Origin of the sequence: Streptomyces sp. NPDC102441, assembly GCF_044765585.1 — a bacterium.
Taxonomy (GTDB): Bacteria; Actinomycetota; Actinomycetes; order Streptomycetales; family Streptomycetaceae; genus Streptomyces.
In genome coordinates this window covers 1-115,343 of record NZ_JBIWKH010000010.1, presented here as the reverse complement: position 1 = coordinate 115,343, position 115,343 = coordinate 1, and the positions used below count along the sequence as shown (strand labels likewise).

General features: G+C 69.1%; 104 protein-coding genes, 1 tRNA gene and 2 pseudogenes (1 of these 107 running past the window's edge). 61 read left to right on the top strand and 46 right to left on the bottom strand.

Going from position 1 to position 115,343, the window contains the following annotated elements:
• From ACIREO_RS22655 to ACIREO_RS22645, 3 genes are all read left to right on the top strand, one after another.
• On the top strand, positions 1 to 6,240 hold the 3' portion of the coding sequence (locus ACIREO_RS22655; protein ID WP_404113097.1) for an amino acid adenylation domain-containing protein. 783 nt of this gene lie to the left of the window's left edge; only the last 6,240 of its 7,023 coding nucleotides appear in the window; its start codon lies off the left edge, out of view; it ends in the stop codon at positions 6,238 to 6,240.
• The gene (asnB, locus tag ACIREO_RS22650; RefSeq protein ID WP_404113095.1) at positions 6,237 to 8,111 is read left to right on the top strand and encodes an asparagine synthase (glutamine-hydrolyzing); all 1,875 of its coding nucleotides are present in this window, start codon (positions 6,237 to 6,239) and stop codon (positions 8,109 to 8,111) included. The genes ACIREO_RS22655 and asnB overlap by 4 nt, the downstream gene beginning before the upstream one ends.
• Positions 8,112 to 8,341: 230 nt before the next feature.
• The gene (locus ACIREO_RS22645; protein WP_404113093.1) at positions 8,342 to 9,274 is read left to right on the top strand and encodes a RimK family alpha-L-glutamate ligase; all 933 of its coding nucleotides are present in this window, start codon (positions 8,342 to 8,344) and stop codon (positions 9,272 to 9,274) included.
• A 57-nt stretch (positions 9,275 to 9,331) separates the two neighbouring features.
• Here the strand turns inward: ACIREO_RS22645 and ACIREO_RS22640 are convergent, their stop codons facing one another.
• Positions 9,332 to 10,828, bottom strand: coding sequence for an IMP dehydrogenase (locus ACIREO_RS22640; RefSeq protein ID WP_404113543.1), 1,497 nt, complete (start codon positions 10,826 to 10,828; stop codon positions 9,332 to 9,334).
• A 329-nt stretch (positions 10,829 to 11,157) separates the two neighbouring features.
• Between ACIREO_RS22640 and ACIREO_RS22635 the strand changes: the two are divergent.
• The 7 genes and pseudogenes from ACIREO_RS22635 to ACIREO_RS22605 form a co-directional block, all read left to right on the top strand.
• Positions 11,158 to 11,250: pseudogene (locus tag ACIREO_RS22635) on the top strand (FAD-dependent oxidoreductase); the annotation flags it as partial.
• A gap of 723 nt (positions 11,251 to 11,973) precedes the next feature.
• Positions 11,974 to 12,567 carry a hypothetical protein gene (locus tag ACIREO_RS22630; RefSeq protein ID WP_404113552.1) on the top strand — a complete coding sequence of 198 codons (594 nt, stop codon included), beginning with the start codon at positions 11,974 to 11,976 and terminating at the stop codon, positions 12,565 to 12,567.
• Between the two features lie 439 nt (positions 12,568 to 13,006).
• Complete coding sequence (locus ACIREO_RS22625; RefSeq protein ID WP_404113091.1) at positions 13,007 to 13,339, top strand: hypothetical protein; 333 nt, start codon at positions 13,007 to 13,009, stop codon at positions 13,337 to 13,339.
• A gap of 755 nt (positions 13,340 to 14,094) precedes the next feature.
• Entirely contained in the window at positions 14,095 to 15,459 is a 1,365-nt protein-coding gene (locus tag ACIREO_RS22620) for a hypothetical protein (RefSeq protein WP_404113089.1), read from the top strand.
• A 173-nt stretch (positions 15,460 to 15,632) separates the two neighbouring features.
• Positions 15,633 to 16,472, top strand: coding sequence for a DciA family protein (locus ACIREO_RS22615; RefSeq protein WP_404113087.1), 840 nt, complete (start codon positions 15,633 to 15,635; stop codon positions 16,470 to 16,472).
• Positions 16,473 to 16,898: 426 nt separating this feature from the next.
• Complete coding sequence (locus tag ACIREO_RS22610; RefSeq protein ID WP_404113085.1) at positions 16,899 to 18,158, top strand: ParB/RepB/Spo0J family partition protein; 1,260 nt, start codon at positions 16,899 to 16,901, stop codon at positions 18,156 to 18,158.
• A 340-nt stretch (positions 18,159 to 18,498) separates the two neighbouring features.
• Positions 18,499 to 19,353, top strand: a complete 855-nt coding sequence (locus ACIREO_RS22605; RefSeq protein WP_404113083.1) for a ParA family protein — start codon at positions 18,499 to 18,501, stop codon at positions 19,351 to 19,353.
• Between the two features lie 1,056 nt (positions 19,354 to 20,409).
• On the opposite strand, the gene ACIREO_RS22600 is transcribed toward ACIREO_RS22605, so the two are convergent.
• Together ACIREO_RS22600 and ACIREO_RS22595 are read right to left on the bottom strand one after the other, a co-directional pair.
• A complete protein-coding gene (locus tag ACIREO_RS22600; protein WP_404113082.1) occupies positions 20,410 to 21,096 on the bottom strand; it encodes a GntR family transcriptional regulator in 687 nt (228 codons plus the stop codon).
• A 397-nt stretch (positions 21,097 to 21,493) separates the two neighbouring features.
• Positions 21,494 to 22,993: a protein kinase gene (locus ACIREO_RS22595; protein WP_404113080.1), complete on the bottom strand. Its 1,500-nt coding sequence runs from the start codon at positions 22,991 to 22,993 to the stop codon at positions 21,494 to 21,496.
• 427 nt (positions 22,994 to 23,420) lie between these two features.
• Between ACIREO_RS22595 and ACIREO_RS22590 the strand changes: the two genes are divergently transcribed.
• Entirely contained in the window at positions 23,421 to 24,017 is a 597-nt protein-coding gene (locus tag ACIREO_RS22590) for a hypothetical protein (RefSeq protein ID WP_404113078.1), read from the top strand.
• 207 nt (positions 24,018 to 24,224) lie between these two features.
• On the opposite strand, the gene ACIREO_RS22585 is transcribed toward ACIREO_RS22590, so the two are convergent.
• Together ACIREO_RS22585 and ACIREO_RS22580 are read right to left on the bottom strand one after the other, a co-directional pair.
• Positions 24,225 to 25,064, bottom strand: coding sequence for an IclR family transcriptional regulator C-terminal domain-containing protein (locus tag ACIREO_RS22585; protein ID WP_404113076.1), 840 nt, complete (start codon positions 25,062 to 25,064; stop codon positions 24,225 to 24,227).
• A gap of 101 nt (positions 25,065 to 25,165) precedes the next feature.
• Positions 25,166 to 25,939, bottom strand: a complete 774-nt coding sequence (locus tag ACIREO_RS22580) for a zinc-binding alcohol dehydrogenase family protein (protein ID WP_404113074.1) — start codon at positions 25,937 to 25,939, stop codon at positions 25,166 to 25,168.
• Positions 25,940 to 26,750: 811 nt separating this feature from the next.
• Here ACIREO_RS22580 and ACIREO_RS22575 point away from each other — a divergent pair.
• From ACIREO_RS22575 to ACIREO_RS22560, 4 genes are all read left to right on the top strand, one after another.
• Positions 26,751 to 27,221, top strand: coding sequence for a hypothetical protein (locus ACIREO_RS22575; RefSeq protein ID WP_404113072.1), 471 nt, complete (start codon positions 26,751 to 26,753; stop codon positions 27,219 to 27,221).
• Complete coding sequence (locus tag ACIREO_RS22570) at positions 27,214 to 28,497, top strand: MAB_1171c family putative transporter (protein WP_404113071.1); 1,284 nt, start codon at positions 27,214 to 27,216, stop codon at positions 28,495 to 28,497. Before ACIREO_RS22575 ends, ACIREO_RS22570 begins: the two co-directional genes overlap by 8 nt.
• Before the next feature lie 83 nt (positions 28,498 to 28,580).
• Positions 28,581 to 29,897, top strand: coding sequence for an FAD-dependent oxidoreductase (locus ACIREO_RS22565; protein WP_404113069.1), 1,317 nt, complete (start codon positions 28,581 to 28,583; stop codon positions 29,895 to 29,897).
• Positions 29,898 to 29,906: 9 nt separating this feature from the next.
• A complete protein-coding gene (locus tag ACIREO_RS22560) occupies positions 29,907 to 30,839 on the top strand; it encodes a squalene/phytoene synthase family protein (protein ID WP_404113067.1) in 933 nt (310 codons plus the stop codon).
• A gap of 80 nt (positions 30,840 to 30,919) precedes the next feature.
• Here ACIREO_RS22560 and ACIREO_RS22555 read toward each other — a convergent pair whose 3' ends face one another.
• Positions 30,920 to 31,639: a helix-turn-helix domain-containing protein gene (locus ACIREO_RS22555; RefSeq protein WP_404113065.1), complete on the bottom strand. Its 720-nt coding sequence runs from the start codon at positions 31,637 to 31,639 to the stop codon at positions 30,920 to 30,922.
• 603 nt (positions 31,640 to 32,242) lie between these two features.
• Here ACIREO_RS22555 and ACIREO_RS22550 point away from each other — a divergent pair.
• The 25 genes from ACIREO_RS22550 (at position 32,243) to ACIREO_RS22430 (ending at position 55,614) form a co-directional block, all read left to right on the top strand.
• Positions 32,243 to 32,557: a hypothetical protein gene (locus ACIREO_RS22550; RefSeq protein ID WP_404113063.1), complete on the top strand. Its 315-nt coding sequence runs from the start codon at positions 32,243 to 32,245 to the stop codon at positions 32,555 to 32,557.
• A 121-nt stretch (positions 32,558 to 32,678) separates the two neighbouring features.
• The gene (locus ACIREO_RS22545) at positions 32,679 to 34,589 is read left to right on the top strand and encodes a PucR family transcriptional regulator (protein WP_404113061.1); all 1,911 of its coding nucleotides are present in this window, start codon (positions 32,679 to 32,681) and stop codon (positions 34,587 to 34,589) included.
• Positions 34,590 to 35,743: 1,154 nt separating this feature from the next.
• On the top strand, positions 35,744 to 35,869 hold the full coding sequence (locus ACIREO_RS22540; protein ID WP_404113059.1) for a hypothetical protein: 126 nt from the start codon (positions 35,744 to 35,746) through the stop codon (positions 35,867 to 35,869).
• Positions 35,870 to 36,271: 402 nt separating this feature from the next.
• A complete protein-coding gene (locus ACIREO_RS22535; protein WP_404113057.1) occupies positions 36,272 to 36,628 on the top strand; it encodes an SH3 domain-containing protein in 357 nt (118 codons plus the stop codon).
• A gap of 60 nt (positions 36,629 to 36,688) precedes the next feature.
• Entirely contained in the window at positions 36,689 to 37,057 is a 369-nt protein-coding gene (locus ACIREO_RS22530) for an SH3 domain-containing protein (protein WP_404113055.1), read from the top strand.
• Positions 37,058 to 37,101: 44 nt separating this feature from the next.
• On the top strand, positions 37,102 to 37,632 hold the full coding sequence (locus tag ACIREO_RS22525) for a hypothetical protein (protein ID WP_404113053.1): 531 nt from the start codon (positions 37,102 to 37,104) through the stop codon (positions 37,630 to 37,632).
• 248 nt (positions 37,633 to 37,880) lie between these two features.
• Positions 37,881 to 39,155: an MFS transporter gene (locus ACIREO_RS22520; RefSeq protein WP_404113051.1), complete on the top strand. Its 1,275-nt coding sequence runs from the start codon at positions 37,881 to 37,883 to the stop codon at positions 39,153 to 39,155.
• A gap of 22 nt (positions 39,156 to 39,177) precedes the next feature.
• Positions 39,178 to 40,278, top strand: coding sequence for a GNAT family N-acetyltransferase (locus ACIREO_RS22515; protein ID WP_404113049.1), 1,101 nt, complete (start codon positions 39,178 to 39,180; stop codon positions 40,276 to 40,278).
• A gap of 76 nt (positions 40,279 to 40,354) precedes the next feature.
• Complete coding sequence (locus ACIREO_RS22510) at positions 40,355 to 41,626, top strand: acetyl-CoA carboxylase biotin carboxylase subunit family protein (RefSeq protein ID WP_404113047.1); 1,272 nt, start codon at positions 40,355 to 40,357, stop codon at positions 41,624 to 41,626.
• Positions 41,627 to 41,658: 32 nt separating this feature from the next.
• Positions 41,659 to 42,888, top strand: coding sequence for a glutathione synthetase (locus ACIREO_RS22505; RefSeq protein ID WP_404113045.1), 1,230 nt, complete (start codon positions 41,659 to 41,661; stop codon positions 42,886 to 42,888).
• Positions 42,885 to 44,090, top strand: a complete 1,206-nt coding sequence (locus tag ACIREO_RS22500) for a histidine decarboxylase (RefSeq protein ID WP_404113043.1) — start codon at positions 42,885 to 42,887, stop codon at positions 44,088 to 44,090. Before ACIREO_RS22505 ends, ACIREO_RS22500 begins: the two co-directional genes overlap by 4 nt.
• Positions 44,091 to 44,125: 35 nt before the next feature.
• Positions 44,126 to 44,755, top strand: a complete 630-nt coding sequence (locus tag ACIREO_RS22495; RefSeq protein WP_404113041.1) for a DUF6875 domain-containing protein — start codon at positions 44,126 to 44,128, stop codon at positions 44,753 to 44,755.
• 127 nt (positions 44,756 to 44,882) lie between these two features.
• Positions 44,883 to 46,103: an MFS transporter gene (locus ACIREO_RS22490; RefSeq protein WP_404113541.1), complete on the top strand. Its 1,221-nt coding sequence runs from the start codon at positions 44,883 to 44,885 to the stop codon at positions 46,101 to 46,103.
• A gap of 76 nt (positions 46,104 to 46,179) precedes the next feature.
• Positions 46,180 to 46,545 (top strand): hypothetical protein, encoded by a 366-nt coding sequence (locus ACIREO_RS22485; protein WP_404113039.1) that lies wholly within the window; start codon positions 46,180 to 46,182, stop codon positions 46,543 to 46,545.
• 111 nt (positions 46,546 to 46,656) lie between these two features.
• Complete coding sequence (locus ACIREO_RS22480) at positions 46,657 to 47,208, top strand: hypothetical protein (RefSeq protein ID WP_404113037.1); 552 nt, start codon at positions 46,657 to 46,659, stop codon at positions 47,206 to 47,208.
• A gap of 85 nt (positions 47,209 to 47,293) precedes the next feature.
• On the top strand, positions 47,294 to 47,866 hold the full coding sequence (locus tag ACIREO_RS22475; protein ID WP_404113035.1) for a hypothetical protein: 573 nt from the start codon (positions 47,294 to 47,296) through the stop codon (positions 47,864 to 47,866).
• A gap of 3 nt (positions 47,867 to 47,869) precedes the next feature.
• Entirely contained in the window at positions 47,870 to 48,397 is a 528-nt protein-coding gene (locus ACIREO_RS22470) for an OmpA family protein (protein WP_404113033.1), read from the top strand.
• 94 nt (positions 48,398 to 48,491) lie between these two features.
• Positions 48,492 to 49,331, top strand: a complete 840-nt coding sequence (trpA, locus tag ACIREO_RS22465) for a tryptophan synthase subunit alpha (protein ID WP_404113031.1) — start codon at positions 48,492 to 48,494, stop codon at positions 49,329 to 49,331.
• Between the two features lie 73 nt (positions 49,332 to 49,404).
• Complete coding sequence (locus ACIREO_RS22460; RefSeq protein WP_404113029.1) at positions 49,405 to 50,640, top strand: PTS transporter subunit EIIC; 1,236 nt, start codon at positions 49,405 to 49,407, stop codon at positions 50,638 to 50,640.
• Positions 50,637 to 50,993 (top strand): hypothetical protein, encoded by a 357-nt coding sequence (locus tag ACIREO_RS22455; RefSeq protein ID WP_404113027.1) that lies wholly within the window; start codon positions 50,637 to 50,639, stop codon positions 50,991 to 50,993. Before ACIREO_RS22460 ends, ACIREO_RS22455 begins: the two co-directional genes overlap by 4 nt.
• Before the next feature lie 52 nt (positions 50,994 to 51,045).
• Positions 51,046 to 51,828 carry a glycosyltransferase family 2 protein gene (locus tag ACIREO_RS22450; RefSeq protein WP_404113025.1) on the top strand — a complete coding sequence of 261 codons (783 nt, stop codon included), beginning with the start codon at positions 51,046 to 51,048 and terminating at the stop codon, positions 51,826 to 51,828.
• Between the two features lie 82 nt (positions 51,829 to 51,910).
• Positions 51,911 to 52,912: a hypothetical protein gene (locus ACIREO_RS22445; protein ID WP_404113023.1), complete on the top strand. Its 1,002-nt coding sequence runs from the start codon at positions 51,911 to 51,913 to the stop codon at positions 52,910 to 52,912.
• Between the two features lie 38 nt (positions 52,913 to 52,950).
• A complete protein-coding gene (locus tag ACIREO_RS22440) occupies positions 52,951 to 53,670 on the top strand; it encodes a hypothetical protein (protein ID WP_404113021.1) in 720 nt (239 codons plus the stop codon).
• A gap of 333 nt (positions 53,671 to 54,003) precedes the next feature.
• Positions 54,004 to 54,495, top strand: coding sequence for a hypothetical protein (locus ACIREO_RS22435; RefSeq protein WP_404113019.1), 492 nt, complete (start codon positions 54,004 to 54,006; stop codon positions 54,493 to 54,495).
• A gap of 129 nt (positions 54,496 to 54,624) precedes the next feature.
• Positions 54,625 to 55,614 (top strand): hypothetical protein, encoded by a 990-nt coding sequence (locus ACIREO_RS22430; protein WP_404113017.1) that lies wholly within the window; start codon positions 54,625 to 54,627, stop codon positions 55,612 to 55,614.
• A 119-nt stretch (positions 55,615 to 55,733) separates the two neighbouring features.
• Here ACIREO_RS22430 and ACIREO_RS22425 read toward each other — a convergent pair whose 3' ends face one another.
• From ACIREO_RS22425 to ACIREO_RS22410, 4 genes are all read right to left on the bottom strand, one after another.
• Positions 55,734 to 55,973, bottom strand: coding sequence for a hypothetical protein (locus tag ACIREO_RS22425; RefSeq protein ID WP_404113015.1), 240 nt, complete (start codon positions 55,971 to 55,973; stop codon positions 55,734 to 55,736).
• Between the two features lie 68 nt (positions 55,974 to 56,041).
• Positions 56,042 to 56,605: a hypothetical protein gene (locus tag ACIREO_RS22420; RefSeq protein ID WP_404113013.1), complete on the bottom strand. Its 564-nt coding sequence runs from the start codon at positions 56,603 to 56,605 to the stop codon at positions 56,042 to 56,044.
• Between the two features lie 105 nt (positions 56,606 to 56,710).
• Positions 56,711 to 57,526 (bottom strand): hypothetical protein, encoded by an 816-nt coding sequence (locus tag ACIREO_RS22415; RefSeq protein WP_404113011.1) that lies wholly within the window; start codon positions 57,524 to 57,526, stop codon positions 56,711 to 56,713.
• Between the two features lie 270 nt (positions 57,527 to 57,796).
• On the bottom strand, positions 57,797 to 59,008 hold the full coding sequence (locus tag ACIREO_RS22410) for a hypothetical protein (RefSeq protein ID WP_404113009.1): 1,212 nt from the start codon (positions 59,006 to 59,008) through the stop codon (positions 57,797 to 57,799).
• 162 nt (positions 59,009 to 59,170) lie between these two features.
• On the opposite strand from ACIREO_RS22410, the gene ACIREO_RS22405 reads away from it, so the two are divergent.
• The 4 genes from ACIREO_RS22405 (at position 59,171) to ACIREO_RS22390 (ending at position 62,170) form a co-directional block, all read left to right on the top strand.
• A tRNA-Met gene (locus tag ACIREO_RS22405) sits at positions 59,171 to 59,244 on the top strand.
• A gap of 148 nt (positions 59,245 to 59,392) precedes the next feature.
• Positions 59,393 to 60,409, top strand: coding sequence for an endonuclease/exonuclease/phosphatase family protein (locus tag ACIREO_RS22400; protein ID WP_404113007.1), 1,017 nt, complete (start codon positions 59,393 to 59,395; stop codon positions 60,407 to 60,409).
• 109 nt (positions 60,410 to 60,518) lie between these two features.
• Positions 60,519 to 61,679: a hypothetical protein gene (locus ACIREO_RS22395; RefSeq protein WP_404113005.1), complete on the top strand. Its 1,161-nt coding sequence runs from the start codon at positions 60,519 to 60,521 to the stop codon at positions 61,677 to 61,679.
• A gap of 209 nt (positions 61,680 to 61,888) precedes the next feature.
• Positions 61,889 to 62,170, top strand: coding sequence for an HU family DNA-binding protein (locus ACIREO_RS22390; RefSeq protein ID WP_404113003.1), 282 nt, complete (start codon positions 61,889 to 61,891; stop codon positions 62,168 to 62,170).
• A gap of 61 nt (positions 62,171 to 62,231) precedes the next feature.
• Here ACIREO_RS22390 and dndC read toward each other — a convergent pair whose 3' ends face one another.
• The 6 genes from dndC to ACIREO_RS22360 form a co-directional block, all read right to left on the bottom strand.
• Positions 62,232 to 63,782 carry a DNA phosphorothioation system sulfurtransferase DndC gene (dndC, locus tag ACIREO_RS22385; protein WP_404113001.1) on the bottom strand — a complete coding sequence of 517 codons (1,551 nt, stop codon included), beginning with the start codon at positions 63,780 to 63,782 and terminating at the stop codon, positions 62,232 to 62,234.
• 314 nt (positions 63,783 to 64,096) lie between these two features.
• Entirely contained in the window at positions 64,097 to 65,269 is a 1,173-nt protein-coding gene (locus tag ACIREO_RS22380) for a hypothetical protein (RefSeq protein WP_404112999.1), read from the bottom strand.
• Between the two features lie 58 nt (positions 65,270 to 65,327).
• The gene (locus ACIREO_RS22375; protein ID WP_404112997.1) at positions 65,328 to 66,005 is read right to left on the bottom strand and encodes a GNAT family N-acetyltransferase; all 678 of its coding nucleotides are present in this window, start codon (positions 66,003 to 66,005) and stop codon (positions 65,328 to 65,330) included.
• A 117-nt stretch (positions 66,006 to 66,122) separates the two neighbouring features.
• Positions 66,123 to 66,749 (bottom strand): RNA ligase family protein, encoded by a 627-nt coding sequence (locus ACIREO_RS22370; RefSeq protein ID WP_404112995.1) that lies wholly within the window; start codon positions 66,747 to 66,749, stop codon positions 66,123 to 66,125.
• A complete protein-coding gene (locus ACIREO_RS22365) occupies positions 66,742 to 67,176 on the bottom strand; it encodes a hypothetical protein (RefSeq protein WP_404112993.1) in 435 nt (144 codons plus the stop codon). The genes ACIREO_RS22370 and ACIREO_RS22365 overlap by 8 nt, the downstream gene beginning before the upstream one ends.
• Complete coding sequence (locus tag ACIREO_RS22360; protein ID WP_404112991.1) at positions 67,173 to 67,550, bottom strand: hypothetical protein; 378 nt, start codon at positions 67,548 to 67,550, stop codon at positions 67,173 to 67,175. The genes ACIREO_RS22365 and ACIREO_RS22360 overlap by 4 nt, the downstream gene beginning before the upstream one ends.
• 183 nt (positions 67,551 to 67,733) lie before the next feature.
• Here ACIREO_RS22360 and ACIREO_RS22355 point away from each other — a divergent pair, with 183 nt between their 5' ends.
• Entirely contained in the window at positions 67,734 to 68,423 is a 690-nt protein-coding gene (locus tag ACIREO_RS22355; protein ID WP_404112989.1) for a ribonuclease H, read from the top strand.
• Between the two features lie 23 nt (positions 68,424 to 68,446).
• Here the strand turns inward: ACIREO_RS22355 and ACIREO_RS22350 are convergent, their stop codons facing one another.
• The 9 genes from ACIREO_RS22350 to ACIREO_RS22310 all read right to left on the bottom strand — a co-directional run bounded on the left by ACIREO_RS22350 (position 68,447) and on the right by ACIREO_RS22310 (position 73,296).
• On the bottom strand, positions 68,447 to 68,977 hold the full coding sequence (locus tag ACIREO_RS22350; protein WP_404112987.1) for a hypothetical protein: 531 nt from the start codon (positions 68,975 to 68,977) through the stop codon (positions 68,447 to 68,449).
• 84 nt (positions 68,978 to 69,061) lie between these two features.
• Positions 69,062 to 69,469: a hypothetical protein gene (locus tag ACIREO_RS22345; protein ID WP_404112985.1), complete on the bottom strand. Its 408-nt coding sequence runs from the start codon at positions 69,467 to 69,469 to the stop codon at positions 69,062 to 69,064.
• Complete coding sequence (locus ACIREO_RS22340; RefSeq protein WP_404112983.1) at positions 69,459 to 69,719, bottom strand: hypothetical protein; 261 nt, start codon at positions 69,717 to 69,719, stop codon at positions 69,459 to 69,461. Before ACIREO_RS22340 ends, ACIREO_RS22345 begins: the two co-directional genes overlap by 11 nt.
• Positions 69,720 to 69,763: 44 nt before the next feature.
• Complete coding sequence (locus tag ACIREO_RS22335) at positions 69,764 to 70,660, bottom strand: hypothetical protein (RefSeq protein ID WP_404112981.1); 897 nt, start codon at positions 70,658 to 70,660, stop codon at positions 69,764 to 69,766.
• A gap of 171 nt (positions 70,661 to 70,831) precedes the next feature.
• A complete protein-coding gene (locus tag ACIREO_RS22330; RefSeq protein WP_404112979.1) occupies positions 70,832 to 71,380 on the bottom strand; it encodes a hypothetical protein in 549 nt (182 codons plus the stop codon).
• Between the two features lie 136 nt (positions 71,381 to 71,516).
• Positions 71,517 to 72,218: a hypothetical protein gene (locus ACIREO_RS22325; protein ID WP_404112977.1), complete on the bottom strand. Its 702-nt coding sequence runs from the start codon at positions 72,216 to 72,218 to the stop codon at positions 71,517 to 71,519.
• 264 nt (positions 72,219 to 72,482) lie between these two features.
• Positions 72,483 to 72,827: a hypothetical protein gene (locus ACIREO_RS22320; RefSeq protein WP_404112975.1), complete on the bottom strand. Its 345-nt coding sequence runs from the start codon at positions 72,825 to 72,827 to the stop codon at positions 72,483 to 72,485.
• A 56-nt stretch (positions 72,828 to 72,883) separates the two neighbouring features.
• On the bottom strand, positions 72,884 to 73,126 hold the full coding sequence (locus ACIREO_RS22315) for a hypothetical protein (RefSeq protein WP_404112973.1): 243 nt from the start codon (positions 73,124 to 73,126) through the stop codon (positions 72,884 to 72,886).
• Complete coding sequence (locus tag ACIREO_RS22310) at positions 73,123 to 73,296, bottom strand: hypothetical protein (RefSeq protein ID WP_404112971.1); 174 nt, start codon at positions 73,294 to 73,296, stop codon at positions 73,123 to 73,125. Before ACIREO_RS22310 ends, ACIREO_RS22315 begins: the two co-directional genes overlap by 4 nt.
• A gap of 322 nt (positions 73,297 to 73,618) precedes the next feature.
• Here ACIREO_RS22310 and ACIREO_RS22305 point away from each other — a divergent pair, with 322 nt between their 5' ends.
• From ACIREO_RS22305 to ACIREO_RS22285, 5 genes are all read left to right on the top strand, one after another.
• Positions 73,619 to 75,556: a hypothetical protein gene (locus ACIREO_RS22305; RefSeq protein WP_404112969.1), complete on the top strand. Its 1,938-nt coding sequence runs from the start codon at positions 73,619 to 73,621 to the stop codon at positions 75,554 to 75,556.
• Positions 75,557 to 75,926: 370 nt separating this feature from the next.
• Positions 75,927 to 79,355: an AAA domain-containing protein gene (locus ACIREO_RS22300; protein ID WP_404112967.1), complete on the top strand. Its 3,429-nt coding sequence runs from the start codon at positions 75,927 to 75,929 to the stop codon at positions 79,353 to 79,355.
• Complete coding sequence (locus tag ACIREO_RS22295) at positions 79,342 to 80,736, top strand: phospholipase D-like domain-containing protein (protein WP_404112965.1); 1,395 nt, start codon at positions 79,342 to 79,344, stop codon at positions 80,734 to 80,736. The genes ACIREO_RS22300 and ACIREO_RS22295 overlap by 14 nt, the downstream gene beginning before the upstream one ends.
• Before the next feature lie 49 nt (positions 80,737 to 80,785).
• Positions 80,786 to 81,145 carry a hypothetical protein gene (locus ACIREO_RS22290; RefSeq protein ID WP_404112963.1) on the top strand — a complete coding sequence of 120 codons (360 nt, stop codon included), beginning with the start codon at positions 80,786 to 80,788 and terminating at the stop codon, positions 81,143 to 81,145.
• Between the two features lie 233 nt (positions 81,146 to 81,378).
• Positions 81,379 to 82,032, top strand: a complete 654-nt coding sequence (locus ACIREO_RS22285; RefSeq protein WP_404112961.1) for a UTRA domain-containing protein — start codon at positions 81,379 to 81,381, stop codon at positions 82,030 to 82,032.
• 183 nt (positions 82,033 to 82,215) lie between these two features.
• On the opposite strand, the gene ACIREO_RS22280 is transcribed toward ACIREO_RS22285, so the two are convergent.
• Positions 82,216 to 84,267, bottom strand: coding sequence for a hypothetical protein (locus ACIREO_RS22280; RefSeq protein WP_404112959.1), 2,052 nt, complete (start codon positions 84,265 to 84,267; stop codon positions 82,216 to 82,218).
• A gap of 306 nt (positions 84,268 to 84,573) precedes the next feature.
• On the opposite strand from ACIREO_RS22280, the gene ACIREO_RS22275 reads away from it, so the two are divergent.
• Together ACIREO_RS22275 and ACIREO_RS22270 are read left to right on the top strand one after the other, a co-directional pair.
• Positions 84,574 to 86,265, top strand: a complete 1,692-nt coding sequence (locus ACIREO_RS22275) for a hypothetical protein (protein WP_404112957.1) — start codon at positions 84,574 to 84,576, stop codon at positions 86,263 to 86,265.
• Between the two features lie 216 nt (positions 86,266 to 86,481).
• Entirely contained in the window at positions 86,482 to 86,871 is a 390-nt protein-coding gene (locus tag ACIREO_RS22270) for a WhiB family transcriptional regulator (RefSeq protein WP_404112955.1), read from the top strand.
• Positions 86,872 to 87,081: 210 nt separating this feature from the next.
• Here the strand turns inward: ACIREO_RS22270 and ACIREO_RS22265 are convergent, their stop codons facing one another.
• The 12 genes from ACIREO_RS22265 to ACIREO_RS22210 form a co-directional block, all read right to left on the bottom strand.
• Positions 87,082 to 88,875, bottom strand: a complete 1,794-nt coding sequence (locus tag ACIREO_RS22265; protein ID WP_404112954.1) for a ribonuclease catalytic domain-containing protein — start codon at positions 88,873 to 88,875, stop codon at positions 87,082 to 87,084.
• A 292-nt stretch (positions 88,876 to 89,167) separates the two neighbouring features.
• Complete coding sequence (locus ACIREO_RS22260; RefSeq protein ID WP_404112952.1) at positions 89,168 to 89,506, bottom strand: hypothetical protein; 339 nt, start codon at positions 89,504 to 89,506, stop codon at positions 89,168 to 89,170.
• Positions 89,507 to 89,562: 56 nt separating this feature from the next.
• Complete coding sequence (locus tag ACIREO_RS22255; protein ID WP_404112950.1) at positions 89,563 to 91,479, bottom strand: hypothetical protein; 1,917 nt, start codon at positions 91,477 to 91,479, stop codon at positions 89,563 to 89,565.
• 266 nt (positions 91,480 to 91,745) lie between these two features.
• Entirely contained in the window at positions 91,746 to 92,108 is a 363-nt protein-coding gene (locus ACIREO_RS22250) for an HU family DNA-binding protein (RefSeq protein WP_404112948.1), read from the bottom strand.
• A gap of 106 nt (positions 92,109 to 92,214) precedes the next feature.
• Positions 92,215 to 92,880 (bottom strand): hypothetical protein, encoded by a 666-nt coding sequence (locus ACIREO_RS22245; RefSeq protein ID WP_404112946.1) that lies wholly within the window; start codon positions 92,878 to 92,880, stop codon positions 92,215 to 92,217.
• A gap of 73 nt (positions 92,881 to 92,953) precedes the next feature.
• The gene (locus ACIREO_RS22240; protein WP_404112944.1) at positions 92,954 to 93,364 is read right to left on the bottom strand and encodes a hypothetical protein; all 411 of its coding nucleotides are present in this window, start codon (positions 93,362 to 93,364) and stop codon (positions 92,954 to 92,956) included.
• On the bottom strand, positions 93,361 to 93,996 hold the full coding sequence (locus ACIREO_RS22235; RefSeq protein WP_404112942.1) for a TetR family transcriptional regulator: 636 nt from the start codon (positions 93,994 to 93,996) through the stop codon (positions 93,361 to 93,363). The genes ACIREO_RS22240 and ACIREO_RS22235 overlap by 4 nt, the downstream gene beginning before the upstream one ends.
• 174 nt (positions 93,997 to 94,170) lie before the next feature.
• Complete coding sequence (ligA, locus tag ACIREO_RS22230) at positions 94,171 to 96,240, bottom strand: NAD-dependent DNA ligase LigA (RefSeq protein ID WP_404112940.1); 2,070 nt, start codon at positions 96,238 to 96,240, stop codon at positions 94,171 to 94,173.
• Positions 96,241 to 96,358: 118 nt separating this feature from the next.
• Positions 96,359 to 96,889 (bottom strand): hypothetical protein, encoded by a 531-nt coding sequence (locus ACIREO_RS22225; protein ID WP_404112938.1) that lies wholly within the window; start codon positions 96,887 to 96,889, stop codon positions 96,359 to 96,361.
• Positions 96,890 to 97,004: 115 nt separating this feature from the next.
• Positions 97,005 to 97,538: a GNAT family N-acetyltransferase gene (locus ACIREO_RS22220; RefSeq protein WP_404113539.1), complete on the bottom strand. Its 534-nt coding sequence runs from the start codon at positions 97,536 to 97,538 to the stop codon at positions 97,005 to 97,007.
• 339 nt (positions 97,539 to 97,877) lie between these two features.
• Positions 97,878 to 98,261, bottom strand: a complete 384-nt coding sequence (locus ACIREO_RS22215; protein ID WP_404112936.1) for a hypothetical protein — start codon at positions 98,259 to 98,261, stop codon at positions 97,878 to 97,880.
• 404 nt (positions 98,262 to 98,665) lie between these two features.
• On the bottom strand, positions 98,666 to 99,274 hold the full coding sequence (locus ACIREO_RS22210; protein WP_404112934.1) for a hypothetical protein: 609 nt from the start codon (positions 99,272 to 99,274) through the stop codon (positions 98,666 to 98,668).
• A 433-nt stretch (positions 99,275 to 99,707) separates the two neighbouring features.
• Here ACIREO_RS22210 and ACIREO_RS22205 point away from each other — a divergent pair, with 433 nt between their 5' ends.
• From ACIREO_RS22205 to ACIREO_RS22190, 4 genes are all read left to right on the top strand, one after another.
• Positions 99,708 to 100,541 carry an SDR family oxidoreductase gene (locus ACIREO_RS22205; RefSeq protein ID WP_404112932.1) on the top strand — a complete coding sequence of 278 codons (834 nt, stop codon included), beginning with the start codon at positions 99,708 to 99,710 and terminating at the stop codon, positions 100,539 to 100,541.
• A 994-nt stretch (positions 100,542 to 101,535) separates the two neighbouring features.
• A complete protein-coding gene (locus ACIREO_RS22200) occupies positions 101,536 to 102,006 on the top strand; it encodes a hypothetical protein (RefSeq protein WP_404112930.1) in 471 nt (156 codons plus the stop codon).
• On the top strand, positions 101,993 to 102,313 hold the full coding sequence (locus ACIREO_RS22195; RefSeq protein WP_351869410.1) for a replication initiation protein, RepL2: 321 nt from the start codon (positions 101,993 to 101,995) through the stop codon (positions 102,311 to 102,313). Before ACIREO_RS22200 ends, ACIREO_RS22195 begins: the two co-directional genes overlap by 14 nt.
• A 210-nt stretch (positions 102,314 to 102,523) precedes the next feature.
• Positions 102,524 to 102,724 (top strand): hypothetical protein, encoded by a 201-nt coding sequence (locus tag ACIREO_RS22190; protein ID WP_404112928.1) that lies wholly within the window; start codon positions 102,524 to 102,526, stop codon positions 102,722 to 102,724.
• A gap of 511 nt (positions 102,725 to 103,235) precedes the next feature.
• Here the strand turns inward: ACIREO_RS22190 and ACIREO_RS22185 are convergent.
• Positions 103,236 to 104,219 carry an ATP-dependent DNA ligase gene (locus tag ACIREO_RS22185; RefSeq protein WP_404112927.1) on the bottom strand — a complete coding sequence of 328 codons (984 nt, stop codon included), beginning with the start codon at positions 104,217 to 104,219 and terminating at the stop codon, positions 103,236 to 103,238.
• A 454-nt stretch (positions 104,220 to 104,673) separates the two neighbouring features.
• Here ACIREO_RS22185 and ACIREO_RS22180 point away from each other — a divergent pair, with 454 nt between their 5' ends.
• Complete coding sequence (locus ACIREO_RS22180) at positions 104,674 to 105,546, top strand: DciA family protein (protein WP_404112925.1); 873 nt, start codon at positions 104,674 to 104,676, stop codon at positions 105,544 to 105,546.
• 158 nt (positions 105,547 to 105,704) lie between these two features.
• Here ACIREO_RS22180 and ACIREO_RS22175 read toward each other — a convergent pair whose 3' ends face one another.
• The 7 genes from ACIREO_RS22175 to ACIREO_RS22145 all read right to left on the bottom strand — a co-directional run bounded on the left by ACIREO_RS22175 (position 105,705) and on the right by ACIREO_RS22145 (position 112,858).
• Positions 105,705 to 107,510, bottom strand: a complete 1,806-nt coding sequence (locus tag ACIREO_RS22175; RefSeq protein WP_404112923.1) for a hypothetical protein — start codon at positions 107,508 to 107,510, stop codon at positions 105,705 to 105,707.
• 3 nt (positions 107,511 to 107,513) lie between these two features.
• On the bottom strand, positions 107,514 to 108,452 hold the full coding sequence (locus ACIREO_RS22170; RefSeq protein ID WP_404112921.1) for a hypothetical protein: 939 nt from the start codon (positions 108,450 to 108,452) through the stop codon (positions 107,514 to 107,516).
• A gap of 237 nt (positions 108,453 to 108,689) precedes the next feature.
• Positions 108,690 to 108,935, bottom strand: coding sequence for a hypothetical protein (locus ACIREO_RS22165; RefSeq protein WP_404112919.1), 246 nt, complete (start codon positions 108,933 to 108,935; stop codon positions 108,690 to 108,692).
• 344 nt (positions 108,936 to 109,279) lie between these two features.
• The gene (locus tag ACIREO_RS22160; RefSeq protein ID WP_404112917.1) at positions 109,280 to 109,738 is read right to left on the bottom strand and encodes a hypothetical protein; all 459 of its coding nucleotides are present in this window, start codon (positions 109,736 to 109,738) and stop codon (positions 109,280 to 109,282) included.
• A gap of 573 nt (positions 109,739 to 110,311) precedes the next feature.
• Positions 110,312 to 111,103: a WbqC family protein gene (locus tag ACIREO_RS22155; RefSeq protein WP_404112915.1), complete on the bottom strand. Its 792-nt coding sequence runs from the start codon at positions 111,101 to 111,103 to the stop codon at positions 110,312 to 110,314.
• Entirely contained in the window at positions 111,072 to 111,737 is a 666-nt protein-coding gene (locus ACIREO_RS22150) for a YdcF family protein (protein ID WP_404112913.1), read from the bottom strand. Before ACIREO_RS22150 ends, ACIREO_RS22155 begins: the two co-directional genes overlap by 32 nt.
• A 17-nt stretch (positions 111,738 to 111,754) precedes the next feature.
• Positions 111,755 to 112,858 (bottom strand): helix-turn-helix domain-containing protein, encoded by a 1,104-nt coding sequence (locus ACIREO_RS22145; RefSeq protein ID WP_404112911.1) that lies wholly within the window; start codon positions 112,856 to 112,858, stop codon positions 111,755 to 111,757.
• Between the two features lie 155 nt (positions 112,859 to 113,013).
• Between ACIREO_RS22145 and ACIREO_RS22140 the strand changes: the two genes are divergently transcribed.
• From ACIREO_RS22140 to ACIREO_RS22125, 4 genes and pseudogenes are all read left to right on the top strand, one after another.
• The gene (locus tag ACIREO_RS22140) at positions 113,014 to 113,451 is read left to right on the top strand and encodes a hypothetical protein (RefSeq protein ID WP_404112909.1); all 438 of its coding nucleotides are present in this window, start codon (positions 113,014 to 113,016) and stop codon (positions 113,449 to 113,451) included.
• Positions 113,451 to 113,852 (top strand): ATP-binding protein, encoded by a 402-nt coding sequence (locus tag ACIREO_RS22135; protein ID WP_404112907.1) that lies wholly within the window; start codon positions 113,451 to 113,453, stop codon positions 113,850 to 113,852. Before ACIREO_RS22140 ends, ACIREO_RS22135 begins: the two co-directional genes overlap by 1 nt.
• Positions 113,849 to 114,319 (top strand): DUF5949 family protein, encoded by a 471-nt coding sequence (locus ACIREO_RS22130; protein ID WP_404112905.1) that lies wholly within the window; start codon positions 113,849 to 113,851, stop codon positions 114,317 to 114,319. Before ACIREO_RS22135 ends, ACIREO_RS22130 begins: the two co-directional genes overlap by 4 nt.
• Before the next feature lie 718 nt (positions 114,320 to 115,037).
• Positions 115,038 to 115,343: pseudogene (locus ACIREO_RS22125) on the top strand (hypothetical protein); the annotation flags it as partial.

Below are 115,343 nucleotides of genomic sequence, written 5' to 3'. Positions count from 1 at the left end.
GCGGAACCTCTTGATGCTCTTCGCCGGGTGATGATCGGCAGCGACCGGTGGAGCGAGGAGGTCGTCGACCGGCACGTCCGTGCGCTCCCCGACGTGTCTCTGCACAACGAGTACGGTCCGAGCGAGACCGCCGTATGGACGAGCCAGGCCTGCGTCTGGAACGGCACGGCGCGGCAACGGGTGCCGCTGACCATCGGCCGGCCGGTCACCGGCACCCAGTACCTACTGTGCACCGGCAAGGGCGCCCTTCAGGCGAGCACCGGGCCTGGCGAGCTGTACATCACCGGGGCGCAGCTGGCGCTCGGCTACCTGAACGCCCCGGAGTTGACCGCACGGTCGTTCGTCAATCTCCAGGACGGGCAGCGTGCCTACCGCACCGGTGACCTCGCCGCACTCACCGCCGAGGGGGACTACGTCTTCGCCGGGCGTGTGGACCGGCAGCTGAAGGTGCAGGGCAACCGGATCGAGCCCGCCCAGGTGGAGGCGGTCCTCATGGGCCACCCCGACGTCGGCGTCGCCCATCTCGTCGCCCGCCAGAACTCCGGCCCGGGTGCGGTGCTCGTCGCCTACCTCACGCCCCGGCCGGACGGGCCGACCCTGGACACCGAGAGCGTGCTCGGCCATGCGGCCGCTCACCTGCCCCAGTACATGGTCCCGGCGGCCTGCGTCGTGCTCCCGGAGCTGCCCCGCAAGGCCAGCGGCAAGATCGACGAAGCGGCACTGCCCGCCCCCGGCGCGGTCCAGGACCCGGAAGCGGTGGCGCCGGCGGATGCGCTGGAGGAGGCCCTGTCCGCCGCGGTGGTCGACATCCTCCGATGCCCGCCGCCCGGGGTAACTGCCTCGCTGACCGCTTACGGAGCGAGTTCACTGGCCCTGATGCAACTCGGGGCCCGCATCGCACGCGACCACCACGTGATCGTCCCGGTCAGCCAGCTGTTCTGCACGCCCTCGATCCGGCAGATCGCCGCCGCGGTACGCGCCGCCGCACCGAACGACCGGCCCCCGCTCGTGGCCACCCAGCATCCGGCTCAGGGCACGGTCCTCAGCTGGCAGCAGCGTCAGATCTGGTTCCTCAACCAACTCGCTCCCGCCTCCCTGGCCTACAACACACAGTGCTCACTCCACCTGGAAGGAGAGGTGAACCCCGAAGCGCTGCGAGCCGCTCTCGCGCACGTGGTCGCGCGGCACGAGATTCTGCGCACCACCTTCCACGAACAGCCCGACGAGCCGCTCCAGAAAGTTCACGCCCCATGGGACGTTGTGCTGGAGACGTGCGACCTGAGCGGGCTGCCCGAACCGGAGCGGGAGGCCGCCCTCAGCCGGCACATCACCGCGCACAGCGCCCAGATCTTCGACACCACGCGCCTGCCCCTGGTGCGCTGGTACCTCTACCAGCTCGACGAGCGGCGCTGGACCCTGTTCCAGGTCGAGCACCACTTCGTCCACGACGGCTGGTCGGCCACCCTGCTGATGAGGGAGATCCGCGACGCCTACGCGGCCCTCGTCTGCAGCCGGCAGCCCGAACTGGGCCCGCTGGAGGTCCAGTACCGCGACTGGGCGCTCTGGCAGCGCCGCTGGTCTGCCTCCGAGGACTTCGCCGCGCAGCGCCGCTACTGGCAGCACCAACTCCAGGGCGTGGCCGGGCACGGTGTCACGTTCGCAGGCGACCATGCCCGTCCGGCGCAACAGACCTTCAACGGAGCCTGCTTGCGTGCCGACATCCCGGCCGAGACCGTGGACGCGCTCGACGTGATGTGCGCCCGGCACGGTGTCACCCGCTTCGCGGTGTTCCTGTCCGCGTTCGCGCTGCTGGTGCGCCAGCACACCGACGAGGACGACTTCGTGATCGGCTCGGCGCTCGCGAACCGCCGCCAGGCGGAGACCGCCCCGCTGCTCGGCATGTTCGTCAACGCCCTGCCCCTGCGCCTGCAGGTGGCCGCCACGGCGACGGTGGGCGAGGTGGTCACCCGCACCATGGAGGTACTGCTGGGCGCTCAGGACCACCAGGAGTTTCCCCTCATCGAGATCATCAAGGATCTTGGTGTCACGCGAGATCCGTCGGCCAATCCGCTGTTCCAGCTGATGTTCGCCTTCCACGACTCCCCCCGGCCCGATTTCACCGCGCCCGGGCTGCGAGGCCGGCTGCACATCGACCACAACGGGTCGGCGAAGAACGACGTCAACGTCGTGTGCGTGCCGCACCCCCCGGCCCCGGGGTCCGGGCGTACGCACGACGGGGTGAACATCCTGTGGGAGTACAACCGGGACCTGTTCACCGCCGAGACGGCCCGGCTGCTGCTGGAGTCGTTCGGCCGCATCCTGACGTCCCTGGCCGACCCGGCCGCATGGGCCCGTCCGGCAACGGCACTCGAGTCCCTGGATCCGTGGCAGGCCCACCGGGCCGTCGAACTGGCCGCAGGCCCCGCGGTCGCACCTGCCCACGCCACCCTGCATGCCGGAGTCGCGGCGCGGACGGCCGCCGCCCCGGACGCCGTGGCCGTCGTGCACGGACCGCGCACCCTCACCTACCGGGACCTGGACCTGGTGGCCGCGTGGGTGGAGGTGCAGCTGGACGCCGTCGGCGTACGCCCCGGTGAACGGGTCGTGGTGGCGTGCGGGCCCGGGAGCGAACATGTCGCCGCGTGTCTGGCGGTACTGCGCCGGGGGGCGGCCCTCGTGTGCCTCGATCCCAACGAACCGGCCGCACGGCTGAAGGAAATGGTGCGGGACGCCTCGCCCGCAGCGGTGGTGTGCTCGCGCCGTACGGCCGCCGCGATCCGCGGCGTTGGGGCCGGGCTTCCTCTGCTGGTCTGCGATGTCGCACCGGAGAAACCGGTGGCGGCCGTGCTGCGTCCCGTTCACGTCACGGGCGCGGACGCCGCCTACCTGGTCTACACCTCGGGCTCGACCGGGCGGCCGAAGGCCGTCGTCGCCACGCACACCAACGCGATCACCGCGCTGACCGCGCGCACGGTCCACTTCGGCGCCGCCCCGGGCCGGACGCTCATCTCGCTGCCGCTCCAGTTCGACGTCGCCACCTCCATGATGTTCTGGACCCTGTGGACCGGCGGGACCCTCGTCTTCCCCGACCAGGAGGACGTGAGGGACCCGGCCGCTGTCCGCACGCTGATCGAGGACCGACACGTCACCCACGTCAACTTCGTGGCCTCCTACTACCAGCACCTCCTCCCGGTCTTCCCGGCCGGCTGGTCCACCAGCCTGCGCGCGGTCGCGATCGGCGGGGAACCCTGCCCGCCCGACCTGATCCGCGACCACGCCCGCCGCCTGCCCCACGTCACCCTGGACAACGAGTACGGGCCCACCGAGGCGACCGTGTGGTGCGCGGCCTCCCGCGTCCACGACCCCCACCAGCCGTCCCCGGGCGGGGAGGTCACCATCGGGCGGCCGCTGGCCAACTACGCCCTGCACATCGTGGACGCGCAGCTGCGCCCGCGACCGGTCGGCGCGTGGGGCGAACTGTGCGTGTCGGGGCCCGGCGTCACCGCCGGATACCTCGATCGCAGCGACCTGACACGCCAGCGGTTCGTCACCCCGCAGACCGGGCCGCTGGCGGGCGTGGCGATGTACCGCACCGGCGACGCAGGACGACTGCGGGCCGACGGCCGCTTCGAGGTGTCCGGCCGCCTGGACGACCAGGTGAAGATCCGCGGCTACCGGATCGAGCTCGGCGAAGTCCGCCACGTCATCACCGCCCATCCCGCCGTGACGGCCGCCTACGTGGTCGCCGACTACCAGAGCGACACGGCAGGACGCCTGATCGCGTACGCGGTTGCGCCCGGCGCACCCCAGGGCCTGACCGGGGAGGTGCGTGCATGGGCGGCGCTGAGACTGCCCGCGTACATGGTGCCGGTCGTTGTCGTCGTGGACGCTCTGCCACTGACGGCGACGGGCAAGGTCGACCGCCGGGCTCTGCCCGCTCCCCAGCCCTCAGACCGTCCGGCGCCCGAGGAGGGCCCGGTCCTGCTCACGCCGATGCAGTCCGCGGTCATCGGCGTCTGGCAGGAGCTGCTGGCTGTGGAGCGGATCGGTCTGGACGAGGAGTGGTTCACTCTCGGCGGGGATTCGCTGACCTCGATCCGCGCCGCTGCACGGCTCCGCGAGCAGGGCCTGCACGTGGAGGTCTCCCACATCCTGCAGGCTGGAACCGCCCGCGCCCTCGCCGCGCTGCTCGACGACCAGCCGGCCAGTGACATCGTGGCCGCCGAGCGTCGACCGGCCGGCACAAGGCTGGGGCTGACGCCGATCCAGGCGTGGTTCTTCGCACAGGACTTCACCCAGCCGGATCACTTCAACCAGGCCCGCCTGTTCCACATCTCCCCCGCCCACGGCGCAGCGGATCTGCGCGAGGCGCTCCAGTGCGTCGTCGCCCGGCACGACGCCTTCCGCACCTGTTTCGTCGCCACGGAGCGGGGGTGGGCCCGGCAGCTGAACGAAGCCCCGGAGGTGCACCTGTCCGAGCACACCGTTGCCCCCGGGCAGGAAGGCCCGGACCCGCAGATCCTGAACACCCTGCACGACGGCCTGAAGATCGAAGGCGGGATGCTCTGGCGGGCCGCCGTGTTCTCCGATCCTGTCGGCGGACGGCGCTGGCTGTTCATGGTCCTGCACCACCTGATCGTCGACACCGTCTCCTGGGACATCCTTGGACGCGACGTGAGCCGAGCCCTGACCTCTCCCGGCACGGCTCTACCGCCCGCGCCCACCCTCGACGGGGCGGACCCCGGGGCCACCAGGGACGGGCGCGATGAGGAGTACTGGCTGCGCCTGGCCGAGGCGCCGAAGCCCGCCCTGCGGACCACCGGCTCGGACCGGGCGCCCTACGGCAAGCTCCACCACCTCACCACGAGGCTCTCGCCGCATGCCACCGCCCAACTCCTTGACCTTTCCCGGCGAGGCCGCACAAGCGTCACCGCGGTGCTGCTGGCCGCGATGCACCGGGCGTTGAAGCCGCTGACCGATCAGTCCTCCCAGCTGTACACCTACCTCGAAGGACACGGCCGGGACGGTCTGGAGGGCGCCGACCAGATCGTGGGCTGGTGCACCAGCCTGTACCCGGTCCTGCTGGCGGAAGGCCACGGCGGCGATCTGCTCGCCGTGGCGGACGCATTCCGCCGACAGCTCACCGACGTGCCGCGCGGCGGCACGGGATTCGCCGCCGCCCGCTATCTCGCCGCCTCCTCCCCCGTGGGGACCCTGCTAGCCAGGGCAGCCATGCCCGAGATCACGTTCAACTACCTCGGCGTCCGCGACCGTGTGGACGACGCCCGGACGGTGCGGGTCGCCCACGGCCCGAGCGGTGACCCCATCGGAGAAGCGAATATCCTGCCGACCGCACTGCACCTGACCGCCGCGGTGGACGGCCCGGCCATGGGCCTGACGTTCGCCATCGACACCGGGCGCTTCGAGCCCGGCTCCGTGGAGGACGCCGCCGCCCGCATGGTCGAGGTCCTCGAACGCGCAGCCCTCCTCGAACCCCTGAGTCCCACCCCGGCTCGGCCCGCCGGGAAACGGCGGCCGCACTTCCTCGTCCACCCGGTGGACGGACAGGTCCACTGGTACGGCCCGCTGGCCCACGCGCTCGGCTCCGGATGGGACTGCTACGGGCTGCGTGCGGATCCCCCCGAAGGCCAGGCCGCCGACATCCCTTCCCTGGCCGCCCGCTACGTGGAGCGGATCCGGCAGGTGCAGAAGACCGGCCCCTTCACCCTGACCGGCTGGTCATTCGGTGCACCGGTCGCCTTCGAGATGACCCGTCTCCTGGAAAACCTTGGTGAGCACGTGCACCTGGTGCTGCTCGACCCGCCGCCGCTGCAGACCACCGGATCCAGTGCAATGACCGCCCAGCTCGGCGCACTGCTCCCGGACCTCTCCGCGGCGCATATCGCCCGGGCGGTGAACGCCGCGGCCACCGCTTCAGGCCCCGACGCCGCGCTGGCCGCAGAGCTCCAGGTCCACGACTCCGACACGTTCGTCCGCGAACGGCTCGCGCTGCTGCTGCGGCACCAACAGGCCCTCAGCCGCTGGCAACCCACCACCGTTGTAGACCAGTTGCATCTGGTGCAGCCGTCAACGGCCGCAGACCAGGACCCGAGCGAGTGGCTGTCCCTCGGCCGAACCACCGGGCACACCCTCGTCACGGGAGACCACCACTCGATGCTCAGCACGGCCGCCGACCGCCTCGCGCAGCTCTACCCACACCCGACGAAGGAGCAGCGATGACAGTGGTGTTCTCCGGCTGCGGGATCGCCGGGGCCCTGCACTTCGGCGACAACACCGCCCCGGGCGACCGCCCGGACGCCGCCGCAGTACACCGGATGACGGCGGCGCTCGCGCACCGCGGCCCCAGCGGGGAAGGGCTGTGGCAGCAGCCGGGCATCGTCCTGGGGCACCGGCGTCTCGCCGTCACCGGCATCGGCGCGGCTGGGGACCAGCCGATGACGCGCGATCACCTGACCCTCGTCTACAACGGCGAGACGTACAACGCCCCCGCGCTGCGCTCCGAGCTCTCCGCCCACTTCTCCTTCACCTCGCGCACCGACACCGAGGTCGTCCTGCGGGCCTGGCAGTACTGGGGCGCCGCCGCCGTGCACCGGCTTCAGGGCATGTTCGCCTTCGCCCTCTGGGACGCCCGCACCCGGCAACTGTCCCTCGTACGGGACCGGATCGGCATCAAGCCGCTCTACTACCACCAGGGGAAGGACTTCCTGCTCTTCGCCTCCGAGATCGAGGCGCTGCTCGCCTCGGGACACGTCCCGCGCCGCCCGCACCACGAGACGCTGGCCCGCCAGCTCCTGTGTTCCTCCACCCTCCAGATCGACCAGTGCGCCACGCCCGTCGAACAGGTCCGGGCTCTCGCGCCGGCGACGACCCTGACCGTGTCCCCGGACGGCCGGCTGGACGAGCACGCCTACTGGCGGCTGCCCGACACCCCGGCCGATGCGGCACCGGTCTCCGCCGCCGAGCAGGCCCACGAACTCGCCGACCTCCTCGGCCAGAGCGTGGACGGCATGCTCATGGGCGACGTCCCCGTCGCGGCCTTCCTGAGCGGCGGCCTGGACTCCTCCGCCATCAGCGCGCTCGCCTCCCGCACACGCACCCTGCCCTGCGTGACCACCGCCTACGGCGATGACGGCCGCCCTTCTGATGAGGGCAACGAGGACCTGGCCTTCAGCCGGGCGGTCGCCCGGCACCTCGCCGATCGGGTCCATCACCACGTGAGCATTCAGCCCCACGTTCTGGGCCTGGAGGACCTGGACGCGGTGTGCGACCTGGCGGCAGTGGGAGACGATCCCCGGCACGTCGCCATCCTCGGCAACTACAGGGCCGTGCGCGACCTGGGCCTGCGGGTCGTCCTCAACGGGCAGGGAGCCGACGAGATCATGGGCGGCTACATCGCCCGGCCCGCCTTCGTCCGGCACATCCTCGACACCCGCCGTCCCGACACCTCAACGGTGCGGTCCCTGCCGGCCTCCCGGCAGATCCCCGGCCTCTCTTCCCAGCTGCTCGCCCTCCAGCCGCAGGCGCACGCCGATGTCCTCTCCTACTACCGGGACGTCCTCACCGGGCCCCCGCTGGAGCGCGTCCACCGGCTGCTGGTCCACACCCAGCTCACCCGGGTGGTCCAGTTCGAGGACTTCCTCGCCATGCGGATGAGCGTCGAGGCCCGCTTCCCCTTCCTCGACCACCGGCTCGTCGACTGGGCCTTCCGGCAGCCCTTCACCACCCACGTCGACGCTTCGGCCCGGCACGGCAAAGTGCACCTGACCGCGGCCATGCGCGGAACGCTGCCCGCCCGGCTTCTGGACCGCCCCAAGGCCGTCTTCCCCTTTCCGGACATGCGCGCCGTCCAAGCGTCACTGGCCGCGCTGGTCACCGAACATCACGACGAACTCACGAGCGACCCGCTGGTCAGCCACATGTTCGCGATCCCCACCGACCCGGCTGCAGTCGGCCCCGAGACCCTGTGGCCGCTGCTCGCGCTCTGGCGATGGCACCACAAGCTCCGCGCGCCCGCCCGCCCGCGCCCCGGTACCCGCCTGACAGCCCTGGGGTACGCCTACCGAGGAGATCGACGGCCCGTCTTCCGGTAGCGGAACACTCAACTACCGCAGCGGACGGACACCTGCAGAACAGCGCCCCCGTCCCTCCCTGCTGAGCCGACCACTACCGGCCGTGGATTGACACCCCGCTGCGCCTCGCCAATCGACGGCCCACGCGGAGGGCGGATCTCGCGGAATCAGGCCTGTGAAAACGCAAGCGCCCTTCATATACCTCATCGCAGATCCGGGCATAGCGGGTCTGAATGCCAGCGCGGAGAGCAATGTCCACATCAGATAGAACTGTCAACCTTGTGTACCGGCCTGATGACTTCCTTCCGGGCCTCGCGGACGAAATCCTCAGAAGGAAGAACCCGGCCCTAGCTGGAGCCGCTGAGCGCGCCGGCTTCGGCTTGCGGTTCATCCCCGTGCATGAGCTGACACCGGCGTCGGACGACCGCCCCAGACTCTGGTGGCATGGCGAAGACCTGCTAAGCACGAGGCAGTGCTTCCAAGTGGACGACTTCAGCTGGGATCCCCAGACATCACATTTCCTCAAGGCGATATACCGGACCGTCCAGGAGAGCGACTCCCTCCTGCTGAATCGCACCATGGACGGCCCCGAGTACCTGACGACGGACAAGCTCTCCATCGCTCAACGTGCCGCGGCGCTCGGAATTGCCACCCCAGCGAGCGTTGCTGTTCCTTACGGTCGCCACGCACGGTCTGTGCTGCCCCTCGTAGAGGAGCACTTGGGCCGGGGTCCCTACATCCTCAAGCCCCGGGAGATGGGGATGGGATTCGCCGTGCAGAAGATCGACACCTTCCGGCAACTCTCCTCCGCCATCGACATGGCCGCCCAGGCAGGTATCGGGTACCTCGTGCAGCGATATCTCCCACACACTGCTGATGTCCGTGTCTACCTCACGGCGGGCGACATTATCGCGGCACTGCATCGGACCGCCGCAGAAGGCTCCTACATGACGAACGTCAGCCAGGGAGGCGTCAGCAGCGTCCTGCCCGGTTGGAAGGAAGTGGAAGAGCAGTGCTTCAGAGTAGCGACGAGCCTTCAGGCTTCGTGCCTGTCGACGGATTGGCTGCTGACCGATTCAGGACCTGTTCTTGACGAATGGAGCACTGGCTTCGGAAGCTTCCCCGACGATGAGCCCAAGGTCGGGGACGCCTTCTTTTCCTGGGTGCGCAGCAAGCTGGAGTGACCGGGGCATGGTCAGAAGGAATCGCCCATCGGTTGGGCCGACAGCCGACGCCTTCTGTCATTCACCGGAGTCGACGGCCCGTTCCCGCAACCGCACCTCGGCGGTGTTCTGCTCGTAAGACCGCTCCGAGACCTGCACCAGCATCGCGGTGTCGTGGAAGTCGCGAAGCGTCGTGGCGCCGCAGCTGATCAGGGTGGCCGTCACCTTCGCGCGGGTCAACGCCACGTTCTCGTGAAGACTGCCGGCGTAGGGCACGAGCCCGTCGACACCCTCCTCGAACGCGATCGCATCCCCCTGGCCGTAGCGGGCGGCGTTCTGCGCCCGCCGGGATCCCTCGCCCCAGTACTCCTTGAAGTACTGGCCCTCGATCCGGACCTTGCGGGAAGGGGACTCGTCGAAGCGGGCGAAGTAGCGCCCCAGCATGACGAAGTCGGTGCCCAGGGCGAAGGCGATCGCCATGTGATAGTCGCTGAGCAGGCCACCGTCACAGCAGATCGGAACGTACATCCCGGTCTCCTGCGCGTAAGCGTCCCGGGCCGCGACGACGTCGATCAGCGCGGAGGCCTGGCCGCGGCCGATGCCCTTCTGGTCACGCGTGATACAGATCGATCCGCCACCGATGCCGACCTTCACGAAATCCGCTCCGGCCTCGGCCAGATATCGGAAGGCGCGTCCGTCGACGACGTTTCCGGCACCGACGAACACATCATTCCCATACGTCGCTCGGACGTAGTCGAGGGCCTTTTTCTGGTAGACGGAGTACCCGTCGGAGGAGTCGAGGCACAGAATGTCCGCACCAGCTTCGACCAGCGCGGGAACGCGCTCTTCGTAGTCCCGGGAATTGATGCCGGCGCCGACCCGGAACCGCTTCTGCTCGTCGACGGACGCGTGGTGGAAAGCCTTGTGTTCTTGGTAGTCCCGCCGCAGGACCAGAGAGACCAGGCGGTCGCCATCCATGATCGGCAGCACTTCGAGCCGGTGCTCCCAGATCAGCTCGTTTGCCTCCGACAGGCCGGTTGAGGAGGGGGCCGTCGTGAGCGACTCGCGGCTCCTCATGCGGGCGGTGACGGGCTCCGCCTGCCCGTGGCGCTGGACATGGAAGTCGCTCGGCCCGATGAGCCCGAGGAACACACCGTCAGCCGTTCCGTCGTCGGTCACCACGGCGACGTCCTGGTCCACCTCTGCCAGAAGCTGGGAGACCTCGCCCAGCGTCGTCGTCGGCTTGACCGTGGCTTCGCTGGTACGGAAGCCGGCCTTGTGGCGCTTCACCGCGCGCACGTCGTCAGCCTGGGAGGCTACGGACTGGTTCTGATGCACGAAGGCAAGGCCGCCGGCCTGCGCGAGGGCAACCGCCAGCTTCGGCGACGAGACCGCGCCCATGATCGCGCTGACCATCGGGGTGGCGACCTGAAGCGGCGACGGCTCGCCGACCGCGTGCCGGACGACCGGCGCGCTGAGATTCACGTTCTCCGGGGTGCAGCCCTCGGTCGTCAGGCCAGGCAGGAGCAGGAACTCGTTGAGGGTGCGCGAGGTCTCTTGAAGAATGGTTGACACATGATCTCCTGAAGGGAACCTGCCATCCAGTGCGCCGGCAGACTCTGATGGGCACAGAAATTGCGGCTGCCCGCTGTGCGCTGCGCGGAAGAAGAGGCCCCGGTCGGAGAGCGCGCGCGAGAAAGCCCGGTGCAGCGGAAAACGGGTCTTTGCCAAGAGCGACATTCCGCAGTGCGCGCTGCACAGGCGCTGACTTCCATTACGCCATACGGGATCGTACCGCACGGACCGTGTTCACCTGATCACCCCCACGAACAAGCCAACGCGCTTCGGCCAAGATCCCGAGGGAGGATGACAGAGAGCGTTGCGGGTAGCAAAGAGGGGGCGATATGGCGCGTGTGGTTGTCGTCGGAGGCAGCATCGCCGGGCTCGCCTCCGCCCTGTTCCTTTCCCGCAGAGGACATAACGTCATCGTCCTCGAGCAGGATGGACACCGTCTGAGCGCGGACCTGGAGGAAGACTTTCTGGCCTGGCACCGGCCCAGGGTCCCCCAGGCCGCTCAGCCCCACGGCCTGCTGGGGCCCGTCCGCGACATCCTGCTGAGCGAGAGCCCCGACGTCTACGCCGCCATGCTCGCCCTCGGAGCCCGCGAGCGGCATGAGTTCGACTGCCTCCCCGAGCGTCCACCGCCCCGGGCAGGTGATGACCGTCTGGTAACTCTTCAGACCAGGCGGCTGGTCCTAGAAGTCGCACTGCGACGTGCGCTGGAAAACGAGGAAACGGCATCCCTTCTGATCGGGCATACAGCTACCGGGCTTAGCGTCGACCACTCCCGCAGCGTTCCGCACGTCACCGGCGTCCATGTACAGCAAGGCCACCACCCAGCCGACCTAGTCCTCAACTGCGCTGGCCGCCGCTCCCCCGTGTCCCGGTGGCTGGCCAGCACCGGATGCCGCGTGCCTCCGGTCGAGAGCAGCCCGACCGGCATCGCCTACTACTGCCGTTGGTACCGGACGGCTCCAGGAGGTGCACGGCCCGCAAGTAGTATCCGGACGGGATCCGTCGCCCCGTTCGCCCTCGGTGGAGTCTTCCCCTCGGACGGAGAGGTCTTCGCCCTCTCGTTCGTGCTGTCCGCCGCGGACCCGACCAGAGGTGCCCTCAGTGACCCGGACACCTTCGAGGCAGCCGCCCGTACATTTCCCGCTATGCAGACCTGGCTTATCGGTCGGCCCACACCCCTGACCCCCGTCCTGCCCATGGGCGGACTGAACAACAGGTGGGCGCCACTGACCGATGACGCCGGCCCCGTCGTCACGGGGATCCTCAGCGTGGGTGACACGCTGGTCCACACCAACCCGACCCTCGGCCAAGGAACTGCTCTGGCTTTGCGTACCGCCCAGCAGGTAGCCCAGCAAGCGATCGATGGTGAAGATCCATACGACGTTGCCCGTCGCCATCAGCAGTGGGCGCTTCAAGAACTCCGCCCTTGGTATGAAATGCAGATCGCAGCGGACCGCGCCTCGGAGGTGGAGCTCCAGGCTGGAGTCGCAGGAACGGCTCTCCCCCCGGCTTCCTACAACCGCGCTGCCGTCAATGCTTGCGCTCTCGAGGAGCCCGAGATCATGCGGGCTCGGGCGCGTGTCCGCCACCTCATGGATCGCGCCGATGAAGCCTACGCAGAACCCGGTGTCCGCACGACGCTTGCTCGCTGGCGCAGCTCTCACCCACATCCCGCCAAGGTCTTCGATGGCCCCACACGGGCCACATGGCAGTCGATCGTGTCTCAGACCTTGACCTGACTGCACGGCCCACATGTGTGGCCTGCGGGGTGTGGGCCGACAAGCCGGGGCTGCGCGCTGCCTGCTTCAACGGGTAGCCGGGGCGGACCACCCGCAGCAACTCCCCCGGCACCCGAGCCGGTTCGGCGACGTGCGGCAGCCCCGCTCCTGCGCGATCAGCGTCAAGGAGCTGTCAACCGCGGCGTACCCGGTACCCGCTCCGACCTTAAGGAACAGTCCGCCAGCCTCGGCACTCAGGAACTCCTGCAACCGCTGCTTGTACGCAGCGTAGAGCGGCTCCGCTGGTCCAGGACGTGCACCCACTCGGCGGGACCGGGCTGTGTGTCCACCGACGTGAAGCCGTGAGCACCACTGTGATCGTTCATGGGAGCACGCTAGACGTGCCAACCAAACCGGGGAATCGTCCCAGACAGAGCAGTAGCGCCACTTCCGGAGCCGGATGCCCGAGGCGGCCAGTCTCGAAAAGTGCACCGTGCAGCTCGACACGATGCTGGGCAAAGTCAGCGGCTACGTGCGCCAGATCAACGTCCTCCGGGATCCGTTTGGCCCGCCGCCACAATCGGTCAGCTGCACGCAGTCACCCCGCGCAGTGCAGATGGAACTCGTAAAGGAACTCCTCCATCTCGAAAACCTCAGTGATCGTGAAGGTGCACACACCACGGGATCGTTGCGAATCGAAGCAGAGAATGCATCGCATCTCCTCGGCTGGCAAGGAGCGCGGAAACAGCAACTGCGCAGGGTGTTGCCAGGAAGGAAGCCCATTAGGCGGTAGTCAAAAGCTTCCGCGACACGACGGAGTGAAGGTGGTCGCAATGTATGCGGTCACAGAGGTAGGCTCAGCCCTGGCCATATTTGAGGATCACGATTCTTGAGGCCGCGAAAGTCCGAACATGCTTAAGGCCCCCGCCCCCGGGGTCGAGACCGGGGATACGCGAGGGCCGTACAGCACCAAGACCGTTAGTAGGAACGGCCGAGGCATGAGCCATGGTACCCGTGCATACAGTGCACGGCACAAGGAGACCCACCCGGGCAGCGCACGTGCGCCGAGCCCGCAGGTGGGTCTTGTCATGTATCGGGTCGCCTCGCTCCCTCAGCTCCGCGCCCGAAACGGTCTCCTCCGGTGTCATCTCGCAGCGCAAGAAGGACGGCCAGTTCGTCCCCCGAGGGGGATGGCATGACGTAAGTCTGCTGCGGAGGTGATTGCCTCGCAATCACAGGACCTCCGCCGGCCGCTGCTTCTCCAGACCGGTTGATTGCCCGTCAACCCATCTGGGCTCGCTCTGCGGCCCACTTCCACGGTGGTTATCAGGTTGCCCGCCTGACGTCCCACTAGGGCCCGCTCAGTCCGATTGCTAATCGGTCCGCTCGGGACTTCACCGCCCATACCAGGGGCGGAGTACCGCTCATCACCCACCTTCGAAGCACAGCACAGGGGCTTTTCACCGCCCGCTTTTGTGCTTCCAAGGCAATCGAGCCCCACGAAGGGGTCTCGTTTTGCCGCCCTCCGGAGAGGACGACGAGCCCATCATGCAGCACAGTGCTGCCATTTGTCAGGTCGACTCTGCCCAGATGGGGAGTGTCGAGCCCATCACCACCCCTGCGGGGGACAAGACCGCCCTCAAACTCAGCAGCTACACGACACCAACGGGCGCCGCGGCGGCCGGATTCGAACTGGTTCCCGCAAGGTCGCAGGAGATCCTGCATACCTGTTCCCGCCGAACCGCCCCGAGGGCTTGGCTCACGGCGCTGGATTGGCTCATCTTTGAAGCGAAGCTGCACCCGAAGGCCAACCTCACGACCATGCGGGTCGCCATGGACCTTGCCGACCGCATGGACTACCGACGCGGCATCGTGCTATACGACCTCGCCGGCACCGCGGTCAACCTCAAGCTCGACGAGTCCACGATCAAACGCCACGTCGCTTACCTTCGAGAACTGGGCACCCTGGTCTGGCTCGAGCACGGATCAAAGCGCAACCTGCGCCTACCCGGCCGCAAGTACACCGCCACCGCCACCATCTACGGCGCAGTGATCCCCCTGGTGTACGACACTGCCAAGGGCCACCGGCTCCGCGGAACCGGTTACGAAACCTCGGTCGTCGGCTTCACGAAAGCAGGCCGACAGATGGCTGTGGACAACGCTGTGGATAAGGCAGCAGGCAGAACGGCTCACAAGCGCCTTGCGCCCCCTTCTCGTGGTGCTACCCCCCACGGACCTGTACTTGAACTGGGAGGGAAGGGAAAAGCTACGCGCACAGCGCGAGTTGACAAGCGCAAGCGACCCAGGAAGACAACCCTCGGCAGGAAAGTGACCGCCAGTCTGTTCCAGGCAGCGGACCGGCTAGCTCGCCGTCTGCGTCCGCTTCATAACTGGACCCAGAAAGCTCGGATTGGCGAACTGTCCTGGGTCCTGGTCGACAAGCTTGCCGAGGGCTGTACTGAATACCAGGTAGATGTCTGGCTACGAGAGATCTCGCCCCGCGTCGCGATCGGCCTGGACTGGCGGCCTGACCGCCCGCACACGTACATCGCCAGCCAGCTGCGGCGTGAGCAGGCGATGCACGAGGAGGACAAGCAGCGGAATCTTGACTGGGCCAACCGGGTCGCACCAAACGCTGCGTTCGGCGCGGCACTTGAGGAGACGCGGCTCCAGCAGACGGGCGGGGAACAGCCAGCCGTGCAGGGCCTTGAGGCCCTCGACGGGGAAACCCGCCGCCGGATGCGTGCCGACGCCTGGGCGGACTACAAGTACGGCGGCAATCCTGCCCTCGTCCTGACCGCGTATGAGGTTCTCGGCCCAACCGCCGCGTACAGCCTCTATGGCAAAGAGCTGGTTGACATGTGTATGAAGCTCGACGCCAACTCCTACAACCCCCGGATCCGTCTGCACTGATGGCAAATCACAGAGCTCCACATGTCTAGCCAACCCACTAGGTCGATAGATACTCCCCCGCTGGGAGACCTCCCCACCGAGATAGACCGTCTTTGCGAGGTCCTGGAATTGCACACGACCATCCTCGTCGATAGCCCGAGGCATGCCGTACGCCAAGCCTGTCCTGCGAAGATGTGGTTCGGCCCTACTGTCCGAACGGCGCACCCGCAACAGCCGTTGATTTCACTGCAATCAGCGGAGGCACCGTGACCGCCGGGCTGCCCACGCCGAACAGCGCCGACCTTGCACGGATCGCCCTACGGCAGGCCAAGGAGAACGCCCGGCGGACCAACGCGCCGGCGCCGAGAACGAAACCGAGAACTTCGGGCCGCAGACTTCGCAGCGATGGACGCGACCCTCTGCTGCTGGGCGGAGTCATTCGGCAGGTCGTGGTAGACAACGGCTGGCAGAGCAAAGCTGTAGGCCGCGCCGTCGTTGACAGGTGGGCTGCGATCGTTAGCGAAGAGTGCGCACTCCACTGGACCGCGGCCGCCTACGACGCGGGAACCGGAATCCTGACGGTGGTGTGCGACTCCAACTCCTGGGCCACGATGCTCGAACTCGCCTCGCCGACATTGATCCACGAAGTCAACTTGGCTTTGGGCAAGGGAAAGGGCGCTGAGCCTAAGGACTCCCCGTTGGCGGCGATCGACATCCGTAGGCGCACTTGTAGCCCCGCCGCACAGGGGCCTGCAGTCTTGAAGGCCGAGCCGCACACCGCGTGCCAGACACCACCTGGCGCTCCGTTGCCGAACGAGTACCTACGGACGCGGGAACAGCTCAGGGAAGCTAAGGCTATGCGCGACACGACTAACACCGAGGGTGCCCCTCTGCTCGGCCCAACTCATCTGCCGACGCTACCGAATGACCAGCCCGACGCTCAGCCTTCAAATCGACCTTGCGGCCCGTACCGCACCCCCGGACCTGAAACAGCCCCACTGAGCAGGCCGACCGCGACGCCTCCACCCCATTAGCGGACACCAACGGCGCAGCCTAGAGACGGGCTTCACCACGAGTATCGGGCTGTCCCCCTGACATCCACTGCATCACCTCAGTGATTGCCCCGCAATCACGCTGCCCAAAAGCCGAACACGCGGCTGTCCATTCCCCAGCTGGTTCTCGGCACTCGGAGCTGATCCCGGTGTCACCACCACTTCTCCCAGACGCGCCGGGGCATACTGGGCTTGGACGACCAGGCCTCCGCCCCCGGGATGATTGCCCCGCAATCACTCCGCGTCGTCCTTCACCTCCACCAGGCCCGCATCAGTCGGGGTTTGTTCTGCTCATATCGGACACACTGGGTGCACGAATCTGGTGCCACTCGTCCGGCCTCCTGGCCCCGGCGGATAAGCTCGCGGCTGAGACCCATCACATCAGCACCACCCCACCCCGGAGACCCCATGGCCGGAATGCCGAACAGAAACCTCAACGACGCCCGGGCGGCAGCTTCACAGCAGCGATTGTTCAGCCAGGCGACTGCCGAGTTGCCGATCGCGGACCTGTTGCCCAGCCCGGAAAATGGGCGCAAAAAGATCCGTAACGTCAAGGGGCTTGCCGACTCCTTCGACGATGATGGAGTCGTCCAAGCGCTCACGGTCGTGACCGCAGCCGCCTACATCGAGCATTACCCGCAGCACAAGGAACATGTCGAGGCGTCCAAGAAGCCGTACGTGATCCTGCACGGACACCGTCGGCTGGCTGCGGCGCAGAAGCGCGGGTTGGACAAAGTACCCGTCTTCCTCCGCAAGAAGATCGACGGTTCCATCCGGCTGGCTGCTATCAAGGAGAACGAACAGCGACTCGGGCTGGACCCGATCGAGCAGGGTGCCGACTACCAAGCGGCCCTGGACGAGCTGAACATCTCCCAGCGGGAGTTGTCGCGGAAGCTGGGCAATACCTCGCAGACGGCCATCTCCCACAGGATCAAGCTCCTGAAGCTCATCAAGCCGCTCCGCAATGCGGTCGTCGACCACTGGTGCAAGCAGAACGGTCTCGAGATTGAGCATGGTGGGGAACTGCTGCTGCCGGTCAAGGAGGCGGCTACCGTTCTGGCCGGGCTGCGCGAGGACCTGCAGCAAGCCTTCGCCGACGGGACACTCTCGTTTGCCGATGCCGAGACGGTCGTCAAAAGCAAGGTGTCGATCGAGGAGCAGAAGCTCCCTTCCTCGGAGCCGGAGCCGGAGCCGGAGCCGGAGCCGGAGCCGGAGCCGCAGCCGGAGCCGGAGCCGCAGCCGCAGCCGGAGCCGCAGCCCAACGCGGACCAGCAGTCCGCGGAGCCGAAGCCTCACAGGGACCGCCAGCAGGAGACCACCGCGGGCGGCGGAGAGGGCAACGAGGAGGTTGAGCCGAAGAGGGACGGTGGCTCCGAGGGCGACTCAGACAAGAACCCTTTGCCCACCCAGCGGAACTCGGCGAACGACAGTGACGACGAGCAACAGAAAGGGCAGAGCGAACCGGAGACCGTGAATAGCGGTGTCGGCAACTCGGGTTCCGGTCCGTCGGGCACTCCACTGAACGAGGAGTCCAAGCCGGCGGGAGCCACGCTCACAGAGCGCGGTGTCATCCCCGTCACCACGGTTAAGGACATCTACGTGGGCCTCAAGGAACGGCTCTCCATGGAGGAGTTCGAGGAGCTGCAGGAGCTCATTCTGAGCGACTGAATCACCCGCCGCCCAGAACACCTTCGCCCCGTCGAGTGAATTCTCGACGGGGCGACTGGCTTTTCTCCACACTCGCGCGATAGCGTGCTTCCCAGCACTCCCTTCCCCGCCGTGCCTGCCACGCCTTTCCTTGCGTCGGCCCCGAGCACACGAGTGATTGCGGGGCAATCACTTCACCCCCGGCATCCGCCATCGGACCCCTGGCGGCTCCAGCGGACCACACGGCAGGGAACCGTACTCATCACGCGTATGCACACGTCCGGGACCATGCCTTCTGGTGTTCAGTCTCTCCCCCACCGGCCCCGTGCGTGATTGCGCGGCAATCACTGTGGAGATCTCCATGACCGTCCAGACAGAACGCATCCCGCGGATCATCTCGATGACCAATCAGGTCGGTGGCTCCGGCAAGTCAACCTCAGCGGTGAACCTTGGCGCCCAGCTCGCCGAGTTCGGCCTCACCGTTCTTGTCGTCGACGCCGATGACCAGTGCGACGCCTCCGTGGCGCTCGGCTATGAGTACCCCGATCAGATCGCGGACCAGAAGACCATCTATCACTGCCTCACCGAGAAGGGCGTCAAGCTCACAGAGGCGATCGTCCCGGCTCTCTGCGGCCCGCACGGGGCGGCAGGGACCAAGGTCATTGACAATCTGTTCCTGGTCCTGGGATCGGGCGAGATGGAGAACGCCGAGCAGCACCTAACCACGACTATGGGCCGGGAACTCTGGTTGAGGAATTTGCTCGAGCCGGTCAAGGGGGACTACGACGTCATCATCATCGACTGCCCCGGGTCTCTCGGCCTCGTTGTGATCGGTGCGATCCTCGCCAGCGACGAGGTCGTCGCCTGCATCAAGCCAGGCTACAAGGAGCTTCGGGGACTTACTCGAATCGAGCAGAAGATCGAGATGGTGAAGGACACGTTCGGCGCCAACGGGGCCCACGCGAACCTGACGGGGGTCCTGCTGGTTGACGTACCTACCCACCGCTCGCAAGGGGCGGTATGGGACGACGGGAAGAAGATGGCCCAGGAGACGTACGGTGACCTGGTGCTGCCTGCTGTGCGCCGCTCCACGAAGATCCCCGAGTCGTACGCCCACCAGAAAGTCCTTCTTCACTTCGATCGCGCTGGTGAGGCAACTGCCGACTATCTGGCCGTTGCCAAGGGCATGGGGTTCAAGCGCCTCGCGAAGCGCTGATTGCCCCGCAATCAGCGTGGGGGAGTGGGGACTGTATCCCGAGCAAAAGCTGGGGAGTGATTGCGGGGCAATCACTCCTGGGGCAGGAGGGAGCAGCTGCGTACCCCAACCGCTCCATCCACATGCACAGAGTGATTGCCCCGCAATCATTCTCCCCTGCGGCTGCGCCGGCACTGGTCTCTTGGCTGTTCCTCACTGGAGTGTGCGTTGCCTACAGATGAAGGGCCTGGCCGACTTCTCAGAGCCAGGGATCGTCTGGCCGGGGAAGGGAGGGAAGCCAGATACGCCCACATCCACCGGGGCGTCCGTCGCGAGGCTGGAGCGTTGAGCAGCGCGGAGCGTCACGCCTGATCATGGCGGAGGCGGTCTGTTAGGCCCAGGCGCAGCTGGCGTCCTGGGCCGCCGAGACAGCCAAGCGCATTCTTGATTAGGTCCCGCGGCGTTACATCACGCTGGACGAAGCTGTCGCGGCAGACCTGGCCCCGACTCGAGCGCATGCGCTTGGGCCTGGAGGGTAGGGAAGCACCATAGGCAGGACAGCGCGCGACCCTGGGTGAGCAAGACCATGGGTCTCGCGGTCGACATTTCCGACTTCGAAGTCTGGAAATTCGCTAGGTTCGGTTTCTAGCAGCCCACCGAAGAACCGTCTGAGTAGCGTTGACGGGCGGATGCATTTCTACGGTGCGTCAGATACCTAGGCACTACGTGGTTGCCTGGCCTCGTTCAGGAGACTGTTACTGCTCACCAGACTTCCGATCTGCGTGTTGCCTGCCCTTAATCACGAGGTAGCGAGAATTGCACGGCAAGCAAGTGATTGCCGCGCAATCACTACATTCACTGATCGGGGCTACTTGCAACGCACGATAGACTCCCGGTGTCACCAGGGGTGTGCGCACCCTTCTGGTGGGTCTCCGGGGCCCCCTCGCACGGCGATGCACGCTCCTTGTCGGCAACATCGGGCGAGGCCTATCCGTGTGAGGGGGTACCTGTACGACTCCGTGTGATGGGGTACCTGTACGACGGGCTTAGGTACTCGCAGTTGACCGCTTTGTTAGGTCAACCCGCGACAACGGCAGGCCGATATACGAGGGTGTACAGCTCGGCGAGTACTACGGTTTCCAGCACACGGGCTGGCCCGAGGGCTTGGCGCTCCACTCTGGTCATCGTCGTGACCAACTGACCGGCTACCCCTCCGAGGGCACGGGCCTCAAAATCCATAGCCGCCCGCGAGGTGATCTCCTCCTCCACTCCAATCGCGTCGGTTCTCCCACTCGCGAGAGTTTGCACCGTGATCAGCTGCACAGGCACTCCATCGTGGCGGAAGAGGCGCACAGTGCGTCGCACTCTTCGCCCTGTCCTGACGCCAAGACGTCGGGCCACGGTAGCGGAAGCAGGACTGCTCGTTTCCGGTTCCACCTCGACCATGTCCGGGAAGAGGCCAGCCTCGCCTGCCTCCAACTGGAACAGGGGCCGGGTTGGGCTTGATTCATCCGGTTCGTGGTGCACCAGACGCTGAGGCTCTGGGCGGTCACGTACATAGGTGCCGTCACCGGTCCGTGCCTGCAAGAGGCCCTCGGCCACCAGGACCTTGCGTGCCTCTAGGATCACTGTGTCCGAGACGCTGAAAACGTTCTGGAGCTCTGTCAATGATGGGATGCGATCGCCCGGCTTGAGCCGTCCGTCAGCGATCTGCTCACGCAAGTTCTCGGCGACGCGTCGATAGGCGGTCGTACGCCTGGCCACAGAGTCCCCTCACTCATCATTCCCCAGGAATTTACGCAGCCTCTGAGGTCTAGCACTCAACCTCAGAGGCTGCGTAAATTCCTCATCGCGGTGGGCGGACAGTCCGGCTCACAATGTGTCCCGCCTTCATGTCACCTATCATGGCACGGCATCCGTTCGGGACGGAGGAACTGCACCTCAGGCACTGCTCAGTGGCATGGGACATAGCCTTTGAGGCTGCGGTGAGCGGCGCAGGTCGCGGGCGCGGGTACATTGCAACTGCGGTTGGGTGTCGTCAACTGAACCACTCCAACGGCGGGCGTCCGGCAGAGAGAGCAGCCATCGACTCTCTCCCGTGACTGCAGCTCGGTGCAACGCTTGATTGATCACCAACAGTCCCTGAGTCGGACTGAGCCGCTTACTGGTGGCGTCCTACGTAGCGGAATCTCGCCCGCACGGGCGTGGCACAGGCAAGTGCGACCGTCAGCCAGATCGCGCAGCTGCCCGCCAGGGTCGCGGCCAGGGGGATCCGCCCGCCAAGGAGCACGACCAGGGCCGCCGCGTTCATAAGACCTGCTGCGGTGCCGGATTCGATCCGCGTCTGGTGGTGGCCGGTCAGTCGGTATGTGATTGCGCCGATGAGTGCGGCACCTCCGAGTAGCGCGGGGGAGAGGAATGTGATGATGGCCAGGACGCTCCACCACGGTGCAGGTGACCACCCCATCAGGTACACGCTCACGATGCCTGTCGCGATGAAGGCTGCCAGGGCGTTGCCGCCCGGGCTGGCCTCCGGCTTGGAGGGTGGCACGCACAGCATCCTCAGGCCGAGGCCGGCTGCTGCGGCCGTGCTCGCGACCGCCCACCCGGAGAGGTCGGTGAACAGGGCTAGCTGTGCCCACAATCCGGCCGTCCCGCCCAGCGTTGCTGCCCAGGCGCCGCTTGTTGCTCGCGTAAGCCGCGTCGGCGCGGCGGCAGACAAGCTCGTGCCGCTGGCCCGGCGCGGGCTGCCCGGGGTGGCGGGGCATCCCGGGGGAGTGGCGGTTACTGAGGGGCGTTTCGCTGTCTGCGTTTTCGCGTTCCATACTTCGGTTGCCGTAGCGGACCGGGGCTGGATGGCGAGTGCGGCCATGCGCTGCTCGGCCTCCGCGGCGAGAGGCCGGCGGGCCGGGTCGGCGCACAGCAGCTGCAGCACCAGCTCCTCGAGATCCGCGGGGACGTAGGGGCGTGTGCGGCGTACGGGCGCCGGTCGTGCGCCTTCGGTCCAGGCAGTGCCGCGGCCGAACGGCGGCTGGCCGGTGAGCAGTTCGTACAGCACGCAGCCGAGGCCGTAGAGGTCACTGCGTGCGTCGGTCGTCTCTCCTCGCAGCTGTTCGGGCGCCATGTAGGAGGGGGTGCCCACCACGGAGCCGGGCAGGGTGAGCGTCTCGTTGCTGGTGCTGAGGTGGGCGATGCCGAAGTCGACGAGTGTGACCACGCCTTGCGTGGAGAGGATCACGTTCGACGGCTTGATGTCCCGGTGGACCACTCCCGCGGTGTGTGCGTCCCGCAGCCCTCGCAGGATCTGCCGGCCCCACGAGACCACGTTCGTGAGGTCGGGCAGGCCGTGGGCGAGTACCGAGTTGAGGGGAGCGCCCTCGAGCAGTTCCATCACCAGGAAGCCGACCGGGGAGCCGTCGAGAATGGCCTCGCCGGCGTCGTGCACGGTCACCACGTGCGCGCTGCGGAGTCGTCCGGCAGCCAGTGCTTCTCGTTCGAACCGTGCGCGTTCTGCCTGGGGTGCGCAGGAGAGGTCGACGACCTTGAGGGCGACCTCTCGGCCCAGGCGGGCGTCGACGGCCCGGTAGACGACGCCCATTCCGCCTGTCCCGAGGACCTCGCGCAGCTCGTAGCGGCCGACCAGCTGCTTGTCCTTCACCATCAGGTTCACCTTCCCGGCGACAGCGGTCCCGCGGCGTGGCCGTCGCGGTGACACGAGCCGCCGCGGGTGGGGTGCCTGCACGGCTGCGGCAGCTCCCGACCGCGCGCCGGCGCCCCCTCTTATGGGGCGCCCGGGCGGGGCCGGACTGTCTCCGCCGCGTCAGTGTTCCAGATGCCCGTCTGCCGCTGGTGGTTCGTCTCCCGCTGCGGGCCCTTGAGGCCTGCCGCCTGGTGAAGGTTGTGCAGATGACACGGACGTCGCGGTCTCGCGCCTTCCCTCTGGGCTCGGCTGCGCAGGGGAGGGGGAGGAAGCGCTGCCGGGGTGGCGGTCCGCCCGTGAGCCGTGTGCGGCGAGAGGATGCTCAAGAGCCCTGCGGGGTGAGCCGATGGCCTGGTGGCCGGTGTCCGAGCGAAGCAAGGAGTTCCAGGTGTCGTATGCATGGCCATGGACGGTGCGTCACGTCTACAGCGACGCCGATCGCGGGCTGCGCCCCTACCTGCGGTCGATGCACGGGATGCTTGAGCACTACCGCCGTGCCGGCCTGATTCGAGAGCACCTGGACCGTCCGGTCACCACGGCCGACGATCTCCTTCGGGCTCTGTCCGAGCCGGGCCCGGACGAGCTGCTCATCGCCGATCTCCACGGGGCCATCGGGATCGACGAGGCATGGCTCGGCCCCAGCAGCACTGACGCCTTCCTCCTCCTCGACAGTCTTCCGGCCCGTTCCTGGTCGGCGTCCGCCGTCATCTTGACCAACTGCTACGGCGCGCGCGAACAGTTCCACCGCGCTCTGAGTCGTCTGAGTGCCGTCCCGGTGGCGGTGGCCGGGCACTTCGACGTGGCCGCCAAGCGGGACACAACCCCTGTCGCGCTGACCAAGGCGCTCTTGCAGCACAGCGACGCCGGGGACGAGCGCGGCGCCTTCACGGCCATGGAGGTCGCGGGACACAATCTGCGGCTGAGTTCGGCCAGGGCCTGGGCCCCCGACCTGATCAAGCCCGCCGATGTGGTGAGAGCGGCGTAGCGACTGGCGACCGGGCCCGTGGGACCCGTCGGACGGCACGCGCCTGACGATGTTCCCGCCCGTATGTACGCCAGGCGCGTGGTCGCTTCGTGGACCGGGCGGCTCGAATGTGCTGTACCCGTACAGCGGGGGCGGCTGCGCTGCGGTCGGCGACAGAGCGAAGGGCCGAGCGGAAGTGCTCCGCTCGGCCCTGGCAGTGCGGGAAGGTCAGATTTCGTCGCGCAGGGCGCCGGGCCATCCGCCGCGCAGGCCGCTGAGTTGTGCTGCGGCGCGCACTGTGGCGGTGACGTAGGCCTCGGGGATCTCGCCGAGCTCGGCCTTCTTGAGCAGGAGCACGGATGCGGTGATGGTGTCGTCCCAGAAGACCGGGGCTGCGCAGCTGTGCCACCCGGCCATGCATTCCTGGTAGCCCAGTGCGTAGCCGCGGTCGCGGATCGTCTGCAGGGAGGCGAGGAGCTCGGCGTCGTCCCTGATGACGCCGGGGCCTACGTGCGGGGGGATCTCCTGCTCGGTGACACGCTGCACGAGGCTGTCGCCGAGGTAGGCCAGGATGGTGCGTCCGGAGGCGCCGGTGCGCAGGGAGCGGGTGACGGACAGGACCGCGGCGGTGGTCATGTTGAGCTCTTCGAGGTCGGACTCCCCGACGCCCATTTCGACGCACTGGCGGCCGGGTACTTCTCCGGTGGCGCGGGTGTAGAGGAACGTCAGCCCGTTGTCGGTTTTCTCGTGCAGGTTCGTCAGGACCGCTTTGACCTTGTCGGTGGGCATCTGGGCGCTGTAGGCGTCGTCGATGGCGTTGAAGCCGATGGCCGCGCTGCCCTGGCCCAGCTGCCAGCGGCCGCGTGTCTTGCCCTGCGCCCGGCGGAAGATGCCTTCGTACACGCCGGCCGCGAGGATGCGGCTGACGGTGGCGTCGTTGAGTCCGGCGGCCCTGGCTATCTCGCCTGTGCCGTGGTCGCCCGGGCCGAGATCCTTGAAGGCGAGTTGGACCTGGAAGACCCGCTCGGAAGCGGTAACTCCGCGCACCACGCTGCTCTGTTCAGCCATTGCCCATGCTCCCTGTGGGGGTGTGCTCCTCCCGCCGGAGCACGTTGCGCGTCATGCGTTGCGGAGCCGGGACTCCGCGGCAGATGAAGATCCATCGAATCCTACTGGGACGGGTCGAGGGAGAGTTTGCCGGTCACCGTGCGGCTGGCCAGGTCACGGTGCGCCTGGGCGGCGTCACCCAGTGCGTAGGTTCCGCCGCTGATGATCCGCAGCTGGCCCTGGGTGATCATGGTGAAGAGCGATTTCGTGGAGAACGCCTGATGGGTGGCGTCCACGTTCGGCAGCCAGAAGCCGCTGAGTGTGACCGACTTCTGCAGCAGGGTCTGCAGCAGGTCCTCGCTCTTCAGGCTCGGCCAGATGCCGCTGGCGTAGCCGAACGTGGCCACGCGTCCGTTGCGCTGGATGACGTCGAGGGTGGTGGCGAACATGCTGGCGCCGGTCATCTCCAGGGCCGCGTTGATGCCGTCCCGGCGGTTGCCGTTGGCTTCCTGCGCGGCGGCGGTGATGCGCTGGGCCAGGTCCTCCTCGGTGGAGGAGTCGACGACGGCCTTGGCGCCCAGGTCGAGTGCGAGTTGGCGCTTCTCTTCGGTGCTGGCCATCGCTACGACCCTGGTGCCGTTCGCGGCGGCGAGCTGTACCGCGAGGGAGCCGACGCCGCCGGCCGCGGCAGGGATCAGGACGGTTTCGTTCGCCCGGATCTGCAGCTGGGAGAAGAGCAGGTGGTAGGCCGTGTTCCCTTGGAGGGCTACGGCGATCGCCTGGTCGTCGTCGACGCTGTCGGGGATCTCCCAGCACTGGGTGTTGCGGACCGCTGCCTTCTGCGCGTATCCGCCGCCCTGTACGAGCCCGGCGAGGCGGCGCCCGTCCTCGGTCACACCGACGACTTCATTGCCTGGAATGTAAGGGGTTGCGACGGGAGCGAGGTAGGTGTTGTTTCTGACGTGAATGTCCGCATAGTTCACGCCCGCCCTGGTGACATTTACCAGTGTTCGCGCGGGAGTGACCTTTGGATCCGGTTCTTCCGTAAGTTCCAGGACATCCGGACTGCCGAAAGACTTCATGGTGATGGCGCGCACGGGAGCCTCTTTCATGTGCAAAGGGAGCGGGAGATGTCTTGACAGGTTATGCCAAGCCCCGGGAGCCCCTCACCTGCAGGTATGGCCCAGGTTCTTTCTCACACGCATCTCGGCCGATTTGGTGGAACCGGGGCAGGTCAGGGGTGGATGTCTCTCGTCAGCCGCAATTCCGGGGGCCATTCCCACGTGGCGAGAACGTTGAGGGCTAAACCTTCTCGGTGGGTGACATCAATGGTTGCTATTTCGCGAAAGCGAGGGAGATAGTGAGTCCGCCTGCGGTGTGAGGTGATCATGAAATAGCGCGAAGGTGGACCCTCTGCTGCTCGGGGGGGACGGCCTGCGGGATGCTGAGCAGCGGAGCGAAAAATCTCGACGGAAAAATGGGACGCATGTTTGGATGGGGTCTGCGGGTGAGACCCGCAGGAGGGGCAAGGGGGATCTGGTGACCGGGCGGATCGATCAACCGCGATTCGACGGTGCTGCTGGCTGCGAGGCGCGGCACGGAAGCTACGACGAACGGCTTCAGCCGAGAGGCCGGTGGAGCGGAACGCTCGAGCAGTTCGCGATCCAACGCGAGCGACGGCGCACCGGCCGGGCCATTCGCCGGGACATGGGACTGTCCGGGGTCCGTGACATCGACGGTCTGGTCAAGGTGGTCTCCGAGCGCCGCCAAAAGCCCATCACCGTCTCCAGCAGGCCACTTCCCGCGCAGATCAGTGCCGCCTGCGGCTCCAGCCGTGACTTCGACTTCATCGTGGTGGATGCCCAGTCCAGCAAGCTGACGCAGCTGCTCGCCACGATGCACGAACTCGGCCATCTCCTGTGGGATGACCCGGACCGAAGGCTCCAGGGCCCCCGGGAGGCGCACCGGCGCATGCCCGAGGAACTGGTCCGGGAGCTGTTTCCCGGGCTGAAACCGGACGCGGTCACGGCGTTCTTCATGCGCTCCCACTACGCCGACCAGCAGGAGCGCCGCGTCGAGATCTTCGCGACCGTCATGCTGGAGAGCCACCTGAGTCTGCGCGGCCCCTCCGGGGACTTCCTCGGGTCGACCTTCGCGCACCGGAGGGCCGGTGTCTGACCTGATCACCACGGCCGTCTACCTGCTCATGGCGACGGTGTTCCTGGTGATCGCCGGCTGGAAAGGGCTCGCCTTCCTGCGCGAGCCCAGCCTCACCCTCGCCCTGATGACCGCCGCCTTCTTCCTGGGCGGCCTCGTGTACGCCATGGCGTCCCCGGCCGGCTACCGGTACATCGGTGACGTCTTCAACCAGCCCTGGGCCGCTACTCTGCCGATTTACGTCGGCATCCTGCTCTGCTACGCCGACACTCACATCCTCACTCTGCTGTGGACTCCGGCGAGCACGACGCCGCGCCACCGGATCCGTCAGCTCGTCACCGCCTGGGTCGCCGCCTACGCGGCCGCGATCGCGGCGATGACCTTGACCTTTCTGCACGCCCGGCTCGACGGCCCGGCAGATCCGCTGAAGTTCAACACTCAGCAGGCCAACGACCCGGCCGCCCTCGCCTTCCTGGCGATTCTGCTGACGGTCCTGTCCTGCGGCACGCTCAGCACGTTTCTCCGCGCGCGCCGTACTGTTCCGGAGGACCCGAGGATCGCCTACGCCATGCGGTGGTTCGGCGGTTCCATGCTCGTCACCTTCGGCTACGTCATCTGCTCCGCACCCGCCATCGCCGCCGCAGCTCTCGGGTACCACCAGCTGGAGGGAGTCGGTGTCGCCGGTGCCGGCTTCGGCATCCTCGGCTGCCTGGGCACCTGCTACGGCATGACAGGTGCTGCCGTGACGGCCTGGCTCAAAGAACGCCGCGACATCCGGCTCCTGCAGCCGCTGTGGAACCTCGTCGTGCGCGACGTCGACCAGAGGTTCGCCTTCAGCCCGGCCAGCGCCGAGCCGCCCCGGTGGGTCAACGTCCGCTTCGGCCTGCACCGGCGCGTCATCGAGATCCTCGACGGCATCCGTGAACTGCGGTCCTGGGCCGATACCGACGTCGGCCATGCCGTGAGCGGCCCCCAGGACGAACCGCTCGCGAAGCGGGACCTGGAAGCGATGAGTACAGCGGCCATCCTGCGGGACGCCGTCGCGCGCTACCAGGCATCCCGGGCACCGCGGACCTCCGCGCACGCCCTGCCGGTACCCGCGCCGGCCGGCACCGCACAAGACCTCCCGGGCGCAGACATCGAAGCCCAGGACGAACGCAACCGGCTCGTCCTGGTCGCCCGCTACCTCAACCACCCGCTCGTGACCCAGGCCGTGGACCTCGCCGCCCAGCGCCGCGAGGCCGGCCCCGCCGCCGCAGCGCCCACCCGCGACGCTACGACTGAGCAGCGTCGGTAGGGTCACCCGGACCTTCCGTCGCGGCGCGCAACCACCACGCCGGACAGCCAACGGCCGACAGGCCCACACGAAGGGGGACACCCGTGCGCCGGGCCGTCGTACTCGGAGGATCATTCGCAGGGCTGCTCGCAGCCCGGGTCCTCCACGACTTCGCCGAGGAAGTCACCATTCTCGAACCCGACCACGAACGGGCACCCACCACCCGCTCCGGCGCACCGCACCGCGATCAGCTGCACGCCCTGCTGGCCATGGGCCACGAACAGCTGGAGCGCCTCTTCCCCGCCCTTATTGACGAGATGGTCGAGGCCGGCGCGCACCTGGGCAGCGGAGAGCAGATCCAGTTCTACACCGACGGCAGACTCAAGCCCCCCGTCCCCGGCATACGCATGATCGGCGCCACCCGCACCTTCCTCGAAGACCACATACGCCGCCGCGTCCTTGGCCTGCCCCGGATCACGGTCCTGCCGCACCGGTCGACCGGGATGCGCGTGCACGCCGGCCGCGTGGACACCGTCTCCTACGTCACGGCCGAGGGCCACCGCGACGCACTGCCCGCCGACTTCACCGTGGATGCGATGGGACGCTCCAGCCGGCTGGGCCGGTGGCTGGAGAAGGAAGGATGGCCGGCACCACGGGTCGAGCGCATGCAGATAGATCTCGGCTACGCCACCGCCCGCTTCCACCGCGGACACGAACTGCCCGACACCGTCGTCGCGCACTCAACTCCCGGACCCGCCAGCAACTACCTGCCGTCGGTCTGCGAGCCCGGGGCCCTCACCGCCGTCGAGAACGACCGGTGGAACGTTGTCCTGGCCGGTTACACCGGCTACCGGCCCACCGGCAGCCCCTCCGCCTTCCTCACCCGCATGCGCCGCTGCGTGGCCCCCATCCAGCAGGTCGCCGACCTGTGCGCCATGGACGGCGAACCCACCACCTTCCATGTCCGCGACAGCCGACGCCGCCACTACCAGGACGTGCCCCGACTCCCCGGCGGCCTCGCCGTGCTCGGCGACGCACTCGTGTCGGTCAACCCCATCTACGGGCAGGGACTCACCCTCGGCGCCCTCCAGGCAGCGGCCCTCGACCGCTACCTGCGCTCCGGCACGAGCCCCCACCATCCGGCGACCGGCTACTTCCGCCGCGCCAACACCGTGGTCAACGCCGCCTGGCAGCTGTCCACCACCGCCGATCTCGCGCAGCCGCACGTCACCGGCCCCTACCCGCTCGGCTACCCCGTCGTACGCTGGGCCGCCGACCGGGTCGCTGAAGCCTCCATCACGGACGCAGAGGTCAATCGCACCTTCATGGACGTCCTGCACATGCGCCGGCACCCCCGTGCCCTGACCCACCCCCGCATCCTGCTGCGCACCGCGCGCACGCTCGCAGCCCGCACCACCTAGGAATCCACCATGCCCACCTGGAAGAACACCCTGCGCGCAGCCGGCATCCACCGGCCCGACCTGTGCGACGACTACACCCAACAGCGGGCCCTCGTGAAGGAGTTCGCCAAGAAGGAGTACCTGGCCGTCCGCCTCCTGCTGCCCGCGGCGCTGCACCCTCCGGTCATCGCCGCGGTCGCCTTCATGCACTCCACCGACGAGCGCATCGACACCGGCGCCGTCAGCGACCGCAAACACGCCCTGACGGAATGGACCGCAGCCACTGTCGCGGCCACCGACAGCCCCCACCCCAGCGCCATCGCGACGCTCCGGACGCTCGCGGACGCCGTGCAACACCACCCCGGCCTGCGCGGGCGCATCGACACCTTCCTCAGGGGCGCGCACCTCGAAGTCGACTACACCGGCTTCGCGGCAGAGCAGGACCTGCAGAGCTACGTGGACGGCTACTCCCTGCCCGCCTTCATGCTCATGGCGGGCTTCATGACCCCCACGCACACCGGCGGCGATCGGGAATCCTTCGAAGCGGCCTGCCGCGCACTGATCGAGTCCATGCAGCGCGTCGACTTCCTTGACGACCTGGCCGAGGACGCGGCCGGCGGCGTGATCGGCATTCCCCACCAGGACCTGGCGCGCCACCAGCTCACCGTCGCCGACCTCGCCCCCGGTGCGAATGACGCCGTACGGCGCTCGCTCACAGCGCTCGCGCACGAGCAGGCGGACCTGGCGCAGGATCAGCTGAACGCCGCCGCCCGGCTTCCGCAGCTCGTCGCGCCCGCGGTGCGCCCCTTCGTCACCGCGCTGTGGCAGCTGCAGAACCTGAAGCTGTCCGCGGTCCGCAACAAGGGCGGCAACCTGGTCGACGGGGGAGCGGAGGCGCCGATGCCCGCCGTCTTGAAGATCTTGGCGTCCCAGTACAGGGCCGCGCGCCGCGTTCGCGCATAGGGCTGGTCGGCGTCCCCGGAGGCAGGGCAGACGGCGGGTCCGCGCGCCGCGCGCACAGAGGACTGTCCGGCCGGCAGCGGTCAGTTGCGGCGCCGGCGCCACATCCTGGCCGAGTGCATCACCATGTCCTTGAAGGACGTGCGTTCTTCCTCGGGGATCTTCCGCAGTTCCTCGCCGATCTCGCGGGCCTCGAGGATCTCCGAGGGCGCCGCGCGCCGCTGGGCGTCCGCTTCATCGAGAGCACTGCGGACGGCCTTCGCCAAGGCGTCGTCGCCGACCAGCGGGCTGCCACCGCGCAGGGACAGATTGGTGAGCTCGATCCCCTTGAGCTCGGCCATCAACATGACACCCTCAACCGTGCGGTCAAGCGCACTGACCAGGGCGTCACTGCCGTCACGGGAGAGCCGCCCCGCCGGAACGTCGAAGAACGTCTCGAGCTTGCTCGCCACATCGAGACCGGGTTTGCGCGTGCCTCGCAACAGGTTCTGGATGGTGGCCACGGTCACGCCGACGTACTCGGCGATCTGTCCCTGGGTGTAGCGCTTGCCGTCCTCGCGCAGCTTGGTCGGCATGAGGTGCTGAAGACGATCGGAGAAGGGCAGATTGATCTCTTCGGACGGGACGACCTCGCCGGCGAAGAGACGGCGGATGACGCTCTCGGGGAGCGCGGCCCGCTTGGCCACTTCCGGGAAGTCGATGAGCTCGTCGACCGTCATGCCCAGCTGCTCGATTTGGTCCTTGAGCGTGGCTACCTTGTCGGCAACATCGTTCACCCCGCCAGTGGCGCCGGACGTTTCCATGGACGGGCGGTCTCCTGCTTCGTTGCTCGAAAATGCCGTGATCTTGGCGTCAGCACCTTAACCCCGCCGACAGCACTTCACACGACGAAGCCCAGCTTTTGTAGGCCCATCGGCGTTGCGTGGACCACAATACTAACAATTGTTGACATGATCTCTCGTGTGCAGCATGATCGCTGTCCGTGGCCGAACTGTCCACTCCGGTCCACGGGGCGTCAACGTCGGTGACGCGCTGACACGGCGCGCCACCGGCTGACGACACGTGGCACGCCGGACCTGGTGGCTGTCGGGTCAGAGAACGAGATCGGTAAGGCGGATCAAATCCGCCGTGAACGGGCAAGGGGAGCCGCGACCACATGGCTGCACACACGGGGAGCGAACGCTGCTGCGGAAGCGGTGGCAGCATCACACGAGCCATCGCGAACCTCCCTTGCTGTCGGGCCGGTAGGGCCTGTGGAAACCCTCTCCCCAGACGCGTCCGGCACACGGCCCCACGAGTGGCTGGCTGAAATGCGGCGCGTGCACTAGTTCGAGCAACATCTGCTGAGGCCACCGGGTTCGCGCGCGGACTGGAGGAGTGCCTCGGGCACGGGGAAGGGGAACACCATGCGCCGTTCTGTAGTCATCGCGCACCGCGACGCGGGGGACACCATCCCGGCAGGCCGGGCTTTCACAGGGGGCGAGGAGCCCCGCGGTCGCGTCGATACCTCCACCCCGGCCGCCGGAGTCACTCAAAGCGAGTCCTTGATGCGCGGGGGACCGAGGCCGTCCGGGGGTAGGAGCGACGCTCTCGTCGAGCACGCCCCGCCCGGCCGCAGCGCCGGCCCGGGGGGCGTCGCCGCAGCCGTCGGCTCGCTCGCCCTCTCACGCAGCACCGGTGCGGCCATCCCCGTCGGCGGTGGAGCGGACGTGGGCCTCTAATCCTCCCGCGGACAGACAGTGCCGGGCTCCCGCCCCTGGCAGCCGCAACCGAAGGATCCCCACCACTTCACAGTCTCGCCAGAACCGGCCCGGAGCTTCGGGCCCGCAACGAGGAGAGCACATGCCGACCCTTGGCTCGGTGCCCACCGACCAGCCTGAACTCGAACTCACGTTCGCTTGGCCGCGGAACAGTGCACCCCACCACGCGAAGAAGCTCAGCGGAGTGACCATTCTTCCCCTTGAAGCGCTGCTGGAGAGCGGTCCGCCGCGCACCCTCCCCGCAGGCGCCATGGTCATGGTCACCGGCCAGATGCCCTTCCGGATCCGCGGCCGCATCGCGGTCGCCATGGAAGGACTCCTGCAGCAGATGGCTCTCGACGAGTGCACCGGCCTCGTCGTCTGCGTCGCGCAGGGAGTGCACCAGCCCTTCCCGCAGTCGATCCGGGACATGTCCGACCAGATCGACATTCCGCTGCTGATCACCCACGCACCCGTGGCGCCGTGGGCAGATTTGCACGCCAGCATCCAGAAGCGCCGGCTCGTGGCCGCCGAACGCCGGGCCGCCCAATTCAACGCCCTCGTCCAGCAGATGCCCGCGCAGCTCGCCGACCCCAAGGCCATGCAGCGCATCGCGGACTGGCTCGCCCGCGCACTCGACGTGCAGGTACTGGTCAGCGAGCCGGAACGGGTCCTGGCCGCCTCGCCTCCCACCGCCGCCGAGCACCTGGTACAGGCGATCGTCCGCCAGTCGGTGGAGAGCGGCATCTCCGAGAACCCCTCCAGCCCCCACACCCAGCTGATCTCCCTGGCACCCTCCGCCGGTGCCGACACCTTCCTGGCTGTCGCCCGCCGTACCCCTTTCGAGGAATCCGACCTGCGCCTGCTGCGGCACGCCGCCAAGCTCCTTGGCCTCGTCGACCAGGCGCGCCGCGAGTACCGTGTCGCCGCCGAGGCCTCCCACGCGGTCCGCACCGCGGCGGTCGAACTGCTTCTGGACGGCGAGGTGGACAAGGCGCGCAGGGTGATGGCGAATCTGGCGCCCGGGCTGCTTGAGCCCGACACCGCCCGGCTCTTCGTCGTCGAGACCGAGCCTGCCCGCCGGGCCGTTGCCGTGCGGTACTGCGAGACGGCCACCGCCGGCCACGCCCTGGTGATCGCCGATCCGCGGGAAACCAGCCGGATCCTCATCATCCAGCCGGTCCGTCCGGGCGAGTCCGAAGAAAGCGTCGCCGTCGAGCTGGTCCGCCTGGTCGCCGCCCCCGGCCCGGTCTCCTCGCTGGGCGGCAGCGGCGTCTACTCCATGTCGCTGCTCGCCGAGGCCCTGCACGAGGCGGGCACCGCACAGCGTTTCGCCCTTTACCAGCCCGACTACGTTGCCCTGTCCGCCCAGGACACGGACCTGGTCGGCCTGCTCTCACAGCACGAAGCGCAGCGCTGGGCCCGTCACCTTCTCGGGCCGCTCATGCAAGACGACGCACAGTGGGAACAGCTTCGCGAGACTCTGCCCACCGCCCTCGCCTACCCCTATACGGTGGCCGCTCGCCGCCTCGCACTGCACCGCAACACCGTGACCCGCCGAGTGGCGCGGGCCGCAGAACTGCTCGGCATGGACTTCACGGTCATCGGCGACCGCATAGCCGTCGGTCTTGCGCTCGAGCTCGTCACCCACCGGGAGCTGTCCGAGCTCCCCGCCGTCCGCCTTGGCGAGGCGCCCACGCTCAGGACGCTGCTCGATGCTCCGCAGATCCACGCCTGGGCCGACACCCTGCTGCGCCCTGCCCGCGACGACCGCCGGGACCTGCTCACCACGGCAACGGCCTGGCTCACCTTCGACGCGCACCTTGAACCGACCGCCCGCGCGCTCGGGTTTTCCGAGGTCACAGTCCGTTCCCACATCAGGGCGCTGGAAGTCCACACGTCCCGCGACCTCTCGTCCCTGAGCGGCATGCGCGACCTGCAGTTCGCCCTGCGCATCATCACGGGCGAGCCCAACATCACGGACGGCGGTCGCGTGCTGTGCGCGGCCGCCTGAGCCGGGCTGCGGCGGCCGCATCACCGAAGCACCCGCCGGTGCGCGCTGGATCCGCCCGACTCGGCGGCCCTCTCCAGCCTGCCCAGGCGGAAGGCGACCAGACGGTGCAGGCTTCTGGCGCGAACTCGACCGCGAACCGGCACCAGTTGGCGTACGCGACACGGTCACTCGGGAGCCGAAGCGCACCCCTCCGGCGAATCGGAGCTGCGCGGGAGCGGAGTCCGGCAGCGTGGGTGTACGCGGACCGCTCCGGCCGGATGGGCAATGTACCCGCCGGGCGCGCGGCTGGGCCCCGAGAACGCCGTAGGCCCGCGCAGGCCCAACTTTCCCTGCTGAAAGCCCTGTTCCGGCGCGACGAGGAACAGGGCTTTCGTCGTTGGGCGCGTAGCGGGCTGTGATTCCGCCACTTCGCTGTGCTCGCACGTGCACCGGGCCGGAGCAGCGGGAAGCCAGGCCGCGTGTGCCCCGCGCCAGCAATGTCCGCAACGTCAACTTTCCTGTAAATCGCGGAGGTTGGGGGGATCTGACGGCATGGCTGTCCAGGAACGTTTTTCCGCCAATGGTTGGACCATTGTGCAGTCCCGCTTTGTCACCGCTGGGGATTGTGCACCTTATGACCACGACCGCCGCTCATGGTGCACAACCTATAGGTCGTACTGGTCAGATGGTGCATGTGCTTAATGGTGGTGCTATCTGCATATGCCTAGTGTTGCCAGTGCAAGCCCAGCCAGACCCCGCTCGCCGAGGTCGAGCAGGCGAGACACCGCATACCAGGCAGCCGCCCCGCACACGGGGCAGTGCCGTCGGGCAGCGGGCTCGGAGAACGGGGAGCGACGGCGTCTGCGGCGAGCAGGCGCGGTGCGCGCGGCGGAGAGACCGCCGTGAGCACCAGGAGGCGGGGGTCGGGGGAGTGGTTGTCGCCACCCACCCAACACCCGCACTCGCCAGTGCATGACCAGGCCCTTGTACCGGGCCTGTGCAAAACGACTCTCAGCAGAGTCACCACCAGCAGATCTGAGGAACTACTGGGGCCTTCCACCGGCGTGTTTCCGCACGCCGGCGGAGCCCAGGATAGACCAGCGCGCCCCGCTGCAACAGCGCGGCCTCCGGCCTCTCCTGGCACCAAGGCCCCCCGAGCCAGCGGGGCGGACAGCATGATCACCAGGCACACGTACAACCAGCCGGCACCGCGCATCGCCGTGACGGCGCATGGCGGCCGACGCTCCCGAGCGGAGCGAGGCCGCATCCAGGAACTCGGCGCAGCCGAGCTCGGCGGGTAGCTCCCGCCGACGCCCGACGGCGCGTCCGAGCCGCTCACGGATTACCAGATCCGTGACTGGCCTCCGCCCGGGGAAGATCTGCTTCCCCTGAGCGAATGCCGCGCGGCAGGAGTGAGGCGGCCTCCCAGCAGCCGCTCCTGCCGCGCGCAGCACCTGACGTCCGTCGCTCAGCGCCCACGCCTGTGCCCGGCGCGCACTCCTCGCAGTGGCCACTGCTTCCACCGCAGCTGCGCACCGGCCCATGCCCGCACCGAGCCCCGACCGTGCCACGGCCGCCCCGCGACCGCGCACGCCACTCGTGCACCCGCCGCTGGCCGAACAGCCGCTCATCCTCCGCGCCACGGGGCGCCCTCGCACCCCGTCGGCGGCTTCCTGCTCACTCCAGCTCCCGTAAGGACACTCATGCAGCTACGAGCCCCCGCCCGCCTGGCCGCCTCCGCAGCACTCGCGCTCTCCGTGACGGCCGGTGTCGCCGTGACCACGGCCCCGGCAGCCAGCGCGGCCCAGATGCCGTGCAAGGCGCGCGTCTACTACGAGGTCTACCAGGCGAACGGCGTGAATTTCAGAACAGGCCCGTCGACCGGATACGCGTCCAAGGGCTCGCTCTACAAGCACGACTGGGGCAAGAAGATCGCCACGAAGAGCGGCTGGATCAAGCTGCAGCTCGGCCAGAAGTCGCGCAGCGGTCTCGCCAAGGGCTCCACCGGCTGGATCGCCTCGAAGTACCTCAGCGACTGCGTGCCCATGCAGCTCGACTGACGGGCGCTCTCCCGCCCCTCGCGTCCGCACCGTTGCCGCCCTCCTGACGAAGGACACCCCTTGAAGCTTCTTGCCCGTACTCCCGCCCGGCTGATCGCCTCCGCCGCCGTCGCCCTGTCCGCGACCGCCGGTCTCGCGGTGGTCACCGCACCGGCCGCACACGCAGTCGGCGAGAACAGCAAGTGCACCGTGAACTGGTCCCACGGCGAGTCCGGCACGGTGTCGAAGAACGGCTGGAACCTGCGCACCGGGCCCTCGTCCTCCGGCTACGTCAGCCGCGGCCTCCTCTACCGCGGAGACACCGTCAAGTTGCTGTGCAGCCGCGGCAACTGGGACTACACCGAGCTTTCCAAGCGCTCGAAGTCCGGGATCGCCAAGGGCACCCGCGGCTGGGTGCGCAGCGACGGCCTCTACCAGCTGGGCGGCTGACCGGCCCGGCCCGCCGACCCAACCGTTTCCTCCGGAGGACCCACATGCCCGCGCTCAAGCGCACCGCCGTCACCCTGCTCGCCACCGCCGCTGTCACCGGCGCCACGCTCGCCACCGCCACCACGGCCTCCGCTGCGAGCTACCACTGCAAGACCAGCAGCGCCTCCGTCGACAACCCGGCCTACTCCGGGCCGTGGGCGGACAACTACAACTTCGACGTCAAGCTCTGTGCCAAGCGTTCCGGCGGGTACATCTACACCTACGCCAGGGTCGACTTCGAGGGGCCCGTCTCGTACGTCAACATGGTCGACACCCTCGACGGCGCCCGCTTTCACCTCCAGACCAAGAAGTCGGCCTCCGGCACCGACCCCGTCGTGAAGTCGGCGAACTACACCGGGATCGAGTACAAGCTCGAGCACGGCAACACGGCCGGCAACGGGAGCTACACGACCGGGACGATCAAGTACAAGGCCGGCTCGGGCCGCTACCTCGCCGACGGCTACATCCAGCTGGACTGGAACCGCGACGGCAAGGGCTACCGCAACACGCACTTCAGCGCCTCCCCAGCCGTGTAGAGACGCCCAACTCCCCGGCCTGAGCACGCTCTTCGCGCCCGGCCGGCACCAGGCGCAGCCAGGCCCCCTCGCTTCCATCCCCCGGGGGCGATCCCCCGTGCCCTCCGGCACGGGCGCGGGGCCGGCTGCTCAGTGGGGGCGTCGCCCGCCCATGGCGACGCCCCCACCAACCCCCGTCCGGCGCCCGAACCAGCTGACGCCGGCCGCCCCACCAGGAACGTCTCGCATCCGCCTTCCCTGGAGCGTCTGTGTCAGCCACCACCGCGCCCGCCCCCACCACCACCGCACCACAGGCTTCACCAGGCCGGTTTCCGCCCGCGATCTGGGCGCTGCTGTTCACCACCTTGATAGCGCGCGCCTTCGGATTCGCTTATCCGTTCCTCAGCTATCACCTCAAGCACCTGGGCTACACCACCCAGAGCGTCGGCCAGGCCCTCGCCGTGTTCGGGGTCGGCTGGCTCATCGGCCAGCTGATCACCGGATGGGCGGCCGATCGCCTCGGCCGCCGTCGCACCCTCGTCATCGCCATGCTCGCCTCCGCCGTCTGCCTTCCTCTGATGGCGCAGGCACAGGCGTTCTGGGCGGTGTGCGCGGGGGCGATGATCGCCGGCATCCTCTACGACGCTCCCCGGCCCGTCGTCTCCGCGGGGATCGCCGATCTCATCACCGACGACGGTCAGCGGGCTGCCGTCAACGGCTGGCGTCACGGTGCGGTGAACATCGGCGCGGCCATCACCGGAGCCGCAGGCGGCCTCCTGGCCGGTCTGCTCGGCTTCACGGCCCTGTTCTACTTCAACGCCGCCGCCTGCGCCGGCTGCGCGCTCATCGCCCGCCGCTACCTGGACAGCGACGCTCCCAAGTCAGCACGCACCAAGGGGCCGGCCACACGCACCCCGCTCGGTTCCGCGATACGCGATGGACGGCTGTGGCTGCTCTGGGCCGCCAGTGTCGCCGGCCTGACCTGCGCCGCCGGGATGTTCACCGCGCTGCCCATGCTGATGGAGAACGACGGGCTGTCCGCGGACGCCTACGGGTGGTCGCAGGTCGCCAACGCCGGCGCCGTCGTGGCGCTCACCCCGCTCCTCAACCCCTGGCTGCGCCGCCGTTGCAACGGCCCGCAACCCACCGTCGGACTCCTGGCCCTCGGTGCTCTCCTGCTGGGGGCCGGCATGGGCGGCGCCGGACTCGCCGACACCACGCTCGGCTACAGCATCGCCGTCGCGGCAGCCGTCCCCGGCGAGATCGTCTTCTTCATCGCCGCCAACGACATCGTCACCAAGATCTCTCCGCTCGACGCCCGCGGCCTGTACGCCGGGATCTGGGGAACGAGCCTCGCCCTCGGAGTGATCATCGCCCCGGTCCTCGCGGCGGCCTGTCTGACCTCGGGCGGCGGCGGCCTTGCCGCGCTCAGCACGCTCACGGTCGGTGCGCTGGGGGCCCTCCTGTGCCTGCCCCTCGTCGGGCTCACCCACCGCCGTCCGAACCTCACCGCCCGCAGCATTCCGGCGCCCGCCGCGTCCTGACCGCCGAACCGGAGACCCACCCATGACCTTGATGACCCTGCGCCCCAACGTCCGCACCGTGACCAGCTCCTGGCACTCCTCGGTGGCCGCGCTTCCCGCCGAGCGCCGCCCGGCCACCCCTTTCCACAGCCGCGAGTGGGCCGCCGTATGGCAGTCGGTACGCACCGAACAGGTCCGCGGCCGCCACCACCTCTTCCTCCAGGACGGCCCGCGTCAGCACCGGCTGTCCTTCTACCAGATCAACCACAGCCCCCTGTGGCGCGCCATGGAAGGAGACGCCGGCGTCAAGCAGCCCACCTTCGACGCCGACGTCCTGTACGGGCCGTCGATCTACAGCGAGTACGGCGGCCTGCCCGGTGCGACCGTGCCGGTCCTGGCCGAAGCCGTTGACCGCGGCCGTGCACTCGCCCGTCAGCTCGGCACCGAAGCCCTGGTCATCGCGAACGTCCCGCCCGCCGAGCGCACCCTGTGGCGCGAAGCCCGCACACCCGACGCCGAAGTCGTCCTGTCCTGGGCGCACCGTGCCCGCGTAGGGGGATCCGTCGATGAGTTCATCGCCAGCTTCCCCTCCAGCCAGATCGGGCGTGAATTCCGCGAGCAGCACCGCCGCGGCACCGAAGCCGGCCTCACCCTCAAGATCGCCCGTGGCACCGACCTCCTGCCCCACCTGCCGGAGTTCGCCGCCCAGGCCCGCGCCACCAGCGAACTGCACGGACCCGCCCTGTACGGAACCGACATGCTCGCCCCGCTGACCCGCGTACCCGGGGCCGTCGCACTGCTCGCCGAACACAGCGACGGCACCCTCGCCGGAGGCTTCCTCTGCTTCCGCTACGGCTCGGCGCTCTACCTGTGGGCCACGGCCGTCGACCAGTCCCGCCCCGAGGCCCTGCACACCTACGACTGGCTGATGTACGAGATCGCCAAGTACGCCGTAGCCACCGGCGCGAACGTCCTGGACACCGGCCGCGGCAACTACGCCTACAAGGCACGCCTGGGGATGCTCCCCGTCGCGCTCACCTCCGCGGTCTACCTCACGCACCCCAACCCGCACCTGATCAGCCGCCTCGGCGCCCTGCACTGCGGCCTCAACCAGCACGTACTGCGCGCCTGGAACAAGGCCTGAACACCCGCCCCGTCCGCCACCTCGCGCCGAGCAGCCACTGCCGTCCCCCGCACACCCACGCATGTCAGGACATCACGTGCCCAACGCATCGCACTCCCCCAGGTCACCACTGCTCGTCATCCTGGGCGCCGGCAGCCGCACCTGGCGCGGATACGGACTGCAGCACATCGCCGCCCGCCACCCCGTCGCACTCCTGGATGAAAAGCCGCCCGCCTGGGCCGAGGACCACGTCGTCCTCTCCCGCACCGTCGATCTGACGGACGGACAGGCCGTCACCGAGGCGGTCGAGACACTCGCCGCCGACCGCGAAGTCGCCGGAGTGCTCACCTACATGGAGAACCACGTCGTGCTCGCCGCCCGCGTCGCGGAGCACTTCGGGCTGCCCGGCACCACCCCGGCATCCGTGGAAGCCTGCCGCGACAAGTACCTCAGCCGCTCCCTGCTCGCTGCCGCCGGTGTCCCCTCCGCCCGTTCCTACCTCGTGGCGGACGTGGAAACCGCCGTCGAATACGCCGTGCTGCTGGGCGGCCCGGTCGTCCTCAAGCCGCGCTCCCTGGCCGGCAGCGCCGGGGTCCAGCGCGCAGACACTCCCGACCAGGTCCGCAGCGCCTTCCAGGCGGCCAGGGGTGCAGGCCTGTTCGGCCTGGAGCGCGCGGGCACGTCCGGCGTGCTGATCGAGGAGTACCTGGAGGGCCCCGAGGTCAGCGTCGAGTGCGTGGTCCTGGGCCACGGCACCGTCCACATCGCCGCAATCACCCGCAAGTACCTCGGCGACGAACCCTTCTTCCAGGAGACCGGTCACCTCGTCGACGCCACCGACCCCCTCCTGGCCGACCCCCAGATCCGTGACGTCGCCCAGGCGGCCCTGGCCGCCGCCGGCATCTCCAGCGGCGTCATGCACGTAGAAATGCGCCTCACCCGCGAAGGCCCGCGCATTGTCGAGCTCAACGCCCGGCTCGGCGGCGACCTCATCCCGCACCTGGTCCTCCTGGCCACCGGGCTCAACCTGCCGCAGATCGCCGCCGACCTGGCCGTCGGCGCAGACCCCGAGCTGGTCCCCAGCCACAGCCAGAGCGCCGCCATCCGCTTCCTCTTCCCCGACGTCACCGGTCACGTCACGGCCGTGCACACCGGCGTCTTCGCCTCCTGGCTCGACCGCTTCGAGTGGACAGCCGCACCGGGCAGCCACGTCACCGCACCACCGCGGGCCACCCTCCTGGACCGCACGGCGCTCGCCGTCGTGACCGGCCCCGGCCCCGACATCTGCCACCACCGGCTGCAACAGGTCGAGCAGCGCAGCGGCATCCACATCCAGCCCGACGCCACCACCAACGCCTGCGTCGCCTGACCCACCCGATCACCTTCCGGGAGTACCGCACCATGGCCCTCGCCGCCCCCGCCCCCGCGGCGGCCCCGCCCGCGCACCGAAGCGGCATGGCCGCCGTCGTCGCACCGGCCGACGCCGGCGACCTCTACCTGCCCGCGCTGGCCCGGCACGGCTGGACCTCAGTGGCGGTCACCACCCCCACCGCCCACCAGATCGCAGACGGCTACCTCCGGCACGTCACCCACCGCGGGGGCCTGCGACGCACCGCCGCCCACCTCACCAGCCTCGGCGTCCAGGCCGTCATCGCAGGATCACCGGCCGGCGCCGAACTCGCCGACCGGCTCGCCGGTCGCCTCCACCTCCCCGGCAACGCCCCCGAGACCGCCGGAATCCGCCGCGACACCGGATTCACCGGCGCCGCGCTCCTCGACGCGGGCATCACCGCCCCACGCAGCATCCGCACCACACGCCTGTCCGACGCCCTGAACTGGGCCGCCTTCACCCAGGTGAACGCACTCCTCCTCCAGCACCCGGACCCCGCCCACCAGCACTCCGGCTACTTCTGCCGCACCGCTGACGACATCACCCACGCCTGGCACCGACTCCAGCGCTCCAGCAGCCAGCCGCTCGTGCTGCGCGAACACCTCACCGGCACCCAGTACCGCATCCACACCCTGACCGGGCCCGGCCCCGACGGCAGCACCGACCACACCATCAGCTCGATCTGGTCCGAGGTCCGCACCCCCGGCCAACAGGTGTGCCGCGCCGACCTGCTGAGCCGACGAGGACTGCTGGCCCGCGCCCTCGCCCTCTACACCATGCGCGCCCTCACGGCCCTCGGGGTGCGCTACGGCCCCGCCCACGCCACGGTCACCTTCATCCCCGACCGCGGACCGGCCCTGCTGTCACTGCGCACCGACCCCCACGCCGACTTCGCCTCCGACGTGCTGCGCCGGGCCACCGGCCACGACCCCATCCGCGACACCGCGCTGCTGCTGACGACCGGCCGACGCTACGAGAGCTGCCCGCAGCGGCAGGCCCACGTCACGAAGGTCGCGCTGCTGCCCCAGCACGACGGCGCCCTGGACTCCGCCCTGCTGCGCACCATCACCACCCTGCCGACCGTGGCCGTCACCACCGAACTGCACGCCGGCGCCCCCGTGCGCGCGGGCCAGATCGCCGGATGGCTCCTCCTGGTCGCCGACGACAGCCGCGCCATCAACCAGGACCACCACGTGATCCGAGCCGCCGAGAACCTCGGCCTGTACGGGAGCCCCGCATGACACCACCGCCCCGGACCCACCCCCCGGCACCGGACACCGTGCCGCAGGCGCCCGAGCTGCACATCGGAGATGCTCCCGCAGACCAGGCCGCGGACACCGCCCAGCTGCTGGACCTCGCCGACGCCCTGCGCAGGGAAGCCCCCCGCGTCCTCGGCTTCCCCGGAAACCTGGCCTTCGACTTCGCTGACCTCGGCCCGGCCCTGTCCGTCCTGATCAACAACGTCGGCGACCCGACCAGCAGCGACGCGAGCGACGTCCACACCAAGGCCCACGAACAAGCGGTGGTGCGCTTCCTGGCGCAAACCGCCGGCGCCGATGCCGACGACATCTACGGCTACGTCACCACCGGCGGGACCGAGGGCATCCTCTTCGGCCTGGCCACCGCGCGCCGCCATCTTCCCCATGCCCACGTCTACGCCTCCGACCAGGCGCACTACAGCGTGGCCAAGGCCGCAGACCTCCTTGGGCTCACCCTGGTCACGCTGCCCAGCAACGAGGACGGCACCCTGGACCCCGAGTCGCTGAAGGTCGCCTCCTTCTTCCACCGCCGCGTACGCCCGTACGGCGGCCGCGGCCCGGGCGCCATCATCGTGGCCACCATCGGCACCACCATGCGCGGCGCCTACGACGACGTCACCGAGCTCCGCAAATGGGCCGGATCGGCCGGAGACGTCTATGTCCACGCCGACGCCGCCTCCGGCGGACCCATCGCCGCACACGCACCCTCCGCTCCGCGGTGGAACTTCGCCCACGGGGCCGACTCGATCTCCATCAGCGGCCACAAAATCATCGGCGCACCCGTGCCCTGCGGCGTCGTGCTCGCCCGCAAGGACCTCGTCGGCGAGCCGACCATCGCGAGCGAGTACACGAAGGCCTCCGCACGGACACTGGGCTGCTCCCGCAGCGGCCTCGCCGCCCTGCTGCTCTGGTCCGCGCTGCGCCGTCAGGGCCACACCGGACTGCGCGCCCACATCCTGCGCTGCCTGGAAACCGCCCAGTACGCCGTCGACCAGCTCACCCAGGCCGGCGTCCGGCCCACACGCACCACCGACTCCCTCACCGTCTGCTTCGAACGCCCCGCCGAGTGGGTCGTCCGCAAGTGGCACCTCGCGTGCGAGGGCGACACCGCCCACCTGATCACCGTCGGCCACGTCACGCGCACGGCCATCGACGAGCTCTGCCGCGACCTGCGCACGCCCTGACCAGCCCGCCCGGAACCCAGGAGGAAGACCCGCCCATGCCCCTGAGCACACCGAACACCGCCCAGCGCAATGTGATCAACACCTGGCTCGACAGCTACATCACGCGCACGCACCCGCTGCTCGGCCGCGACGGCGCCGTCTGCCCCTACGTCACCGCGGCCCGCCGCCAGGGAGTCGTCCAGATCCGGGTCGCCACCACCCTCCCTGCCGGAGACCCGCGACCCCGGGACCGTTTACTCACCACCCCCGACGCCGCTCGCACCTGGCTGCGATCCGTCTTCGACGCGGCGCTCCAGGAGTTCGAGAACCATCCCTGGCCGCCCCGGGGCCGCCAGCTGAACTCCCTGGTCGTCGTGCTCCAGGACCTCGCTCCCGAGCACTGGGACGAGATCGACCGCACGCACGCCCAGGTCAAGACCGAGGTCATGGCGCGCGGCCTGATGGCCGGCCAGTTCCACCCGCGCTGTCCGGCCCCGGCCGCACGCAATCCGGCCTTCCCGGTCAACCGCTCGCCCGTGCCGCTCATCGTCATCCGCCGGATGGCTCGCCACGACCACCTCTTCGCCGAGGACCTCGCGCACATCCGGGCCTACGAACGCCACTTCCGCAGCGAGGAACCGGCCGGCACAGAACACCCCGGCAGCACCCCGCACCAACCGGCCTGACACCGGCCCACACCCACACCCGCCGCCCGTCCGCCGTCCAGGAGTCCTCGTTGTTCCGTGTCCCGCAGGCCAGCGCCCCGAACACGCACCGGCCTTCGCCCATGCCGACGGGCCGCCCGTGACCAGCATGCTGAGCGCACCCGCCACCAAGCCGAGGCCCGTACCTGTGACCTGGTCGGCCGTTCTTCGGCTCCCGCACTGCTCCCGCCTGCTCGCCGCGACTCTGATCGGACGGCTTCCCCACGGGATGGCCCCGGTCGCAGTACTGCTCGCCGCCCGCGCCGACGGCCTGGGCTACAGCGGTGGAGCTGCCCTGGCCGCCCTGTACGGCGCGGGCATCGCGGCCGGCCAGCCACTCCTGGGCCGCCTCGCCGACCGGATGGGACAGACTCGCCCCCTCATCTCCAGCGCCCTGGCCAGCACCACACTGCTCCTCGTCCTCGCACTGACCGGCACCGCGAACCTCCCTCTCGCCGCCACCGTCACCGCCGCCGCCGGCCTGACCTCACCGCCCCTGGAGGCCGGGCTCCGAGCACTGTGGCCACGCATCGTCCCCACCCCCGCGCACCTGCGCGCCGCCTACGCCCTCGACAGCGGCAGCCAGGAACTGGTCTATGCGGCCGGCCCCCTGCTGGCCACCGTCACCGCCGCGCTCGCGGGCCCGCGGGCCGCCCTGGCCGCCACCGCACTCCTGGGCCTCGCCGGGACACTGGTGGTCGCGCACGCCGCACCGTCGCGGACCTGGCAGCCCACCGGCCTCTGGGCAGCCGGGACCCCCGGGGCCCTGCGCCCGCCCGGCCTCCGCCTACTGCTGCTCTCGCTGACAGCGGTAGGTGTCGCACTCGGCGCACTCAACGTCGCGGCCCTGGCCTCCGCCGACCATCACGGGACGACCTGGCTCAGCGGCGCCATCCCGGCCGCCCTGTCCCTCGGTGCCATCGCCGGCAACGCCCTGCTGAGCCGACACGCCCTGACCACCCCCCTGCACACCCAACTCAGTTTCGCCGCAGCCGCGTTCGCCCTCGCCTGGCTCCCCCTGCAGTTCGAGGCACCGCCCTTCCTGCTGCTGTTCGCCGCGATGCTCCCCGGAATCGCCTTCGGGCCGCTGCTGACCACCGCCTACCACTGCATCGACGTCCTCGCCGCCCCCGGAACCACCACCGAATCCTTCGGCTGGCTGGTCAGCAGTTTCGGCATCGGGACCGCCATCGGCTCTGCGGTGGCCGGAGCAGCCGACGGCTCCTGGCTCGTCCCCGCCGCAGCCGCGGCCTGCGCCCTGCTGCTCGCCGTCACCCTGCGCCCCTTCCTCACCCCGCCAGCCGCACCCCGAACAAAGCAGATGCCATGACCCCACAGCCCCGCCCCCGAGGCCCGCCGCCCCGCCTACGACCTCCCCCCCACCCACACCCGAAGGAAAGGTCAACATGACCCCCCTGAAGCACATCGGACGCCTCGCAGCGGCCGGCGCCGTCGGTGCCGCCCTGCTCGGCACCAGCGTGGCCATCGCCCCGGCCGCCCAGGCCGCGGACTCCAGCACCGGAAAGATCTCCTGCTCGGCCGCGAAGGTCCGCAAGAACCCGACGAAGAACTCCACCGCCAACGGCATCGCGTACCGCGGCGACAAGATCGTCTACGACCAGTTCGCCTACAAGAAGACCGAAAAGGCCTGGTACACGCGCGGAACGGTCACGCGCAAGAGCGACGGCGCCAAGATCCGCGGATTCGTGCCCTACGGCTGCGCCAACCCCTACGGCACCAACCCGGCCCCCACCCCGCCCATCCCGAAGTAGGCCTCGGCCAGCCACGGCCGGACGCGGGCGCGCGACAGCGGCGCACGTCCCACCCGCACACCTCGCGCGCCCGCGCCCGGCCCGCACCACCACCGAAAGAGAGACCGACCCATGCGCATTACCCGCACCGTTGCCGCCTCCGCGGTCGCCGCGACCGTCGCCCTGGGCGGCGCCATTGCCCTGGCCGCGCCGGCTCAGGCCGCGCCCACCACTCAGTGCAAGACCAGCACCAAGAGCTTCAACCTTCCAGGCAAGCCCGACGTGAAGGTCAGCCTCAACATATGCACCAAGTACACGGGCAGCAGCGGCGGTTACCGCCACTACAGGGCCTGGCTCAACAAGGCCTCCTGGGACGGAACCTCCTGGTACACGGGCGGCGACCGATTCAACGGCTTCTCGATCCTCATGTACGCGAAGAGCGGCTCGACCACGAAGAAGAACTGCAGCTACGGCATCTGCGAGCAGCGCGAGATCAGCACGGAGATCAACAACTCCGAGAGCGGCTCGAAGACCTACCGGACCGGAGCCAGCGGCTACGGCGAGGTCTACGTGACGACCAAGCAGAAGAACTGGAGCGCGGACGCCACCGCCTACTACGACATCTCCGACGACGGGAAGAACGGCGCGGCCTGGAATCTGGCCGGCACCGCCGCGGTGTCCTGACCCCACTACAGGTCCATCCGGTGCCGGGGCGCCGTCCTGCCCCGGCACCGGGCCCCTCCCTCCATGACCCGATTGAAGGCTCTTCATGAACCGCACCCGCCAGACCGTCGTCGCCACGTTGATAGCCGGATCCGCGCTCCTCGGCGTGGCCGCCTGCTCCGGCAGCGACAGCAACAACGCCACCGCAGCCGCGAAGGACAGCCCGGCCAGCGCCTCACCCAACAGCCCCGAAGTGCCGGTTACACCCGCGGCCGAGGGCTCTCAGCAGGCCGACGGCCCGGCTGTCGCGCAGCTCAAGGGCGGCAACGGCATCGAGGGAAAGGTCCACAGCGTCCAGCGCAAGGACGGCATGGTGATGGTGAAGTTCGACGTCACCAACCGCAGCGACAAGGACTACCTCACGGTCGACTGGCGCGACGGCACCGAGGTGTACACGCTGGCCGGGTCCTCGATCGTCGACCGGACCCACAAGAAGCGCTACATGGCGCTGGTCGACACGAACGGCCGCTGCCTGTGCAGCGAGCACACCGCCTCCATCGACAAGGGCCAGACCCGGCAGCTCTACGCACAGTTCGAGGCACCGTCCACCGACGTGAAGCAGGTCGACCTCGCCCTGGGCACCCTCAGCGTTGTCACCGTGCCCATCCAGGAGGGCTGACCGGTGCGCACCCGAACCGCCGTACTCGCAGCCCTGCCCGCGGTCCTCCTCATGTCGTCCTCGTACGCACACGCGGACGACCGGAAGAACACCGCGGACATCCCGGCCCGCCACTACGACATCGTCTCGCGCGTCGAGAGCCTGGACGGCGCAGAGAGGACCGTGGACCAGGACAAGCAAGTCACCTACGGACTGCAGTCGAAGGTCCTCTTCGCCAAGGACAGCGCCCAACTCTCCGAACAGGCCCAGAGCCGGCTGGGCGACGTCGCCTTGAAGATCGCCAAGTCCGGGACAGCCCAGCCGGTCCTGGTCAACGGCTACACCGACGACCTCGGCAGCGCCGAGCACGGACTGACCCTGTCCCGGAAGCGGGCGGAAGCCGTCCTCAAGGTCCTGGCCGGGGACCCACGCCTGGCGAAGATCCACTTCAAGGCCGCCGGATACGGCGAGAAGAGCCCGATCGCCGACAACAAGGACGAGAGCGGACGCGTCAAAAACCGGCGCGTGGAGATCGTCGTCACCCGCGCCTGACCAGCTCACAGTCATGACCGACCTGAGCCGGTCACCCGGCGCCGTCACCGGGGCCGCGCGCCCGCCGTCCCCGACACACGCAACGGACCACGCCATGCCTCTTCCCTTGGAAACACCAGGACCAGCAGCGCACGCACTCGACCGGATCTTCCAGACCACCCGGTCCGGGAACCGTGCCGCACTCGCGGTGTACTACCCGGTCGGGTTCCCCGACTTCGGGCAGAGCCTGCACACCCTGCAGGCCCTCGCCCAGTACGCCGACGTCGTCGAGGTCGGCCTGCCGTTCAGCGACCCGATGATGGACGGCCCCACGATCGCGCAGGCCACCCGCCAGGCACTGACGTCCGGATTCCGGCTGGCGCACCTGTTCACCGCCATCCGCGAGATCCGCGCCAGCTCCCGGGCCGCCGTACTCGTCATGACGTATTGGCAGCCCGTCGCCCACCGGGGCGCTCTGCGCTTCGCAGCCGAACTGGCCGAAGCCGGCGCCGCCGGCGCGATCATCCCCGACCTGCCCCTCGAAGAGGCCGGGCCCTGGCTCGCCGCCGCCCGCCACCACGGCCTGTATACCGTGCCCGTCGTCGCACCCTCCGCGAGCGACGAACGCCTCGCCCGGATCTGCACCACCGCGGGCGGCATGATCTACGCCCCGGCCGTCGCCGGGGTCACCGGACACACCGGGCCCCTCGCCTCGGGCCTTCCCGCCTTCGTGGCCCGGCTGCGCACTCTCACCTCCCTGCCCATCAGCGCGGGCATCGGGGTGTCGAACACCGAACAGGCCCACCAGGCCGCCCAGTACGCCGACGGCATCATCGTCGGCTCCGCCCTGATCCGTCACATCCAGAACGCACCAGGGCCCCGCGGCGCCCGCGCCGCCCTCGCCCTGGCCCGCGAGCTGGCCCACGGCGTGCACCGCCTACGCGCGGCCGCGTAGCTCCGGCCCACAGGCACGTTAGAGCCACCACAGGACCCACCCGCCCGCACACCACACGAAGGAGCTCACCGGCGTGCCAACCGCGACCGCACCGAGCAGGCCTCTGGACAAAGAGGTCCGCTCGCCCGCCTCCGGCGCTGCCACAGGAAGGCTGCGCCGCATGGGCCAGGGGCTGGCCCTGCCGATCGCCGCCATGCCCGCGGCCGGTCTCCTGCTGCGCCTGGGGCAAGATGACTTGATCGGCCGGTTCGACTCCTGGCATCGGGTGGCGGCGATGCTCTCGGCGGCGGGCGGCGCGGTACTGGACTTCCTGCCCTTGCTGTTCGCCGCGGGCATCGCGCTGGGCACCGCCCGTGGCCGGTCCGTCGCCGATGCCGCAGGACCCGTCCTCGCCGCCCTCATCAGCTATCTGGTGATGGCCCGCGTCGTGCTGGTGTGGCAGCCACTGGACGAGGACGCCGGCACGACGGGCATGGCGCCCTCCCGGTGGCCCTACGGCGCGCTGACCGGGATCCTCGCCGGACTGCTCGCGGTTGCCGTATGGCGGTGGGCGGTCGACCAGCGTCGCCTGCCCGCCTTCGTCGGGTACGCGGTCATCCTGGTCTGCGCACTGGGCTGCGGCGCACTGCTGGGCTTCGTCTACCCATGGGTGGACCAGGCCCTGACCGGCTTCGCCGAGGCGATCTCCTCCAACGCCGTGCTGGGCGGGGGACTGTTCGGGTTCGTCAACCGTGCACTGATCCCCATCGGGCTTCACCAGATTCCCAATACTCTGGTCTGGTTTGTCGCCGGGCAGTGCGGAGGCGGAACCACCGGAGATATCCCGTGCTTCTTCGCCCATGATCCACAGGCGGGCCTGTTCATGTCCGGGTTCTTCCCGGTGGCGATTTTCGGGCTGCCCGCCGCGGCTCTGGCCATGTGGCACTCCACGCCCCGCGACCGCAAGGCGACCGGCTCCCTGCTGCTCTCCGGCGCTCTGCTGTCGGCGGCCTTCGGAATCACCGAGCCCTTGGAGTTGAGCTTCGCGTTCACCGCGTTCCGGCTCTACTGCGTCCATGCGGTGCTGACCGGCCTGAGCCTGGCCATCACCAACTTCTTCGGTGTACACGCGGGTTTCGTCTTCTCCGCCGGTCTGCTCGACCTGGGATTCAACTGGTCCATCTCCACCAGGCCCGCCCTGCTGCTGGTGGTGGGCGCGGTCTACGCCGTCATCTATTACGTCCTTTTCCGCTTCGCGATCAGTCGATTCGACCTGGCCACTCCCGGCCGCACACCCCGCGCCAACGAACCCGCTGGAGAGCCGAGTTGAGCCACCTCGAAGTGAAAGCAGCTTGCTACGGCATCGGGGCGATCTTCCCCGTGGCGATTCTCGACGACCGTCACAGATGGGCCTGCCGCACCTACCCCGGACTGCCCGAACGGCAGCCCGACAACGGCCACGGCATGCTCGTTCTTCGGTGGACCGCCCCCGCGGGCCGGACCGCAGAAGGCCCCGCACGGCTCTCGGCCGCCGCGGCCCAAGCCCCCAAGACACCGACCAGCCCCGAGGAGCTCGCCGCCTACCAGGCGTCGCTACCGGCCGGCGTACGCCTGATCGCGCTGCCCGCCTCCCAGGTAATCGGCCCCTGGTCGCAGCGCCCCGGACGTGCGCTTCGCACGTGATCTGACGGCCCCCGAGCACCCCCGCCCGCACCCGAACTGGAGCTGAACCGCCGTGCCCCGCACCCTGCCGCAGATCACCGTCATCACCCCCACCCGCCTGCTGCCCAACCGGCTTCCCTACCTGGAGCTCTTCCACGCGAGTCTCCAGGCCCAGACGGTGGAGTGGGAACTTGTCCTCGCGCTCGATGGAGCTGACCCCGACCTGGTGCCGACGTCCCTGGCCCGCGACCGGCGGGTGAAGGTCCTGGCCCTGCCCAAGGTCGGCGCCGCCGGCGCCAGAAACCTCGCCCTCAACCTGGCCGAAGGCGACTGGATTCAGTACGCCGACGACGATGACATTTTTCCGGCCGAGGCCTTCGCCGTGCGCCACAGACACGCTCTCAAGCACGACCTGGGCTGGGTCGCAGGTTGGTCGGCAGATCTATTCAGCGACGGCTCGATCCGAGTGTGGCGATGCCCAACTCCCCACGGTGCACACGCGGCGGGCGAGGTGTGGACGTACTGGCCCACCGCCCAGGACACCATCCCCCTCGGACAGACCCAGATGATCGCCCGCCGTGGGCTCGTGCAGGCCGCATCCGGCCACGGCGGACTGCCGCAGGGCGAGGACTACCTCTATGTCGGAGCGCTGACCGCACTGAGCGCCGGAGCCCTGCTGCCGGTCGTGACGTACCACTACCGCCAGCACGAGGAGCAGATGACCCGATCACAAGATCACGACGGGTTGGAGTCGGCCGTACGCCAGTTCGCCTGGCAGTCCGGCCACCAACTGCGCCAGCTGCTCAAGGCCCAACCAACGACGCCTCTGACCCTGGCCGAGCCGACGGCCGCCTGAACGGCGGGACCGCCACCACGTCTAGCCGGACCGCGCCCGGCCTGCAGATGCCGCGCGACACGAAAGCGGAAGGAACCTGATCATGACCCGCACCCCCTCGGCACAGCGCCGGCACCTGGGCACGGCGCTGCTGCTGGCCGGCGTCACGGCCTCGGCTCTCAGCGGCTGCGCCAGTGGCGAGAAGTCCGCCCAGGACAGCCCCAGCAGCGCACCACCGACCAGCGCGCCGCCCCAGGGTGTGGTGACCCGCACCGAGGCAGACAAGATCCTCGACCACTACCAGGAGGTCAACAACAGAGCGAACAAGTCCCGGGACACCACCCTTCTGTCCACGGTCGAGGCCGGGCAGCTGTACGCGCGCAGCAAGGCCGACTACGAGCAGTTCAGCACCCTCGGCGCGAAGGAGAAGAAGGAGTTCGGCGAACCGTTCCAGTTCACAGGGCGTTCCTTCTACATCCCGCCCAAGGGTGACTGGTTCGCGGCAGCGGCCACCACCACCGGCAAGAACCACACCCTCATGGTCTTCGAGAAGTCCGCCGACACCGGCGACACCTGGAAGAAGGTCATCTCCCTCTTCCCCCGGAAGGCGCTCCCGGCCCCAACGACCCAAAACGGTCTGACGACCCCCGCGGAGGCGAACACCGCCGTCGGCCAGCTTGCGCCCAGCGGGGTCACCGATGCCGTCGAAGACCTCTTCGCCAGCGGTGGCACGAAGGACGGCAGGAAGCTGTCGCTGAGCAACGAGGACGCCAAGAGCATCCTCAAGACCCACAAGGAGCGCGGCGACGATCTCGGGGCCCAGGCCACGGTGAACTTCTTCCCCATCACGCCGCTCCACGAGAAGACCTACACCCTGACCACCGGCAGCGGCGTCATGGTGATCGCCCCGTTGGCCCACAAGGAAGAGAGCCTCGTGAAGAACTCGGCCCTGCAGATAACCCCCGGCAAATCCGAGTCCGTCTACAACAAGACACCCCGTGCGGTCGTGGTCGACAGCTTCCAGGGCGAGGCCGTCGTTCACCTCCCCCTCCAGGGCAAGCCGGAGATCCTCGACTACCGCTACTCCATGGTCGATTCTCGCTGACCGCTCTGCCCGACTCACTACGACCGAGGGAGACTGCGGTGCCCCTGGCCCGGCCGCTCAACACCGACATCCACGAAACGATCATCGTCCTCCCGGACGGCGGGATCCACGCCCAGGGCCTCCTGCGTGCGGGCCCGGAGCCGCCGGAGGCTCTCATCGAGCGCGTGTGCAGCCCGCTGCGCGCCGCGGCCGCCCAGCACAGCAGGCCGATCCGCCTCAGCGTCGGTCATCCCGACGGCCGGGTCGAGCAGCACCAGGTCGCAGCCGACGGCACGATCCACCCCGACCACCACCCGGCGCCGCCCGCCGACGTTTCCGACCCGATCTGGAACCAGGGCATTCCGGAGGACACCGATCTCCTGGACACCGTGCGCGCAGCCCAGCGGGCCGGACAATGGCGCGCGGCACAGCAAGCCGCCTACCGTGCCACTCAGCACCTCGCCGCCCAGTACGGACGCGACCACCCGTACGCGGCAATGGGCATCGAACTGCAGGCGTACTTCGCCCTGATGGCCCATGACCACACGACTGGAGCCACGCTCTACACCGAGTCCGCCGTCGCCGTCCACCGGCTCGGCGGTCCTGCCGCGCAGAGCCGCCACGACCTCGCGAGCGCCGTCTCCGCCTGGCTCCACTCCGACCGCGACAGGCGCCCCGGCGGCACGGGCTTCGCTATCGCCCACGCTTTGATCCGGATCACCCCCCGCGACCGTGCCGCCCTTGCCGCCCTGGTGCGCCGGCTCACCGGGCAACGCTGATGACGACCGCCTCCCCGCCGCGCTATCGGAACACCACCGGCGGCGTCCGCACCGTACGACCGCAACGCCCGGCTCCGCGCACACCGCCGGAGACGCTGAAGCCACGCTTCACGCACGCCGCCGCACCGCGGCCCCAAATGACTCTGCACGCTCCGCGACCGAGCTCCACCCCCTTCACCGAGCCCGCCACCGATCTGTTCGTCGAGCCGGTCACCGTGTGGCCGACACAAGACAGCAACTGGCTCGACAGGCCCTTTCGCGCACCGATCGGCCAGCCTGCGTAATAGCGCCTTCGCCCATACCCCCTCTGGCATCCTCCCGGGAGAACTCTCAGTGACCACTCCAGCCGCACAGCCCGGCCCCTTCGATCCCGCGTACGCCGGTCAGGGTGCGCCACAAGCACCCGCCCACCATCCCGGCTGGCAGACCGCCGTCCCGGCCTGCCGCATCTGCGGCGCGCAGCCGGCCGCTGCTGTCGCTGTGCGGGCGCACCAGGGACTGCTGCTGATGATGCGATTCCACAAGATCGACGGCCCGTTCTGCCGGTCCTGTGGAATCGCTGTCGTGCGCGAGTTGACGACCAAGACGCTGTGGCAGGGATGGTGGTCCCCGTTTTCCCTGGTCTTCTTCAGCCCCTTCACCCTGGTCTGGAACCTCCTCGCCAGCCGCAAGCTCGCCGCCCTGCCGGCGTCAGGGCCGCCCGCGCCGGGTGCCGCCCGTGTTCAGGAAGGGAAGCCCGTCCACCAGCGGCCGATGGCGTACGTCGCGATCATTCCTGTGATCTGGGCGGTGTGGTTCATCACCGGCATGATCACCCACGCGTGAAGGCCCGAGGGTGCTCCCGGCCCGCAGTCCGTACGCACCCGGCCCCTGCTCAAGGACAACAAGCACGAGCAGGGGCCGGGTGCGAGGCGGCTCCCGCTTCGCAGATCGCGCACGAAGCGCCGTGAAGGTATGGAGAACAGGACAGTGAAGAAGAAGGCGGCGCCGATACCCGGCACGGCGGCTGTGCCCGTCATCGACCCGGGCCTTCCGGAGAGGGCGCAGAAGTTGCTCCAGGAGGCGCAGAGGCATCCGTTCCGCTACACGGGCGCCGAAAGGAGCCCTCTGCGGGCGGCAGGGCCCCAGTTGGTCCGCGGCGGCGTACTGACCGTAGGGGCCGCCCTGATGTGGTGGATCACTGGCAGGGGCCAGACGCAGGCCGGCGAAGTGGGCGGCGCCTCCGATGCCTTCGCCCATGGCGTGCTGGAACTCTCCGAGACGCTGCACAGCGGGATCGAGAGGATGTGGCCACTGGTCGCTACCGGAGTAGCCCTGATGGTAGGTGTCACGGCCATGGCGGCGGCCGACCGCAACTCGACGCTGCGGGCACTTGCCGAGGCCAGGAAGAGGTACGTCCAGCCCTCGGAGCTGGCAGAGGGGGCCCGCACACTTCTCGCCCGTGCCCAGCAGGCGAGGAAGACCGTCTTCGCCTCTTCCGTACACCGCTGCGACCTGATTGACCGGCAGCGCAACGAAGTAGCTCTTCCACGCCAGGAGTGGGAGATCGCCGAGGCGCTGCTTGAGTACAGCCGTCTGATGAAGGCGGAACCTGATGATCCCCGGAGCAGCAAGGTCGTCGCTGTCCTGCAGGTGCGCCGGCAGTCCCTCAAGACCAGCCTGGGCGGCGTCGAACGGCGGGTCCTCGCCTTGGAGGCGTACGCCGAGGAAGTCTCCGGGGCGGACGGCCGCTACCAGGAACTGCAGCAGATACGGCAGATCACCGAAGGCAGCCCGGACGTACTTGAACTGCTGGCCCGAACCGCTCGCGACGATCTCGCCGTGGCCGAGATAGAAGGGATGAACGCCGAGGCCGTCGCTGTCGCTGCCGCCTTCACCGCCGCACTGGAATCCGCGAAGGAGGCCGCTGTCATCGCCCTGCCCGCTCCCCTCAAAGCTGCCTGAAGGTGTCGCCGACGCGGCGCACAGCTGGGGGGCCTCTCGGGGGAGGAGGGCGGCGGGGCCGGTTGTCAGCCAGGTTGTCGGCGCGGGTGTGCGGCCGGCCAGTACTTGTGCGCGGTGTTTCACGGGGCGGGGTCGAAACCCTCGGCTTCATCAACCAGGTACTCCCCGGGAGTCAGCTCTTCCCACGCGCACCGCACGGCGTCGCAGTGACGGTCGACCAGGTATTCGCACGCCCACCAGTCTCCGGCGCGTCCGCTGAGGAGGGCGTCGATCGCTTCCTGGTCTCCGTCGTCCACGGTGTGGGACTCCTCGATCTCGAGGTATTCGGCGTCCCATCGGCCGATCAGCAGTACAGACACGGGAAGTTCCTTCTTTTGGCGGGGCGCGGCGACTCTCGGGCCGTCCGGCCCAGGGGACAGCGGCGAGGTCAGAGGCCGACGGAGCGGAGGTACGCGTCGATCCGGTCCGCCCGCTGGGCGTCGAGCTCGGCGTCACTGTCGGCGGGAACGTCTGAGAGCCAGCCGCTGACGTCCTCGGGGGTGACACCGCCGTAGCACTCGTCCACGACGGCGTCGAACGAGGCGTCGGGGGCATCCAGAAGCGTCAGGACGGCGTTCACCACCAAGTTGTCGATGTCATCCGCCTGCTGCTCGCGGATCGTCTGGGCGGCGGTGTCGACGCCCGCGTTCACGGCGGCCGACACCTGCATGCGGCTGTAACGCATGCCCGCATACAGGTCCGACGGGTCTTCGGCCTCCTCCCCCCGGGCGGTGGCGGCCCGCGCAACCGCGATCTCGGCGTGCCGGACGTCCACGTCCGCCCAGGGTGCCCCGGTGCTGTCGAGGTAGGTCAGGGCGGCTGCCGTGGCCCAGGTGAAGCGCTCGGCGGTGACGGGCCGGCCGGCCTCGTCGGCGGCCATCTCCATCCCCGCTTCGAGTGCGCCGACGACATCGGGGTGGGTGAAGGTGTTCGTTATGACTGCGGTGCTCACGGTGTTCCTTGATTCATGTGGTGCGGGTGGTGCTCTGTACCGGGGCCGGGCTGGCCAGCCCGGCCCCGGTGACGCGTCAGTTCTGCCGCGCGCTGGGGCTGTGGTTCAGGCGATCGTGGGCAGAGCGGCGAGCATGAGGTCGACCCCGGCGCCGCAGATACCGGCCGAGACCGGTGTCGTCGGGCCGGTAGGGCCGTTGATGTCGCGGGGCATAACCCAGCCCCGGAGCGGGCCGCCGTCTGCGTCCGCGAACTGGACGAGACCGTCTTCGTCGGCTTCGACGGCGTGAGGGAAGGCGGCAACGACACGGCGGGCCACGCCACCGCAGCCGCGCAGCGGGCTGGTGCGGACACGGCCCGGACCCGGATGCGGAGGAAGGAACGGGGCGAGGAAGCATTCCAGCGTCCCCAGACTGCCCCTGAAGGTCACCGAGCCGGTGGCCGATGTGCCGCGCAGCGTGAAGTTCACGGACGCGTCGCCGCACTGCCAGGACAGGCCGGTGGTGTCATCGGCCCGGTCGAACCGCTGTGCAGATGTGCCCAGTTCGCGGAGTCGACTGTCGATCTCGGCGAGGTACTGGAGACGGTGCTGCCGCTGCCGAGGCGGCGACAGCCGGATGATGTCGTGGTCGATGCGCGGCAGCAGAGAACGCAGCGCTGCTCCGGCGACCGCAGCGGGAGCGCTGCCTGCGACGGTGAGCGAGGTGTCGGCGGCGGGCGCCGGGGCGGTCAGCGTGGTGTGTCCGCTGTCGGTCAGGAGAAGGAGGAAGCGCCGCTGGCCGTTGGCCAGGCGGGTGGCCGGATGGTCCGGGTGTTCCTTGCGGACGGCCGAGCTGACGGTCCATTCGTCCTGGTGGCGCTTGGGGAGCAGCGCGGCGACGTCAGCGGCGAGCGCGGTGGAAGCGAGCGGGGTGGTGTGCATGAATCTTCCTTGGGGGGCGACCGGCTTCAGTGCCGAGAGAGAGCAGCCGTGTTCCGGGTTCCGGCTCAGCCGGACGTCTCGATCTCGTCGACGGCGGCGCGGTGGAGGGTGCGGTCCTGTGCGGCGTAGCGACGGCGGGGGCTGCGGGTCACTCCCAACAACAGAAGCAAAGCTACTCCTATAAATGCAATTAAGCAATACTTAGATCGATGCGGCCGTGCGCCGAAGAAGACGGCGGGGTGCCGGGCTCCGGGCGCGGCACCCCGTCTGTCAGGCCGACAGGGATGCGAAGGCGGCCTCGGCTTCCAGGGAGGCAGTGACGCGCGCCTCGGCTGCCGATTCCTGTCGGCGAAGTTCGACGACCGCTTGGACGGGAACCTGGCGGAGCTGGTCCACACGGCTCTTCCCGGCGGCCAGCCGCAGCGCGTCCACGTTGCCGTGGTCGCGATAGGCGATGGCGAGCGCGCGGACGGCGGTGCTGATCCACGCGGCGGTGCTCGCGGGTATGGGCCGGTCGGGAGCGCCCGCCCGCTGGATGCCTGTGACCACCTCCGGGAGGGCCGGGGTCAGCGCGTGGGCGTCGGTGCAGTTCCAGGAACCGCGCAGACGGATCCCGTTGACCACCGGCTCGTTCTCCCGGCCCGCGCCCTCGGGGAGAGGGGTGGTCCCGAGCTGCACGCTCACGCCGCCGGGCAGGGCGTCGCGGCTGTACCGGTCGGGGCCGACCGTGAAGTCACCACGCACCCGGCCACCGCCCGTCACGGTGTATGTGACCGTGCCCTCGTGCGCGTTGAGCCGGGGGAGAGCCGTCATGATGCCTGTCGTGCCGTTGACAGGGTCGAGGTAGTCGATGTGTACCCCGCGCGGCAGTACCGGGAGCCGGGGCGCATCGGCCTGGGCGACCGCCTCCAACTGCTGGAGGAGGGTCCAGTGCGGTGCGATCTGGGCGCGGATGCCGTCCAGTTCACGCTCCACGGCCTCGCGCGCCGCCTGGGCGGGGATGTCGGGCTGCTGCTGCGCGTGCCGTGCGGCGGCCCTGATGAGGCCTTCCCGGTTCGGTCGGGTGGCCCAGTGGGTGACCACGGCGTGCACGACCTCGGCCAGGTGACGGTGCGTGCTGCGCGGGACGGTGCCCAGTGTGCCGTCCGAGCGGACCCACTCGCCACGTGCGTGGAGGTGGTGGCGCTCGGGCAGAGCGTCGACCGCCAGCGGGCCGCACTCACCGCGTACCCGGGTCCGGCGAATCCTGGGCTCGTCTGTCCGCTCGGGCTGCGGCTGTGCGGGGTGGTCGCCGTAGACCACCCGGACGTGACAGCCGTCGGACCCGGGCACCGTCTCGGGGACAACGATGAAGCTGCCGCGAACCTCGTCACCGGCGAGCTGGTAGCGGGCCTGGCCAGTGAACCGGTCGAACGTCCCGACGGCGGGAACGGCGGCGTCGCGGATGGGGAGCTGAAGCTCGGTGGGGGAGTGGAAGGACAAGGCGGTCTCCTGGATCGGGCGTTCGTCCCTCGGGGGCGGGGCGGGGCCGTTGTGGCGCCCGTACGTCACCGTCCCGAGTGATTCCAACTATACCGAAATAAAAACAATTAAGCAATCATGTTCAGGGTGATTCTTCACGACCCGTATAGTGAGGGCTACCGACGCGGGGTGGAGCAGCTCGGTAGCTCGCTGGGCTCATAACCCAGAGGTCGCAGGTTCAAATCCTGTCCCCGCTACTCATCACTTTGGCCCCGGCGCTGACGCCGGGGCCAAAGTCGTTCCGCGCCACAGAAATCGCGCCGTTGATGTCACACGGGCACCCGATTCGACACCTCTATGCGCAAGCGAGCACCCGCTCGGGCCGCTCGGAGCCATGGAGATGCCGTGACCGTCTGCTTCACCACCTACAACCTGCTCGACTTCACCGGCCGTGACGACCGCACCGACCACCTCCGCCAGGCCGTCGCGGAAGCCCAACCTGACGTGCTCGCGGTCCAGGAGATCGTCGCGGACACGGCCGCCGGCGCGGCCCGGCTGCTGCACCAACTCGCCGACTCGCTCGGACTGCTGTGCGCTGTCGATACCCGAGGGACCGAAGCCCTCGCCTCGGGCCAGCACCGCTACCACGTCGGGCTCCTCTGGCGACCGGGTATCACCCCGGTCCGCGAGGGCTGGCGGGCCTTCGAGGGAGGCGACTTCCACCACGCCTTGGCCCGCCTGCAGCTCGACGTCGGCGCGCGCGAACCGGTCACGTTTGCGAGCTATCACGCAGATCCGTTCCGGCCCGCACGACGGTTCGACGAGGCGCACCGCGTCGTCGCCGCCCTGACACGCCCGCCGGGGCATGCTGCGATCGGCGGCGACTTCAACAGCATTTCCGCCGACAGGACAGCACACGGCGACTACTACGATCCCGACCCCTACGCACACCAGGAGTGGTACGACGATCTGCTCTACCAGGCCGAGTGGAACGACGACCCCGACGCACCGCACCACGTCGACCGGCGCGCCGCACAAGCCCTGCGCCGAGGCGGGCTTCTGGACGCGGCAGCGGAGTTCGACGCCCCATGGCAGCCCACCACCGGTCACTGGCCCGTCGCAGACCCCTTCGGGTCACGCCGCATCGACATGATCCGCACGACCCGCCACCTGGGGCCCGCGCTGGCCGGCTACCGGGTGCTGCGCACCCCCGCAGCCTTGAGCGCATCCGATCACCTGCCGGTCAGCATCGACCTGGAACCTGCACTGATCTCCAGCCGCCCGGGCAAGAGCACCTCACGCTACCGGCGCCACGCGCCCGTCCAGACCCATGGCGCCACGACCAACATCGTGGGGCCCCACGCGCACATCACAGGCCCCTTGATCCAGACGGGCAACATCGGCGAAATCCGGCTCCCGTGAGCGCCGCAGCCGCCCGCACGGAACAGCCGGCACTCACGCTCCGCCAGGAACGGACCCCGCCGCTCCAGCCTGCGAGCCTTCCCCACGCCGAATCCGACCAGGAGGCACCGTGACCACGCCCCCCGCATCCTCCACGGAAACCCCCACCCGCCGCCCCATCGCCGCAGATACTGAACGGCGCCACACCCGGCACGCCGTACAGCGACTCATCGAGCAGGCCGAGTCCCTGGAGATCGGCAGTCCGACATCAGCACTCGTACGCTGGCGGGCCACCGCCCTGGTCCTCATCCACACCGTCTGCCCGCCCGACCACATCGCCTGGCAGATGCTGCGACCCGAAGCGCCCTGGCATCCCGCGGGCACAGCCGAAGCGGAAAAACGCGAGCAGGCATACGCCGATGGATGGGCCATCACGCGCGGTGTGCTGGAGGGGCTTCTCCCCACCCTGACGGAAGCGGATCCGGGCCCGCAGCTGGCAGAGGCGAGTCCAGGCCGGCACGGGTGTCAGAGCGCCGACCGGACGGAGCCTCCCGCCCTCCGGCTGCCGGGCGACATCAACCTGGTGATGCTGGGTGCCCCGCAGGTCCAAGGTGCGCAAGGACAGACAGGATCCAACCGCATCTCGCGCCTGACCGAGTACGCGATCTGGCTCCATCTGCACCCTGGCGCCGACCACCACACCATGGACGATGCCCTGTGGCCCGACCGAATTATCCGCTCCGACACCCGAAACACCACCACGAGTCGCCTTCGAGCCTGGCTCGGCCCAGCCCACTTCCCCATCTGGACGCCCGCGACCAACTACGCTCTGGCTCCTTCGGTCACCAGTGACTGGGAACAGTTCCGCGCCCTGACCGCTGCCGCACACGGCGACAAGTCCCTGGCCGGAACCCGGCGCCTGCGCGCCGCCCTGGAACTGGTCCAGGGGCCACCCTTCGCCGACGCGATACGCCCGGATCGGTATGAGTGGGCAGCCCCGTACGCCGTGGAGATGACCGCAGCTATCGCACGGGCCGCACGCCGTCTGACACGCCGCTACCTGCACGCCGGAGACCTCCCCGGCGCCCGGTGGTCCGTCCAGCGCGGCTACAGGGCTCTGCCCGGCGGACACCAGCGCCACCAGGCCGCGCTCGAAGCCGTCACCGATTCCTACTCCGAGCACGACGGCCTTCAGGAGCTGGCCGATCAACTGACGCAGGAACCCGTCCCCATGACTCCTCCACTGGTGCCCCCTCTCCCGGAGCTCTTCCAGCTGTCGCGGCTCGGCTGATGGAAACCGAGAGCAGCTGCCGCGCGTCCCCGGTACCCACACCCCCCGGTGCCACGCGGCAGGAAGCCCGTCGAGACCCGTGCCGTCTGCAACACGCGGCGACCCGCAGAGTGGCCGACGGAGGGGTTGTCAGTGGTGGATGACAGGATCGGATCTGACCAGTCCCGGCGCCCTACGGCGACGAGACGATTCGAGATACGGAGTTTTTCATGAACCGCAGCGACCTGGTGACCGCGCTCGCCGACCGCGCCGAGGTGACTCGCAAGGATGCCGACGCAGTGCTGGCCGCCTTCGCCGAGGTTACGGGCGAGACCGTCGCCAAGGGCGACGAGAAGGTCACCGTCCCTGGCTTCCTCACCTTCGAGCGCACCCACCGTGCCGCCCGCACCGCCCGCAACCCGCAGACGGGCGAGCCGATCGACATCCCGGCCGGATACAGCGTCAAGGTCTCGGCCGGTTCCAAGCTGAAGGAAGCCGCCAAGGGCGCCTGAACCTCCTGGCCGCGGGCCGGGCGCCGACCGGACGGGGCGCCCGGCCGCAGCCATCGGTGCGTCACTGCGCCTCTGCGTCGCGGTCGGCCGGGACCAGGCCCACCGACCGCAGGTCTGCAACCAGCCGCTCCGCTTCGGTGGCGGCATTCTCGTCCTGTCCCGGGGGCAGCGCCAGCGGCCGTCCGGGAGTGCTGGTCTCAGGCAGGGCCAGTGTCTCCGTCGCGAGCCGCTCACGCGAGAGTGCGAAGCCGAGGGCGTCCTCCTCGTCCTCGAACGCGTACTTGCTGACGACCTTCTCCAACTCGGCGAAGAGCCCAGCGCGCCGGGTCATCGTGCGGAAACGCCGTTCCACACCCAGCAGTTCGCGCGTCATGAGGAACTGCTGCTCGTCGTCGCCGCAGACCTCACGCAGAACTTCGATCATCTCCGAACCGTCGACGAACGCGCTCTCCCGCGGCGGATCCGGGTACGGCTCGCCGGTGGCTGCCTGATAGATGCCGGGAAGTGAGTCCTCCATCTCGTGCTTCACGTAGACCCACTCGTGCCGGATGGCGCGCAGTTCCTCCATGGTGATCAAGGTCAGCTGGCGTACGTACTCGGGTCCGTTGGCCCGGATCCAGGTCTGAGCCTCCAGAAGGCGGCGCAGCCACTCCTCCCGGGCCTGCTGAAGGTAGGCACCGTGCACGAGGCGCCCCTTGAACAGGTGAAGCCGGCCGCTCATCCGCCGGAAGTCCCGTACATCCCGGTCGTCATCGACGTCCAGGGCGTTGCGCAGCTCCAGGAGCGGCAGCATCCACTCCTTCTCCACGTCATTGCTGATCATGGCCTGCATCGACTTGTCCTGCGAGACCAAGGTGCAGGTCCAGCAGCCGAACCGGCTGTCACCGCACGACGGCGTCGTCGAGTCGATGACCAGCGGGCATTCCGCATCCGGCGAAGCCCCCTGGTACATCGTCAGCAAGTCCTTGTTGCTGTGGCCCCAGGGGTTGGAGTACTGCATGAGCAGCTGCCACACCTCGTCGTTGGTCAGGTCTTCGACCGGCGAGTACACCAGAGAGTTGGGCAGTGAGGCGTTGGGGCTGAGGCGGTCCCGCACCCGGCGCCGCTCGTGCCGTGCCATGGCCCGGGCCCGGGCTCCCGACTCGGCCTTGCGGGTGCCCAGGACCAGGATGGTCTCACCGTGCTCGGCGACCACCGCACGGATGAACGCATTTGAAGGTTTAATCTTCAACCGTTCTGTGCACCACCGGAATTTGGGCCTCGGGGCCGCGTAGCCCCGGCCGATCAGGCACACCCAGAAGGAGTCCTCGACCGCCGGCGTCAGCCGGTGCGCCTCGATGGGCAGCCCCTGCTCTTCGGCCGCCCTGCGCATCGCGGCCAGTGAGGCGTCCACCCAGGCCGCGACGACGGGATTCTCCACGCCGGTGTCCGTGCTGATGACGTGGACGACCTTGGTGCGTTCGGCGGCGGGCAGGCCAGCGAGTGCCATCCACACGAGCATCAGGCACAGCGTTGAATCCTTGCCGCCGCTGTAGCCGACGACCCATGGCACGGAGTCGGCGCGGTACAGCTCACGGATCTCGTCGAGGATGCCGCGGAGCCACTGCCCCATGCTCCCTCCTGCGAACGGGACGGTGCGCGTGGGGGAGAGGCCCAGGAGTAGAGGAGGGCGCATACGGAACCTTCGTTTAGAAAGCCGGTCGAACCGGCTGCGGTTGCCCGTCCCGCAGGAAGCGAGGCCGGTTCGGGCAGGGACGCGGACGGCGCGCCCCTGCCGCGGGAGACGATCAGTCGTCGTCGTGGATGCTGCGCACGATGGGGGCGGCGGAGGCCCCGAGGGTCTCCAGACTGTCGGCGGTGGACACGCCGGTCAGGAAGGTGCGGCTCTCCTCGCGGAGATTCGCCGAGGCGTACCGGCGGCGGTCCTCAACGGCAGGGTCGCACCCGCGCCGAGGCCGTTCCGGTGCTCGACGCACGCGCCGTCGCCCCCCTGCTCCAGGACGTCGCGACCGGGCCATCGCCGAGGAGCCGGGCGGCGTCGCTCACGCTGAACTGCGTGGTGTCCGGCACGGGGCCCGCTGCGGTGCGCAGCAAGGCGAGCACGATGGCGGAACTGCGCGCACTGGTGATCTCAATGGACGGCGAGGAGATGCGGCCCTCGTCGCTCGCCCACAGCACCGCGCGGCCGCCGTCCCAGCGGATGACGGCCACTCCGGGGCGGGAGCCGTAGGTGACCGAGGCGCCGTCGCCGACCGCCTCTGCAGCAAGGGGTGCGAATTCCCGGATGGCCGCACGGGACCGCTCTGTGCGGGCTTCCAGCTCCGTCACCAGCTTCGTCCAGGCTGGCAGCACCTCCGTGCGGATCACGTCGGCGACCGCTGCCGGGTCGCCGATGGTTCCTGACACCTGCCCGTAGTAGTCCGCGCGCCTCGGCCACACCAGGTCGCCCCGGGAGCGGACCTCCACGCGGACCTTGGTGCGCGACTGGATCGGCGAGGTGGTGGAGACAGCGAGTTCGATGTCGGGGCCGTTGAGGACAGCGAACGTCGAGGAGTCGCAGCCTGACGCGCTCCAGCCGGACCCCAGGAACTGGGCGAGCTGGGCGGCGTACTGGAGTGCGTAGCGAGCAACGGGCATGGAGGACTCCTGAAGAAGAGAAGAGAGGTGGTGGGGCGCGGGCACGGGATAGTTCTGGAACGAGTGCCAGTGGGCCGCCGCTCGGTGTGGGAGGACGGCGGCCACGATCGCGGGCCAGTCCGTGCCGCGGTGCTCACGGGGCGATGCCGGACGGGCCGTCCAGTCCTGTGCGCCGGTGTCGTCGGCGAGAATCGCTTCACGGAAGCACTCGCCGCACAGGTCGGCGACCGGGGAGGGGTGCTGCCGGTCGTCCTCGACGAGTCGGTCGGGGTGCAGCAGCATGTGGCGGGACGCCGCCTCGAACAGCAGCCGGGGCCAGTTGACGGCCCCGGCGGCGCGCTCGACGATCGCCGCTGCCCCGTCGAGCATGTCGTGGAAAGTGCTGGTGGGCATGGACTCGTACTGACGGGTCCGGCCGTTCCAGCGCTGGTTGCCGAGGATGTCCTGGGTCAGAACGCGCACGACCGCTTCGCAGTTGGGTATGTGCGGCTTTCTGGTGCGGGCGGACGGTGCGGGCCGGTCAGTAGCAGAGCGCGGCGCCGTCGAACCAGGCATGGTCTGGCACCCGCGCGCCGGGGAGGACGCCCGAGATGACGGGGCAGGGTGCGAAGGGGACCTCGGCCAGGCGGACTTCGGAGGCGAGCGGCTTCAGTGCCGTGAGCATGTTCAGGAAGTCCTGGCCGATCAACGGGTTCGGACGGGGGAGGTTCATCAGGAGACCGGGATGCGAGTCGTAGCCGAGCCGCTGGTAGAAGGGCTCCAGCGACGGGCCGTGGATGAGCATGGACAGTCCCCAGCCGGCTTCCCGGTAGCGCCGTTCGGCGCGGCGGATCAGGGCCTTTCCGATGCCTCGCCCGCGGTACTTCGCGTCGACGGCCACCCCCTGGATCATGGTCACGCGATGCACGAGGGCCAGGGTCAGCGGGGATCCTCGGAGTCCCGGGTGCTCCACGAGCCAGTCCGGGGGCCCAGCCAGCAATGCGGCGACAGGCTTTCCGCGCTGGTCCTCGGCGATGAGGCAGAGGTTGAGGTTGTGGGAGAGCGGCGGTTCGGGAGCCAAGCCGAGCATGAGCCTGGCCGAGTGGAAGGGCGAGGGATGATCAGGGTCCGCGTGTCGGATCAGGCTCATGAAGGCCTCACGGTCGCGGTGTCCGGCGTCGCGGACGCGGAACGGGGGGCGGGGGCGTCGAGAAGACATACAGGTGTTCCTGAGATGAGGAAGGAGAACGGGCGCCGAGCGCCCTGAGGCGGAAACTCGGCAGCGCCGCATCCGTTGCTCTAACTATACGCAAGTAAACGCATTTAAGCAATACTCCTAGGAGTTGCCGCTTGTCCATCCGTCGCCGGTCCGGACGTGGTCGGCGCGCACCCACTTGGCCACGCGGTCGGTGAACTCCGTTCGCGCGAACCCTTGCCCGTCGCGGACGACGAACCCCTCGTCCAGCTCGGTGTCCGTCCGGCCCTCGAAAGCTCCAGATAGAAGGCGGGCGTCCGCGGGGCGGGGGCCCCGCGCCAGCACGGGCACGGTCGGCAGGCCGAGCATGTCTGCCCAGGCCGCCGTCTCGTCCCACGACAGGCAGTCCTCGCCCTCCCAGACGGAGAACACCATGAACGGTGGCAGATCCCGCTCGTAGGCGATGGAGTGCGGGACCGTCAGGTCTTCGCCGCACACACGGACGCCCGGCGGGATCGATGGGCACACGGCGGCGGCAAAGGCGCGTATCCGGCTCTGCCACGGCCTGCTGCGCCCCGTGGGGGAACGTCCGTACATTCCGTCCGCATGGAGAGTGCTGTTGGCCCCGTCCATCTTCATCGTGGTGACGAGTTCGCGGCCCGGTTCGGGAACGAACCGGGGCCAGACGCACCAGACGTCGTCGTGGGTGGCGCCCGGAGAGCCCGGCAGATGAGGCGTCCGGGGGTAGCGCGGCAGCGGCTCAGTCACGGTACAGCCGTACGGACGCCGAGGAGCCGGGGACCTCGGGGCTGCCTTGCTCGCGGGCCAGGGAGTGCAGCAGCGCACGGTGGAAGTCGGTGAGATCGCCGGTTCGCCACAGCCCGGCCACGCGGCCGGCGCCGAGCACGACGACCGGCCCGCGGAGGGGGCGCGGCGGGGCCTGCCCTGTCGCCCGGTGGATCAAGGTGGTGGCCAGTTCGTTGACCGGCAGGGCGGCATGAGGATCGGCGGCGTCCTGCCGGGAGATCACGCGCAGGGCCGTCTCGCCGTCGGCTGCCGTGAACCGGACGAAGCGCGGGTCGCCGCCCAGTTCGTCGCGCAGTACGGCTTCCTTCAGTGCCCAGGGGCCGGGCACGTGTGTGTTGGTGGTGGCGGAGTCGGTGTCGATGCGGACTCCGGAGCGAGTGGTCGTCACGGTTGGATCTCCTGTGAAGGTCGGGGTTGGGTATCGGTGTTCGTGGAGGTCCAGGTGTCCCGGGCCACCCGGCCGCGCGGCGTGAGCGTCCACGTCTCGTCGGGCTCCTCGCCGTGCTGAGGGACGGCCTGTGATGCCGTCCGCTTCCAGACGAGCAGACAGGCAGTGGAGTCGGCCTCCGGGAAGTCGGCTGTCGGCTTCGCTGACGGCGGCACGGTGTGGTTCACGCCGTCGTAGTAGGTCGGGCCGTGCCGGTGGGCCGCACGCTGTTTGAGGGCCCATTCGGGAATGGCCTGGTTCGGGGCGAACTCCAGCGGGCCGCTTTCAGTCGGCTGCAGCCGACGCGATGGGATGAAGGCGAAGTAGACAGTCAAGGGCCTGGAATCTCGTGGGCGGCGTAGTGCCGTGGGGCGGAAGGAGCTGATCTGGCGACGAGGCGGTCGGAGCGACGGTCTCGCCAACAAGCAACCGTAGCTACAACGATACGCGAAATAATGCAATTAAGCAATCAAGTTGTTTGGTGTGCCCGAACTCTGCGGCCTGGCATGATCGGCACCATGGATGGTCTCGTGATCGCGGCATGTGACGGTGCGTCCAAGGGCAATCCCGGCCCGGCCGCCTGGGCGTGGGTCGTGGCTGACTCTGATGGGTCCCCGCTGCGCTGGGAAGCGGGGCCACTGGGCATCGGCACCAACAATGTGGCCGAACTGACCGCCCTGCAGAAGCTGCTGGAGTCGACACCGGCCGAGGCGGCGCTCCAGGTGCGCATGGACTCTCAGTACGCGATGAATGCCGTCACGGTCTGGCTGCCCGGATGGAAGCGAAACGGCTGGAAGACCGCCGGCGGGAAGCCGGTGGCCAACAGGGATCTCGTTGAAAGCATCGACCGTGAACTCCAGGGCCGTCAGGTCGAATTCGTCTATGTCCCCGCGCATCAGGTCGGCGGAGATCCGCTGAACTCCATTGCGGACCACGCGGCGAGCCAGGCCGCGGTTGCCCAGGAGGCAGCCGGAACGGTCCACGGGGCGAAGACGGTTCCCGCAGCGCCCCCAGCCGCCCCGGCACCAGGCCGTGCTGGGAGAGCCACCAGCTCTCCGGCGGCCGGCAGCAGGAAGCCCGGGCGGGGATCCCGGACGATCGCCGCGAAGTTCAACGGGAAGTGCCAGTGCGGCCGCCCCTATGCGGCGGGGAGCCAGATCGCCAAGACACCCCGCGGTTGGGGGCACCCGGAGTGCGCGACCGTCTGAGGGCCCCGCACTCCTGGGCTTCCTCAGAACAAGCCCACCTGGCCCGCCTCCGCCAGCTCCTCGCTCCGGGTCCGGGGCATCGGCGAGGTGCCTGCGGGCGGTGCCGGTTCGAGCACCCGGCGACTGCGCAACTCATCCGCGTTCGCCCGGCGAACCATGACCTCGTGCTCAGCAAGCCCGTCGAGAGCCCCCACCGAGTATCCGACGGCGGGCTTCTCCAGATGCGCTCGGAACCGGGCCAGCAACGCCATTCGGTCCGGGCCGTACGCGGCAAGGACGGCGACGACGACTCCGGACGGATGGCGGGTGTCGCGCAGGGTGAAGCCGTCCGGCTGTTGTGCCGCACGCAGATTCTCAACCTCGTTCTGCGACAGCCGTTCGGCACCGAGGCTGGTCAGCGCCTGAGTGATGGTGTGACTTCGGGTGGGACGCACGACCGCCGTCGCCGGTGTGACTGGCGGCCTGCGAGAGGCCGTCCGGTCGTCGCCGTACGCACGGCCGGCCCCGGGCGACCGGTCCGTGCCGGACTCACCGGTCTCGACTCCTTGTGACATGGGCTGTCTCCTCGTGCTGTCAGAGGTTGGCTGGCAGGGGCGGGCCGCCCCTGCCAGCAATGAAACGTGGTGCGGACGTGGCGCTCAGGGGGCGTTGTCAGGGGCACCGGTGGTCTTGGAGCCGGGGCAGCCTTCGTGATCTTCAGTGCAGGCATGCACGCCCAGGATCGTGACGCCGCCCTCTGCCGTGGCCAGGAGCGCCATGGCCTTTGCCAGGGCGACCCGGGCTGATCTCTGGTGGGTGCCGCCGAACTGCAGATCGTCTCCGTGCGCCGCGATCGTGTCGAGAAGCTCTTCGCGCATGCCGTCGATCTGCTCACGGGATTGTCGGCTCTGCTCCTCGATGGCCAGAGGAACGAGGAAGCACAGGAAGTCGGCGAGGCGGGCGCGAAACAGTGGTCCCGGCAGAAGCGGGCGTACCGCTTCGTCCGAATCCGTCGAGTCAGGCACCCGGATCACCCGGCCGAATACGCCGATGGTGTCACGCGGCATGTTCTGCCTCGCCTTCGCTTTCCTCGGTGACCTGGGTGTCCAGGACCTCAAGCAGCTCGGCGAACCGGGAGTAGTCGACGGTGTCTGAGGTGCATGCGTTGTCGAGAATGGCCGGATCGAGATCGCGGATGTGCCGCTCGATCGTGGTGCGGCTCGGCGCGCGGCTCCCGGGCACCTGCAGGGTGAGCTGAACGTCGTGCAGGGTCACCCGCACGGCCTTCACCTGGACGGTAACGGTGTGGTGGGTCATGTGGTGCTTTCTTGAGAGGTGGGCGCCGCAGTCCGGCGCCCTGGTCAGGCGGCGCGCGCCGGGTCGGGCCGCAGCACCGGGGTGAACCGGGCGTACGGGGCGAAGTCGCTGGCGGTGGCGCTGGTCTCGTAGATCGTGGTGCCGACGGTCTCCACCGTGGCGACACCCTTGCGCAGACAGGCGTAGATGCCCTTGAGGACCGACGTAGCGGACTCGCGGGGCTGGAGTGCCCAGTCCGACTCCGGCCAGCGCGTTTCCACCTTGTACGCGGCAGCCAGCTGGGGAATCGCGGGCATGAGTCCGCTGCTCGTGAGCGTGACCGGCTGCGGCCGGGCCGCGAACCGGGTCCCGTCGACCGTTCCCCCGCAGCTTTCCCATCCGTTGCCGCTCAGCGCGGTACGGGCCGATGACATCAGCTGTACCCAGTGCTGCCGCCGGGCATTGAACCACTGTCCGCCCATGGGCAGCCGCTCAAGGCCGTCGACGACGGGGCGGACCTCGACGATGTCGGGATCGTCGGGAACGGCGTAGAGACGTACGCCGGTCCCGGGACGGGGACCCCTCAGCACCTGGACGTCGGCCAGGAGGAGAGCATGCGTCATGCGCTCGACCGTCTCCGTCATCGCACGGGGGAGGAAGCGCCATCCGGTCCCATCGGGCCCGCACTGCACCGTGAGGATATGGCCGCTCGCCGTGCCCGAGCACCCGCCGCGTCCCGTCTCGTGCAGATGGAGGCGGAGGGTGTCGAGGACTGTCGCCGCCGTCATGGGACGGCCGCCCTGGAAGGCGCCGTGCTCTTTGCTGAACGGCTGCGCCTCGTATGCCTCGAAGAGGTTGGGCGGCAGTCCTTCGACGTCACCGTCCGCTGTCACGGCCAGCGGCACGGAGGGGCGGAGGGGGCGGGAGGGAGCGTAGAGGGCGGACGGTACGCGGACGTGCATGAAGATTCTCCGGAGGATGGTGGCGGAGCAGTGGGAACGGTCATCCACTGCGGGACCGTCTCCGCCCGGCGAGCCGGAGTCCGTCAAAGACGTGTCGGCTCAAGGAGCGGGAGTGGGGCGGCAGTTCGCCGTTACTCCCAAACATACAGAAGTAAATGCAATTAAGCAATATCAATGTCGGTGGTTCGGCTGCCCCGGCACGATCGCCCCTGCCCCACCTGGGGGGCAGTCGGGCATGTCGGCAGGGAGATACGCGCGCAGGATTCGGCCTCGGCGGACAAACCACCGCCCGTTCGCGGTCACCGACCAACGGTGTACCTCGTCAGCAACTGGCATTTCGCGGCAGGCCTGGTGGTGCTGTGCCAGTCCCCACGGACCCAGCGGTCCGGGAGCGCCGAGCAGCAGCCCGTCGCCATCGCCCTCGCACCAGAGGTAGGTCACACCTTCAGCGAGTACCCAGTCACCCGGGCGCAGGACCGTGCCGGGCAGCGCACCGCTGTACGGAACAGGACCGGGCGCGAAGAACGGCGCTCCGACCTCGGCGAGCGATTGCCGCGAGCGGTAAGCGGCGCGTACCTCCTCGTCCGAGCCGAAGGGCCGGCCGCGCTCGTCGGCCCAGGTGCCGTCGCCATCGCGGGTGTACGTCGTGGAACGCAGGGTGAGCCGGTCGCCGGTCTCAAGGCTGCGTGGCATCGGGGGAAGAAGCAGGGAGTCGGACATGGTCTCTCAAAGGGTGAGCCGGCCGCGAGGGGCGTGCGGTGCCGCAGGCCCCTCGCGGAAGCCGGGAAGACGTAGGCGGCGGCCGCAGTGGTTGCGGCCGCCGCGATGCACGGAGGAGGGCGGGTGGCGCTCCGGGTCAGGCGGGCAGCGGCGTGCCGTACGGGCGCAGCAGCCTCGGGCCAAAGACGTTGAGGAGGTCCCACTGCTCCGGGTGAGCGGAGTCAGAAAGGAGCATGCACACGGGCCGCTCGGCATCGTTGCCGAAGAACGGGTGCCCGTACAGGTGGAACTGCTCGGGATAGTCGTCGAGAACCAGACCTGCGGCGCGCATCGGCTGCATGAGGTCCTTCAGGTCGTTGCCGGTCCGCGGAAGCCCTGCGTCCCGCCAGACGTGGATGAGCTCGCGGTGGCGGTCCGCGTCGAGCTCCGGAAGAGGCTCGTGGAAGTGGTGGAGAACGCTGCCGTCGGCGGCACGAACGGAGTGCAGCTCCAGGTCTCGGCCGGTCTCGGCGTCGTAGCTGTCGTCGATGTGGAACACCAGGTAGGCGGCGCCGGGAATCTGGGCGCGCAGCGTGTCGGCGATCAGGAGCGCGAGGCCCTGCGCGTCGTGCTGCTGGTCCTCCTGGGTGCGGCGCCAGGTGATGGGGTCTGCGTAGTGGACGGGCGCGCCGTCCAGGGCGTCCCGCAGCCCGCGGACGGCTCGGACCGCCCGCCCCTGGCGAAGGGCGTAGACGGCGGGCGCGGCATCGCGGTGCGCGTCGAGATCGGCGTTCTCGTCAAGGAGCGCCAAGGCGGCCCTGATGTCGTCGGCGAGGTGGCTCGGAGGGCTCGTCGTCATGGTGGTGAAAATCCGTTCGTGCGGTGGCGGGGGAAGGCCGAAAGGGGCATGGACGTGGAGGGTCAAGGGCGGGGAGCCGGCCGCTGCTCCAGGCGCGCGGAATCGGCACGCGCGTCCTGGGCTGTGTAGCCGGAGTCGCAGTGCGAGTAGCAGTACGCCCCGGCCGGCGCACCGCACCCTTCGCAGCTGTCGTCGAACTCGGAGGGGAGGAAGGGGCGGGGCGGCGTTCCCGCTCGGTCAGGGTGGGTCACTGCTGTGGTCCGTTCATGCGGGGTGGGGCCGGGCGGCCATGTCGGCGAGGACGTGCGCGGCGAGCCGATGCTCGAACAGCGCTACGACGAGGAGCAGTTGGGTGGTGCTGGCTGCGTAGTCGCGGAAGTGCGTGCTGGTGAGGGCCCTCACGTAGCCCGGCCAGATGCGGTACGGCCTGCGATCCGGGAGTGCTTGGAGATGGTCGGGAAGTGTCTCGCCGTCGGGGCGTACCCAAAGCTGGCTGCTGGGCGATTCCATCTCCTCCTTGGTCCAGCCGCGGTTCTCCAGATAGCTCTCCACCTGGGAGGGCGTCAGTTGCTCGACGGCTGTGCTGTCGAGGAATACGTACTGCTGCAAGAGCAAGGGTGTCTCCGGAGGGCGTGGAGGTGTGGTGAGGGGAACGGCGTGCGGGATCAGGCTTTGGTGATGCGGCGTCGGGTGCTCCCCATGCAGCCGGCGTGTCGGCAGAAGCGGCTCGCGTCCGCTTTCGAGGCCCAGCTCAACGTCGGCTTCGCCAGTCGTCGAGCGAGGCCGCATCCGGCCCAGGGGTCGGGGCCGCTGCGGTAGACGACGGCCCGGTGGAGCTTGCCGCCGGGGGCCGCCTGTGCCTCGCCGACCACCGGGCCGGTGCTGTCCAAGAGGTACGCGGAACTCACTTGTCGTCCTCTTTGGTCTCGCGCCGCCAGGCGCGCTCTTCCCACCGCTTGATCACCCGGCGGGTCTTGCGGCGGCTGTTGCGGCGCCTCTGGCCCCGCATGCCAGCGCCCTGGACGTGGGGAAATTCGTCGCGCTCATGGCTGAGGCGCTTGTAGTTCAGGATTGCCAACAAATGATCTTTCCGTTCGTGCTGTCCCGCCGCCCCGCACCATGCGGTCTCTGGGGCGGCGGCCATCGGTCTCACGGGCGCGGGCCGGGGGGCCGTGTCCTACGGGACCGGCGGGGGCGTGGTCGGTGCCGCGCCCTGACTTCCTATCTCAGTCTACCTGAAACAACACGATTAAGCAATCACACTTTGATGAAGAAGGCCTTTCGGTGGGATCGCCCCCGCCCCCTGCTTCAAAAAAACATGAGCGCCGAGTGTCACACGGGCACCGCCCTGCACACCTCTATAGGCGATATCCGCTTTCTCCCCGGACGAAGGAGACTCAATGCCCGACAACTTCACGGCTCCGCCCCGACGCGACGACCCGTTCGGCTTCCCGGACTATCCGCCGGGGCCCTCCAGCCTGGCGGCATGGCGGCAGTGGGCCACCCGCGAGCCGTACGACACGGCCCGGCAAGAAATCCCCGACACCGGCCCCCTCATTCCCGAACCTTCTGGACCCCAGGCTCATGCCGAGGCCCGCGTCCTGACCGCGCTCATCTGCGAGTACGGCATGCACCGGCCCAAGTTGACCGACGGCCCGTACGGGATCACCAGCATCACGCCCCGCACCGAAGAGCTCACCATCCACGTCGCCGACCGTGAACTTGGACGTTGGGCCCGTGCCCTCGCAGCCGTGGGAATCGACATCCGCGCGGAGGCAGCCCTCCAGGACGCCGGCGCGACGACCACAGGGGTTACGCTCGCCATCGACGGCGCGCGCATCATCCTCGCCCCCGCCACGCCCGCAGCGTGGTACGACGCGACCGGCAGCGCAGCGCAGCGCGCGGCCCCGCTCGACAGCCCCGATCACACGACCCCCGAGGACGAGCTGGCGACGGTGCTGTCTGCCACGCTGCGGCGCATCGGCCTGCTCTGGGACGTGGCCCACCGGCACTCCAGCGTGCACCTGATGCTCGCCGAACACTCAGGCAAGACCTACCTTCTCGACGCCTCAGCAGGACGGCAGATACTGAGCGTCATCCCTTTGTGGCAGGCGCTCTCGATGCCCTTGCAGTTGTGGCCGGCTGGCCGTGCACCGCGCAGCGCGGACGCGGAAGCAGCCGTACTCGCCGCCGTGAACGTCTTCCGCCCCGAGCCGACCGCCACCGACCCGGCAGAGTCCTTGTGTCATCTGGTGGATCTGGAGGCCACCGCGGTCACCCGACGAGCGGCGACACACGCGCTCCAGATCGCTCAGGCCGTCCTCGACCAGCCGGCCCCCACTTCGATCTGGGACGCCGGGGGCTGGATCGGTACCTGCCGTCGCTCAACGGCGCGCGGCGAATATTCCACCCACGAGGACCGCTTGGTGCCACCGGGAACAGAGCGGCTGCTCGATGCTCCCGGCATCGACCTCCTCGAGCTCGGGACCCTGGCGCTGCGTGCCAATTTGTCCCGGAGGGAGGTGGACGAGCTCCGGGGCTTGGAAAAGTACCAACTCCCCCTGTGGTGGGGCGTGGACACGCTGATCGAACTGTTGAACTGGGCGCTGGCCGCGGCGACCAGCCCGCTCCCCGCAGATGCCAAAGAACACCCCACCTCCCACCGCACGCCCCAGAGGGCGGCAGAGGCGGCCGCATCGTACATGCTCGCTGCGCACAAAGCCATCGAAGACGTCGGTGCGGCTGAGCTACAGCGCGAAGACGACACGTGGCGCCTCTCGAAGCCGGATGCCGTCCCCGCCAAGAGCGTTCCGACGATCGCGGACCTGATCCTGGCCGCCCACGCGTACGACGTGCTGGACTTCCGCGGGCTCGTCGAGGTACTGACCTACTTCAGCCACAGGGTCTACTCCACAGCCGGCCTCGCCGACGGACACCGCAGCCTCGAAGACGACGGGGACTTCCCCAACAGCTACACCGGACACATCAGCACCTGGTACGGCCAGCCCTGCACCCTCGTCGGCGAAGAGTCCAACCACGCCGCGGTGGGCAGTGCCGCCTACCGCCGGCATTTGGCGGCCCACCGCGCGGCCTTCGACCCCTTCGTCGAGTGCTACCTGGCCGCGGCCGACCAGCTGCCGGGCGAGCACGATGTGGCCGAACGCCACCGCGCCGGGGCCCAAGCCCTTCGGACAGCAGATCTCGTTGCGCTGTGGGATCTCGATCCGCGGCGGCAGCCCGGCGACAGCGACGAGCTCCTGAACATCGTGACGACCATCCCACTGGAGGTACACGAGGTCGAGTCCTGGGTCGGCGACGTCTTCGGAGACGACGCCTGACCCACGCCGTGCCGGGGCGCCCAGGAGGGCGACCCGCGGCATCCACCCGCGACAATGGCCGGTTCCTCCGCTTCCTCGCCTCCCTGCCGCTGGGCCTGCACGAGCTCAACGCATGGTTCGACACGGTGTACCCGAGGGGAGAGGCCGCCGCCTGAGCCCGTGGGGCGGAGCAGGGCTCGCCCGCCTTCGCCCCACGGTCCACCTCCTCACCCCCCGGCCCGCCAGGTCCCGATGCTCCTCGGTTCCGCTGAGGACCGGGTGAGTACCCGTCAGCCAGCCTGGCGAAAGTCCTGTCCGTGAAGAGACTGCCTGGCAAAATGAGCAGTCGGGGAGGGCTGCACCGGCAACGGTGCTGAGCGAGGAGCGGTGCGTGGGGGCAGAAACGATCAACGGCAGATTTTTGCTGCTCCCGAACGCTCCGCGGCCCGGCGGCCTGTCCGAAGTCCGCAAGGCCGTGGACACGACCAGCGAAGAGGGCGACTACGCAGCAGTCAAGCTCCTCAGACAGCGCGACGACGAAGTGATCCAGATCTTCCTTGAACGGGAGACGGCGGCGCTCAGGGCCCTCGACCACCCTCATATCGTGCGGATGCTCGACTCCGGCTGGGACGCCGAGTACGACCGGTACTTCATCGCCCTTGAGTGGATCGACGGGAGCCTCAAGGGCGAAATGGCAGAGGGCCGGCCGGTCGCCTGGGCGTCCTTCTTCGCCCGCATCGGCAGACCGCTCGCCTCGGCTCTCGCCTACGCGCACGAGCACCAGATCGAGCACCGGGACCTGAAGCCGGGCAACGTCCTGATCGCCGACGACGGCACGGTGAAACTCGCGGACTTCGGCATCGCCAAGATCCTCTCCAAGGCCGTGGTCAGCGACCACACCGTGGCCGGGTATCGCTCCAACCTGTACGCGCCGCCGGAACAGGGTGATGCGATCCCCTACGTACGGGACGTATACAGCTTCGCCGTCCTCGCGATCCAGGCACTTTCCGGCGGCAAAGCAGCCGACTACCCCGACCTCGCCCCGATCCTGGACGAGCTGGAACTCGAAACCGAGTTCCGAAGCATCCTCCGGTCCTGCATCGACTACGACCCCAAGCTGCGCCCCGCGAACGCGGCCGTACTCGAATACCAGCTCCTGGAGGCCGAGCAGGTCTGCGGCAGCCGCCAGGCCCGGCGCCGGAACTTCGTTTGGCTGAAGATGACCCGCCGGGCCGCCGAGAACCTCGGTGACGTCTCGCAGGAGAGCAGCGACATCGACTGGGACCAGGCCCGGTCGGCCGTCCTGGCGGACCTGTCCGGCCCGGTCCATGCCGACTACGGCTACAACCAGCAGACCGGCGAGGTCGACAGCGCAACCCTTCGCATCTTCGGACGCTCCCGCTTCCTGCGCCTGGTCTCCGACGAACACAACCCCGACCGCTGCGTGATCATCTCAGCCGAAGACCGCCCGGAGGAGTGGATGGCCAAACGGCGCGAGCGCTCCGTGCCCGTCGGCCCGGTCCTGACCTGGACCTTCGACGACCCCGGCGAGGACCCCGCCTACGACGGGCTCACTCTCCTGCTGCAGCGCCTCGACACACACCTCGACCAGCAGGAGAAAGCAGCTCAGGACTGCAAGACCCACAACCTCGGAGACCTCTTCAACGGCTGGCGTCGCCTGCTCGAAGCCCGCGAGGAACTCGCCGCCGGAGGACGCCAGCCCCAGGAATACGACCGCGTCGACGGACACGGCCGCACCCGCATCTTCCACCTGGCCACGCCAACAGCCACCTCACTGATCGGCGAGGAATGGTCGGTGGCCGCCTACCCCTACAGCCGGCCCGTCGACCGCGGCGAGGTGACCGCCCAGACCGAAGACACCCTGGTCATCCGCTTCGCACGCCCCGATGCCGCCCTGCCGGGCCGCGGCGTGCTCCTCCCCTTCCTCGGGCCGAGTCAGAGCGCCATCAACCGCCAGCGCGACGCCCTGACCAACGTCGCGGCCGGCCAGAGCGCCAACCCGGCCCTGCGGCAGATCATCGATGACCCGGCCAGTACCACCCACCGGCCGCCCACCGACGTCACCACCTGGTTCCGCGCCGACCTCGACAAGAGCAAACGCGACGTCGTCACCCACGCCCTGGGTACCCAGGACCTGCTGTTGGTCGAAGGACCACCGGGCACCGGCAAGACGACCGTTATCGCCGAGATCGTCGAACAGACCCTCAGACGCGACCCCCACGCCCGCATCCTCATCGTCAGCCAGACCCACATCGCCATCGACAACGCCCTGAAGAAGATCGAGGACGCAGGCATCACCGGCCTCGTCCGCTTGGGCCGGCCGGATGACCCCCGCGTCGCCGAGAGCGCCCAGCCCCTCCTCCTCGACCGGCAGGTCAAACGCTGGACCCAGGGCGTACGCACCCGCGCCGAGAAGTACCTCGACGCCGTGGCCGCCGACCACGGGCTCGAAGCCCGGCACCTGAAAGCGGCCCTGCTCCTGGAAGAGATCGCCGCCGTCGCCGGCGACCTCACACACGTGAGCCGCAAGCTCGACGACCTCGCCAGCCAGCCGGCCCCGGACCGCACCACCTCCGCACGGGAACTGGGCGAGGAAGTCGTCACCGTCCGCGCCCGTCGCGACCAACTCCACGACCAGCGTGCCGAGCTGTTCGGCGAGGCGCAACGCATGCTCGCCGGCGAACTCACCCTCCGCGAAGACCTCAGCACCGCCGACGCCCGCGACGCTGTCGAAGCCCTCCTGGGACCCGCCGGCCAGGGCCGCGAGCTCATGCGGCTGCTGCGCCTGCAAGGCGAATGGCTGCAGCGCATCGGCACCGACCAGAACCTGATCACGGCATTCCTGCGAACCCGCCAGGTCATCGGCGGAACGGCCCTGGGATTCCTCGGCCACCCCGCCGCCCGCGACCTCGAGTTCGACGTGTGCATTTTCGACGAGGCATCCAAGGCGACCGCCACCGAAGGGCTCGTCCCCCTGGCCAAGGCCAAGCGGTGGGTACTCGTGGGCGACACCAACCAGCTCCCACCCATCGACGAAGACCTCCTGCGCGACGAACAGATCATGTGCGACCACCAGCTCATCCCCGAACTGGTGACGACAACTCTGTTCCAGTACCTCGCCGACAACACCGAGTTCCCCGTCAAGCACCTGCTGCGCGAGCAATACCGCATGACACCAGCCATCGGGAACCTGATCTCCACATGCTTCTATGACGAGAAGCTGCTGTCCCCCAACAGCCACAGCCTGCCGGGCTACGACCAGATCAACCGACCTGTCCTGTGGCTCGACACCAGCGAACTGCCCGGACGACGCGAGTCGGAGCGCACCACAGCCGAGACCAGCATCTCCAACCTGCTGGAGTCCAAGCTCGCAGCCAGACGCCTGGAGGTCATCGACCAGGCCATCGACAAGCAGATCATCAAAATCCCCGACGGACGCCCCCTCGAAGTCCTCGTTATCGCCCCGTACGGACGGCAGGTCGAGGAACTCAGCCGCCGCCTTGCCTCCCTCCGGCTCAAGCACCTCGTCCCCGAAGTGTTGTCCGTCGACGCCGTCCAGGGCCGCGAATGCGACCTGGCAGTCTTCTCCGTCACCCGCAGCAACGCCCGCTCCCAGTTCGGGTTCCTCGGCCAGCCGTACTGGCGCCGCATCAACGTCGCCCTCTCCCGCGCCCGCTACGGCCTCATCGTCGTCGGCGACGCCGCCTTCTGCCGCAGCAAACCCGGTGCCCTGCGCGACGTCCTCGACTACATGAGCTCCCACCCCGAGGAGTGCGAGATCCGCAATGCCTACCTTTAGCCCCGACAGCCTCCTCGCGGTCCGCTTCCACAACGCCCGCCCCGGCCTCGAACTCGCCGCCATCATCGACGCTGCGCTTCCCATCGCACTGATCACCGCCGACGTCCTGGCCCAGGACCGCAAACGCCTCGCGCTGCTCGACGAGTTCGTCCTTCGCCTGGTCAACAACAAGGTCCCCAGCGAGACCGCCATCGCGGGCATGCTCGGTCTCCCCGAGCGCATGGTCAGCCAGACCGTCGCCGACCACTTCAGCGCGGACAACCTCACCTACACCCTGCCGGCCCCCGGCCAGCCCGACGCCCGCACCCTGCGCCTCACCGCCCGCGGCGAACAAACGGCCCGCGAAATGGCCGCCATCACCCCCGTACGAGTCGACCAGCCCGTCGTCTACGACCAGCTCCTGGGCAAGGTGCGCCCCTACGACCGACGCACCGTCGTCCCCCGCGGGCAGGCCGAAGAATCCGGCATGCTGATGCTGCCCGCCGTCCACGGCGCCCTGGTGGAGATCGGCGACATCAGCGCCGGCGACATCAACGCCCTGCTGCGCGAGCGCGGCAACACCGACCGTGAAGTCCTCCAGGTGCGAGGTGTCACCCAGGCCAAGGCCCGCCGCGTCATGCCCGCAAAGGTCCTCGTGTACGCCGACCCGGACCGCACCGACATCCAACTCGGCGTCGTCGTCGACGGAGAACTCAGCCACCATCACGAGATCACCCTGATCGGCCTCGGCGGAGCCGCCTCCCTCGGCATCGCCGTTGAGCCGGCGGCCGAGCGCCCCGTCCTGGAACCCGAACTGGAGAAGGCCCGAGTCGCACTGCCGGACGTCACCCAGCAACGCGCCGAACAGGCGGCACTCCAACTCGCCTCCACGCCAGCCGCGCCGGTCGCTCCCGCCGAACTCGATCCGCAGCACGACGAGATCCGGGCCATCGGCGTTTTCGAACACCCCGAACTGCTCGACGACGCTCTTACCCAGGCCCGTCACAGGCTCCTGATCATCTCCCCGTGGATCAAGAACGCGATCGTCACTACGGAGTTCCTCGGCAAACTGGAAAGCCGCCTCACCCGCGGGGTCCGCGTCCACATCGCCTACGGCTACGACGACAGCGACGCCAAGACGGACCAGGCCGCCGTGCGGAAACTCGCCAACCTCGCCGCCCGCTACCCAGCCAAATTCACGTTCAGCCGTCTCAAGAGCACCCACGCCAAGGTCCTTGTCTACGACGACGTCTGGGTCACCACCAGCTTCAACTGGCTCAGCTTCCGGGGAGCCCGCGACCGCACCTACCGCATGGAGGAAGGAAGCCTCGTACGCAACCGGCAGATCACCGACACCCAATACGCCCGATACATCGAGCTGATCGACCAACAAGGCTGGTAGCACGCCGCCCGACAGCACGATGTCAGTGGCCACAGCTACGGTCGACGGCATGACCCCGATACCCTCGACCGCCCCCACAGGCTGGCTGCTGCGCATCTCCGCCACGTCGGCCCCCGCAGACCCGGGGAACTTCGAACAACAGCGGCAACTTCTACGCTCAGTAGCCGAGTTCGACCCCAACACCCGCATCTGGACGGCGTACATCGGACAGCTCGACATGCGAGCGCTGAACGTCCTGCAGCAGCTGTACGACGCAGCCCGCCGCTTCAGCACCGAGATCCAGCTCGAACCCGTCGCTGCTCCGTCGACATGGCAGGGCCCGACCTTCACCGACGACAGCGACCTCGCCGCTCTCATTGCCGCGCGAGCCGATCAAGGACGGGCGCTCGGCCAGCTGCACATTCACTGAGTCCCGGTCCCGCCGCGCGGCCCGACCAGATCGGACCGTCATCGCATCGGAGCGTCACGGACCGCGCCGCTTCGCCAGCCGGCGACGCTCCGCGGCTCGGCGGTGACGCCCGAAACGGGTCCGCGCCACGCTCTCGCTCAAATTCGTCCGGCACCGCATGTCACACGGAGGGCCGTCTGCACACCTCTATGGGCGCAAGAACACCATCACCGCCCACCCCGAGGACGATTGCCATGGAAAACGCCATTGCCGAGAGGCGACACGCTGATCAGGCCGAGGCACCGCCTCGCGGAGCGCGGGAGATGCTCCGCCAGCCCGTCACCCGCAGCAACACCCGGCACGCCTGGGAGAAGGCCCGCGTCCGACAACCGCTCGCGGAACGCCGGGCGACCGGGGCAACTGAGCACGACACCGGGCTCCAGAAGCCGGAACTCGCTTTCTCCGCCGAATACCTGGAAATCGGCTCGCCCAGCCACGTGGCCAGCATTTTCGGAGTGCCGTCCGGAACTCCTGTGCTCGAACGGAGCTACCGCACGCGCCACGTTGCCGAGCTCCATCCCCTCGGAATTGTCCGGTCCTACCTGCTGCGGGATGACATCGCTGCGAACCCCGCACTGCTCGACAGCAGTAACGAGCCCTGGCCGGGCGGCACCCAGTCGCAACTCGAAACAGTCGGAATCGAGTTTGAGCGGATTACCGAGCACGTCACTGCACGGGCGGCAGCCCCGGACGAAGCTTTCGAGCTGGGCCTCGGCGAACACGCGGCTGTTCTCGTCGTGGAGAAGATTGCGCAAAACACCGCGGGGACGGTGGTCGAGGTGGCCCACATTGTCCTTCCGGCGGACAGGGCAACCCTCGAATTCGTCACACCGCTCGACCGGTGGTGACGAGAACAGCCGTCACCCCGCCAAGCAGGCCACATCCTCGGCACTGCAGAGCGCCGAACGAGGACGGCACATCGTCAGACGCCACCGGCGGCGGATAGGCACTCCGCACGAGCGGGACGACGAGCGGGAAGGGAGTGACGGGCACTGATCTACCGCGGCTCTGCGGACCGGTGCCGCGGTAGATCAGTGCCCGTCGGCGGGCTCGGGAATGTACAGACGGGGGCTTCCGGAGTGCCAGTCGACGTTGACGAGCGGGCAGTCGGCAGCCACGTGCCAGACGGCAGGCTCATCGTCGTCGCCGCGCTGATAGTGGGCGTCGAGGCGCAGGGTACGGACGATGTCGGGCCGTCCCTGGTCGTCTGTCCGTAAGACTTCGAGAACGGGGTGGCGGGCGATTACCGCGAAGCCGGCCATGGCAGTGTCACGGCCCCAACCGGGCGGGACACAGAGCTGCACGACCACAGGACCGGAGTCGCCGGTCGCGTGGGTGAATCCGTTGTCGGAGACGAGGTCCGGGTCCACGGTGCGGAAACTGACCGCGAATCGAAGGGGCGGATTCGGCAGACGGGGGTCATCCGGATGAGGCTCGGGCGGCTCGCCGTCGAGTTCGGGGAAGGAGTTGCGCTCCCGGATGAACTCAACGACAGCGCTCCCGAGGTCGTCGCTCCCGATGTTCTTCCGCAGAAGGGCACGACGCATGTACCAGAGGGCCACGGAGGCGAGGCCGGCACTCACTTCTTCGCGAACCGCGGCAAGCTGCAGCGGGTCGAGTCCGGTGGGCGGGTCCTCATCGTGGGTGTGTTGCCGCACGTGATCGACCAGGCGGCGTGGGTCGAGCAGAACCCGGTATCCGCCGCCGGGCGGCGGCCCGATCTCCGCTGCGACCGCGGTCGCCTGGTCTGGGGCAAGCAGGAGCGCCAGAACGGCACGCAGGGCGGTGGCATGCCGGTGAGCGGCGGAATCCGGCCCGGGCCCGCTGTCGGCCAGCCCTGCGAGGTAGGCCCGGGCGGCAGCCGTCAGTGCGACGGCATGGGTGGCAAGGAAACTGGTGAAAGCAGCCGAGTCGACGGCAGCACGGTTCGTGGGCTCGGCCGCGGTAGGGCAGGGAGCCTCCAGATAGTGAAGGAGAGCGGCTGCGGCGCTCGCCGCGGTGCCGTCCGGGAGGACGTGAGGCAGGGACACCCACGACCCCCCGCCGGGGCTCTCGCTCAGGAGCTCGTCACCCCACCAGCCGACGACCCCCCTCAGTACGTCGCCGAGGCCCACGTGCCGCACCGGCACGGGGGCGGTCGGACCAACTGGAATCAGGAGACGCCCGTTACGACGAGCACCTCCTGGGGTGCAGCGCAGTTGATGTACTGCCTGGTTCGCATGCCACTTGGCAAGGCCGACGCCGCTGGCCCCACCGGACGCGTAGTAGTCCGCTGCCCCACGGTGCGGAGCAGCCTCGCCGACGTTCCAGCGAACGGTGCCGGAGACGGACAGGGGGAGGAGCAGGCTCCGGACGGCTGTCCCCGTTTCTTGCTCCACCGTGGCCGTGAGCGAGGCGGTGGCACCAGGGAGGGTCTCGAGCGCGCGCCAGCGCCCCGGGCCGGCGTCCTCCCACGAGAGCGGCGGAGCCTGCGGCATACCTGCCACCTCGGCGAGGACCGCACTCAGATAGGTGAGCCGCCAGACCAGAGCTGCTCGCAGGGCCGTACAGCCCGCCGTGCCCCAGGCCGAGGGCGGATCGTCGATGAGTGCCGCCAACTCGAGCTCTGCCGCCGCGTGCAGAGATTCCCGCCGTGCAGCCCGGCCCGCGGGCAGATCGGCCCGTGCTGCCGGATCCGGCTCGGCGCCCTGCGCCTCTACGGCATCGGCCACGGCTTCCAGCACCCACGCGCGCGGCACGATGTCCAAAACCGCGCTGCGCAGGGTCTCGCCGTCCAGCTCCTCGGCGTAGCGGCACAGGCTCCGGTGCACCGACCGGGCGGGCGGGGCCAGGACCTCGACTTCGCTGCGCGGCCTCAGCCGGCCGTGCCACACCCAGATCCGCGCGAGTTCGATCCAGTCAGGCAACAGGGGTTCTTCGGCGACCAGGTCCAGGGCGGTAGCCAGCGCTGCCCGTGCCGGGTCACTGGTGAGGGCGGGTTGCCCGGTGAACCGGAGGAGCCCGGCGGCCAGATCGTCAGGATCGCAGCCGAACGCCGCAGCTGCCCGACGACGCCGCGTATCCGGGAGGGCGGGATCGCTCATGCGAACTCCACCTCGACCGCCCGGGACAAGTCGGCCAAACACCCGCGCCGACAACATAAGTTGATGTGCGCACGCCCGCTCTTCACCATGTCATTGTTGCACCGCACAGTCGGAGCCGAGGCACGTTCGGCGACAGAGCGGGACCCCTGGCACGCTTGATCACCTGCGTGCCCATCTCGACCAAGCCAGCACGAATGTGAGCGGGTATGGCCGATCCTCTACCGCTTCTTGCTCACCGCAGGCAAGCCGCCCTTCGTGGCGTCCCGGCCCAGTAAAGTCGCGGTCACCAGGGGAGACGGAGGCGCCGTGGGCAAGGCGAGCAGGACCAAGCGAGAACGCAGGGGACAACAGCACCACACGGGCCACAAGAAGGACGCCCCGGACATCATCCTGCCCAGCAACGGCGAGCACAGCCTGGCCAGCGGCTACTCCATGGGCATGTACACCTACGGCAAGCAACTCGTCTCCGGCCAGATGCCCGAGTGGCTCCAGTGGGCCGATCCTCTGGACCTGCTCTTCATCGGACTGTCCTGCGAGCCCGGCTACCTCCCGGACGACGGCGAGTATGTCCTGGCGAACGGACGCGAGGCATGGCTCGACAAGCTGCGCCCCACATCCTCCTGGGAGGGCATCGAGGACCTGGTGCGCCTGATGGTGCGCTTCGCCGCCGAACGGCAACTGCCCATCGACAGCTCCGAATTCCACCTCCACTTCGCCAAGCGGCTGGCTGCCGAGACCACACTGGCCTGCCGCCGCCCTCTGCCGGCCGAACTGCGTCCCGCTCGCGCTCTGGCCGACAGCCGGACCATCGCCGAACCCCAGGCCTTCGCCCGCGCCGTGGCCGGCCGCCCGATGGCCGACGGCAGCGAACTGGCTGATCTTCTGCGCCTCGCCGAAGTCGACCTGGACGTGCCCTGGGACACCACCCCCCATGACGCGCTACGCCTGGGCATGCGACGGCTGAGGCACTGGAGCATGCCCAGCGAGATCGTGCCCGCCATGGCACTGTTCGCCGGCATCCACGGCTTCGACGACCAGGACGCCGCCGACTTCCCTGCTTTCGGGGTACGCGCCTCGGCCTGGCTGACGGGAATCCCCGAGGGCACACCCTTCGCGGAACTCGCAGACACGGTCTGCGCAGGGGTGGCCGAGCGACACGCGGCAGCCGATGTGCTGCGCGAGATGCTGGCCATGCCGCAAGCGACGCTGCCGGTCCCGGAGGAGGACTGGACGTGGAGGTCGTCGGCGGGCCTGGCGGCCGTCCGGGAAGCGACCGCACTGGGCCTGAGCCCGCTGACCCGTCGCGGCCAGATCATCCCGATGGACCCGGTCCAGGACGCGATCATGGCAGCCCTTGAGGACGAGCAGGAGGCAATGTCCGCCCGCAGCACACAACGGGATGTCTTCGGCCGGGCGCTTCCCGACGACGGCTGGTTCGCCCAGGCTCGGCGTCTGGCAGCCCGGGAAACCGTCGCGCCGCCGCGCTTCTCCGCCGCAACCGCCCATGCCACGGAGTACACGGGCCTGATGCCGCCGTTCCCCGCCGGATTCCCCGACCCGGAGCACCAAAAGCGGTGGGACGAGGCCGTCGCCGAATACTGCAACGAGCACCCGGACACTGAGCACGACGCCCGCATCGAAGGCCTGCGCCGCGCACAGCAGATGCTGGCGTTCGAGACCTTCGTCGCGCACCGCCACCCCCGCCTCGGCCAGGCCGTCGTCGCCGAGCTCCTCGCCCATCCGAACAACTGGCGCGCGGACATGCTCGTCACCGGATTCCCCTGCGACGCAGCAGACGAACTTGCCCAGCCGGTCGTCCGCGCCCGCCTGGATGAACTCGCGCGGGCCTTCGACGTCACCGCCTCCAGCATCGACGCGGCGGTCGATCTGGTGGCAGCCAACCCGTCAGGACTGGCTTCCTTGGACAGTCAGCAGTCCGCGCGCCCCCTGACGCCCGCCCTCTTCTGTGCCCTGACCGTCGTTCTGCACGCGAACTGAGGCAAGCGCCCGCTTGTATGGGTAGGGACGCGGTGGAGCCCGGTCGGGGGAGAAGATCTGGACGGTGCACAGGTTTCCTGGCCCCTCCGAGCGCCACAAGTATTTCGAGACGATCTCGCTTCCGGCCGCGGGAAATATAGCCATACCGCTGCTGACCTGCTGGTGCATAGGGTTGGACCTGCAGTCATAGCCGGAACGGGGAGAGGACGGCACCAGGTGGGGACGGAAGAGCGCTGGGGCGAACACGCGGCATGCCGGGCGACCGACCCGGAGGAGTTGTTCGCCGACGGCGTGGCGCAGAACAAGGCCAAGGGGGTCTGCTTCGGCTGCCCCGTCCGTACCGAGTGCCTGGCGCACGCGCTCGACCAGCGCATCGAACATGGCGTCTGGGGTGGCATGACCGAACGCGAGCGGCGTGCGCTGTTGCGCCGCCGCTCGACCGTCACCTCCTGGCGGCGGCTGCTGGACACCGCACGCCAGGAGCACCAGCATCAGGCCCACGCCGATCTTGGTCCGGAGTACGGGGCGCCAGCGGGCCTCGGCCAGCTCACGCCCGTACCCCTCCGGCCCCAAGACTCGGCGTCGGTTATCGACCCGGCCGCCTGAACGGGAGGACGACCGCGCTCGTTGGAGAACCGGAACGACCGGTGCACCGCGCCTGGTGGCCTGCGTGCCACGGACCGGCGCCCTCCGCAAGGAGCTCCATCTCAGAGACCGCGCAGGCACCGCATGTGGCGGTCTGCGTCTCCGGGTTGTAGAGGTACAGCGGGCGGGGTCTCGAGGCGTACAGCCCCCGGGGAAGATGTTCTTGCCCGGTCATGCGACTGATTTCGCACGCGTGGTGCCGACCTGGGTGAGCAGCGCGGCTGCGGCCTCGGTCTTGGCCGTGGCCTTCGTCGACGCCGAGGCATCCACGGAGAGCTGTTGGCCGTTGCACGCGGCGCGGGCGGTGCAGGCGAAGAGCATCTGGTGGCCGGGCCCCTGGCTGGAGTACGTGTACGTCAGGTCGCTGATGACCCGGGTCTGCTCGAGCTCGTTCAGCACAGATACCGGGGACCGGCCCTCAGCGGGCGCGGGCGCTTTCGCGGTCGATGCCGCCTTCCCAGGGGCCGGGGCGGCCGAGTCCTGTGAGGGGTCGGGCAACTCGGCCAGCACGGCCAGCAGACTGAGCGCGGCTTGATGGCGTGCTGCCTTCTTGGTCGCTGCCGAACGCTCGGCTCCGTCAATCTGGCCCTTGCCAGAGGCCCACGAGGCCCGGGAGTTGAACACCGGGCGATGGGACTGGCCTCTGGCGTCGAGGGTGAATTCGGGCAGCGGCAGCCCGTTGACCTGGGCATGCACGGACAGTACGGACACAGCTGCCTCCGGTGCCGCCGTGACCGCCGTCATGCAGGCGGTGCGGGCCGGTTCCCAGGCGGGCCCGCCGGCGACGAGCAGGACCAGCTGTTGCTCCAGCGAAGTGAGCTGCTGGTCGGCGGCACGCCGAGCGGTCTCTTCGACGAGCGAGGGCCCCGCGACCTGCTCCTTGCAGCCTCGCTTGAGGACTGCGTGGAAGGCGGAACTGTCGAGTGCTGAGTAGTCGGCCGAGCCGGCAGCGGCTGCATTCCGGGCGCGCGAGTGCGCGAACGACTTCCGTGATTCGTGATCGGTCTGCTTGTCCCGGCGGGCCCCTTCGGTGAGCGCCTGCGCGACACCCTGGAGTTCGTCCTGCGTGTAGGGGGTGCCGGTGTCGTCGAGATGGCTGAGGACGATCCTCTGTACGACCAGGTCTGCGTAGCGGCGCAGGGGTGACGTTCCGTGGAGGTATCCGGGGAGGTTCAGACCCCAGTGCCCGCCCATGAACGGTGCGTACTCGGCCGCTCTGAGCGTCATCAGGGTGCGCTGCCGTAGCGACTCCAGTCGCGCCTCTGTACCCGCGGAGAAGGCCAGGTCCAGGTCCTGGAGGAATGTCTCCCTGGGCGGGGCGACCCTGGCCGCGGAGTGGTTGCGGAAGAGCACGGGCAGGTCGCGTGCGGCGGCCCAGCCGGCCAGCGCCGTGTTCGCGGCGATCATGCATTCCTGGACGATCTTGTAGGCGACGTTACGCTCGAAGGAGGCAAGACGCACCACGGTGCCGTCCTCGTCGGTGGCCCAGCCGGAGAGGAGGTCGTAGAGGGCGAGCGCACCGTGTTCCCGGCGGCGGGCAAGGAGCACCTCGCTCACCGCAGCTGCTTCCCGCAGCTCTTGGTGCAGCGGGTGGTCCGCGTGGCGAACAGCGGCATCGACCTGAGAGTGGTCCATGGCTACAGCGCCGTGCACTGTCGCCCGCTCGACCTCGACGCCTCCCACGCCCCCGTCGGGGCCGACCGTCATACGGATCGCCACGGCAGCGCACGCGCGCCCTTCTGCCAGCGTGAGTCGCTCCTCGACCGGCCGGGGCAGCATTTTGGCTGTGCCGCGCCAGCCGCCGTAGGCAGACTCCCGCCGGCGGAACGCCTCACGGTCCACGTTGCTTCCCGGCGCGACTCCCGAGGCGACATCTGCGACGTAGACCGTGAGCTGCCAGCCGTCGCCTGATGGCTGGACGGAGATTGCGTCGTCGCGGTCCACCGTGCCCTGGCTGTCGATCATTACGGGCGGAGCAAGAGCGGTGGGTGAATCAGAGACGGATCGAACGCGAGACAACTGGGATTCCTTTCTCATGGGCAGCTTGTCGTAGAGGTCCAGGGAGGGCCTTTACGACAAGGTGTCTTTACTCATGATGCCGAACGGTCGGCGTCGGTGTGCTGCAATGCCCGGCGCCGCCGCCCCGGCAACTGCAGTTAATTCAAACCGTGATTGATGCGCTGCTCCTCGGGTCAGGTCCGGGATGGTGTACTCGGCTGCGGTGTTGGCCACGTACCCGGGTGTGGCGCCGCTCTGATCAACTCGCTGCGTCCCGCAACAGCGCCTCGGCTGCGCAGTCACCGTGTGCACGTACCAGGGTGCGGATCTGGGCCTCCAGACCCTCGTTGTTGATCCGCGAAGCGCTCTCGTCCGCGTCATCGTGCAGGGTGTCGAAGGCGCCGAAGAAGCCGAGCGCGGGACAGGCTCCGCTGTTGACGAGGCGGGATGACTCTTCGTGGACGGTGTCGTAGACCAGCTCGTCGAGGTCGACGGCTTCCAGGCCCAGCTGTCCGGCGAGACGGATCAGGCCCTCGATGCTCTGCCCCGACTCGTCCGTGTGCGATCGGGCATCGCCGGTGGGGTTCGTTGCTGACATGTTGTCCTCCTGGTGGACGAGGTCTGATGCGGGGGCAGGTGCCGGGCGGCAAGAACTCACCGGGCGGGGCTTCGAGGCCCGCGCCGCGGACGAGGACGTGGCTTGTCGGCAACCGGGGCGCTCCCGGAGATCGAGGCGTGTGCCGCCCGCGTGAGTGACTGGCCTTCCCCGACGATGGCGCTGTGCCGCAGCCGTGCGGGGCTGTGGCCGGGCCGCGCGTTCCGGGCGGTGGCCCGCTGCTGGGCGGCCCGCACGGCGGGGCCGTGCAGCCGGTAGAGGCGGTGGACGTAGGCGCGGGTCTGCGGCTCCCAGACGCGCCCGAGGATGTGGGCGATCCAGGCAGCTGAGACGACCGGGCTCACGGTGTCGGCGATCAGCTGTGTCTTGTTGCGGATGCCCTCGCCGCGGCCGACATGGATCCACGGGAAGTCGCCCCGGAAGCCCACCGCACGGCCCAGATCCGAGTGGTTGACCTTCAGCCCGTCTTCCTCCCGCGCCCAGCCGTAGGCGGTGCCGGTCACGGTCGTGCCCGGCTCGTCGGCGCGGAAGGTGCCGCCCCCCTTCGGCCTCCCGGTCAGGGGGTTGATGCCGCGCACGCCCCGGGTGGCGACCTTGTGGCCCTTGTCCCAGCCCATGCACGCGGCCCACGTGGTGACGGGGAACGGTTCGCTGGGCCGGTAGTCGATGAAGGGGCGCGAGTAGCGCATGGCCACCATGAACGTGCGGTTCTTCTTCGAGGCGGCACCGTAGTCAGCGGCCTCGACGAGGGAGAAGTCTGCGTACTCCCACCCGGCCGCGTAGAACTCGGAGCGGATGGCCTCAACCACGTACTCGGCGGCCGGCGCCTTGAGCAAGTTCGAGGACTGCTCCATAGCTACCCAGCGGATACGGCCGTGCCGAGCCTGCAGCGCCAGCGGCCAGATGACCGCTTCCGCCATGAGCCCGGTGCGCTCATCCTCCAGCGCCGCGAGCGGCGCACGAACCTCTTCCCACGTCTCGCCGGTGGGCGGCGCGTACCCCTCCATGCCGTCACCGGCATCGTCGACCATGATGAACCCGGCCGCGACGGCGGCGTAGCCGATGACATCCTCGACGATCTGCATGGCCTCTTTGGCCAGGCCCGCGAGTTTGCCGCCGGGAGAGAGGGTCTGACACGGCGGTGAGAGGATCACCGCGACCACGTACCGCAGCGCGGGATGCTCGGGAGCCAGATCCGTGACCGAGGCGCAGATCCGCCGGAACCCGGCCGCCTGCGCCGTGGCGCACGCGGCCGGCGAGTTGTCCACACCCACCATGTCGACCGGCTCGCCCAGCACGTGCTCGATGCCCTCGCACCAACCCCCCGAACCAGCGAACAAATTCACAATTCGGATGGGGGCGCCCGCTTGAGGGCTGTAGAGCCACTCGACGGGCCACGGCCCGGCCAGCTCGGCACGCTCTTCGTCGGTCAGACCGGCGATGTAGGCGTCACGCTCGGCATCGTCCAGCAGATCGATGTCGACCACGTGCAGTCCGAGAGCCGCCCTCGCCTTCGCCACCGTGACCCGGCCGTGCTCCACGGCCCAGTACGCCATGTGCGCCTGCGCCCAGATCGCATGGCTCGACTCCTCCAGCTCCCACCGGCACGCCCAGCCCTCGTCCTCGACCGGTCGCGGCAGACGCCACCGGTGCGCCAGGCCGATGGCTTCGTAGGCGTCACGGATCTGATCCGAATGCGCCTCGGCCGCCGTCAACGCGGACGCCCGACGGGCGGAGACACGGGCGAGCTGTCGCTCTGCCTCGGCGAGCGGTGCCGGACTGCCGCCTTCGCCGCCCAAGGCCGCGGGGACCTCGTGGTCGAAACTGCGGTCGGGTGCCCGCGTGGAAGCGGGTTCGGCGGGCGGAGCGAAGAGGCCGGCCACCGGCGGACGGCCGGTCGCCACGGGAGCGACGGAGCCCAGGCTGAGTGCCTGTGTCGCGGTAGGGGAGAGCATTGCTTCGTTTCTGAGTGCGGTCACCGGCATGGAACGGTGCCCGGGGAAGGGCAGGGCGGCCCCGCACGGAAGGGGCCGGGATGCCCTCGAATGTGACCTCCGGCCGTACCGTGACGCTCGCCTGCAGCCGCAAGCCGGCGCACATCAGGAGCTACTGGCCTGGAGAGTGGGACGGGGGGCCAGGGAGAACCCTGGCCCCGAACCGCGGCGGAGAAAGCCCCTGGCTGTCATGGGGCAGACTCCGGTGGAGCCGCGTCGTGCTCCGGTCAGCTGTGGGAGCCGGTCCTTACGCGCCGCCCGCTCCCCTTGGGACGCTTGCCCGCAGCGCTGCGTCCACTCGGAGGGACGGGGCGCTCGCCACGGACCATCTCGGTGAACGCGGCCCCCGGGCTGAACTTGACGTGCTTTCGCCTGGGGATCACGACAGGTTCACCGGTCTGCGGGTTGCGTGCGGTGCGGGCCGGAGTGTGGACCGAGTGGAGCCTGCCGAACCCCGTTACGGAGATGTCGTCTCCGTCGAGGACACGCCGGACCATTGTGTCCAGCACCAGGTTCAGGGCCTCCGCGGCCTGGACCTTGGGAATGCTGCCGTTGGCTGCGATCTCGTCGATCAGCTGCTGCTTGTTCAAGTGACTTCTCGTTTCCGCTTCTTGAGCCGGAGCGTGGGGAGTGTGTCCCCCCAGCCCGATATTCACAATCTACATGATTGGATTTAATTAAGCAATACACACTGTCTCAGTGTTCCTTTCCGGGTCCAGGGCGTACGGCAGCGGGGCGGCGGGTCTGGACGCGGAGGCGGAGATTGGCCGCGTGAATCTCCGCGCAGTACCGGCAGATAAGAACCCACAGCGGCATCGACAGCGCGGACAGCTCCTCCCGCAGTGACCGTGCTGCTTCGTGGATCGCCTGCTGGGCGCGGGCAACGTGCATCTCGTCCGGGTCCCGCCGCGCCAGGTCCAGCCAGCTTCCGGCCTCCAGGATCCGCCGGTGACTTTCGTAGCTGATCTTTTCCAGGCGGAGCGGGCTGACGGGGGTGAACAGTGATGGCGGGGCGGGGGCGAGGTCGAAAGCGGTGAGGCGGCCCGAACTGTGGTGCAGGGCCCGCAATTCGACCATGTAGGGGAGCGCCGCGGCCCAAGTGGCCGGGTCCGACTCGCCGGTTACGACAGCCAGGGTGGTGATCGCGCGGTCGGCACAGTGCTCGGCGGTCTCCAGGTCGCGGGGGAACCAGTGGAGACGGTAGTTGTCCAGGGCGCGGGCGGCCTCGAAGATCTGCACATGTGCCGATGGGGCGTAGTCCTGGAGGCTGCGGCGCATCAGGATGTCACGGCCGTCCTCGATCTGGATGCGGGACCCGGGCGCGGTCTCGGCAGTGGCTCGGTTGGGGGTTGCGGACGTCATCGTTGGAACCTTCCGGGTGCGGGGGCGTTCTTGCGGGGATGGCGGAGAGGGGGGCTGAGCTGCTGTCTGTCGGTCAGTGACCGGTGCGGTCGGTCTGTGTGTGACCGCGGGCCAGGTCGGCGCTGGCGATGAGCTGGGCTTCGCTGATGGCCTGCACGGCGTCCGTCCAGACCGCGTGCAGGAGCATGTGCGCGAGATCCTCGACGAAATCCCAGCGCTGCCCGGTCCACGCGAAGGCCATCAGGGCGCTGCCGCGGCGGTGGATGGCCCACTGCCACGGATGCTCGGGGCCGGCGCGGTGGCGGGACACCGTGATGTCACGCAAGGCGCCGCCAGGACGGCAGGGGACGGTGAACGCGGGAGCCAGGTCGAGCAGGGCGAGGTAGAGGCGCTCCCTGTCCGTGGGGACGCCCGGGTCCGCTCCGCCCAGGGTGGGGGCGGGGAGGCGGCCGGACGGTGCGGGGAGCTGCTCGGGCTCGGTCATCGTGACGACTTGACGGTGCTGGTCACGAGGTAGGCGAGGCTGTCGCGCAGCTCATCACGCGATCCCCAGGCCGCGAGTCCGCCCTCGTGGGTTGCCGCTGACGCGAGCAGAGTGGCCAGGGTGCCCGCCAGCGCCTTCGGGTGCGCGGACAGGGCCGCATCGGTCCGGCGCTGCGCCATCGCATCACTCAGGGGCTGCGCGACGGCACTCAGCAACAGGTTGCGGGCCTGAACGAACCGCTCATCGCCTTCCGCCGCCTTCGTGTCGATCGCACGGAGAGCCGCCTTGTGCGCCGCCCAGAAGCCGAACAGTCGGTCAACCGCCTCGCGTGCACCGGTCAGCGTGCCGTCCTTTCCGGCATCGGTGAAGACGCCATCGAGAGTGCGCCCCTGCTGGACGACGTGAGCGGCCAGCACCTGGAGGGCATCCTCAAGAGAGGGGAAGTACTGGTAGAAGGTGGCCGGAGAAGTACCGGCGTCACGGGCGATGTCGGTGACCTTGACCTCGCGGAACGACCGTGAGTCGAGGAGGTGTGCGAGAGCGTCGACCAGGCTCTGCCGGGTGACGAGGGCGCGCGGCCCTGCGATGCGGCCGTCAACGGCCACGACGGTACTTGTCGTCCTGGGGTTCATGATGCGTCCTTCGCGAATCATCGGACGGCGCGGGGATCAAGTTCCCCCACGTGTCCCTGTCTGCGGGGCCGTCAGACGGCCACCAATCGAGAATCTACACACATAAAATCAATTAAGCAATGCATGGCGGGGGGCTGAGCCGCCCTGCGCGGCGCAGCCCCCCGCCCCCGGTGGTCAGCTGAGCTGATCGCCCAGCAGCTTGGCGAACGCGTCCGGTGTGAGGACCTCCACGCCCAGCTCCTGCGCCCGGACCGCCTTCGAACTCAGCTTGCCGTCCGCCGCGGACGCAGCGACGAGGTAGTCCGTCTTGGCGCTCACACTGCTTCCGGCCCGGCCACCTGCCTTCTTGATCAGCGCAGTCATGTCACTGCGCCCCAGGCCGTCGAGCGGACCGGTCATCTTCCCCGTGACGACCACGGTCTTCCCGTCCAGCGGCAGCTGACCGGGGGCGCCGGAGTGCTCTTCGGGCTCCACCATGTTGACGCCTGCGGCGATGAGCTTGTCGATGACCGGGGCCAGATCGGCGATCTGCTCCGCGATCAGCGGTGCCTTCTCTGCACCGATGCCTTCCACTTCGCGCAGTGCCGCTACATCGGCATCCCGGATGTTCTGCATCGTGCGGAAGTGTCCGGCGATCCGGCTGGACATGCTGCGCCCGGTTCCCGTGACGCCGAGCGCGCAGAAGATCCGGTTGAGCGGCAGCCGCTTGGCCTCCTCCATCTGCTGGAACAGCTTGGCGCCCCGCTTGGTGCTGCCGGATGCCTCACTGAACTGCTCGGCGGTGAGGCCGAACAGGTCCCCGATGTCAGCAACCGCGCCGGACGCGACAAGCGCCTCGACGTACTTCTTGCCCAAGCCGTCGACATCGAGCCGGTCGCGTCCGGCGGCGTACTCGATAAGGGCCGGGAGGCGGCACGCGCTGCCCCTGACACAGCGCCACCGCTTCTGGCTCTTGTCGATCCCATCGCCGCAGTTCGGGCACTTCTCCGGCAGCGGGACCGGCTCGGCGCCAACCGGCCGCAGGGCCACCACCGGAGCCTCGACCTTCGGGATCACGTCGCCGGCTTTGTGAACGGTGACCGTGTCGCCCAGGCGAAGGTCGCGCCGCCGGATGTCGGCGGGGTTGTGCAAGGTAGCCCGGGAGACGGTGCTCCCGTCCACCTCAACGGGCTCCAGCTCGGCGGTCGGCGCGAGAACGCCGGTCCGCCCGACCTCCCACGTGACGGCCTTGAGGACCGTCATGCGCTCCACCGCGGGCAGTTTGTAGGCGATAGCCCAATGAGGGAAACGGCTCCCCGCGCCGGCCGCGGCCTGCTCGGCCGCGTCGTCGACCTTGATAACCACTCCGTCGATCTCGAAAGGCAGCGACGCACGCTGCTCGGCGATCTCGTCGATCCGCTGCTGCGCCTCGGTCAGCGTCGCCACCGCACGGGCCCCGGTCGGCGTGTCCGCGACCGTCTGCACCCCCGCGTCGGTGACCGCCTTCAGGATCTCGGTGTGGGTGGCCCCCTGGGGCAGGAACGGCTCGCCCGGAAGGTCGACCGCGCCGTACGCGAAGAAGGTCATGGGCAGTTCGTACGCGCGGCTCTTGGCGCGCAGCGTGCCGGAGAGGCCGTTGCGTGCATTGGCGAACGCCTTCGCGCCGTGTGCGAGGCGGACCACGTTGGCGTGCTCGAACTGCTCGCGGGTGAACACCATCTCGCCGCGCACTTCGAAGGTCATCGGTTCAGGCAGCTGGACGGGCAGTCCGGCGATGGTGTCCTTGGTGCTGATGAGGTGGCTGGCGTCCTCGCCGTAGCTGCCGTTGCCACGCTGGATGATCTGCGTCAGACGGCCATCTCGGTAGCGGGCGGCGATGGCGTTTCCATCGAGCTTGACCTCAACGGCCCAGCCGCCGGCGGCCGGGCGGCCCAGTCGCCGGTCGACCGAAGCACCCCAGGAGAGGAGTTCCGCCGGGCTGTAGACGTTGTCGAGCGAGAGCAGCCGTGTGGTGTGGGCAACGTCGCCGGCCGGGGCCGCGCCTGCACCGACCTTGCCGGTCGGCGAATCCGCGGCGATGTCCTGCGGGTGGCCCTTCTCCCAGTCCGTGATGGCGCGGACGAGCCGGTCGTAGGTCACGTTGTCGAGGAGGCCCGTGCCCTCGCTGTCGCCGTAGTAGTCCTCGGCGGCCGCGAAGGCCCGGCGTACAGCCTGCTCGTACTCGTCGTGGGTGGACAGCGCCTGGTCAGGGGTGAGCGTGGTCATGAAGTGAATCCGTTCGTGCGTGTATGGCAATGGAGCGGCGGTGCTGGGTGTGCATGGCGATCGGAGGGCTCTCGCCATCGGCGGACCTCGGGAGACCGGAGTTGTCGAGCGCATCGCGTCAGCGCTGGCGGTAGGGGAGGGGCTCGTCAACAGGGATGGTGTCGGCGATGAGGGCGAGCTTGATGCGCAGCGCGAGGGACAGAGCGACATACGCGGGCACCACGTCGGGGTGCTGGGTGTCGAGCAGCCACTCCTCCACGAGGGCCAGGCGGGCCCGCAACTTCGCCTCCTCCCGGGCCAAGTGAGGAGAGACCAGGTTGACGGGAGAGGGCGGCTCAGGGGCTCTGCCCGTGACAGGAGCGAGGACGATCGCAGTGAATCCGGTGGGCAGACCTGTCCCGGGGGCCCGGCTGGCAAGGATCTCCGCTTCCCTGAGGGGGAGAGCCGCGTCCGCCGGAACGGGACCCGCGCCCGTCGTACCCGATGCGGCGGGCTGTTCGGCTTCGAGAAGGGCGGTGCACGCCGTGTAGAGCAGTTCCGCGATGTGTTCCCGGTGACGACGGGCGGGGTGGGGCGCGTCGCGCTTGTCGATGACGGCGGCAAGCGAGCTGGCAATCTCGGCGGCGTGCTGCGTGGGGGCGGTGTTCAAGGAAGTGTCCTTATGGAATACGGGACGATGAAATGAGGTGAGGAAGTGCGGCAGGAGACGTGGCACTCCCGGTGCCACCGTCACGCGTGCCCCCGGGAGGCCGAGCAGCCTGGGATCAAGTGATCAGACCGTTCCTGCCGTAGCGTGCCGAGGGCGGCACATCACACCCCTTGAGAAGTCCGGTGACGATGCCTGCCGGGGCTCCCGGGACCTGGGCGATCCCGACCCCGAATGCGAGCGGTTTCACGGCGGTCTGATGGCCGGGCATCTTCCGTACCTGCACCCCGCCGGGCAGTGCGACGAGCAGACGGTCCTGGCCCGCGGTATAGCCGTGCCGGGCGTAGAAGCCGGTCAGCGCGGACGGGTGCTCCAGGGTCAGCAGCCGTAGCCCAGCACTGCGGCTGTGCTGCTCCGCCGCGCACAGCAGTGTGCTGGCGATGCCCCGATCACGGTGGTCGTGCGCGACCGCGACGCCCCCGATGTACAGGACGCTGCGCACCAGCTCGCCACGCAGCGGATGTCTCTCGGTCCAGTTCGGGGGGCTGGCCATGAGTGCCCCGACGATTTGGCCGCCGACGGTGGCGATCAGACACAGGCAGTCCCCGTGTGTCAGCCGTCCGGGCGGAAAGGACAGAGCGACAGCAACCATGTCGGGGACCGGTTGTCCCGGGTTGACCAGGGACAGGAGACCGGTAACGGCCTCCAGGTCGCGATGTCGGGCGCGTGCAATTCTTACGGAGGGGGCGGGGCCGTGTTCGGCGGCATCGATGTGCTGCATGAGGTCCGTTCGGGAAGGCGTTGCTCCACCGTGGGGAGCCACGTCAGAGGGCCGGGCGCTGCGTGGAGCGCTGGCGCGCGAGAAGAGCGGCGCGGAGGCCGGATCAGGGGGAGTCCGGTAACCCCGGACACCTCTAACTCTACTGTAATAAAACCAATTAAGCAACATGTCTTGAGGCTTGTCCGCGCTCACCCCGGAGGTCGGCCGGCGTCACAGCAGCGGCTGCTGCGCCAGCTCAACCAGCCATGCCGGTCCGGTCCGCCGCTCGGGAGCGTCGGGGACCGCGAGGTAGAACTCCAGGACTGCCAACTGCCGGGCCATCGGGTCGCCGAAACGGAACTGGGCGCGCACAAAACCACCTTCGGACGTCATTCCGGTGATCCGCTCCTCCGTCAGCGTGTAGGCGTGCGCGAGGGCGACCTCGATGCTTTCGCCGGCCGCATGCAGCCGCGGGCACACCTGCAAGGCGTAGGCAGCACAGGACAGGTGGAGCGGCGGCTCCAGGTAGTACGGGGCGGCGGTCTCCCCGATGAAGGCCAGCTGCTCCGTCGACGGGATGCCCTTGGTGCAGAGGCCGCAACGCCTCTGGGTCATGAACTCACGCTGTCGGACCGGGCATTGCTCCCCGAAGAGGGGGGTCCCGAGCCCTGGCGTGCACCGGCAGGTGATGTGGCCGCCCAGTTCCGGGCTGGCGGTCACAAGGAGCGAGCCGTCATCGTCCACCCCGTGCCAGGCGATGTTGCCGGGCACAGGCCGTCCCGCACTGTTGCGGGGCAGTTCGGCGACGCGGGAGGGCATGGGGACAGTGCGCCAGGAAGTGTTCATCAGTGGCTCCAGGAAGCGAAGGCGCCCAGGGTTGTGGTCCGGGCGGGGCGTCGTGTGTGTACTCATGGCCGGAGCCAGGGAAAGTCCGACCGGGCTGTGTCCGGTCGCGGCTTGGATGGGCCCGTCGTCGGAGGCCGACGGCGCCGTGCTCGCGCCGTCGGCATCCGGACGACTCAGAGGAGCCCGAGAGACGGAAAGAGCCCTTGGACGGAGAGGAAGGCGGTTCCGTCTGGCCATCGCTGGTCATCGCGACTGCGCGACTCTTCGAACTGGACGACCATCGGGTCTGTGATGTGCGGAAGCGGGCGAGGGTTGGGATCGAGGACGACACCCCGCCGTCCCTGGAACGTGTCGATGACGCTGTCGCCCGCCGCGAGTTGCGCAATCAGAAACCGGTGGAGACGGTGCTGGGCTCCGGGGTAAGGGGTGAGGCGACCCACCAGGACGCGGTAGCGGTCCTTCAGGACGCGATAGTCGTCCTCGTCGGCTGCGGAGGCCCCGCTGATCAGCAGGCGGAGCCGGAGGCCGTCCATCACCCTGGACTGCTCCCGGTAGTCGGGGAATGCAGCGGTGCCCTCGTCGGGCGTCAGCAGATCGACGGGTAGGTCCCAGATCGGGCACGTGTTCACGGCGGGGGTCGGGTCGGTGAGGACGGCGACCTGGACGAGGCCGACTTGGTAGACGAGCCGGACGATTCCTGTACGACCGTACGGATCTACCGCTGTGCTCCCCACCCAGTGGGATTCGATGAGCGGAGTGACGGCGGCGACGATGTTGCGCATGCCTTAACTCTACGACGATAAACGCAATTAAGCAACTATCTTTTGGTGCTGTTCAGCCACCGCCTCGGGCCCGACGACTGTCCGGGGAATCGTGTAGTAGTTGCTCGCGGGCGCATCCAGGGGCGGGGCCGCCCCCACGGACACCTGGCACCGGTAGGAGGGCGAAGAGCATGTTCCGGGAAGGCCCGGAGCAGTCCTGCGGATTCCCGACTGTCGATCTCGCTGACCACACGCTTCAACACGTTCACGCACACGCGGCCGCCTACACCGTGGATCAGCGTCTTGCCGATCGAGGGGCGGCCGACTCAAGCTCTTGCCACAGCCGGGCGGTCCGTGTGTCCGATCTTCAGCTCCATGAATCCCACCCTCTCAAACCCTGCTGTTGTCTCACTCAGACTTCGAGCGACGCGTGGTTCGCCTACGGTGTCGCCTCATGATGGTCCTCATTATCGGTGGCAGCGGATTTCTGGGCACGGAGCTGGTCCGCCAGGCGGCAGCGGCGGGGCACTCGACGGCCGCGACCTACGCGTCCAGGCCTCGCAGTACTCCAGGGATTGCGTGGCACGCTCTCGATCTACGGGACGCCGGCCGCGTCGAAGCCGTCGTCGCCGACGCAGCGCCGAGCCTCGTCGTCAATGCGACCAGCGGCAATGCCGATTGGTCGGTCACGGCCGAGGGCCCCGTCCGTTTGGCGATGGCCGCGGCAAGGCACGGCTGCCGTCTGGTCCATGTATCTAGCGATGCTGTCTTCTCCGGTGCCCGCGTCCACTACGACGAGGCCTGTCTGCCAGATCCTGTGACCCCGTACGGGGCGGCGAAGGCTGCGGCGGAGACAGGAGTTCTTCTGGTGCATCCGGACGCTGTGGTGGCCCGCACTTCGCTGATCATCGGCGACGGGCAGTCCGAGCACGAACGTGCTGTGCACGATCTCGCGGCCGGTACGCGAGACGGCGTTCTGTTCGTTGACGACTTCCGCTGCCCGGTGCACGTCAGGGACTTGGCGGCCGCGCTGCTGGAACTCGCGTTCTCCGACGCCCATGGCATGCACCATCTCGCGGGTGCTGACGCCGTCAGCCGGCACGAACTCGGCGTCCTTATCGCCCGGCGCGACGGGCTCGACGCCTCCCGCCTGCCCGTGGGACTGCGCGCCGAGAGCACGCACCTTGGGGCCCTCGACGTCCGGCTCGACAGTCACGCCACCCAGAACAAGCTGCACACCACCTTGCGGGGCGCCCGCCAGTTCCTGGCCACGGGGGCGGGGGCTTGAGGGACCGGTCGAGCTGGCGGTGACGGGCCCACTGGGCGCCGAGTATGTCGAGCGGTCAGCCGGTCAGACCGAAAGCTGCGCCCGGTGAAAGCTGCATGACCGCTCCCCGCGGGGTGATCGTGGAGACCGTCGCGGGGACCACGAGGCACGCAGTGGTCACGATGACGCGCCTTCGGTGCAACGTGACGGGGGAGCGGTCCGCCACCCCCGCAGCAGGTGCGGCCGCTCCCAAGGTTCTCATCGTCCTTCCCGACCTTCGCCGTCGAGGACGGGGCCGATCCTTCTGGTGTCTCCCTCCTCCACGCGTCAGGGCGGAGTGCCGGCCCTGTCTCCGCTCCCGACCAGCTGCGGGGCCCGCGCGTCTGGGCGGGCTGAGGCCGGTGGGTGCGGGGTGGGGGTCGAGGCGGCTTCGCGTGCGACTCCGTACGCAAGTGCAGCTCGTGGACGGCAGCAGCGTTGCTGAGTCTCGGGTGGCTCGGGCCGTGACGGAAAAAGCCAGAAGGCGTGGCTGAGGCAGGTGGGAGTGCCGCCGTGAGGCCGTGGCCGGCCGCACGGCTACGTGGCCTTCCGCAGGTGGAGAAGCACGTGCGGCGGCGCGGTCCTGCACGGGTTGTAGCCGAGGTCGCCACCGGGCCCGTCATGGCTGATCAATCGTCGAAGGCCGCGCGGCGCGCCGGATGCCGCGGGAATGTTGTGGTTGTACGGCCCGGTGGTGGGACCGGTCCTGTGTATATACAGAGGGGACCACGCGAGAACCCACTCTGACCTGGTGTTTTGATGGTCAGGATACCGGTTCCAAGATCGGATATGCCGGTTGACGGACCGTCTTATACCGGCTCACGGACCGCTTCATTCCGCTCCTGCAGTCCGTATATCCGGACCTGTAGAACGGCATAGATGTCCTTGAAGTACATGTCCTGCTAGTTCACGGATCCTGCGCGGGGTAACGTAACGCCTGTACTCATGGGACATGTCGAGGGACCGGAGATTCCCGATGCCGCGCTCCGCGCACCAACGGCACGACGGCCGCGGCGAGCCACAGACCCGCTTTGGCTACATCGGTGCCTACAGCACCATCGACAACGACCGGCTCGAGGCACTGGCCGCAGTACCCAAAAAGGACGGCGGCCTTACCGACCGTGAGTTCCGGATCCTGCAGTGGTTCGTGGGGGCCACGCCGGGGTACGACGAGCCGGTCATGAAGACCACGGCGTACATCGCCGACCGCAACGGAATGACGGGCGACGCGCTGGGAAGGATTGTCCGCACCCTCGTCAAGCGCCGCCTGCTCTTCTTCGTGGAGGAGTTCGGCCGCCAGAAGTTCTACAAAGTGACCCCCTACCTCGCCAGCCAGGGGTCCTCCGCCGAGCAGCGAGACGCCATCCGGGCGTACAACCCGCCCGAAATCCCAGGCCTCGAGAAGAACGGGCCTGTAAGGGGGACAAGTCGTGATGACCGCCGATGACCCGCAGGTTCTGGCACGAGAGGTTCTGCGCCGCTCCGAGGACCTCACCCCCAATCAGCGACTCCTGCTGCAGTTGTACGCAATCATGCCGAAAGAGCCTGGAGGCGCGGTGCGCAAGACGGCCCGCGAGCTGGCGGAGGAATGGTTGGGCTGGACGCCGAGCCTGTTCTCCCGTGTCCGCGGCCAGCTTGTTGAGGACGGCTGGCTGGAGTTCGTCGACAAGCTCTCCAATTCTCCCATCTACCGCCTCGGCGAGCGCGCTACCGGTCAGCGCACGGTCATCCAGCTCCGCTCCCGCACCGCCTGACCCGCCAGCATCGGCATTCCGCCGGCGGGGGCGGTTCTCGGAGGCCGGGCACAAGCGAGGATGTGGCGACGCCGGGTGGGCCCGACGAGGAGTCCCACCGACCAGGAGCGTGCCCTCGCTCCGCGAGGGCCTCGATCAGCCTCTGTTCCGTGACGGTCCACCACGGAACAGGCCTGACAGATCATCGGTTAACAGGCAAGATCGAGCGATATGAAAGCTGGAGAGATACCGGAGCATCCGCCGATCTACGAACGTTTGGTCAAGGAGCGCGGCGACGTCCTGGCCGAGACGCGGAACGCGGCCGAGCAAACAGAACTTCAGGCTCGGCAAGCACTGGACTGGAGCGGACTGCGACCGGCCCAGCGGCAGAGCGTGGAACGGAATGAGCGCACGTTCTCGGCCTTCGGCTGACTGCCCAGAGACCTCCCGCCACCTCATGCCCCCTTCCCTTGCCACCACCTGCGCCGCGGCGGCGGTGGTGGCAACGGCGGATCTGGCGTGCGGGGCGGAGCCAACAGATCTGGAGCGAGCCCCACCCGGTCCGGGTGAACGCAGACCGGGATCTCGTCACGGGTATACCGGTGCCCGTCTCGCTCGTCGAACGGAGCCGCCCGCAGGTGAGCCTTCAGATGAGCGGTGGCGAAGGACCGCCCCTGAGCGGCGGAGTCCAGGCGCTGCGGTCACAGGCAGGCTGCAAGTGACCTTCACCGCTGCCACCCCTCGCCCCGCAGCATCCAGACGTACCGTCCACACCCGCCCCGTCACCCGATCGCTCGCCACCTGGACCTGCGTCATGAACCGCCCCTCGCTCTACCGAAGTCCCGAAACTGCTGGTCGACATCATCCGATATCCGCTGCTCCCACCGCAGCAGACCGGCCAGGCCCCTGTTGACCACGACCGCGTCCGGCACCACCGTTGTCCTCAGTTCCCCACCGCCCCTGCCTCGAAGCGAGGGACGTCGTCGGGGATGAGATCGGGGCGGGCTCGGTGCCATCGCGCAGGATGCCGCCACCGCCCAGAGCTGCCCCGGGCGACGTCGACGCCGACTTCCACGACCAGCTCCGGTCGCACGAGGCTGACGTGCAGGGACTCGCGGGAGCCCCATCCGGCGGAGAACGTCCAGCCCGTCCAGGGGTGCTCGCCGCCGACAGGGACCAGGAGCTGGCCGACGCTCCGGCCCGCGGTCTGGGGGAGCGTGGTGCTGCGCCCGGTGTACTGAAGATGCCCATCGACGTCGTAGCGCCCGAGCAGCAGCGTGCGCGGCGCGGCCAACGAGCCGGTGAACGCCGCGACGATCACCTCTTCGGTCTCGCGCACCTTGTACTTGCTCCACCCGCGCGCCGACGGCGCGTAGAGACCGTCCAACTTCTTGAAGACGACTCCTTCCAGCCCGGTAGAGGTCCAGGTCAGCCACTCACGGACGGTGCCCGGGTCGGTGGTCGACGGGCACAGCGTCCACGGCGCGGTCAACTGCTGCTCGGCGAACAGGTCCATCAGCGCGGCCCGGCGGCGCCGGTACGGCCACCGGGTCGTGTCCGTACCCGTGAGGCGCAGCAGATCGAACGCGACGAAGTGCGCCGGCCACTGCGCGGCGAGCCGGGCCGCTCCTGCACCGCGCCGATGCAACCGGCCCTGCAGGCGCTCGAACGCCAGACGCCCGGACTCCCATACGACCAGCTCTCCGTCCAAGGCGGTCCCGTCCGGCAGCTGGGTGGTGGCGGACGGGATCTCAGGGAAGGCCGGGCCCAGATCGGTGCCCTTGCGTGAGCGGAGCACGAGTCGCCCGGCGTCCACCGACAGCAGAGCCCGCCACCCGTCCCACTTAGGCTCTGCGGCCCACCCCTGCGGCAGGGCCGGATCGGGCACGGGGGCAGCGAGCATGGGCTCCGGCAGCGTCCAGGTCATGGACCCATGCCTTCCCCCCGGACCGTGGTTCCTGACGGCTTCGCGAAGGGACCACCTGAGGTGTGGCTCCCGCCACGGCCACCGTGGCGGGGCCGGCGGCCATCGCCGCCTTCGGCACCGACAGGTGGACGTCCACCTGTCGGTGCGTGGCCGCGGCCTGCCTGGCGGCTGGACCCGGCCGACTACGCCACCGGTGTGGTGCGCCAGCTGGTGCACCACTGGCGAGCGGCCCGTTCAGTCACCCCGCTGGACGAGATCTGTCCAGAGTGCGACAGCCGGGCCATGATCCGCGGCGCGGCACCGCCGCACCGGCCCTACGGGCTTCTGCTGCACTGCGCCACTGTCCATTCCGCACCTGCTGGGCAGGGCTGACCCACGGCGCGGCATAGGGGGGTGGAGGTCGTGTACATCGCGCCCGGCATCATGGGGCAATGGTGAGAGGAGAGTGCGACGCATGCCCGTGACACAACCGGAGTGGTTCAGTGATCTCGATGCCTGGTGGTCTCCCGCGGTCGGCGAGGATGTGGCCCGGCATGTGGAGCCGGTCGGCATCGACGACCACATCCGCCTGCACGTGCGATGCTCAAGCTCGGCCTGGCGCACCCAGACCCGACTGCTCGGCACCTCGCTCACCGCCCGCGTCAACGAGCTGCTCGCCCCGAAGACGAAGATCACGGGCATCGTCATACAGGCCGCCTCCGGTGCCCTGCCTCAGGTCATCCGGGACCGATGGCCGGACATTGTGGGCGAGGACCTCGCCGACCAGGTCGAGCCGACCATGCTCGGCGCCCAGGGGCAGGAACTGTGCACACTGGCGGTATCGGCGGAGGCCCGCGACGAGGCCGGCCGGCGCGCCCCCGAGATCCTGGCCCGGATCCGTGAACTGATCGGCGAGGGCTGCGCCATCACCCGCTGGTCGCCGAGTTCGCTGCTGCCGGTCGTGGTGCTCGTCACCGGCTCGCCCGAGGTCACCGACCGGCAGGCCGTCGAGGACGTGCTGCTGCAGATCTGGCATGACACGGTTCAGGTTGCGGGGACCGAGCACACCCTGATCCTGGAGCACGGCTGCGAAACGGCGGTCGACCGCTTCGTGAGTGAATGGGTCGGACGACTGGAGCTGCCGGATGATGTGGGCCTGATCTCCGCTCCGATGGCTGCGGACACAGCACACCACTACGACCAGGCCGCTCGACTCCGCGACCAGCAGCTGACGGCCCGCCGCCCTGATCTGTGCGTGGCGATCGTCCGCCACGCCAGCGAAGTGCTGCCGCTGGAGAAGCAGGCGAGTGCTGCCGGTATCCCCGTCCAGCGAGTTCTCCTTCCGTAGCGGCCGGTCCGCCCCGGCCCGGTCGTCCTCAGGGGCGGCCGCTCCGTGCACGCCGGGGCGGCCTGGCCCGAAAGTCCGCCGGTGTCTCGGTGATGAGGCACTGCCCACCCGACGACGTCGGGCAGGCTCACGGCCTCACCTGGTACCAGCGTGTCCTGTCACCCTTCTTCGTCGACGCCGGGCAGGACGCGCATACGGCGCTCCATCACGCCTGCGGAAGCGGCGCCCACAGCGCGAACCGGCTCGTACGGCTTCCACAGCGGAGCTTCCCGGTGCTGGTCCCGGTCCCAGCGGGGTGCGCCGACCAGCGCCACCACCTGGTTGAGAGGCACCCGGACCGGGTGGTGCTGGCCGCCGGGATTCAACGCCAGCTCACCCTCGCCGACGTCGTCGAGGGTTCCGTACAGACTCGCCCAGACGCCTTCGCCACCCTCGGGTCCGCACCATGTGTCGACGCGCAGCACGTGCCAGCCCAGCCAGGACTTCAGCTCCTTGAGGAACGCGGTCTCCTCGCTCCCGCCCGGGATCCAGCAGCCGTAGCCGTCGCTCAGCGCGGCCGCGGTCCGGTAGGCCCGCTCGTCTGTGTCGCCGCGCTCGAGCCGGTGGCCCGTCGCGGCGCGGGCACGGCGCTGCTCCTCGACGGCCGCCGGCACCTCGGCCGGTCCGCTGTCGGCGTCCGTGGGCAACAGGGGGAAGGCGGTGCGCAGCAGCTTCAGGGCGGCGCTCTGGTCGGTGCGGCGGCGGCCGGTGACGGGGCCGCCGGCCACGAACCGGGGCGGGTGGTGCCTGCCCTGGGCGGCCTGCTCCTTCTCCAGCTTGGCGACGATGTGCCCGGGCGCTGCGATAGCCGCCGAGTAGGAGGGCCCGGTGGCGTCTCCGATGTCGCTGAAGTAGTCGCGGCGCCGGAACCCGAAGGGGACCAGGCCGAGCACCGGGGAAGCGGCGAGGTAGGCGATGGGGGCGTCCCGGCCGTTCGTGAGCGGCCAGTCGTGGACGAGCATCAGCCGCGCCGCCATGTGCGCCGACTCAGCCTCGAACTCGGCCTCCAGCCGCGCGCATGCCTCCGCGATCGCGCGCGGCCACCACACCGCGAGCTCGTGATCCGCCCAGGCCGAGGGGCTGGCGTACCCCTCGCCCCGGGTCTGCGGCGGAGGGAGGCGGGTGACGTCCACGACGCGAGCCCCGGCCAACTCCTTGGACACCGCGTCGTGGACCAGCCCGGCCGTGCGGGCGGCGCCGATCCCGCGCGAGCGGGCCGCCAGCCACACCCCGGACACCAGCGGCCACACATCGACTTCCGGCTGCGACTCGTATCGCTGCGGACGCCGGACGGACCTCCCGGCGACCGCGGCCGTCACCTCGGCCAAGACGCGCCGCTCCGGGCTGCCGGCCGTGCGGCGCACCGCATCACGGGCACCGTTGTAGGCGTCGACCTCCGGGCAGTCCGCGGCGTACCCGGCCAGGAACTCGACGAAGCCGGCCTCCAACTCCTGGCGGGCCTGCGCCAGCGCCCGGGCGTCCTTGGACAGCTTGCGGTCCCTGCGGGCCCGCTTGAGCCAGGCTTCGAACTGCTCCTCCTGCCCGGGCTGGGGCTGGGCCGCGTAGCGGGCGTAGCCGAGCCAGGTGCGCACCGCCCGGTCCGCGCGGGCGCGCTGGAGAGCCACCGCCTGCTCGGAGGTGAACGAGGCGGCCCGCCACAAGGCCTCCGGCGCGTCCGGAAGGGAGACAGCGCACTTCTTGCAGATCTCGCCGAACACCTCGAACAGCGGGTAGGTGGCCGCGTCCGCAGCGGGCCGGGCGTAGCGGCAGCCGCCGTAGGAGTAGCGCCGCAGGTCTGAGTGGGGGACGTGATACTTCCCGCCGCCACCGCCGGTCAGGGCGACTCGGATAGCGGCGAGCGCGGGCAACTCCACGCCCAGGACCTCAAGGCCCTTAGCGGAGATGGCAGGAAGGGACTGTGCCACGTCTCAGCCCTCCTGTCCGGCAGCGGAGGGGGAGGGAGCCGTGCCCGAAGCGTCAGCATCCGGGCCACCGCCGGCGGCGGCGATGTGGTGGCGGGCCAGGGCGTCAGCGTACTGCGCGGAGAACTCGACCAGCTCCGGCAGCGTGTAGCTCGACGTGAGGGCCCGCAGCATCATGGAGACCTGGATCTGCGCGAGGTCGGACGCGAACCGGTGCTCACGGGCCCGGTCGAAGGCGACCAGCGCACGTCCCGCGTCCCCCACGGCCACGCTGCCACAGGCCCTGGCCCACGCCCGCAGCGTCGCGGGCAACGACGACTCCGGCAACCCGGCCAGAATCGTCATGGTGGGCAGGTCCCATACATCCCGCTGGAAGACCTCCTCAGCGGTGGTGAACCCGTCGGTGAAGTCGACCGCTCCCACCAAGCCCCGCCAGTTCTCCTGGATCTGCTGCTCAAGCTGGTCCAGCGAAGTCCGCCACTCCCCGTGTGTCTGAAGACCCCGGCCCTGGTTGAAGGACGCGATGCATCCGGCGCCCAGGTAGAGCCATGCCGCCGCGAGGTCCTCGCTCTCCGCCGCCTCGCAGTACGCCGCGAACTCGGCGCGCTCGTCGGCGTCCTCGTCAGCGTCCTCATTCTGGGCGACCAGGTCGGCGACGAACAGGGCGGTGAACCGGCTGAGCACGGCCCGGGCACGCTCGGCCCAGGGGGCGAGTTCCGACAAGGGCAGGGGCGCGGCGGGTGTCTCCAGCTGGGAGGCGCTGGCAGCGAGGAGGATCTTCACGGCCTGCTCCCGGCCGGCCTTGTCCAAGCCCGCGGGCAGCAAGCCCTTGCGGGCGGCCTCGGTGACCCGGCGCAACGCCTCCTGGTAGCCGCACCCGCAGGCCCGGTTCAACGCCCGGGCGATCTGCTGCTGGTGGCTGAGGTTGGTTTTCTTCGGTGCCATGACGAACTCCTGCACATCCCTCGCGATGCCGTCCCACCACAGCAGCCGCCAGGGAGCGTACGAGGCGTCAGGGACAATCCGGTACGACCAGTCACGTTCGCTTCCGAGCGGCCGCTCGATTCACCCTCGACCAGAGGTGGGCCCAGCCGCGGCGCGCACCAGCGAAGTACGCTGCCACGACGATACAGGGCAACGATCGCACCGCGTGCGGTAACGGCCTACGCCCCACGGCACCCGTCAGCGGCGGGCCTCCGCGGCCGCCTTGCGCTTGACCTCGGGCGGAAGCGGGAGAACCGGCGCGGCGCCCGGATTGGTCGGCCCCTCGTCACGGACGCCGCCGGTCCCGGCGACGGCCGACCATCGGCTGGCCTCACGGACCTGGTGCGCGGAGACCTCCCACAGCGAGTGACCCGCCCCCATCGAGTCCGCACCGCCCAGGTCGAACCAGTTGATCCGCATCCAGCCGCCGTATAAGGCCAGCACAGTCGACATCCACTGGACCGACACCGGGTCGACGTCACAGGCCCACCCATCGTGGTGCGGGTGCGTCCGGTACTCGAAGTAGCCGAAGCGGCGCGCCGGGCGAGCGCGGGCAGCGGGTCGGACGCCGGCACGCTGCCGCTGTCGTCACTCGTCAGGTACATCTCGCGCGCCGCGCACCCCGGATCGTCACAGGGCACCTCGGTGTCGGTGCTCCGAAGGGGTTTCGCGCCCGCGAGAAGACGCATCAGAGCGACGTACTCGTGGCGACGGACGCCTGAAGGCAGCGTGCTGCCCTCACCGCGGACGGCGAACGTGACGTCGGGGGCGCCGCTGCGGCCCGCCGGTTAAGCCGGTTGCTCGATGCTCTTCCACAGGGCCTCTAGCCATTCCAGCGCCTGCTTGTCACCGGCCGTCGCGGCATCGATCTGCGCCATGACTAGGGACTCTTTCAGCTTGGTGCGCTGCCACCGTTCCTTGTCGTAGGTGGGGTGGTGGGTCCAGGGGTGCGCGGCATCGAGGAGCAAATTCCACGCCGAGTCGATTACGAGCATGCGCGCGAGGCGGTTCCACGCAGATTCCGGGTCCGCAGCAACAGCTAGGTAGGCGGTCAGCTGCCCGGTGAGGGTCTTGACGGTCATCTGCAGGCCGAGCGCCATCTGACCTGCAACGCTGCCTGCGGATGCGTCCTTCAGCGCGCTCCTGGTGCGCTGAAGGACGAACTGACCCAGAGCATGGACGTCTGCGGAAGTGACCTGGGTGCCGTAACGCACCAGCTCTGGCGAAATGTGGTCATCGTTCTTCACCGCTCTACGGTAAGACGCGGAGGATCCTCGCGAGGATCTGGCCATCGTTGGGGGTTTGGGCGCCGGTCGGGCCGAGGCCGTGGCGACGGCGCACGCTGCACCCGGACGGCCCGGGACATCCAGCGGAAGTTCGGTCAGATGCCCCTGCCGGAGCCCTGCTACTTGAGGTGGGAAAGGGGCAGCCCGCCACGTGTGCAGCTATTTGACATTCCCGGCCGGTGGCCTTTGGTCTGCGAGAGGCTCAGCGCAGTACGACGGACCGCTCCGGCACCCTGTTCACGAGGTACACCGAAATCAGGTCGGCGAGACCAAGAAAGTAGACCGTCTCAAAGCATGACATGCAGCCCCTCCACCACCATCGGTCTCCCCGGATACTGCCGGTCTGGGTAGGCCTTCCGCATTGATGTACGCGAGACCACTCGTGCGGCGAATTAGGGCCTCTGCGTCTCGATCACCAAGTGACCAGGGAAAGGCGAAACTCGGCCACCGCCAACGGCCTGCACCTACTTTTCGTTGAGCACACCAGTGACTGCGGCGAACCCCGGAGGACCTTCAGGGAGTACGTCTCCGTGTTTAAGGAAGTGGCGGCCACGGTTGGGCGACAGTCTCCAGCAAGGTCCGGGGCTCCGCTGCGAGTGCGTGGAACCGGGCAGCCGCGCCCTGCGGGCCGAGCGCCGCCAGCGCCCACAGGGCGCTGAGCCGGCGGCCGGAGGACCAGATCCCGGCCGTCGGCGGCTGGAACGGGACCACTGCGACGTCCTGCGCCGCGAACGGGGCCGGGTCCAGATAGGCCATGCCGCCAGTCCCGCACAGATACGCGCGAGCACCGGTCGCGGCAGCCAGGTCGGCGAGCCGCTGGGAGCGCCCCGGCCGGGCGGGCAGATCGCTGCTGACGAGGATCCGTCCCGGCCAACCGAGAAGGTCCAACAGGAGGCGTGTGGATACCTCGGCAACCGTCGCGGTCCGTCCGGTGGCGAAGGCGTCCAACACCGGGCCAAGAACCCGGGCGAGGGCCGGCCAGTGAGGGCTGCTCCCGTAGTGCTGGCGCAGCATGCCCACGGTCTTGCGGCGCGCGAGATCCACATCGTCGATCAACGCGTCCCGGATGAGGGTGGGCCGTCCGCTGGGCAGGCGGGTGGGGATGGTCAGCCACTGCTGGCGGGCGGGGTCGTCGAGGCAGGCGAGGCGGGCTCGGTGCTGGTAGTCGCGGCGGGTGAACTGCACGTCGTCCAGCACGATCCAGTAGTCCGCCGCGAAGAGCTTGGCCAGCGTGGTCAGCCGGGGAAAGAAATTCGGCTGGTGGATCGCGCACAACCCGCCCGGGGCGGGCAGCTCACGAGATGAGGCGGCTGGTGAAGCCGCCATGAATGAGGGACTCGTACGCGGCATGTACGTCCTTGGGGACTTCCTGCTCGATGGCGAATCCGAGCTTCGGATACTCGATGACTCGCTGGAGGTCGCCGACGAGCATGTCCAGGACGAGCTTCTCGTCGCCGATGGACTTCACGTAGTCGTCGAACTCCAGCGGTTCCGACGCGCAAAGGATCTCGACGTCGGGCCACAGCTTGCGGGCGGTCGCGAACGATCGCCGTTCCATGTAGGGCTTGGAGACCAGCAGCACCGTGCTCGGGGTGATGCCAGCGGCGGCGAGGACCGCACGGGAGAAGGTGATGTTCTGCCCGGTGTTTCCGGCGTCCGGTTCCAGCAGGATCGCATCGGCGGGGACGCCGAGGTCGATGGCGTGCTCGCGGAAGTGGACGGCCTCGCCGCGCGGGAAGACCTTGGCGGTGGTGGGGCTGTTGCCGCCGGTGAACACCAGGGTCGGGAAGAGCCCGGAGCGATACAGCTCGGCGGCATGCGTGGCGACGCCGAGGTCGTGGCTGCCCAGCCCGACCGCCACGTCAATGGGGCGCACCTCGTGGTGCATCTGGTGGTAGTCCCAGATCAGCTTGGCCTGACGCCACTGATCCTCGGTGATGGACTGCTGGTTGTCGCTCACGCGCTTGCTCTCCCTGGTCACCGTTGCCGGGGGCCAACTGGCCCCTCGTTCATGGCCTTAATGCCCTCGATGCTGCGCAGTTGGTGCACGAGTCCGTACTTCGCGGCCGTTCGTGCGGCCTGTTCGAGGACGAGGTATCCATCATCCCGGGTCGCCGGATCGGAGAGCAGGATGTGGCCCTGAGCGGTATCCAGTCGCACGCGTTGCATCGGTGATTCGATGGTCCCGCTGCTGCGGGCGATGTCGATGAAGTGCAGAGCCTGGGTGAGGTCGCCGGCACCACGGCGGGCGAGGGCGAGCTTCTGGTGGGCCACTGACCAGTCGTCCGGTTCGGTGAGGTCCTCGAAGTCGCGGGTCGCGGCCTGCATGACGCGGGTCGCATAGTCGTGCTGGCCGTCCTTGCTCAGCGCGGTTCCCACCCACAGCCGAGCCCGGGCGCGGTCGCGGCGGGAGAGCCGGTCGTCGACGGCGAGGGTCTCGTAGTTGCGGGCAGCGATCTCCAGCTTGCCGGACATCTCGGTGACGACCGCGAGGGAGAGGTCGAGCTGGGCGACGCGGCGCGGGATGTCGAGCTGAGTGAAGACCGCGCGGGCGTCGGCGTAGGAGTGGTGGGCGGACAGCGGGCCGAGCACGGCGCCCTGGTCGCGTTTGAGATCGCCGAGCAGAGCGGTGGACCGGGCGAAGAGGTACAGGCCCTTCTCGTCCAGTTCGGGGGCCTTGAACCGGCTCAGCCACCGGTTCAGAAGGCTGTCGGCGAAAGCGAAGTTCTGCCGGGACAGGGAGACGACGACGCGGTCGAGGTCGTCGGCCCAGGTCTCGTATTCCCAGACTCTGGGGCCCGAGGCGGTGACGCGGTGCCGACCGCCGCTCTGCCCGGTGCTCGTCATCTCGGACAGGAGCGTTTCGAAGCGCAAGTGGACGGCGGCGTCCGCGCGGCTGAGGGCGGTGTCGAGGATGGCCTGGGTGTCGGGTCGGGGCTCGGTGTCGGCGAGCTTGCTCTCCCACTTGGAGACGGTCGCGACGGCTAGGCCGAGTTGCTGGGCAAAGGCCCGCACGCTCAGGCGCAGGGCGCTCCTCAGGGCCTTGGCCTCCAGGCCGGTCCAGTGGTGCACGGTCGCCACGCGTCACTCCCTTCCACCAACCATCGAAGCAGATCCGCGTGGTCGGCGGGACGGAAGTGGAACGGAAGTAGAACGGCCGGTGCTTGGCCCCTAGTTGAGGAGCGTGCACGCTCAGACCGTCACCTCTCTGCCGAGCCTCTTGGACGGTCACCAGCATGGAACCCCTCACGGAGTATCGCCCGGTCAGCGGCCCGGTCGTGTACGGCTTCCTGCGGCTGGTGCGGGTCTCCCAAGCACGGCAGGACGCGCTGACCGGCTCGCTCGCCGAGTACTGCCGCGGCCACGAACTGCAGCTGTCCGGGGTCTTCACCGACCGCGACGCCACGGCCGGGCCCGCCTCGGCCGCGTTCACCGGGCTGCTGGACGTACTCGCGCTGCCGGACGTCTACGGCGTGATCGCCCCGGCCATGTCGCATCTGGGCCCGAAAGCCATAGCCGCCGAACGCGGGCGGCGGATCGAAGCGGCCGGCTCGCGGCTGCTACTGGTCCGCAAGCCCCACACCACCCACCATGCCGTCTCCCACAGCGGTCCCGCCCGCCGCCGCCACCCCGGCACCACCCGCGTCGTGGACGCCGAGTCGCTAGGACCGTGATGACCAAGTCGACCCAGCGGTTCTTCGAGGCCCGGCCCGAGTCGGTCGGCCAGGCACGATCCTTCACCTCCGAGGCCCTGGCCGACTGGGGCCTGCCGGACCGCGCCGAGGACATCCGGCTCTGCGTCTCCGAACTCGCCACCAACGCACTGATCCACGCCACCGCTCCCGGACACGGCTTCCTGGTCAAGCTCGACGCCGACGAGGAAGCCGTGCGCATGGAAGTACACGACAGCCGCCGCCGGCACCCCGAGGCACGCCAAGCCGCCGACACGGACACCTCTGGACGCGGGCTGATCCTGGTGAACGCGCTCGCCGACGGCTGGGGAGTACAGGACCGCACCCCGTCCGGGAAGATCGTCTGGTCCTGCTTCAAGGCCGCAGGAGGCACAACAGCATGAGTGTCCTGCTCACCCCGCCCGGCCCTGAACTGCGGCTTCTCGTGTCCCTTGCCGCCTGGACCTGGACCGGCACCCACCCGGACGGCCGCGAGGCCGCGCACATCCTGCTCACCCACGCCCCAGCGCTCGCCGGACCGGTCACCGCCGAGACAGCTGATGCCCGGATACGGCGGCTGTCCATCAGTCTGGGCGGCCTGGCCGGCGCCCGGGAGGTCATCCCGGAGTTGGAGCGCTGCCTGCAGATCGTCGGCGACCAGGTGCTGCTGCACGTGCCCGGCGTCTCCCGCCGATTGCGGCTGCCCACCCACCGGCCCTGGACCGAGCTGGTCGCACACAACGGCGAGGCGGTCTTGCTTCTGGGACTGGATCCGCTGCCGCAGTCCGCCGACGCCGCGCAGGCCGACGCGTACCTGGGTGCCACGCTCGCCGCCGACCGGCTGCTCTTCGGCCGAGCCCGGACTCGCTGAATCCGAAGCCGCACATCGAGGAAGCCGACGCCCTCGCAGCGGAGGGCACGACTGCCAAGGGCGCCAACCGGCCAGGCATGGCCGATCTGCGAATTCTGCGGACACGGTCGCGGAGCCGTATGGGTGTTCGCCTTGCGGTGTCCGTTCTCGCGTGCGCGGGTACGGAACACGCCCGTACCGTCACGAAGGGAATCACCATGCCTGCTGCGCAGCACCGCGCCCACCTGACCTGGGTCGAGGGTCCGCACATGCACCTCACCGTCCACGCTGACGACGAGGATGGCGGCCTCGACCTTGATGCCGACCCCGACATCGAGCAGACCCTCGACGTCCCGTCCGGGCCGGGCACGCTCGACGAGGCGAAGGCGGCGGCGGCCGCAGTGCTCCTCGCCGCCGGCTGGCACCTGCACGGCGACTGGGTCGACGAGCAGAACGAGACGACCGTGTTCGTCGCCCAGACCTCGGCCGACTACGACGAGACCGACATCATGGCTGGCGCGCCGCTCCCGGAGCCCCCGTCTCGTCCCCGCGCCCGTCGTGGCGCGACCGCCCCTACACCGGCCCGATGCAGACGGCTGAGGAGCGCGCGGCGTACCTGCGCGAGCACGGCATCGGGTAGCGGCCTATCTCCAGGGCCGCCCACCCCGCCCGCCGTCCCGTTCCCCGGCCGGGCAGCGCCCGTGGGTTGTTCGGGGTTGTTCGGTGAGCATCGCCGTCCGTGCCGTCCGTCGCCGTCCGTCGTCGTCGCTCCGCCGTCGTGCCCGTCGTGCCCGTGCCCGCTCCGCCGGTCCGCTCTGCGGCCGGTCCGCCCGGTCCGCCGGTGCGGCCGGTCCGCCTGGCCGGCGAGGTCCTGCGGCGCTGGCCTCTGCGGGGTGCCCGGTCGAGGGCCGCGGGCATGGGCCGGGCGCCGGCGCATGCCCGCGGGCGCCGTGTGCTGTCCCCGGGGCGGCGGCCGCGGCCGGAGGCGCGGGCGGGGCGTGGAACGGGCACGGGGTGCGGGGACGAGCAGCGCGCCGCTGTCCTG

Coding starts and splice junctions, on each gene's coding strand:
- ACIREO_RS22190 (WP_404112928.1), top strand. CDS start 102,524: ATGAAAGCTGGAGAGATACCGGAGCATCCGCCGATCTACGAACGTTTG.
- ACIREO_RS22595 (WP_404113080.1), bottom strand. CDS start 22,993: ATGGTGAAGGACAAGCAGCTGGTCGGCCGCTACGAGCTGCGCGAGGTC.
- ACIREO_RS22480 (WP_404113037.1), top strand. CDS start 46,657: ATGCGCATTACCCGCACCGTTGCCGCCTCCGCGGTCGCCGCGACCGTC.
- ACIREO_RS22585 (WP_404113076.1), bottom strand. CDS start 25,064: ATGGCTGAACAGAGCAGCGTGGTGCGCGGAGTTACCGCTTCCGAGCGG.
- ACIREO_RS22625 (WP_404113091.1), top strand. CDS start 13,007: ATGCCCGAGGCGGCCAGTCTCGAAAAGTGCACCGTGCAGCTCGACACG.
- ACIREO_RS22210 (WP_404112934.1), bottom strand. CDS start 99,274: ATGCGCAACATCGTCGCCGCCGTCACTCCGCTCATCGAATCCCACTGG.
- ACIREO_RS22605 (WP_404113083.1), top strand. CDS start 18,499: ATGACCGTCCAGACAGAACGCATCCCGCGGATCATCTCGATGACCAAT.
- ACIREO_RS22130 (WP_404112905.1), top strand. CDS start 113,849: ATGAGTGTCCTGCTCACCCCGCCCGGCCCTGAACTGCGGCTTCTCGTG.
- ACIREO_RS22505 (WP_404113045.1), top strand. CDS start 41,659: ATGGCCCTCGCCGCCCCCGCCCCCGCGGCGGCCCCGCCCGCGCACCGA.
- ACIREO_RS22500 (WP_404113043.1), top strand. CDS start 42,885: ATGACACCACCGCCCCGGACCCACCCCCCGGCACCGGACACCGTGCCG.
- ACIREO_RS22215 (WP_404112936.1), bottom strand. CDS start 98,261: ATGACCCAGAGGCGTTGCGGCCTCTGCACCAAGGGCATCCCGTCGACG.
- ACIREO_RS22235 (WP_404112942.1), bottom strand. CDS start 93,996: ATGAACCCCAGGACGACAAGTACCGTCGTGGCCGTTGACGGCCGCATC.
- ACIREO_RS22280 (WP_404112959.1), bottom strand. CDS start 84,267: ATGAGCGATCCCGCCCTCCCGGATACGCGGCGTCGTCGGGCAGCTGCG.
- dndC (WP_404113001.1), bottom strand. CDS start 63,782: ATGGGGCAGTGGCTCCGCGGCATCCTCGACGAGATCCGTGAGCTGTAC.
- ACIREO_RS22390 (WP_404113003.1), top strand. CDS start 61,889: ATGAACCGCAGCGACCTGGTGACCGCGCTCGCCGACCGCGCCGAGGTG.
- ACIREO_RS22550 (WP_404113063.1), top strand. CDS start 32,243: ATGCGCCGTTCTGTAGTCATCGCGCACCGCGACGCGGGGGACACCATC.
- ACIREO_RS22415 (WP_404113011.1), bottom strand. CDS start 57,526: ATGCACACCACCCCGCTCGCTTCCACCGCGCTCGCCGCTGACGTCGCC.
- ACIREO_RS22295 (WP_404112965.1), top strand. CDS start 79,342: ATGCCTACCTTTAGCCCCGACAGCCTCCTCGCGGTCCGCTTCCACAAC.
- asnB (WP_404113095.1), top strand. CDS start 6,237: ATGACAGTGGTGTTCTCCGGCTGCGGGATCGCCGGGGCCCTGCACTTC.
- ACIREO_RS22375 (WP_404112997.1), bottom strand. CDS start 66,005: ATGTCTTCTCGACGCCCCCGCCCCCCGTTCCGCGTCCGCGACGCCGGA.
- ACIREO_RS22330 (WP_404112979.1), bottom strand. CDS start 71,380: ATGTCCGACTCCCTGCTTCTTCCCCCGATGCCACGCAGCCTTGAGACC.
- ACIREO_RS22335 (WP_404112981.1), bottom strand. CDS start 70,660: ATGCACGTCCGCGTACCGTCCGCCCTCTACGCTCCCTCCCGCCCCCTC.
- ACIREO_RS22255 (WP_404112950.1), bottom strand. CDS start 91,479: ATGCTCTCCCCTACCGCGACACAGGCACTCAGCCTGGGCTCCGTCGCT.
- ACIREO_RS22340 (WP_404112983.1), bottom strand. CDS start 69,719: ATGACCCACCACACCGTTACCGTCCAGGTGAAGGCCGTGCGGGTGACC.
- ACIREO_RS22535 (WP_404113057.1), top strand. CDS start 36,272: ATGCAGCTACGAGCCCCCGCCCGCCTGGCCGCCTCCGCAGCACTCGCG.
- ACIREO_RS22355 (WP_404112989.1), top strand. CDS start 67,734: ATGGATGGTCTCGTGATCGCGGCATGTGACGGTGCGTCCAAGGGCAAT.
- ACIREO_RS22135 (WP_404112907.1), top strand. CDS start 113,451: ATGACCAAGTCGACCCAGCGGTTCTTCGAGGCCCGGCCCGAGTCGGTC.
- ACIREO_RS22180 (WP_404112925.1), top strand. CDS start 104,674: ATGCCCGTGACACAACCGGAGTGGTTCAGTGATCTCGATGCCTGGTGG.
- ACIREO_RS22525 (WP_404113053.1), top strand. CDS start 37,102: ATGCCCGCGCTCAAGCGCACCGCCGTCACCCTGCTCGCCACCGCCGCT.
- ACIREO_RS22155 (WP_404112915.1), bottom strand. CDS start 111,103: ATGGCGGCTTCACCAGCCGCCTCATCTCGTGAGCTGCCCGCCCCGGGC.
- ACIREO_RS22490 (WP_404113541.1), top strand. CDS start 44,883: ATGCTGAGCGCACCCGCCACCAAGCCGAGGCCCGTACCTGTGACCTGG.
- ACIREO_RS22515 (WP_404113049.1), top strand. CDS start 39,178: ATGACCTTGATGACCCTGCGCCCCAACGTCCGCACCGTGACCAGCTCC.
- ACIREO_RS22495 (WP_404113041.1), top strand. CDS start 44,126: ATGCCCCTGAGCACACCGAACACCGCCCAGCGCAATGTGATCAACACC.
- trpA (WP_404113031.1), top strand. CDS start 48,492: ATGCCTCTTCCCTTGGAAACACCAGGACCAGCAGCGCACGCACTCGAC.
- ACIREO_RS22245 (WP_404112946.1), bottom strand. CDS start 92,880: ATGACGTCCGCAACCCCCAACCGAGCCACTGCCGAGACCGCGCCCGGG.
- ACIREO_RS22325 (WP_404112977.1), bottom strand. CDS start 72,218: ATGACGACGAGCCCTCCGAGCCACCTCGCCGACGACATCAGGGCCGCC.
- ACIREO_RS22610 (WP_404113085.1), top strand. CDS start 16,899: ATGGCCGGAATGCCGAACAGAAACCTCAACGACGCCCGGGCGGCAGCT.
- ACIREO_RS22290 (WP_404112963.1), top strand. CDS start 80,786: ATGACCCCGATACCCTCGACCGCCCCCACAGGCTGGCTGCTGCGCATC.
- ACIREO_RS22265 (WP_404112954.1), bottom strand. CDS start 88,875: ATGATCGACAGCCAGGGCACGGTGGACCGCGACGACGCAATCTCCGTC.
- ACIREO_RS22220 (WP_404113539.1), bottom strand. CDS start 97,538: ATGGTTGCTGTCGCTCTGTCCTTTCCGCCCGGACGGCTGACACACGGG.
- ACIREO_RS22200 (WP_404112930.1), top strand. CDS start 101,536: ATGCCGCGCTCCGCGCACCAACGGCACGACGGCCGCGGCGAGCCACAG.
- ACIREO_RS22555 (WP_404113065.1), bottom strand. CDS start 31,639: ATGGAAACGTCCGGCGCCACTGGCGGGGTGAACGATGTTGCCGACAAG.
- ACIREO_RS22475 (WP_404113035.1), top strand. CDS start 47,294: ATGAACCGCACCCGCCAGACCGTCGTCGCCACGTTGATAGCCGGATCC.
- ACIREO_RS22540 (WP_404113059.1), top strand. CDS start 35,744: ATGATCACCAGGCACACGTACAACCAGCCGGCACCGCGCATCGCCGTG.
- ACIREO_RS22560 (WP_404113067.1), top strand. CDS start 29,907: ATGCCCACCTGGAAGAACACCCTGCGCGCAGCCGGCATCCACCGGCCC.
- ACIREO_RS22630 (WP_404113552.1), top strand. CDS start 11,974: ATGCAGACCTGGCTTATCGGTCGGCCCACACCCCTGACCCCCGTCCTG.
- ACIREO_RS22430 (WP_404113017.1), top strand. CDS start 54,625: ATGGAGAACAGGACAGTGAAGAAGAAGGCGGCGCCGATACCCGGCACG.
- ACIREO_RS22285 (WP_404112961.1), top strand. CDS start 81,379: ATGGAAAACGCCATTGCCGAGAGGCGACACGCTGATCAGGCCGAGGCA.
- ligA (WP_404112940.1), bottom strand. CDS start 96,240: ATGACCACGCTCACCCCTGACCAGGCGCTGTCCACCCACGACGAGTAC.
- ACIREO_RS22620 (WP_404113089.1), top strand. CDS start 14,095: ATGCAGCACAGTGCTGCCATTTGTCAGGTCGACTCTGCCCAGATGGGG.
- ACIREO_RS22205 (WP_404112932.1), top strand. CDS start 99,708: ATGATGGTCCTCATTATCGGTGGCAGCGGATTTCTGGGCACGGAGCTG.
- ACIREO_RS22545 (WP_404113061.1), top strand. CDS start 32,679: ATGCCGACCCTTGGCTCGGTGCCCACCGACCAGCCTGAACTCGAACTC.
- ACIREO_RS22485 (WP_404113039.1), top strand. CDS start 46,180: ATGACCCCCCTGAAGCACATCGGACGCCTCGCAGCGGCCGGCGCCGTC.
- ACIREO_RS22185 (WP_404112927.1), bottom strand. CDS start 104,219: ATGACCTGGACGCTGCCGGAGCCCATGCTCGCTGCCCCCGTGCCCGAT.
- ACIREO_RS22345 (WP_404112985.1), bottom strand. CDS start 69,469: ATGCCGCGTGACACCATCGGCGTATTCGGCCGGGTGATCCGGGTGCCT.
- ACIREO_RS22645 (WP_404113093.1), top strand. CDS start 8,342: ATGTCCACATCAGATAGAACTGTCAACCTTGTGTACCGGCCTGATGAC.
- ACIREO_RS22140 (WP_404112909.1), top strand. CDS start 113,014: ATGGAACCCCTCACGGAGTATCGCCCGGTCAGCGGCCCGGTCGTGTAC.
- ACIREO_RS22260 (WP_404112952.1), bottom strand. CDS start 89,506: ATGTCAGCAACGAACCCCACCGGCGATGCCCGATCGCACACGGACGAG.
- ACIREO_RS22305 (WP_404112969.1), top strand. CDS start 73,619: ATGCCCGACAACTTCACGGCTCCGCCCCGACGCGACGACCCGTTCGGC.
- ACIREO_RS22445 (WP_404113023.1), top strand. CDS start 51,911: ATGACCCGCACCCCCTCGGCACAGCGCCGGCACCTGGGCACGGCGCTG.
- ACIREO_RS22575 (WP_404113072.1), top strand. CDS start 26,751: ATGGGACTGTCCGGGGTCCGTGACATCGACGGTCTGGTCAAGGTGGTC.
- ACIREO_RS22170 (WP_404112921.1), bottom strand. CDS start 108,452: ATGGCACCGAAGAAAACCAACCTCAGCCACCAGCAGCAGATCGCCCGG.
- ACIREO_RS22240 (WP_404112944.1), bottom strand. CDS start 93,364: ATGACCGAGCCCGAGCAGCTCCCCGCACCGTCCGGCCGCCTCCCCGCC.
- ACIREO_RS22350 (WP_404112987.1), bottom strand. CDS start 68,977: ATGTCACAAGGAGTCGAGACCGGTGAGTCCGGCACGGACCGGTCGCCC.
- ACIREO_RS22195 (WP_351869410.1), top strand. CDS start 101,993: ATGACCGCCGATGACCCGCAGGTTCTGGCACGAGAGGTTCTGCGCCGC.